The sequence below is a fragment of the Emcibacter sp. genome, from assembly GCF_048269205.1.
In the GTDB taxonomy this organism is placed as follows: domain Bacteria; phylum Pseudomonadota; class Alphaproteobacteria; order Sphingomonadales; family Emcibacteraceae; genus Emcibacter.
Genome location: NZ_JBLXJC010000003.1, coordinates 56825 through 172167 on the forward strand (window position 1 = coordinate 56825; position 115343 = coordinate 172167).

103 protein-coding genes and 1 tRNA gene (1 of these 104 cut by a window edge) are annotated in these 115343 nt (G+C 54.4%); 38 read left to right on the forward strand and 66 right to left on the reverse strand.

Annotated elements, in window-relative coordinates; all coding sequences use genetic code 11:
- Positions 1-46: 46 nt before the first annotated feature.
- Both ACN0YD_RS12630 and ACN0YD_RS12635 read right to left on the reverse strand, forming a co-directional pair.
- Positions 47-2098, reverse strand: a complete 2052-nt coding sequence (locus ACN0YD_RS12630; RefSeq protein WP_417320321.1) for an ATP-binding protein — start codon at positions 2096-2098, stop codon at positions 47-49.
- A 212-nt stretch (positions 2099-2310) separates the two neighbouring features.
- Positions 2311-2844 carry an EF-hand domain-containing protein gene (locus ACN0YD_RS12635; RefSeq protein ID WP_417320323.1) on the reverse strand — a complete coding sequence of 178 codons (534 nt, stop codon included), beginning with the start codon at positions 2842-2844 and terminating at the stop codon, positions 2311-2313.
- Between the two features lie 863 nt (positions 2845-3707).
- Between ACN0YD_RS12635 and ACN0YD_RS12640 the strand changes: the two genes are divergently transcribed.
- The 3 genes from ACN0YD_RS12640 to ACN0YD_RS12650 all read left to right on the forward strand — a co-directional run bounded on the left by ACN0YD_RS12640 (position 3708) and on the right by ACN0YD_RS12650 (position 13666).
- Positions 3708-6758 (forward strand): TonB-dependent receptor domain-containing protein, encoded by a 3051-nt coding sequence (locus tag ACN0YD_RS12640; RefSeq protein WP_417320325.1) that lies wholly within the window; start codon positions 3708-3710, stop codon positions 6756-6758.
- Between the two features lie 571 nt (positions 6759-7329).
- The gene (locus tag ACN0YD_RS12645; RefSeq protein WP_417320327.1) at positions 7330-10302 is read left to right on the forward strand and encodes a TonB-dependent receptor domain-containing protein; all 2973 of its coding nucleotides are present in this window, start codon (positions 7330-7332) and stop codon (positions 10300-10302) included.
- 460 nt (positions 10303-10762) lie between these two features.
- Positions 10763-13666 (forward strand): TonB-dependent receptor plug domain-containing protein, encoded by a 2904-nt coding sequence (locus tag ACN0YD_RS12650; RefSeq protein WP_417320328.1) that lies wholly within the window; start codon positions 10763-10765, stop codon positions 13664-13666.
- Positions 13667-13736: 70 nt separating this feature from the next.
- On the opposite strand, the gene putA is transcribed toward ACN0YD_RS12650, so the two are convergent.
- The 5 genes from putA to ACN0YD_RS12675 form a co-directional block, all read right to left on the reverse strand.
- Positions 13737-16916, reverse strand: a complete 3180-nt coding sequence (putA, locus tag ACN0YD_RS12655) for a bifunctional proline dehydrogenase/L-glutamate gamma-semialdehyde dehydrogenase PutA (protein WP_417320330.1) — start codon at positions 16914-16916, stop codon at positions 13737-13739.
- Between the two features lie 131 nt (positions 16917-17047).
- A complete protein-coding gene (locus ACN0YD_RS12660; RefSeq protein ID WP_417320332.1) occupies positions 17048-18427 on the reverse strand; it encodes an L-serine ammonia-lyase in 1380 nt (459 codons plus the stop codon).
- A 67-nt stretch (positions 18428-18494) separates the two neighbouring features.
- Entirely contained in the window at positions 18495-18641 is a 147-nt protein-coding gene (locus ACN0YD_RS12665) for a hypothetical protein (RefSeq protein ID WP_417320333.1), read from the reverse strand.
- 245 nt (positions 18642-18886) lie between these two features.
- Positions 18887-19522 carry a phage tail protein gene (locus ACN0YD_RS12670; protein ID WP_417320335.1) on the reverse strand — a complete coding sequence of 212 codons (636 nt, stop codon included), beginning with the start codon at positions 19520-19522 and terminating at the stop codon, positions 18887-18889.
- A 165-nt stretch (positions 19523-19687) separates the two neighbouring features.
- Positions 19688-20467, reverse strand: a complete 780-nt coding sequence (locus ACN0YD_RS12675; protein WP_417320337.1) for a hypothetical protein — start codon at positions 20465-20467, stop codon at positions 19688-19690.
- Positions 20468-21129: 662 nt separating this feature from the next.
- Between ACN0YD_RS12675 and ACN0YD_RS12680 the strand changes: the two genes are divergently transcribed.
- Positions 21130-21615, forward strand: a complete 486-nt coding sequence (locus ACN0YD_RS12680) for an Lrp/AsnC ligand binding domain-containing protein (RefSeq protein WP_417320339.1) — start codon at positions 21130-21132, stop codon at positions 21613-21615.
- Positions 21616-21677: 62 nt separating this feature from the next.
- The gene (locus tag ACN0YD_RS12685; protein WP_417320341.1) at positions 21678-21995 is read left to right on the forward strand and encodes a 2Fe-2S iron-sulfur cluster-binding protein; all 318 of its coding nucleotides are present in this window, start codon (positions 21678-21680) and stop codon (positions 21993-21995) included.
- Positions 21996-22006: 11 nt separating this feature from the next.
- Here the strand turns inward: ACN0YD_RS12685 and mmsB are convergent, their stop codons facing one another.
- The 4 genes from mmsB to ACN0YD_RS12705 are packed head-to-tail and all read right to left on the reverse strand — an operon-like array spanning position 22007 to position 26656.
- Positions 22007-22900 (reverse strand): 3-hydroxyisobutyrate dehydrogenase, encoded by an 894-nt coding sequence (gene mmsB, locus ACN0YD_RS12690; RefSeq protein ID WP_417320343.1) that lies wholly within the window; start codon positions 22898-22900, stop codon positions 22007-22009.
- A 17-nt stretch (positions 22901-22917) separates the two neighbouring features.
- Positions 22918-23973 (reverse strand): enoyl-CoA hydratase/isomerase family protein, encoded by a 1056-nt coding sequence (locus tag ACN0YD_RS12695; RefSeq protein WP_417320345.1) that lies wholly within the window; start codon positions 23971-23973, stop codon positions 22918-22920.
- A 9-nt stretch (positions 23974-23982) separates the two neighbouring features.
- Positions 23983-25125 (reverse strand): isobutyryl-CoA dehydrogenase, encoded by a 1143-nt coding sequence (locus tag ACN0YD_RS12700; protein ID WP_417320347.1) that lies wholly within the window; start codon positions 25123-25125, stop codon positions 23983-23985.
- Positions 25126-25159: 34 nt separating this feature from the next.
- Complete coding sequence (locus ACN0YD_RS12705; protein WP_417320349.1) at positions 25160-26656, reverse strand: CoA-acylating methylmalonate-semialdehyde dehydrogenase; 1497 nt, start codon at positions 26654-26656, stop codon at positions 25160-25162.
- A 150-nt stretch (positions 26657-26806) separates the two neighbouring features.
- Here ACN0YD_RS12705 and ACN0YD_RS12710 point away from each other — a divergent pair, with 150 nt between their 5' ends.
- Positions 26807-27706: a LysR family transcriptional regulator gene (locus tag ACN0YD_RS12710; protein WP_417320350.1), complete on the forward strand. Its 900-nt coding sequence runs from the start codon at positions 26807-26809 to the stop codon at positions 27704-27706.
- Here ACN0YD_RS12710 and ACN0YD_RS12715 read toward each other — a convergent pair.
- The 3 genes from ACN0YD_RS12715 to bioB are packed head-to-tail and all read right to left on the reverse strand — an operon-like array spanning position 27703 to position 31796.
- Positions 27703-29484, reverse strand: coding sequence for an aminopeptidase P family protein (locus ACN0YD_RS12715; protein ID WP_417320352.1), 1782 nt, complete (start codon positions 29482-29484; stop codon positions 27703-27705). The genes ACN0YD_RS12710 and ACN0YD_RS12715 overlap by 4 nt on opposite strands.
- 27 nt (positions 29485-29511) lie before the next feature.
- Complete coding sequence (locus tag ACN0YD_RS12720) at positions 29512-30807, reverse strand: adenosylmethionine--8-amino-7-oxononanoate transaminase (RefSeq protein WP_417320354.1); 1296 nt, start codon at positions 30805-30807, stop codon at positions 29512-29514.
- Complete coding sequence (bioB, locus tag ACN0YD_RS12725) at positions 30807-31796, reverse strand: biotin synthase BioB (RefSeq protein ID WP_417320356.1); 990 nt, start codon at positions 31794-31796, stop codon at positions 30807-30809. Before bioB ends, ACN0YD_RS12720 begins: the two co-directional genes overlap by 1 nt.
- Positions 31797-31990: 194 nt before the next feature.
- Between bioB and bioF the strand changes: the two genes are divergently transcribed.
- From bioF to ACN0YD_RS12740, 3 genes are all read left to right on the forward strand, one after another.
- A complete protein-coding gene (gene bioF, locus ACN0YD_RS12730; protein ID WP_417320358.1) occupies positions 31991-33145 on the forward strand; it encodes an 8-amino-7-oxononanoate synthase in 1155 nt (384 codons plus the stop codon).
- A 31-nt stretch (positions 33146-33176) separates the two neighbouring features.
- Positions 33177-33815 (forward strand): dethiobiotin synthase, encoded by a 639-nt coding sequence (gene bioD / locus ACN0YD_RS12735; RefSeq protein WP_417320359.1) that lies wholly within the window; start codon positions 33177-33179, stop codon positions 33813-33815.
- Positions 33816-33966: 151 nt separating this feature from the next.
- Positions 33967-34260 (forward strand): hypothetical protein, encoded by a 294-nt coding sequence (locus ACN0YD_RS12740; RefSeq protein ID WP_417320361.1) that lies wholly within the window; start codon positions 33967-33969, stop codon positions 34258-34260.
- 168 nt (positions 34261-34428) lie between these two features.
- Here the strand turns inward: ACN0YD_RS12740 and ACN0YD_RS12745 are convergent, their stop codons facing one another.
- The 3 genes from ACN0YD_RS12745 to ACN0YD_RS12755 form a co-directional block, all read right to left on the reverse strand.
- A complete protein-coding gene (locus ACN0YD_RS12745; protein ID WP_417320363.1) occupies positions 34429-35163 on the reverse strand; it encodes a cytochrome c biogenesis CcdA family protein in 735 nt (244 codons plus the stop codon).
- Positions 35164-35247: 84 nt separating this feature from the next.
- Positions 35248-36045: a TIGR02186 family protein gene (locus ACN0YD_RS12750; RefSeq protein ID WP_417320364.1), complete on the reverse strand. Its 798-nt coding sequence runs from the start codon at positions 36043-36045 to the stop codon at positions 35248-35250.
- The gene (locus tag ACN0YD_RS12755) at positions 36042-36971 is read right to left on the reverse strand and encodes a sulfite exporter TauE/SafE family protein (protein WP_417320366.1); all 930 of its coding nucleotides are present in this window, start codon (positions 36969-36971) and stop codon (positions 36042-36044) included. Before ACN0YD_RS12755 ends, ACN0YD_RS12750 begins: the two co-directional genes overlap by 4 nt.
- 264 nt (positions 36972-37235) lie before the next feature.
- Here ACN0YD_RS12755 and ACN0YD_RS12760 point away from each other — a divergent pair, with 264 nt between their 5' ends.
- The 7 genes from ACN0YD_RS12760 to ACN0YD_RS12790 all read left to right on the forward strand — a co-directional run bounded on the left by ACN0YD_RS12760 (position 37236) and on the right by ACN0YD_RS12790 (position 45708).
- Entirely contained in the window at positions 37236-37652 is a 417-nt protein-coding gene (locus ACN0YD_RS12760; protein ID WP_417320368.1) for a MerR family transcriptional regulator, read from the forward strand.
- Positions 37645-39435, forward strand: a complete 1791-nt coding sequence (locus tag ACN0YD_RS12765; protein WP_417320370.1) for an acyl-CoA dehydrogenase C-terminal domain-containing protein — start codon at positions 37645-37647, stop codon at positions 39433-39435. Before ACN0YD_RS12760 ends, ACN0YD_RS12765 begins: the two co-directional genes overlap by 8 nt.
- A 30-nt stretch (positions 39436-39465) precedes the next feature.
- The gene (locus tag ACN0YD_RS12770; protein ID WP_417320372.1) at positions 39466-40671 is read left to right on the forward strand and encodes an acetyl-CoA C-acetyltransferase; all 1206 of its coding nucleotides are present in this window, start codon (positions 39466-39468) and stop codon (positions 40669-40671) included.
- 13 nt (positions 40672-40684) lie between these two features.
- Positions 40685-42838, forward strand: a complete 2154-nt coding sequence (locus ACN0YD_RS12775; RefSeq protein ID WP_417320374.1) for a 3-hydroxyacyl-CoA dehydrogenase NAD-binding domain-containing protein — start codon at positions 40685-40687, stop codon at positions 42836-42838.
- A gap of 175 nt (positions 42839-43013) precedes the next feature.
- Complete coding sequence (locus ACN0YD_RS12780) at positions 43014-43598, forward strand: YceI family protein (RefSeq protein WP_417320376.1); 585 nt, start codon at positions 43014-43016, stop codon at positions 43596-43598.
- Positions 43599-43636: 38 nt separating this feature from the next.
- Complete coding sequence (locus tag ACN0YD_RS12785; RefSeq protein ID WP_417320378.1) at positions 43637-44548, forward strand: DUF481 domain-containing protein; 912 nt, start codon at positions 43637-43639, stop codon at positions 44546-44548.
- Between the two features lie 260 nt (positions 44549-44808).
- Complete coding sequence (locus tag ACN0YD_RS12790) at positions 44809-45708, forward strand: DUF481 domain-containing protein (protein ID WP_417320379.1); 900 nt, start codon at positions 44809-44811, stop codon at positions 45706-45708.
- Positions 45709-45711: 3 nt separating this feature from the next.
- Here the strand turns inward: ACN0YD_RS12790 and ACN0YD_RS12795 are convergent, their stop codons facing one another.
- The 3 genes from ACN0YD_RS12795 to msrP are packed head-to-tail and all read right to left on the reverse strand — an operon-like array spanning position 45712 to position 47728.
- Positions 45712-46131 carry a secondary thiamine-phosphate synthase enzyme YjbQ gene (locus tag ACN0YD_RS12795; protein ID WP_417320381.1) on the reverse strand — a complete coding sequence of 140 codons (420 nt, stop codon included), beginning with the start codon at positions 46129-46131 and terminating at the stop codon, positions 45712-45714.
- Positions 46132-46140: 9 nt separating this feature from the next.
- Positions 46141-46764, reverse strand: coding sequence for a sulfite oxidase heme-binding subunit YedZ (locus ACN0YD_RS12800; protein WP_417320382.1), 624 nt, complete (start codon positions 46762-46764; stop codon positions 46141-46143).
- Position 46765: 1 nt separating this feature from the next.
- The gene (msrP, locus tag ACN0YD_RS12805) at positions 46766-47728 is read right to left on the reverse strand and encodes a protein-methionine-sulfoxide reductase catalytic subunit MsrP (RefSeq protein WP_417320384.1); all 963 of its coding nucleotides are present in this window, start codon (positions 47726-47728) and stop codon (positions 46766-46768) included.
- Between the two features lie 170 nt (positions 47729-47898).
- On the opposite strand from msrP, the gene ACN0YD_RS12810 reads away from it, so the two are divergent.
- Positions 47899-49704: an ABC-F family ATP-binding cassette domain-containing protein gene (locus tag ACN0YD_RS12810; protein WP_417320386.1), complete on the forward strand. Its 1806-nt coding sequence runs from the start codon at positions 47899-47901 to the stop codon at positions 49702-49704.
- Positions 49705-49759: 55 nt separating this feature from the next.
- On the opposite strand, the gene ACN0YD_RS12815 is transcribed toward ACN0YD_RS12810, so the two are convergent.
- The gene (locus tag ACN0YD_RS12815) at positions 49760-51307 is read right to left on the reverse strand and encodes a peptide MFS transporter (protein ID WP_417320388.1); all 1548 of its coding nucleotides are present in this window, start codon (positions 51305-51307) and stop codon (positions 49760-49762) included.
- A 328-nt stretch (positions 51308-51635) separates the two neighbouring features.
- Here ACN0YD_RS12815 and ACN0YD_RS12820 point away from each other — a divergent pair, with 328 nt between their 5' ends.
- Positions 51636-52760 carry a M14-type cytosolic carboxypeptidase gene (locus tag ACN0YD_RS12820; protein ID WP_417320389.1) on the forward strand — a complete coding sequence of 375 codons (1125 nt, stop codon included), beginning with the start codon at positions 51636-51638 and terminating at the stop codon, positions 52758-52760.
- A gap of 9 nt (positions 52761-52769) precedes the next feature.
- Here ACN0YD_RS12820 and ACN0YD_RS12825 read toward each other — a convergent pair whose 3' ends face one another.
- The 4 genes from ACN0YD_RS12825 to ACN0YD_RS12840 all read right to left on the reverse strand — a co-directional run bounded on the left by ACN0YD_RS12825 (position 52770) and on the right by ACN0YD_RS12840 (position 56448).
- Complete coding sequence (locus tag ACN0YD_RS12825) at positions 52770-53540, reverse strand: SDR family oxidoreductase (RefSeq protein WP_417320391.1); 771 nt, start codon at positions 53538-53540, stop codon at positions 52770-52772.
- Between the two features lie 91 nt (positions 53541-53631).
- Complete coding sequence (gene maiA, locus ACN0YD_RS12830; protein ID WP_417320744.1) at positions 53632-54270, reverse strand: maleylacetoacetate isomerase; 639 nt, start codon at positions 54268-54270, stop codon at positions 53632-53634.
- Positions 54271-54296: 26 nt separating this feature from the next.
- Positions 54297-55283: a fumarylacetoacetate hydrolase family protein gene (locus ACN0YD_RS12835; RefSeq protein WP_417320393.1), complete on the reverse strand. Its 987-nt coding sequence runs from the start codon at positions 55281-55283 to the stop codon at positions 54297-54299.
- Positions 55284-55320: 37 nt separating this feature from the next.
- Positions 55321-56448 carry a homogentisate 1,2-dioxygenase gene (locus ACN0YD_RS12840; protein ID WP_417320394.1) on the reverse strand — a complete coding sequence of 376 codons (1128 nt, stop codon included), beginning with the start codon at positions 56446-56448 and terminating at the stop codon, positions 55321-55323.
- Positions 56449-56661: 213 nt separating this feature from the next.
- Here ACN0YD_RS12840 and ACN0YD_RS12845 point away from each other — a divergent pair, with 213 nt between their 5' ends.
- A complete protein-coding gene (locus tag ACN0YD_RS12845; protein ID WP_417320396.1) occupies positions 56662-57123 on the forward strand; it encodes a MarR family winged helix-turn-helix transcriptional regulator in 462 nt (153 codons plus the stop codon).
- Positions 57124-57132: 9 nt separating this feature from the next.
- Here ACN0YD_RS12845 and hemN read toward each other — a convergent pair whose 3' ends face one another.
- The 6 genes from hemN to ACN0YD_RS12875 form a co-directional block, all read right to left on the reverse strand.
- Positions 57133-58536, reverse strand: a complete 1404-nt coding sequence (gene hemN / locus ACN0YD_RS12850; protein WP_417320398.1) for an oxygen-independent coproporphyrinogen III oxidase — start codon at positions 58534-58536, stop codon at positions 57133-57135.
- Positions 58537-58655: 119 nt separating this feature from the next.
- A complete protein-coding gene (locus tag ACN0YD_RS12855; RefSeq protein ID WP_417320400.1) occupies positions 58656-58901 on the reverse strand; it encodes an Lrp/AsnC ligand binding domain-containing protein in 246 nt (81 codons plus the stop codon).
- 43 nt (positions 58902-58944) lie between these two features.
- Complete coding sequence (locus ACN0YD_RS12860; RefSeq protein ID WP_417320402.1) at positions 58945-60564, reverse strand: AMP-binding protein; 1620 nt, start codon at positions 60562-60564, stop codon at positions 58945-58947.
- Positions 60565-60700: 136 nt separating this feature from the next.
- A complete protein-coding gene (locus tag ACN0YD_RS12865) occupies positions 60701-61198 on the reverse strand; it encodes a MarR family winged helix-turn-helix transcriptional regulator (RefSeq protein ID WP_417320403.1) in 498 nt (165 codons plus the stop codon).
- A gap of 11 nt (positions 61199-61209) precedes the next feature.
- Positions 61210-61989, reverse strand: coding sequence for an SDR family NAD(P)-dependent oxidoreductase (locus tag ACN0YD_RS12870; protein WP_417320405.1), 780 nt, complete (start codon positions 61987-61989; stop codon positions 61210-61212).
- Between the two features lie 93 nt (positions 61990-62082).
- Positions 62083-64407: a bifunctional salicylyl-CoA 5-hydroxylase/oxidoreductase gene (locus ACN0YD_RS12875; RefSeq protein ID WP_417320407.1), complete on the reverse strand. Its 2325-nt coding sequence runs from the start codon at positions 64405-64407 to the stop codon at positions 62083-62085.
- 442 nt (positions 64408-64849) lie between these two features.
- Between ACN0YD_RS12875 and ACN0YD_RS12880 the strand changes: the two genes are divergently transcribed.
- Both ACN0YD_RS12880 and ACN0YD_RS12885 read left to right on the forward strand, forming a co-directional pair.
- The gene (locus ACN0YD_RS12880) at positions 64850-65221 is read left to right on the forward strand and encodes a DUF485 domain-containing protein (protein WP_417320409.1); all 372 of its coding nucleotides are present in this window, start codon (positions 64850-64852) and stop codon (positions 65219-65221) included.
- Positions 65214-66890 carry a cation acetate symporter gene (locus ACN0YD_RS12885; protein WP_417320411.1) on the forward strand — a complete coding sequence of 559 codons (1677 nt, stop codon included), beginning with the start codon at positions 65214-65216 and terminating at the stop codon, positions 66888-66890. The genes ACN0YD_RS12880 and ACN0YD_RS12885 overlap by 8 nt, the downstream gene beginning before the upstream one ends.
- A gap of 77 nt (positions 66891-66967) precedes the next feature.
- Here the strand turns inward: ACN0YD_RS12885 and ACN0YD_RS12890 are convergent, their stop codons facing one another.
- Positions 66968-67501, reverse strand: coding sequence for a hypothetical protein (locus ACN0YD_RS12890; protein WP_417320413.1), 534 nt, complete (start codon positions 67499-67501; stop codon positions 66968-66970).
- Positions 67502-67872: 371 nt separating this feature from the next.
- On the opposite strand from ACN0YD_RS12890, the gene ACN0YD_RS12895 reads away from it, so the two are divergent.
- Entirely contained in the window at positions 67873-68682 is an 810-nt protein-coding gene (locus tag ACN0YD_RS12895) for a ferredoxin--NADP reductase (protein ID WP_417320415.1), read from the forward strand.
- Positions 68683-68687: 5 nt separating this feature from the next.
- Here the strand turns inward: ACN0YD_RS12895 and ACN0YD_RS12900 are convergent, their stop codons facing one another.
- Positions 68688-69221: a hypothetical protein gene (locus ACN0YD_RS12900; RefSeq protein WP_417320417.1), complete on the reverse strand. Its 534-nt coding sequence runs from the start codon at positions 69219-69221 to the stop codon at positions 68688-68690.
- Positions 69222-69365: 144 nt separating this feature from the next.
- Positions 69366-70412, reverse strand: coding sequence for an HpcH/HpaI aldolase/citrate lyase family protein (locus tag ACN0YD_RS12905; RefSeq protein WP_417320419.1), 1047 nt, complete (start codon positions 70410-70412; stop codon positions 69366-69368).
- Positions 70413-70705: 293 nt separating this feature from the next.
- Between ACN0YD_RS12905 and ACN0YD_RS12910 the strand changes: the two genes are divergently transcribed.
- The 3 genes from ACN0YD_RS12910 to ACN0YD_RS12920 all read left to right on the forward strand — a co-directional run bounded on the left by ACN0YD_RS12910 (position 70706) and on the right by ACN0YD_RS12920 (position 73097).
- Positions 70706-71173: an Rrf2 family transcriptional regulator gene (locus ACN0YD_RS12910; RefSeq protein ID WP_417320421.1), complete on the forward strand. Its 468-nt coding sequence runs from the start codon at positions 70706-70708 to the stop codon at positions 71171-71173.
- The gene (locus ACN0YD_RS12915) at positions 71160-71861 is read left to right on the forward strand and encodes a class I SAM-dependent methyltransferase (protein WP_417320423.1); all 702 of its coding nucleotides are present in this window, start codon (positions 71160-71162) and stop codon (positions 71859-71861) included. The genes ACN0YD_RS12910 and ACN0YD_RS12915 overlap by 14 nt, the downstream gene beginning before the upstream one ends.
- 90 nt (positions 71862-71951) lie before the next feature.
- Positions 71952-73097: an NAD(P)/FAD-dependent oxidoreductase gene (locus ACN0YD_RS12920; RefSeq protein ID WP_417320424.1), complete on the forward strand. Its 1146-nt coding sequence runs from the start codon at positions 71952-71954 to the stop codon at positions 73095-73097.
- A 48-nt stretch (positions 73098-73145) separates the two neighbouring features.
- Here ACN0YD_RS12920 and ACN0YD_RS12925 read toward each other — a convergent pair whose 3' ends face one another.
- Positions 73146-75953, reverse strand: a complete 2808-nt coding sequence (locus tag ACN0YD_RS12925) for a TonB-dependent receptor (protein WP_417320426.1) — start codon at positions 75951-75953, stop codon at positions 73146-73148.
- Positions 75954-76126: 173 nt separating this feature from the next.
- Between ACN0YD_RS12925 and ACN0YD_RS12930 the strand changes: the two genes are divergently transcribed.
- Complete coding sequence (locus ACN0YD_RS12930) at positions 76127-77230, forward strand: phytase (RefSeq protein ID WP_417320428.1); 1104 nt, start codon at positions 76127-76129, stop codon at positions 77228-77230.
- A gap of 49 nt (positions 77231-77279) precedes the next feature.
- Here the strand turns inward: ACN0YD_RS12930 and ACN0YD_RS12935 are convergent, their stop codons facing one another.
- The 5 genes from ACN0YD_RS12935 to ACN0YD_RS12955 all read right to left on the reverse strand — a co-directional run bounded on the left by ACN0YD_RS12935 (position 77280) and on the right by ACN0YD_RS12955 (position 82792).
- Positions 77280-78650 (reverse strand): sodium-dependent transporter, encoded by a 1371-nt coding sequence (locus ACN0YD_RS12935; RefSeq protein ID WP_417320430.1) that lies wholly within the window; start codon positions 78648-78650, stop codon positions 77280-77282.
- Positions 78651-78681: 31 nt separating this feature from the next.
- A complete protein-coding gene (locus tag ACN0YD_RS12940; protein ID WP_417320432.1) occupies positions 78682-80535 on the reverse strand; it encodes an acyl-CoA synthetase in 1854 nt (617 codons plus the stop codon).
- A gap of 81 nt (positions 80536-80616) precedes the next feature.
- Positions 80617-80922, reverse strand: a complete 306-nt coding sequence (locus tag ACN0YD_RS12945) for an Mpo1-like protein (protein WP_417320434.1) — start codon at positions 80920-80922, stop codon at positions 80617-80619.
- A 322-nt stretch (positions 80923-81244) separates the two neighbouring features.
- Positions 81245-82435: a SpoIIE family protein phosphatase gene (locus ACN0YD_RS12950; protein WP_417320436.1), complete on the reverse strand. Its 1191-nt coding sequence runs from the start codon at positions 82433-82435 to the stop codon at positions 81245-81247.
- Positions 82436-82489: 54 nt separating this feature from the next.
- The gene (locus ACN0YD_RS12955) at positions 82490-82792 is read right to left on the reverse strand and encodes an STAS domain-containing protein (protein ID WP_417320438.1); all 303 of its coding nucleotides are present in this window, start codon (positions 82790-82792) and stop codon (positions 82490-82492) included.
- A 342-nt stretch (positions 82793-83134) separates the two neighbouring features.
- Between ACN0YD_RS12955 and ACN0YD_RS12960 the strand changes: the two genes are divergently transcribed.
- Positions 83135-84046 carry an ATP-binding protein gene (locus ACN0YD_RS12960; RefSeq protein ID WP_417320440.1) on the forward strand — a complete coding sequence of 304 codons (912 nt, stop codon included), beginning with the start codon at positions 83135-83137 and terminating at the stop codon, positions 84044-84046.
- A gap of 60 nt (positions 84047-84106) precedes the next feature.
- Positions 84107-84889 carry an enoyl-CoA hydratase/isomerase family protein gene (locus ACN0YD_RS12965; protein ID WP_417320442.1) on the forward strand — a complete coding sequence of 261 codons (783 nt, stop codon included), beginning with the start codon at positions 84107-84109 and terminating at the stop codon, positions 84887-84889.
- Positions 84890-84896: 7 nt separating this feature from the next.
- Here the strand turns inward: ACN0YD_RS12965 and holA are convergent, their stop codons facing one another.
- The 4 genes from holA to ACN0YD_RS12985 all read right to left on the reverse strand — a co-directional run bounded on the left by holA (position 84897) and on the right by ACN0YD_RS12985 (position 89726).
- Positions 84897-85949: a DNA polymerase III subunit delta gene (gene holA, locus ACN0YD_RS12970; protein ID WP_417320444.1), complete on the reverse strand. Its 1053-nt coding sequence runs from the start codon at positions 85947-85949 to the stop codon at positions 84897-84899.
- Positions 85946-86497 (reverse strand): hypothetical protein, encoded by a 552-nt coding sequence (locus ACN0YD_RS12975; protein WP_417320445.1) that lies wholly within the window; start codon positions 86495-86497, stop codon positions 85946-85948. Before ACN0YD_RS12975 ends, holA begins: the two co-directional genes overlap by 4 nt.
- A 28-nt stretch (positions 86498-86525) precedes the next feature.
- Positions 86526-89096, reverse strand: a complete 2571-nt coding sequence (gene leuS, locus ACN0YD_RS12980; RefSeq protein ID WP_417320447.1) for a leucine--tRNA ligase — start codon at positions 89094-89096, stop codon at positions 86526-86528.
- A gap of 123 nt (positions 89097-89219) precedes the next feature.
- A complete protein-coding gene (locus ACN0YD_RS12985; RefSeq protein ID WP_417320449.1) occupies positions 89220-89726 on the reverse strand; it encodes a DUF3576 domain-containing protein in 507 nt (168 codons plus the stop codon).
- Positions 89727-90096: 370 nt separating this feature from the next.
- Between ACN0YD_RS12985 and ACN0YD_RS12990 the strand changes: the two genes are divergently transcribed.
- Complete coding sequence (locus ACN0YD_RS12990) at positions 90097-91002, forward strand: hypothetical protein (RefSeq protein ID WP_417320451.1); 906 nt, start codon at positions 90097-90099, stop codon at positions 91000-91002.
- A gap of 2 nt (positions 91003-91004) precedes the next feature.
- Here the strand turns inward: ACN0YD_RS12990 and ACN0YD_RS12995 are convergent, their stop codons facing one another.
- Positions 91005-91634, reverse strand: coding sequence for a thiamine phosphate synthase (locus ACN0YD_RS12995; RefSeq protein WP_417320453.1), 630 nt, complete (start codon positions 91632-91634; stop codon positions 91005-91007).
- Between the two features lie 28 nt (positions 91635-91662).
- Between ACN0YD_RS12995 and ACN0YD_RS13000 the strand changes: the two genes are divergently transcribed.
- A complete protein-coding gene (locus ACN0YD_RS13000; RefSeq protein ID WP_417320454.1) occupies positions 91663-92325 on the forward strand; it encodes a YggS family pyridoxal phosphate-dependent enzyme in 663 nt (220 codons plus the stop codon).
- A gap of 102 nt (positions 92326-92427) precedes the next feature.
- On the opposite strand, the gene ACN0YD_RS13005 is transcribed toward ACN0YD_RS13000, so the two are convergent.
- Genes ACN0YD_RS13005 through pspA form a run of 6 tightly spaced genes read right to left on the reverse strand, consistent with a single transcriptional unit; the run spans position 92428 to position 94930 of the window.
- Positions 92428-92970, reverse strand: a complete 543-nt coding sequence (locus ACN0YD_RS13005) for a L,D-transpeptidase family protein (RefSeq protein ID WP_417320456.1) — start codon at positions 92968-92970, stop codon at positions 92428-92430.
- A 52-nt stretch (positions 92971-93022) separates the two neighbouring features.
- Positions 93023-93295: a hypothetical protein gene (locus ACN0YD_RS13010; protein WP_417320458.1), complete on the reverse strand. Its 273-nt coding sequence runs from the start codon at positions 93293-93295 to the stop codon at positions 93023-93025.
- A 26-nt stretch (positions 93296-93321) separates the two neighbouring features.
- A complete protein-coding gene (locus ACN0YD_RS13015; protein ID WP_417320459.1) occupies positions 93322-93558 on the reverse strand; it encodes a PspC domain-containing protein in 237 nt (78 codons plus the stop codon).
- Complete coding sequence (pspC, locus tag ACN0YD_RS13020) at positions 93555-93965, reverse strand: envelope stress response membrane protein PspC (RefSeq protein WP_417320461.1); 411 nt, start codon at positions 93963-93965, stop codon at positions 93555-93557. The genes ACN0YD_RS13015 and pspC overlap by 4 nt, the downstream gene beginning before the upstream one ends.
- Positions 93965-94180 (reverse strand): envelope stress response membrane protein PspB, encoded by a 216-nt coding sequence (gene pspB, locus ACN0YD_RS13025; RefSeq protein ID WP_417320463.1) that lies wholly within the window; start codon positions 94178-94180, stop codon positions 93965-93967. Before pspB ends, pspC begins: the two co-directional genes overlap by 1 nt.
- 57 nt (positions 94181-94237) lie before the next feature.
- Positions 94238-94930: a phage shock protein PspA gene (gene pspA / locus ACN0YD_RS13030; RefSeq protein WP_417320465.1), complete on the reverse strand. Its 693-nt coding sequence runs from the start codon at positions 94928-94930 to the stop codon at positions 94238-94240.
- Between the two features lie 192 nt (positions 94931-95122).
- Here pspA and pspF point away from each other — a divergent pair, with 192 nt between their 5' ends.
- Positions 95123-96157, forward strand: a complete 1035-nt coding sequence (pspF, locus tag ACN0YD_RS13035; RefSeq protein WP_417320467.1) for a phage shock protein operon transcriptional activator — start codon at positions 95123-95125, stop codon at positions 96155-96157.
- 3 nt (positions 96158-96160) lie between these two features.
- Here pspF and ribA read toward each other — a convergent pair whose 3' ends face one another.
- Positions 96161-97285 (reverse strand): GTP cyclohydrolase II, encoded by a 1125-nt coding sequence (gene ribA / locus ACN0YD_RS13040; protein ID WP_417320469.1) that lies wholly within the window; start codon positions 97283-97285, stop codon positions 96161-96163.
- 96 nt (positions 97286-97381) lie between these two features.
- On the opposite strand from ribA, the gene ACN0YD_RS13045 reads away from it, so the two are divergent.
- The 4 genes from ACN0YD_RS13045 to ACN0YD_RS13060 all read left to right on the forward strand — a co-directional run bounded on the left by ACN0YD_RS13045 (position 97382) and on the right by ACN0YD_RS13060 (position 99933).
- Entirely contained in the window at positions 97382-98071 is a 690-nt protein-coding gene (locus ACN0YD_RS13045; protein WP_417320471.1) for a response regulator transcription factor, read from the forward strand.
- Positions 98072-98166: 95 nt separating this feature from the next.
- The gene (locus ACN0YD_RS13050) at positions 98167-98703 is read left to right on the forward strand and encodes a 6-pyruvoyl trahydropterin synthase family protein (protein ID WP_417320746.1); all 537 of its coding nucleotides are present in this window, start codon (positions 98167-98169) and stop codon (positions 98701-98703) included.
- Between the two features lie 70 nt (positions 98704-98773).
- Entirely contained in the window at positions 98774-99559 is a 786-nt protein-coding gene (locus tag ACN0YD_RS13055) for an SDR family NAD(P)-dependent oxidoreductase (protein ID WP_417320473.1), read from the forward strand.
- Positions 99556-99933: a dihydroneopterin aldolase gene (locus ACN0YD_RS13060; protein ID WP_417320474.1), complete on the forward strand. Its 378-nt coding sequence runs from the start codon at positions 99556-99558 to the stop codon at positions 99931-99933. Before ACN0YD_RS13055 ends, ACN0YD_RS13060 begins: the two co-directional genes overlap by 4 nt.
- Here ACN0YD_RS13060 and ACN0YD_RS13065 read toward each other — a convergent pair whose 3' ends face one another.
- The 9 genes from ACN0YD_RS13065 to ACN0YD_RS13105 form a co-directional block, all read right to left on the reverse strand.
- Positions 99934-100389, reverse strand: a complete 456-nt coding sequence (locus ACN0YD_RS13065) for a PAS domain-containing protein (RefSeq protein WP_417320475.1) — start codon at positions 100387-100389, stop codon at positions 99934-99936.
- 145 nt (positions 100390-100534) lie between these two features.
- A complete protein-coding gene (gene xth / locus ACN0YD_RS13070; protein WP_417320477.1) occupies positions 100535-101332 on the reverse strand; it encodes an exodeoxyribonuclease III in 798 nt (265 codons plus the stop codon).
- A 51-nt stretch (positions 101333-101383) separates the two neighbouring features.
- Positions 101384-101959 carry a hypothetical protein gene (locus ACN0YD_RS13075; RefSeq protein ID WP_417320479.1) on the reverse strand — a complete coding sequence of 192 codons (576 nt, stop codon included), beginning with the start codon at positions 101957-101959 and terminating at the stop codon, positions 101384-101386.
- Between the two features lie 338 nt (positions 101960-102297).
- Positions 102298-102996, reverse strand: coding sequence for a LolA family protein (locus ACN0YD_RS13080; RefSeq protein WP_417320481.1), 699 nt, complete (start codon positions 102994-102996; stop codon positions 102298-102300).
- 59 nt (positions 102997-103055) lie between these two features.
- Positions 103056-105461 carry a DNA translocase FtsK gene (locus tag ACN0YD_RS13085; protein ID WP_417320483.1) on the reverse strand — a complete coding sequence of 802 codons (2406 nt, stop codon included), beginning with the start codon at positions 105459-105461 and terminating at the stop codon, positions 103056-103058.
- Positions 105462-105531: 70 nt separating this feature from the next.
- On the reverse strand, positions 105532-106740 hold the full coding sequence (locus ACN0YD_RS13090; protein ID WP_417320485.1) for an aminotransferase class I/II-fold pyridoxal phosphate-dependent enzyme: 1209 nt from the start codon (positions 106738-106740) through the stop codon (positions 105532-105534).
- 132 nt (positions 106741-106872) lie between these two features.
- The gene (locus ACN0YD_RS13095; RefSeq protein ID WP_417320486.1) at positions 106873-108099 is read right to left on the reverse strand and encodes an ammonium transporter; all 1227 of its coding nucleotides are present in this window, start codon (positions 108097-108099) and stop codon (positions 106873-106875) included.
- 296 nt (positions 108100-108395) lie between these two features.
- Positions 108396-109721: an ammonium transporter gene (locus ACN0YD_RS13100; protein WP_417320488.1), complete on the reverse strand. Its 1326-nt coding sequence runs from the start codon at positions 109719-109721 to the stop codon at positions 108396-108398.
- A gap of 10 nt (positions 109722-109731) precedes the next feature.
- Positions 109732-110070, reverse strand: coding sequence for a P-II family nitrogen regulator (locus ACN0YD_RS13105; protein WP_417320490.1), 339 nt, complete (start codon positions 110068-110070; stop codon positions 109732-109734).
- 307 nt (positions 110071-110377) lie between these two features.
- Between ACN0YD_RS13105 and ACN0YD_RS13110 the strand changes: the two genes are divergently transcribed.
- Positions 110378-111589: a UbiH/UbiF/VisC/COQ6 family ubiquinone biosynthesis hydroxylase gene (locus tag ACN0YD_RS13110; RefSeq protein ID WP_417320492.1), complete on the forward strand. Its 1212-nt coding sequence runs from the start codon at positions 110378-110380 to the stop codon at positions 111587-111589.
- 8 nt (positions 111590-111597) lie between these two features.
- Here the strand turns inward: ACN0YD_RS13110 and ACN0YD_RS13115 are convergent, their stop codons facing one another.
- From ACN0YD_RS13115 to ACN0YD_RS13130, 4 genes are all read right to left on the reverse strand, one after another.
- Positions 111598-111816 (reverse strand): Trm112 family protein, encoded by a 219-nt coding sequence (locus ACN0YD_RS13115; RefSeq protein WP_417320494.1) that lies wholly within the window; start codon positions 111814-111816, stop codon positions 111598-111600.
- Positions 111817-111825: 9 nt separating this feature from the next.
- Positions 111826-112518 carry an LON peptidase substrate-binding domain-containing protein gene (locus ACN0YD_RS13120; RefSeq protein ID WP_417320496.1) on the reverse strand — a complete coding sequence of 231 codons (693 nt, stop codon included), beginning with the start codon at positions 112516-112518 and terminating at the stop codon, positions 111826-111828.
- Between the two features lie 9 nt (positions 112519-112527).
- On the reverse strand, positions 112528-113433 hold the full coding sequence (gene trxA, locus ACN0YD_RS13125; protein ID WP_417320498.1) for a thioredoxin: 906 nt from the start codon (positions 113431-113433) through the stop codon (positions 112528-112530).
- Between the two features lie 65 nt (positions 113434-113498).
- On the reverse strand, positions 113499-114023 hold the full coding sequence (locus tag ACN0YD_RS13130; RefSeq protein WP_417320500.1) for a prolyl-tRNA synthetase associated domain-containing protein: 525 nt from the start codon (positions 114021-114023) through the stop codon (positions 113499-113501).
- 167 nt (positions 114024-114190) lie between these two features.
- Here ACN0YD_RS13130 and ACN0YD_RS13135 point away from each other — a divergent pair.
- Both ACN0YD_RS13135 and ACN0YD_RS13140 read left to right on the forward strand, forming a co-directional pair.
- Positions 114191-114265 (forward strand) — tRNA-Gly (locus ACN0YD_RS13135).
- A 139-nt stretch (positions 114266-114404) separates the two neighbouring features.
- A complete protein-coding gene (locus tag ACN0YD_RS13140) occupies positions 114405-115097 on the forward strand; it encodes a response regulator (RefSeq protein ID WP_417320502.1) in 693 nt (230 codons plus the stop codon).
- 2 nt (positions 115098-115099) lie between these two features.
- Here ACN0YD_RS13140 and ACN0YD_RS13145 read toward each other — a convergent pair whose 3' ends face one another.
- Positions 115100-115343, reverse strand: the final stretch of a protein-coding gene (locus ACN0YD_RS13145) for a NahK/ErcS family hybrid sensor histidine kinase/response regulator (RefSeq protein ID WP_417320504.1). 3263 nt of this gene lie beyond the right edge of the window; the window shows 244 of its 3507 coding nt (coding positions 3264-3507); its start codon lies off the right edge, out of view — the gene reads right to left on this strand; the stop codon is at positions 115100-115102.

The following is a 115343-nucleotide window of genomic DNA, read 5'->3' on the forward strand; positions in this document are numbered from 1 at the left end:
TGCGACTCCTGATGACCTTTACCCTCCAGACCCCGGGCTTCAGACCTCAAACCGCGACGGATGACAACGGCTTGGCGATCTCAAGAGGTAGATCAATCCAGAAACAGGACCCTTCTCCGAGGGTGCTTTCAAAACCGATTTCTCCGTTCATGGCCTCCACCAGGGACTTGGCAATGGACAGCCCGGCACCCGTACCTTCGATGCCGGATTGTTCCATACCGGCCCGGTTGAACGGCATGAAAACATTTCCGAACTGGCCGGGTGCAATCCCGATACCGTCATCCCTGACACTGATGCGAACCTGGTCATGCCCCTTTTTCTCCACAGACAACCAGATATTGCCATTTTTATGGCCGTATTTCACAGCATTGGAGACAAGGTTGACCAGAACCTGCTCCAGGCGGACCTTGTCAATCCTCACCTGGGCGACACCCCTGGGAATCTCGCTTAGATGAAGCTGAACGCGTTTTTTCCTGATCAGGTGCTGAACCATGGGTATCATATCAAGAACCACCTCGCTCACATCACACTGCTGCAGGTCAAGATCCACGGCACCGGTCTCAATCCTCGACAGATGGAGCAGGTCATTGATCAGTTTCAGAAGCAGGGCGGCCCCTTCGTGAATATGATCAACATATTCCCGCTGTTTGGGGTTGAGTTCACCGAACACCTGCAGTCGGAGGGTCTCGGCAAAACCGATCACCGCATTGAGGGGTGTGCGCAGCTCATGGCTCATGTAGGACAGAAATTCTGACTTGGCCTGGTTAGCCGCCTCTGCCGAAAGCTTTGATTCAATCAGATCCTTTTCCCGCGAGACGGCCAGCGCCGTTGCCTGAGATTTGATGCGCAGAATATACAGCAAAATGGCTACACTGAAACACAGAGCAACAAGCGCCCCGATCACGATATAGCGGAATGTTTCCTGTCCCTTGAGGGACAACCGCTGGATTTCATTGTCCCGCGTCAACAGTTCGATCTGCTGCTGGCGTTCCTTAAGCTGGAATTCAGTTTCCAGCAGGGACAACGCCTTGACAATATTTTCGCTGGCAAGATTGTCCTCATATTGCAGCCGCAGGTCCTGATATTTAAGGGCATCTTTATAGTTTTGCCGTTCGCGGGCGAGTTTGGACATCAGACCGTATATCTTTGCCAGATTGATGACGTCATCGTTCTCTTCCGCTATTTTCATTGCCCGCGACCCGTAGTCTTCCGCCGCCTTCATATTGCCCTGTTCAAACTGCACCATGCCCAGGAAATGATAGGCCACGGTCTCCAGAGGCTCGAGACCGTTTCTTTGCGCCTCGCCAAGGGCGAAGCGGAGGTATTCTTCCGCCTTTTCATACTGGCCCGCATAATAGAGTACTTCGCCGGAATTCTCGAAGGTATAGGCCGTAGCAAGCTCATTACCCATTTTTTTGGCCAACTGGCGGGCCTGGTCGAGATAGTTTATGGCTTTTGATGCGGTACCGTTTTCAACATGCGTGAACCCCAGGTTATTCAGCGCCCTTGTATAAAGAAAAATATCCTTTTCCGGATCCAGAAGTCTGAGCGCATTTTCATATTCTGCAATCGCCTTGTCATACAGCTTGGCGCCAACAAACAGGCCGGCAAGATTGAGATTGGTCGCCGCGACCCCTCTCTGGTCCCCGGCCCGGCTGTATTTCTCGTACGCCCGCTGATATGCCCGCATGGCTTCAGGCAATTGTCCCAGTGCTTCCAGGCACCGGCCTATATTGTCGTTAAGATATGCCACAAGGCCGTCAGGAACCTCGCCTTCCCCCGCAATATCGAGGGCACGGTTACCAACTGCCATGGATTGCCTGAAATTACCGACCCTGTAATGGGCTCCCGCTTCCAGACTCATCAATTCCACCTGCTGCCGTTGCGTCAATAATCCGGCATTCTCGTCCAGAAGATTTTGCACTCTCTGCAGGGCCTGCCGCGGGTCGGAGTCAACCTGCTCCCGGACCGACGCCAGGATCGCCGGTGTCAGTATTTCTGTCTCCGGGCCACGAACCACATCGCCGGCCCACAGAAAGCCGGGAGACATTACCGAATAAATCAGAACAATAACTACCTTACCAAGAGGCCTAAGCATCTGCATATACCGTCCGAATCTTTTTATTTTTTGTTAATTATTCGAAATATCTAACATTCTATCTTCAAATTAGGCCTAAATAAAGCATTCTCTCTTCCGGACGACCAATAGCGGCAGGGGAATAGGCTATACTCCCCTGTTGTTTTGGCATGGCTTTATGGGTAAATGAGCGCCGTTGTTACGCCCCGTCACATAAATATACTTTCCGAAAATTACATTCCCGGCGGCGCATGACCCGTACCGCCTCCGGGCGGCCGGCCACCGCCCTGACGACCGGGACCACCCCTGGCTTTCAGGCTTTCGCCGAGCTCCTTGTCGGTTACTATGCAGTCTCCATCCAGATCCATTCCTGCAAACCGGTCATCCCGGCGGGTCTCAAATTCTTCCCTGGACAGCAGGCCGTCCTGACTACGATCATAAAGCGCAAGATGATCCCGGGCATAGGCCGGATGACTCCATGACGCCTGGCTGAATTCTTCCAGATCCAGAAACCCGTCGTCATTCACATCACTTTCAGCAAACAATTTGTCCTGCTTTAGTTTTACATCCTCGCAGGTAATCCGGCCGTCTCTGTCGGTATCAAGCCTTTCCTTCATCGCCTCCAGCATTGTCTCTTTGTTCCCGGGGCCGGAGCCCGGGCCGTAGGCCCGCTTCGGGGCGCAGGATGTCACGATCACCGCCGCCATGAACAGGAAAAAAACAGAAGAAAGGCGAAAGCCGCCCGATCCGATAACTAAAACTCTCATTGCATAAAACTCGCTCAACTTCTCCTGCCCCAGTGATGATACGCTGAACCGGGCCGAAGCCGACGAATTTTGCGGACAAAACATAATGAACAGACCTGCAAACCAATTTTTTCCACCTAAAAAGGTCTTATCAAGCAACTTTGCCGCAAAAATACGGAATATTCTTCAGATACTCTTACAAGAGATCCAGCCCATCAAGCGCCTGTGAGCTAAACAGTTCTTGGCTTTCAGGTTTTATTAATCAATCTTTCAGTGCATCTATTGTTGCGGAGTACGGAAGAATATGCGGATACATATCCCTTTGATTCGGAAGGGATTAACAAAATATCAGATTGTATAAAATCTTTGCAATAATATTGCGCCAGGCACATTTTACGGGAAAAAAGATACAAAAAAGCACCACTGTTGCATTTTAGCTACAGCACTGGACTTTATCGAACATTTGTTTGAAATAAAAATATCAAACAGAATATTATTCTTCAAAAACCACTTTAATAAAAATTTAACTCTATGAATTTTGATTTTCTGCCGGTTCGGCCGGCCATATTGTATAAAATATACAGTGCCGGCGGGCCCAAAATATTTGACCGGTATTCTGACTGGTGTTAGCGTCAACTTGTTACCAACATGTTTCACTGTGTGGCCCAAAAGGGGAATCTTTAGGGAAGAAACATGAAGGTAATGCACACCAATAAACAAAAACGAATGGTGGAACGATTGACCGAATATAAAAGGAGGACTCTCAACTATTTTTCTTGATTACTTAAGGACCCGAGTGTGTGGAATGGGTCTGCTTTTGGTGTGCATCAACGAATAGAAAAATAGCCACCAGGCTTTTATTAACTTCTACGGAGGAAAATATCATGAAGAGCGATTTCTCATCGCGTCTCAAATATGGTGTATCTGCAATCGCAGTCGCCTCTACTCTGTCCATGATCGCCCAGACATCACAGGCGCAGGAAGCTGCAGCCGAAGAAGAAATGATGTTCGAAGAAGTGGTTGTGACAGGTTCACGTATTAAACGCAAAGACATCGAAAGCGTCAGCCCGCTGGCAATTACCGACGCTACAGAAATTAAATATAGTGGTCATACCCGCATCGAGGACATGATGAACAGCATGCCTCAGCTGGAAGCCAGCCAGACAGGCTTCCTGTCCAATGGTGCGACCGGTACAGCAACGCTGGACCTTCGCGGTATGGGTACAGAGCGCACAGTTGTTCTGATCAACGGCCGCCGCATGCAGCCCGGCGGACTCGCCACCAACGCTGCCGACATCAACCAGATTCCGGCCGGACTGGTAGAACGGGTAGAAATTCTTACCGGTGGTGCATCCTCTACATACGGTGCTGACGCCGTTGCCGGTGTTGTGAACTTTGTGATGGACAAAAACTTCGAAGGCGTCAAAATTACTGCCGGGGTTTCCGCCTATCAGCACAACAACAATAATGCCTATATCCAGGGTCTGATGGATGACAGTAACTTTGAATATCCGACGGGCAGCAGCGGACTTGATGGCGAACAGTACAACATTGATTTTGCGATCGGCAGCTCCTTTGACGATGACAAAGGTCATGTAACGGTTTACGGAAACTGGCGGAAAGTTAAAGAGCTTCGCCAGAAATCACGTGACTATTCCTCATGCGCGCTGAATGGTTCCGGCACATCATGTGGCGGTTCAGCGAATGCGGTGTCTCCCAACTTCGATATCTATCCCGTTGACCCCCTCACCGGCAATACAGTCTATGCATTCGACAGATATACTCAGAAAGACTTTGATGACGGCATCATCACAGACGAAGATGATATCGGCGAGCTGATTGTTGGCGGTGACGGTTTCTACTCTTATACCTCTGAAGACGTTCGCTACCCTGTTCCGTGGGCGAATGATACTTTTGCCAACCGCTTTGACTCACTGGGTGCAGACGGCTCTCTCACAGAATTTGATGGCAGCAACATCTACAACTATGCGCCAATCAACCACTTCCAGCGTCCTGATGAACGCTGGTCAGGCGGAGCCTTCATCAACTATGAGATCAATGATCATATCAAGCCCTATGCTGAAGTCATGTTCATGCGGGATACAACTAAAGCCCAGATCGCGGAAAGCGGAACCTTCTTTGATGAAGAATATACCATCAGCTGTTCCAGCCCCCTCCTGAGCACCGCCCAGCAAACCGATCTTTGCGGCACATATGGCCTGGCCCCAACTGATGACCTTGCCATCTATGTCGGTAAGCGTAACGTAGAAGGCGGACCGCGTCAGGACAACCTTACTCACAGCTCCTTCCGCATCGTCGTAGGTACTGAGGGTGAGATTTCCGATAGCTGGACATATGATGCATCCTTCACGTATGGCTCAACAAGCAGCCAGTCGGTCTATAAAAACGACTTTTATGCACCGAACATCGCCAATGCTCTCGATGTAGATCTGGATGGCGATGGCAATTTGCAGTGCGCCAGCGCAGAAGCAAGAGCCGGCGGTTGTCTGCCTTATCTGGTCTTCACTCCGGGCGGAGTAACTGCTGAACAGGCTAACTACCTGACAGCGACAGGTATTGCGACCGGTGAAACGGCACAGTACATCGCCAACGCCTATGTAACAGGTGATTTGCCCTTGACCATTCCGATGGCAAGCGATCCTCTGCAGATGGTTCTCGGGGTTGAATACCGCAAGGAAACCTTCATTCGCGACAGTGACCAGCTCTTTGAAGAAGGTCTGCTGCTCGGTCAGGGTGGAGCAACCGCTTCTGTTGACGGCCAGTATGATGTGAAGGAAATCTTTGGTGAAGCCTTTGTACCGATTGTACAGGACAAGGAATTCGCCGAAGATCTTTCCATGGAGCTGGGCCTGCGTCTTTCCGACTATAGTTCAGTCGGCAGTGCAACGACGTACAAAATTGGTTTGAACTGGAAACCGATTAATGAAGTCAAGTTCCGCGGCAGCTACAACCGTGCGGTTCGTGCCCCGAACTCACTCGAGCTGTTCGTACCCCAGACTGAAGGTCTGTGGGCAGGTACGGATCCGTGCTCCGGAGCCACACCGGATCTCACAGCTGCACAGTGTGCAAACACCGGTGTTTCAGCTGCTCAGTACGGTAATATCGGTGAAAGTCCTGCCAGCCAGTACAACTCCATTGACGGGGGCAACCCTGATCTTGAGGCAGAAACTGCTGACACCTGGACCTTCGGGGTCGTGGCAACACCTCTTGACGGACTTGTCATGAGTGTTGACTACTGGGATATCAAAGTTGAAGGCCTGATTGACAGCGTTGACTCTGAACTGGCTGTGGAACAGTGCGGACTTACAGGGGATGCAGTGTTCTGTGACCTGGTCAACCGCGCGCCAAATGGCAGCCTCTGGCTCGGCAAGGCAGGGTATGTCACTGCCACAGACCAGAACCTTGGTTTCTCTCACCAGCAGGGTATTGATGTGGTCGTAGACTATGAGATTGAAGGTTTGGACGGTATGTTCAACATTGATCTCGTAGGTACATACCTCATCAAGAAATTCACTCAGGAGATTCCGGGATTTGCTCCTTCAGAATACGACTGTAAAGGCGCAATCAGCACTCAGTGTTTCCCTTCTCCGAAGTGGCGGCATAGTCTGCGTGTTGGTTACATCTCAGATAGCTTCTGGACGGCATCCGTTAAATGGCGTTATTTCGGTAGTGTGACTAACCTAGATCCGACAGCTTCAGAGCTGAACTCTGAAATCGGAGCTCAGAGCTACTTTGACCTGACAGCTAACTTTGTCGCAAATGAAAATATTGATATCACCGTTGGCGTGAACAATATTTTCGACAAAGAGCCGCCGCTGGTCGGAGGCGATCTGTCTACCAATGCGAACGCCATTGCAGGCTTCTACGACACACTGGGTCGTTACCTGCATGCTTCCGTGACAGCGAGTTTCTAATCCTTTTCCAAGGATAAAAAACATTTTGAAACGGCGGGATTTTCCCGCCGTTTTTATTTGCCCGGAATGTTGACCAGGGAACTTAGAAAAGCCTCACAATTCAGCCATCTTCCCGATGACCTTTTATAAAGCGGTTACCGCACCAGCAGAGCGCTTCTGGCTTTGACCACATTGCCCCGTTTGTGAAATTCAAGACACCGGTTATTCCAGTTCAGGCCGCAGAAATCTGTCAATTCCCTAATAACACTCTCCGGTGTCTCCAAGACTGTCGCAACTTACTTCATGGGTGGAATTCTCAAATAGATTTTTCCAGAGTTGCCACAGTCATTCGCACTGCTGCGAAGAATATGCCGGGCGACCTGAAGTTCCCTCACGATATGGTTTCGATCCTTGGTGATGTAAACTTTCCTATGCTTTTTGGTACACACATTATGTACTGCGAATCTGTTTTTTTACCACGGCCATTGAAACAAATAGGCAAAATTACTGCCGCTTTAATAGCGGGTTTCGCTCCCCCGCGGGTCTTCGTTCATACAAGAAGAAAATTTATAAACCCTAAGGAGCAAAGGAAATGAAAAGCGTTATTTCATCACGCCTTCGGTATGGCGTGTCTGCACTTGTTTTGGCAGGTCTTCATACCACCCCCCTACACCAGACAGCACATGCCCAGGAGGCCGAAGAGGAAATGGTCTTCGAAGAGGTTGTCGTTACCGGGTCACGGATCAAACGCAAGGATATCGAAAGCGTCAGTCCCCTGGCTATCGCGGATGCAGCAGAGATCAAATTTAGCGGTCATAACCGTATTGAAGATCTTCTGAACACCATGCCGCAACTGGAAGCGGCCCAGAATGCCAATCTTTCCAACGGGTCAACCGGTACCGCCTCTTTGGACCTGCGCGGCCTGAACAACAGTCTGCTGACCAGCAGTTTTGCCAACAGAACCCTTGTTCTTATCAATGGCCGAAGACTGCAGCCTGGTGGTATTTACACGGTATCTCCGGACATTAACCAGATTCCATCGGGACTGATTAAAAGGATCGAAGTGATGACGGGCGGCGCCTCCTCCACTTACGGTGCGGATGCTGTAGCCGGTGTTGTCAACTTTGTCATGGATGATGAATTCGAAGGAATTCAGATCTCTGCGGGCGTCTCCGCCTATCAGCATAACAATCGCAATGACTATATCCAGGGTCTCATGGACGACCAGAATTTTGAGTATCCAGATGGCAGCAGCGGTCTTGACGGGGAACAATATAACCTGGACTTTGCCATCGGCAGTAAATTCAACGATGATAAAGGGCATGTTACTGTCTACGCCAACTGGCGGAAAGTTGAAGAACTGCGCCAGGGCGCGAGGGACTACTCCGCCTGCGCCCTTAACGGGGATGGGGACACCTGCGGTGGTTCTGCCAATGCCATCATACCCAACTTTGATCTCTACCCCCGCTTCCCCACCGGCGAAGACGGGGCTCTGGAAACGGACTATGCGCCGGAAACAAACCGTTTTGCCTCGCTGCAACTGGACGGTACCCTGCCTGAATTTGATGGAACCAACGTATACAACTTTGCCCCGGTCAACCATTTTCAGCGCCCTGACGAGCGCTTTTCTGGCGGTGCCTTCATCAACTATGAAGTAAATGAGCATTTCCGCCCCTATGCGGAAGTGATGTTCATGCGCGACACCACCAAAGCACAGATCGCGGAAAGCGGTACCTTCTTTGACGAAGAATACCATATCAGCTGTAGCTCGCCCTTGTTGACGGCGGCCCAAAGAACAGACATCTGCGGCGGTTATGGTCTTGATGACAGCGCGACCTCCACGGACGAGTTTGCCTTTTATGTGGGGAAACGGAATGTTGAAGGCGGTCCCCGTGAAGACAACCTCACCCACCAGTCATTCCGCATTGTCGGTGGAGCGGAAGGCGATATCAAGGACAGCTGGTCCTATGACGTCTCCATGCTGTATGGCAGCACAAATGCCTCTTCCACCTATAAAAATGACTTCTTCGCTCCAAATATCGCCAATGCGGTTGATGTTGAGCTGGCCGAAGACGGCAGCATACAATGTGCCGATGCCGACGCACGGGCAGGAGGATGTCTGCCCTATTTGCTGTTCACACCTGGAGGGATCACCGCTGAACAGGCCAACTATCTAACGGCAACAGGTATTTTGACCGGCTCGACCTCAGAACTTGTCTTTAACGCCTTTGTCACCGGTGATTTGCCGATAAGCATCGCCGAAGATCCGGTCCAGGCGGTTTTGGGTGTTGAATATCGCAAGGAAACCTTTGAACGATCCAGTGACCAGCTGTTCGAAGAAGGCCTGCTTCTGGGACAGGGCGGTGCAACAGCATCCGTGGAAGGATCCTACGATGTGAAGGAATTTTTTGCTGAGGCCTTTGTTCCGATCATCCAGGATTCTGAATTTGCCCAGGAACTCTCCATGGAGCTCGGTCTTCGTATCTCCGATTACAGCACCATCGGCGGGGCAACAACTTATAAAGTCGGCCTGAACTGGCAGCCGATCGACGAGGTGAAATTCCGCGGTAGTTATAACCGGGCCATTCGTGCTCCAAACGTCCTCGAACTCTTCCTGCCACAAACAGAAGGGCTCTGGGGTGGTGTAGATCCCTGTGCCGGAGATCCCACCGACCCTGATCCGGACAATCACCCGGTACTAAACGAGGCACAATGTGCCCTGACAGGCGTACTCCCGGGTCAATATGGTAATATCAGTGTCAGCCCGGCTTCACAATATAACAACTTCAGCGGCGGTAATCCGGACCTTGAAGAAGAGGTTGCAGATACCTGGACCGCCGGTGTTGTCGTGACGCCACTAGACGGGTTAACCGTCAGTGCAGACTATTGGTACATTAAAATTGACGGCATTATCGGTACCATCAATGAGGAGCTTGCCGTCACCCAGTGTGGTCTCACCGGCAACGAATTTCTCTGTGGCCTGATTACCCGTGCCGGGAACGGAAGCCTGTGGCTTGGCAAAGTCGGCCGGGTGACGTCAACCATTGACAATCTCGGCTTCACGCGCCAGCAAGGGATTGATATTGCCGCTGACTATTCCATAGAAGCCGCAGAGGGTAGTATTTTCGCCAATCTGGCAGGAACAATCCTGCTGGAGAAATTCACCCAGGAAGTGCCTGATCTCGTGGCCTCGGAGTATGATTGCAAGGGATCCTTCAGCACATCCTGCATCCCCTCTCCCACCTGGCGTCATACCCTGAGAATTGGATATGACTCTCATGAGTGGTGGACAGTAACGGCAAAATGGCGGTATTTCGCCAGCGTCAAGAATCTGGATAGCTCTGTTTCCGAAATAAACCAGGAAATTGGCGCCCAGAGTTATTTTGACCTGACCGCCAGCTTTGTCGCCAACGAAAATGTTAATATCACCCTTGGTGTGAATAACATCTTTGACAAAGAGCCGCCGATGATTGGGGGTGACTTTGCCACAAACGCCAATACATATGCAGGATATTACGACACACTGGGCCGTTACCTCCATGCCTCAGTAACAGCCACATTCTAAACTACAGAAACCTACAAAGAAACGGCGGGAACTTTCCCGCCGTTTTGTTTTTCAGCTCTCTATTTTGTATAAAAAAATTCATAATTCCTTATTTTTCATGAAGTTATTATTCTCATAATTATTGCCGTATATACGAATCTTGTTTATTATTAATGTTAATCTTAACGATTCGGTATCTTTTCATAGTGCAAGACGGGGATATGCGTAGTCCGGAAAGGTTGTGTGGAACCTTCCCGAAACGGCATAGACAGAGGTAAATTGCATTTTTTTAAGATGGGACACCTGAAGTCCAAAATAAACATCAGTTCCCAAGTCTGTATTCCAGTTACGTAAAAACACTTTCTATCGGGTCCCAGCCTCGATTTATTGTCGTTTTCACACTGTCCATTCGCCATTGAATGGGCAACAGAGATTTTTATTCCCCGCAAGTTCAACTTTCAACTACGGAGGAATAGGGATCATGCAATCCAGATTCAACAATAATCTCAGAACCAAATTCAATAATAACCTTAAAATAAGTGTATCTACACTGGTTTTGTCAGCTCTAACTGCATCACTGCCCCTGACGGCAGTGGCGCAAGACCAGGCAGGAACAGATGAAGAATTCCTTGAAGAAGTGGTGGTCACAGGCTCCCGTATCCGGCGGTCTTCCCTTGAGACCCCGACACCAGTTACCATCATCGGTGCAGATGATATCGCCGCATCGGGCAATCCAAACCTTGGTGATTTCCTGACGGAACTGCCTCAACTTGGCTCCACCTTTACCACTGCCAACTCAACCCGTTTTATCGGGACGTCCGGCGGATCCTATCTGGACCTGCGCCGGCAGGGGTCGGTCAGAACACTGGTTCTCATCGATGGCCGCCGCCATGTGGGCAGCAGCGCGGGCGATACCCGCGTGGACATCAACACCATCCCCTCTGACCTGATTGAAAGTGTCGAGGTCATCACGGGCGGGGCTTCCGCTATTTACGGCGCCGACGCCGTCACCGGAGTTGTCAACTTCATCCTGCGTGACGACTTTGAGGGCGTCAAGGTTAGCGGCCAGTACGGTCATGTGGGCGAAGGGGACCATTATAGCTATAACACCAGCGTCACGGCCGGCGGCAATTTCGCCAATGACCGGGGCAATGCGGTCATTAACGTGGAATATGCGAAACAAAGCCGCATGAAGGCCACCGACAGGGACTTTAGCGCCAAGCGTGTTCGTCTTGTCAATAACCTGGACAACGACGATGCAACTGACGGCATACCCGATCAGATTTATGTAGAGAACGCAGGTCTTTTCTTCATCAGCAAGGGAGGTGTTTCCTTCAGCTTCGGGGAGCCCTTTGGTCATATTTTTGACCCGGACGGGACTTTGCGGGTATTGGATATCGGCACATATCATGGATCCAGTGAATGTTCCGACTGTGACTTCCTTGATCTTGTGGAAACCTCCGACCTTCTGCCGGAACTCAAACGCCTGGCCGTCAATGCCAAGATCAACTATGAGCTTACGGATTTTGCCGACTTTTTCCTTGAAGGTAAATTCGTCCGAACCCAGGCCTATTATCTGGGTCAACCGGCGTTCGATCAGGGATCTATCGTCATCGAGCGGGACAATGCCTATCTCACCGATCAGCTTGCTACTCTCATGGACGACCTGACCATCGATTCCTTCAGCATGTATCGCTTCAACGTCGATGCCGGCCGTCGTGGTGAAGACAATGAACGGACCACCATCCGCCTTGTCACCGGATTTGAAGGCGAACTGGATAACGGCATGAATTATGAGGTATCCTACACCTATGGCCGTTCGAAACAGAATCTGCTCGCCCTGAACAACCGCATCAATTCCAGATGGTATGCCGCCATTGATGCCGTGGTTGATCCGGGTACCGGGGCCATTGTCTGCCGCTCCACCCTGGAAGGCAGTGACAATCCGCTGCTGGAGGGCTGTATCCCCACCAGTGTTTTCGGGGACGGCGCCGTCAACCAGGCCTCGGCTGACTGGTTCAATAATGACTCCCTGCGCGAAGACACCATCGAGCAACATGTGGCCAGCGCCTATATTACCGGTGAAGCGATCGACCCGCTTGGCGCAGGACCGATCGGCTGGGCAGCCGGTGTGGAATGGCGTGAAGAAAGCAGTCGTTCCGTTCCCGCGTTTGAGGACCGGGCCGGGCTCACCTTTGGTAATGCCCTGCAGATCACCGACGGGTCCTATAACGTGAAGGAAGTCTTCGGCGAGGTCACTGTACCTCTTCTGAAAGACATGGAATTCGCCAAGTCGTTGTCTCTGGATGCAGCGATCCGTTATGCGGATTACTCCACTACAGGAAGCAGCACCTCCTGGAAAGTGGGCGGCACCTACGCCCCGATAGATGATATTCGGTTCAGGGTCACTTACGCCAAAGCCGTTCGTGCCCCCAATATCGGGGAACTGTTCGACCCGCAGAACCAGAATTTCTTCAGTGTGGATGACCCCTGCAGGGAGAGCCAGCTTGATCTGATTGCGGATAGTGCGGTACGAGCCAACCGGGCCGCCAACTGCGCCGCGCTCGGTGTGCCGGGTGGTTTTGATTCCAACTATGATGAAGCCACACTTTCCGGCCTTTCCGGCGGCAACCCTGACCTTATGCAGGAGGAAGCCAAGACCTGGACAGTGGGTGCGGTCTTTACGCCCAGCTTCCTGGAAGGCTTCTCCCTGACTGTGGACTGGTGGGACATGCGGATTGAGAATTTCATCGGTGTTGTCACGGCCCAGGATATACTGGACCGTTGCGTCGATGCGGAATCAATCGACAATATCTACTGTCCGCAAATCACCCGTGACGGCAGCGGAGAAATTACCAACATCGAGCAGGTTGCTCTTAATATTTCCGCTTCCGAAGCTTCCGGTATCGACTTTGACGCAATCTACCGGTTTGACGTGGGAGATGACCAGAGCATTTCAGTTCGATTGCTTGGAACATATCTCATCAAGAACCAGTTCTTCCCGTTCCAGGATGAACCGGACAATGCTGACCGGGAAGATGGCGAAATCGGCGATCCGGAATGGCTGATCACCCTGAATGCCACTTATTACAACGGCCCCTTCAGCGTCAACTATCGCATGCGTTTCATTGACGACACACTACGCATCGACTGGGATGAATTTGAGGCCAGCCCGGAACTGCAGGCGCCGCTCTATACCGGTTCTGCAAGTTATCACGACATTCAGGCCCGTTATCAGATTGATGACGATTACGAGGTCTATGCCGGGGTAAATAACATATTTGCCAAGAATCCGCCGTTCCCTCTGAGCGGCACAGGCGGCGATTCTGGCATCTATGATAACAAAGGCCGGTTCTTCTATGCCGGCTTCTCTGCCAACTTCTGATAGTCGGAAGAGCAGCAAACCTTACGCGGTGCCTCTTTCCTTCGGGAGGCACCGCTTTTCTGTCCGGAGTTTAGTCCTCATTCAGGCTGAACAGCTCCATGTTGCCGCCGGTGGCGACCGTATTGATGGTCAGGGTCTTTTCCGAGGCAAAACGATAGAGATAATGGGGTCCGCCAGCCTTGGGCCCGGTTCCCGACAGGCCCTGCCCGCCAAAGGGTTGCACACCGACCACGGCACCGACAATATTACGGTTCACATAGGTATTACCCACATCCAGCTTCCCGAATATTTCCTGCGCCCGGCCCTCGATCCGGCTATGCACACCAAGGGTAAGGCCATATCCGGTAGCCCGTATGTCCTCTAACACCCTGTCCAGATTTCCGGCCTTATAGCGGATCACATGCAGAACGGGTCCAAAGACCTCCCGGGTCAGCTGGCCGAGGCTCTCTATCTCATAGATGCGCGGGGCAAAGAAACTTCCGTCCGGGCAATCGGTCGGCAGCGGGAGAACGCAAACCGGTTTGGCTTCCTTGTCCATGCGCTCCACATGCTGTTCCAGCACGGCTTTGGCCTCGTCATCGATCACCGGCCCCACATCAGTGCTAAGCAGCAGGGGATCGCCAAGCCTGAGGCAGGCTGCCGCCCCCTTCAGCATGTCGATCACCTGGTCGGCAATTTCCGATTGCAGATACAATACCCTGAGCGCGGAACAGCGCTGACCGGCGGACTGGAAAGCAGAACTGAGCACATCATCCACCACCTGTTCCGGCAGGGCCGTACTGTCCACAATCATCACATTCTGGCCACCGGTTTCCGCAACCAGCGGCACGATCGGGCCTTTCCGCCGGGCCAGGGTCATATTGATCACCTTGGCGGTTTCCGTCGAGCCGGTGAAGGCGATCCCGGCAAGCCTCTCGTCCTGCACCAGCTTCGCACCCACCGTTGCGCCGTCACCGGGCATCAGATGCAACACGTCACCGGGCACCCCGGCTTCATGCAGCAGCTTCACCGCCTCGGCTGCAATAAGAGGTGTCTGTTCCGCCGGCTTGGCAATAACCGCATTCCCAGCGGCAAGCGCGGCTGCCACCTGGCCGGTGAAAATGGCCAGCGGGAAGTTCCACGGGCTGATACAGACAAAAACACCCCGGCCATGCAGGCTCAACTGGTTGAGCTCCCCGGTCGGCCCTGGCAAGATTTTCGGTTCGGCAAAATTCTCTCTCGCCTGAAGGGCATAATAGCGACAGAAATCCACCGCCTCGCGCACCTCCGACAGCCCATCTGCCACTGTCCGGCCCGCCTCAAGGGCAATCAGGCCCATAAGCCGGGCCGTGTTTTCTTCAAGCAAGTCTGCGGCTTTCTCCAGAATTTCCGCGCGCGCATTCCCGCCCAGAGCATCCCAGCCTTTCTGGGCAGAAACGGCCAGGCCATAGGCCTTGTCCATATCTTCCTCAAGCGGCATACCCACATGGCCAACGACTTCTTTTCTATTGGTCGGACTGGTCACCGCCTCATTTTCCCGTTTCAACAGCTTTCCGCCGACGATCGGGCCGGAAACCCATTTGGCACTCTTGCCCGAAGCCATTTCAGCAAGCAGCTTTTCGGTTGCCAACGGATCGGCAAGATCAAGGCCGGCACTGTTACGTCGCGCGCCTGCCTCATGGCCGGAGGCGGAAAGAATATCGGACGGCAGGGGAATATTGGGATGGCGCCGGGGCGACGCCTTCTCCACCAGTGTCAGCACGTCCTGCATCAATTCCTCGACCGGTACGGTCTCGTTCATGAAGCGATTGACAAAGGAACTGTTGGCGCCGTTTTCAAGAAGCCGGCGTACAAGATAGGGCAGCAGGTCCTTGTGAGCCCCCACGGGAGCATAAACCCTGAGCGATACCGGCACCTCAAGCATATGGCGCAACTGGTCATACATCAGATGGCCCATGCCGTGCAGGCGCTGGAATTCAAAATTCCGGTCTTTTTTTGCAAGCTCCAACACCATAGCTACCGTATAGGCGTTATGGGTGGCAAACTGGGGGAAAATCACGTCCCGCGCCGCCATCAGCCGTTCGGCGCAAATCTGGTAGCTAAGGTCAGTGGTCTGCTTACGGGTATAGACCGGGTAATCCTCAAGACCCAGCTCCTGGGCATGTTTGATTTCGCTGTCCCAATAGGCGCCCTTGACCAGCCGCACCATGAACCGGCGTCCCGCCTCCCGGGCCAGGGCCACAAGCCAGTCAAGGACGTAGGGGGCACGCTTCTGGTAGGCCTGGACCACCAGCCCGAGCCCCTCCCAGCCCTGCAAGTCCTCATGGCGGGCAAGATGCTCGAAAATATCCAGTGAAATATCCAGCCGCTCCGCTTCTTCCGCATCAATGGTAAAGCCAATGCCACCCGCCCTGGCAGCAGCGGCCAGTGCCACAATGCGCGGCAACATTTCAGTCATCACCGTCTCGTGACAGGCATATTCATAACGGGGATGCAGGGCGGAAAATTTTACGGAAATTCCGTCAGCCGCAATCACACTGTCCTTGTCGTTGGCGGCGCTGATTTTCTCGATGGCTTCCATATAGGCCCGGAAATACCGGTCCGCATCGGCCATGGTCCGGGCACCCTCGCCCAGCATATCAAAGGAAAATCGCGTGCCCGGCTGATTCAGCTTCTGACCCCGGCTTGTGGCTTCCTTGATTGAACGACCCAGCACATACTGGTTACCCATGATTTTCATGGCCTGGGTCACGGCGGAACGGATTACCGGTTCGCCACTGCGGGAAACGATTTTGCCAAGCCATTTGGACGGATTATTGTGGGCATCCTCACCCAGTTCCACGACCCGGCCGGTCAGCATCAGGCCCCAGGTAGAGGCATTGACCAGCAGGGAATCCGAATGCCCGAGATGGCTCGACCATTCCCCGGAACGGAGTTTCTCAGAAATCAGCCTGTCCGCAGTATCACCGTCCGGCACCCTGAGCAGCGCCTCGGCAAGACACATGAGCGCAACACCTTCCCGGTTGGACAGACCGAACTCCTGCAGGAAATAATCCATGGTGCCCTGGTCGTCGCTCTTCCGGCGGGAATCCGTTACCAGCGCACGGGCTGTCTCAACAATGCGCTCCCGTCCCGCATTGGTCAGGCCGGACGCCCGGAACAAGTTGGCGATCGCCTTTTCCTCATCCATATGCTGGGCCTGGCGCAGGGCCAACCTGATATCCCCCAGCGGCGGCAACGGAAATTCTTCTGACAGGGTCAGGTCATACATAGTCCATTCCTTTTACACATAAAGCCTAATAGTCGTGCATTTTACTATTTAAGTAGCGATATATGTCGCTATTTTTCGCTATTTGGCGGATATTTATCTACTAAAAACAATGAATAGCAGAATTTATCACTTCAACACTCCACCATATTGACCGCCAGGCCGCCCTTGGAGGTTTCCTTGTATTTTTCCTGCATGTCCCTGCCGGTCTGACGCATGGTTTCAATGACTTTGTCAAGCGAAACCATATGACGTCCATCCCCCCGAAGCGCCAGGCGCGCTGCATCAACGGCCTTGATTGCGCCCATGGCATTGCGTTCAATGCAAGGTACCTGGACAAGACCACCCACCGGATCGCAGGTCAGGCCCAGATTATGTTCCATGCCAATTTCGGCAGCATTCTCGACCTGCTCATTGGTCCCGCCCAGCGCCGCCGCCAGGCCGCCAGCCGCCATGGAACAGGCGACACCAACTTCGCCCTGGCAGCCCACTTCGGCGCCGGAAATGGAAGCATTTTTCTTGTAGAGAGACCCGATGGCCGCCGCTGTCAGCAGGAAGGTGCGGATTCCTTCCTTTCCTTTCTGGTTATAAAAACGATCGAAATAGCGCAATACCGAAGGCAGGATGCCCGCCGCCCCGTTGGTCGGCGCCGTCACCACCCGGCCGCCTGCAGCATTTTCTTCATTCACTGCCAGGGCCCAGAGATTGATCCAGTCCATAATGATGGCCGGATCGCGCAATTGTTTTTCCATGCCCTTCTGCAGGTCTTCATGAAGTTTTCGCGCCCGGCGCTCCACCTTCAGCCCACCAGGGAGAATTCCCGTCTGCACACATCCCCGGTCTATGCAGGCCTCCATCACCTTGTGAATATGATCGAGCCCGGCAAAAATATTCTTCTTGGGCTGCAGGGCAGCCTCATTGGCCAGCATCAGGTCGGCAATGCGAAGCTTATGGGCTTTACAGATTGCCAGAAGCTCTTCGGCATTATCGAAAGGATAAGGGACAGGCAACTGTTCCGCCGCTGGATAATTGCTGCCCAGTTCCTGTTCGGACACCACAAACCCACCACCTACGGAATAGAAAATCTGCCGGGAGATCAGTTCCCCTGCCGCATTGCTGGCCGTGAACTCCATGCCGTTGCTGTGATGAGGCAACAATTTGCCCATCTCGAACAGGACATCCCGGCTTTCATCAAAGGCAATGGCCTTTCGGCCAAGGAGGACAAGTTCCCTTTTGCGGCGAATGGCATCGATACAGTCGTCGATGATTTCAGGATCAATGGTCGCGGGCTCATACCCAGACAGACCGAGCAAGAGCGCGCGATCCGTGGCATGCCCCTTCCCTGTCAGGGCCAGGGAACCAAAGAGGCTTACTTGAAGCGAAGAGACATCCGGCAACTTGCCGGCCTTATCCAGATTTTCAAGAAAATTTCCGGCCGCAATCATTGGTCCCACGGTGTGGGAACTGGACGGACCGATACCGACCTTGAACAGATCAAAAACACTCAGGAACATTTACCACCCTATATATTCAGACGCGCCAAATACCGGCCGGCCTACACATGCCCGAGCATTCTTTTACTTATTTGGCAACGAGCCCTTTATCAATGGCCCGGATATAATCCAGAACCCGAAACCATTTGTTCGCCTGACAGATGCTGATTGCCTGGGATCGTCCCATCCGACGAACCAGTTGTCTTGCCAGGGCTTCAATAGTTTCCTCACCCATGTTTTATACTCTCATGATTTTGCTGCACTGCGACATATAACTCTTCAAGACTACTATTCTGGGGATCTTTTTCAATAAAATAGTGCAGAAACCAACGAATAAAACGTTTTGTCACAGTTACTTGATTATTAGCGGCGCAAAATACTGTTTAACGACCCAAAAACGGCAAATTATTCCGCAACAGAGGACAAACCGGCCCGGCGAAACCGGACCGGTGGTGTTTTGAATCCGGGTATACTGACGTATCAATTTCGGGACGGAAACACCCCCTGGAGAGCGATGCAGAACCTCACGCCGAGAAAGGGCTGCATGAGACTAAAGGACTGCCCGGCACCGGCATTCCCTATCTGCGTCACAGACGTAGCGGCAGACGAGTTCAGTGTCACATCCGGCGTTTCGCTATTGTAAATATCATCATTGCCATCATTTGCCAGTATGCGGCTTGATGGTTCGGGAGAATCTCCGTCGGCGCTGGAGGCATGAATGGTTGTCGTCGTGTTTGCCGTATGGTTATGGGACGGCATGTTCTGAGCGGTGAGTGTACTGCTGTTGCTTCCCGCCTTTTGTCCCATGGGGACGGCCACGAGTCCCGGCCCATGCCCCCAGCCCACGGCAACCCGCCCCCTGAGGTCAGGCAGGGCAAAGGTCACGCGCCCGTCCCCGCCGAAAGTGGTGCCCAGCAGAGAGAAGAGTGCTGAATTGCTGGAAATGGGCAATAGCTGCCCCTGAGTTTCTACCCAGCCGCGCGGACAGAAGTTGGCCGCTGTCATCTGTATGTCACCCAGAAAAGGGTCTACTCCTGCAGATACCGGCCCCGCCCCCATAACTGCAAAAATTCCAGCAGCCATCATGACCGCTGTAGTACTTTTCACTTTTGACATTTTGTCCTCCTTTAAGTGTTATCTGAAATACACCGGTTCATACTCACTTTCAGGACGGACCGGGCCACCGGATTGGGCCGATAATTGAATATTTGGTTATTATCCCGGGCAGGAACTCCCACGCCACCCCGGACCGGGGTAGCGCGGCAGATACATTTATTCTTCTTACTTAGTCAGGCGACGCCGGAGGCCCAGCATCATCAGGTTCATCCCCAGCAAAAGCAGAATCGACGGCGAAGACACCACAATTGGATCATCTACGAATACTGTGAATATCATGGCATATTCAAAAAGGGCGATGTTTCCGGGCTCAAACATACCCGCCTGGATATTTGATTCCAGGGAAATCGCATTCACAGCCGCCGCCAAAGTGTGGGCATCACTGGAGACCACTTCCGGATCCGTGTTTGCGTAAGTTTGCAGGTCGATATCGCCGCCATCCGTCAGGTTTAGCTCGACAAATGCATCAGTTGATCCCAAAGACCATTCGTCAAGAATTAGCTGTGCTGCAGTTACTTCAGTAACCAGGTCAGTTGTCAGGTCAAAATCTATATCAAGTTCTAGTTCTGCTTCATTGGCGTCGCTGAGCTGCTTTGGCAGGGCCAGGGCCGTATTGCTTGTATAAACCAGCCCCAGGGTAAATTCACCCGGGGTACCAGTCGGCAAAGAACCAAAACCTTCCACTGTGATGCCGGAAAGATTAAGGGTTTCTTCAATATCGGTAGTATCGTTTTCCTCGAAAAAGAAATTCACGCCTTCGGACCAGTTATTGAAAGTTACGCCATCAACAGAGATGCTGCCCCCGTCAACCAGTTCCTGCAAAGTACAGGATGTTGCGTTCGCGCAACCGCTTGTAGTGACAGTAGCCGAAGCCATAGTGGGTGTCATGACCAGTGCCAGGAACGCTGTCACGACCGTCAGAAAGATGCTATCCATTTTTTGCATGATGATGCCCTCCAGATATCTGCTTCTCAGATTTGTAGCCCCAGAGGTTTTACATGCAATAGTTGTGCCCAAATCCGATAAGGCCATTTATATCAGTATCATATAAGATTCGAATTCAGTATATGAGGAATATTCTTGTTAAAAGTGTAAAATTTCCTGACAAACCGCGACATACCCCCTTAATTAATGCCAAATAATCAGTAAATCACCGACTCCATACAGAATCCCCTTTTACAACCATAGGGTTACAGCTGTAAAAAATCCTGACAAAAAAAGGCCTTTTCCGAAGAAAAGGCCTTAAGTCTGTATTTAGGAGAAAGAGTAGAACCTGCACGTCCGCAAGCCACAACAAAGGTTTTGAGTGCCACCTGAAGGAACGGAGGGAGGGTCCATTCCACATAACCTTTTAAAGATATGACGGCAAAGCCATCCACCATATCCAATCGCGAACGTGCAGGGTTCCTCATGTGAACAGAAAATATTCCGTTCTGTCACCATGCTCGCCCTCTTTTTACGGAGAGCGTTCAACCATAATTCATAAATTGTATACAAAATTATGATTCGCCTACAGATTATCTTTAAACCGACAGGATATGTTGCTATAATGCAAAAAAAATCAGGATAATATCTATATACCCACTTACAAATCAGAATAAAGAACTATGACAACAGATCATTCAAAGCGGCTGGACCGTATCGACCGGAAAATTCTTGCAGTTCTTCAGGAAGAAGGACGCATCTCCAATGTCAAGCTGGCCCATAAAGTCAATCTCAGCGCCACCCCCTGCCTGGAACGGGTAAAAAGGCTGGAGCGCGAAGGATATATCAGAGGCTATGTCGCGCTGCTCGATCCGCGGCTTCTGGATGCCGCCCTGGTCTCCTTTATCGAGGTTTCCCTTGACCGCACAACCACCCGGGCGCTGGATAATTTCCGTGAAGAAGTGATGCGCATGGAGGAGGTCCAGGAATGTCACATGGTGGCCGGGGGCTTCGATTACCTGATCAAGGTTCGTACACGGGACATGGAACATTATCGCCGCTTCCTGGGTGAAAAACTCTCTGCCATCAAGGATGTCAGCACAACCCACACCTATGTGGCCATGGAAGAAGTCAAGGCCACCAGCGCCATCACCGTTCCAAAAGCTTGATCCCGGCCGGGAAATTCCCTATATCAGTCACCATAGAGCCACACGGATTGGAGTTTGGGTTAATGACAAAAGTAACTTTCATCACTCCCGATGAAGAGCGTATCGAAGTGGAAGCCGAAGACGGCGTCTCCCTCATGGAAGCTGCTGTCAACAACAGCGTTCCCGGCATTGATGCCGACTGCGGCGGCGCCTGCGCCTGCGCCACCTGCCATGTAATTGTACCGGACAGCTTCAAGAGCGCCACCGGCACACCATCGGAAGACGAGGAATCACTACTGGATTTTCTGGATAACCGGCAGGACAACAGCCGCCTCAGCTGTCAGATTGAAGTATCCTCTGCCCTGGAGGGCATGGAAGTTGTGGTTCCCGAGGAAGCCTGAGGCTTCTTTCTTCAGAACTTTCCTTCACGAAGCATGTTGATAATGCCGGAGAAATCCTTTCCGGCATTTCCTGCATCTGCGAATGTCGTATAAAGCGCTTCGGACAAATGCCCCAGCGGCGTCGCGGCGTTGCAGCTTTCGGCAGCGTCTTTGGCCAGCCTAAGATCCTTGAGCATCATGGCTGCAGCAAAACCAGCCTTGTAATCATTGTTGGCGGGCGATGTGGGCACCGGCCCCGGCACCGGACAATAGGAAGTCAGCGACCAGCACTGGCCGGACGCTTTTGAAGAAATCTCAAACAGCTTTCGGGCATCGAGACCCAGTTTTTCCGCCAGCACAAAGGCTTCCGATACGGAAATCATCTGAATCGCCAGCATCATGTTGTTGCAGATCTTGGCAGCCTGTCCTGCACCTGCATCCCCGGCATGGATGATGTTGGCGCCCATGGCTTCAAGATACACTTTCGCGGCTTCGAAGGCCTTTTCCGTACCGCCCACCATAAAGGTGAGCGTCCCGCCGGCCGCAGCGGCAACCCCGCCGGAGACAGGTGCATCCACCATATCCAGTCCGGCTTCGGTCGCGGCGCCGATCACTTCCCGGGCGCTGGCCACATCAATGGTCGAACAGTCCATCAGGACAGTTCCCGAAGAAACTGTCTCCAGGATTCCCTTGTCGCCCAGATAGACCGATTTCACATGCTGGCCCGCCGGCAGCATGGTGACGACGGCATCAACATCCGTCACCGCCTCTGTCACTGAATCCGAGGGCATTCCCCCCTGCTCTTTGAGACCCGCCATGGCCTCTTCATTCAGATCAAAAACCTTCAACTCATGCCCTGCTTTAATCAGATTGGCAGCCATACCGCTGCCCATGTTACCCAGTCCTATGAAAGCCACCCTAGCCATTATTAATCTCCCGGAAATTAAAGTTTGAGTTCCCTGTCCCCCAGAGGTTCAAAATGTTTCTCCACTTCTCCTCTGCCAACTTCCTCCAGGGAAGCCGGAGACCATTTCGGACTGTTGTCCCGGTCGATCAAAACCGCGCGAATCCCTTCAAAGAAATCACTCCGATAGGTCACCAGATGGTTGACCAGACGGAATTCCATACGCATGCAATCATCAAATTCCAGGTCCGCTCCCTGAAGAAGCTGCTCCAGCGTTACCTTGAGGCTGGTCGGCGACATCTGTGCAAGCGTATCACGTGTTTTTCCGGCCCAGGGATGATCTATGGCCTCAAGATGGTCACAGATTTCCTCGACGGCGCGTTCCCCAAAAGCCGCATCAATCAGGTCCCTGAACTCATCCAGCGGCGCATCACCAGCCTCCTCGGCAAAGCGGCCGATAATCTGATCAACGTCCCCAGGTGAACCGAGTTCCGCCTCAACCAGCGCGCCCTTCAACTCCTCAAGCCGGTCCGAAGGCACGTAGGCCGTGCCAATGCCGGTATAGAGACAGTCAGCGGCCTTGAGACGCGCCCCGGTCAAACCGAGATAATAGCCGAGTTTCCCCGGGAGACGCGGCAGAAAATAGCTGCCGCCTACATCGGGAATCAGTCCGATCCCGGTCTCGGGCATGGCGAACAGGGTCTTGTCACCGACAATGCGATGAGATCCATGCACCGAAATACCCACACCACCGCCCATGGTGATCCCGTCCATGAAGGAAATATAGGGTTTGGGGAAATGAAAAATGCGGGCATTCATCCGGTACTCGGTGGCAAAAAACGCCTCGGCCGGCCCGCTGTTGTCCGGACCGTTTTCCGCCAGGGTGCGCACATCACCGCCGGCACAAAAGGCCTTTTCTCCGTTCCCTTCCACCAGGACAGCGGCAATGGCATCATCTTCTGCCCATTTCACCAGCTGAGCGTCCATCCGGGCGCACATGTCGGTGCTGAGCGCATTCAGCGCCTTTGGCCGGTTAAGCAGAACACATCCTACCCTGCCCTTGACCTCAAACAGAATTTCCGGTTCCGCCGTCATACAGGTCTCCTATCTTTCGGCCATCAACTGGCGTGAAATGATCAGGCGCATGACTTCATTGGTGCCTTCCAGAATCTGGTGTACCCGCACATCGCGCAGGAAACGCTCCAGCGGATAGTCATTCAGATAGCCATACCCGCCATGCAGCTGCAGCGCCTCATTGACCACCTTGAAGCCGGTGTCCGTTGCCAGTCGTTTTGCCATGGCGGCAAATTTTGTCGCATCCGGCGCCCCGGCGGTGACCTTCTGGGCCGCCTTGTGCAGCAGCAGGCGGGCCGCTTCCAGTTCCGTTGCCATGTCGGCCACCCTGAACTGCAGGGCCTGGAAGGTATCAAGGCTGCGACCGAACTGCTTGCGATCCCCCATATAGGTAAGGGTCAGATCGAAACAGGCCTGGGCCGCGCCCAGGGAACAGGCGCCGATATTCAGGCGACCGCCGTCAAGCCCCTTCATGGCGAAGGTAAAGCCCTGTCCTTCTTCACCAAGGAGATTTTCCGCCGGCACCCGGCAATCTTCGAAAATCACCATGCTGGTGGGCTGGCTTTTCCAGCCCATTTTCCTTTCCTGGGCACCAAAACTGAGGCCCGGTGTGTCTTTTTCCACCACGATGGCGCTGATGCCCTTGGGACCTTCCTCCCCGGTCCGGACCATAACCACATAAACGTCGGAAAAGCCGCCGCCGGAAATGAAGGCCTTGGTACCGTTCAGCACATAATGATCCCCATCGCGAACCGCTTTTGTCTTCAATGACGCGGCATCGGACCCGGCCCCGGGCTCGGTCAGGCAATAGCTTCCAACAAGCTCCATAGTCGTCAGCTTCGGACAATATTTCTGGCGGGTTTCCTCGGCCCCGAATGAATCGATCATCCAGGTGACCATATTATGGATGGTAAGATAGGCCGCGGTTGAGGTGCATCCCTTGGAAAGTTCCTCGAAAACAATGGCGGCATCAAGCCGGGTCAGCTCCGAACCGCCCACATCTTCACGGGTATAGATGCCTGCCAGACCAAGTTCCGCCGCCATACGCAGCTTGTCCACCGGAAAATGGCTTTCCCGATCCCAGTCTGCAGCGTGCGGTGCAAGTTCCTTTTCCGCAAAGTCACGGGCCATATCCTGAATGGCCCGCTGTTCCTCATTAAAATTGAAGTCCATGTCTGTTCCCTCTTGTTAACCGGAGTCTAGACGATTATTTCAGGGTTGGAATAGAAAAGTCTGCGGCGATGGCACTTTCAGGCCAGCGGGAGGTGATGGTTTTCACCTTTGTATAGAAGCGCACCGCTTCCATGCCAAACTGGTTGTGATCACCGAATGCAGACTGTTTCCAGCCCCCAAAACTATGGAAGGCCAGCGGCACGGGAATTGGCACATTGATGCCAACCATGCCGACTTCCACCTTGTCCGCATAGGCCCGGGCAGCCGGACCGTTGTTGGTAAAGATAGAGGTTCCGTTGCCATATTCGTGATCAGAGGCCAGCGCCATACCTTCTTCAAAAGACTGCACCCGCAAAAGCTGCAATACCGGACCAAAGATCTCATCCTGATAGGATTTCATGTCCGGTTTGACCCTGTCGAACAGGCTGCCGCCCAGGAAAAATCCGTTCTCATAACCAGGCAGGGTAAAATCGCGGCCGTCAACCACCAGGTCGGCGCCTTCATCCACACCCATCTGGATATAGTTCATGACTTTCTGGCGATGCTCGGCGGTTACAAGCGGCCCCATTTCAAGGCCCTTGTCGAGACTCTGGCCGATTTTCAGGGCTTCCACCCGGGGTTTCAGCATTTCCACCAGACGGTCGGCCACCTCGTCACCCACACAGACACCAACAGAAATGGCCATGCAGCGTTCACCGGCTGAACCATAGGCTGCGCCCATCAGGGCATTGGCAACACCTTCCAGATCCGCGTCCGGCATGATCAGCATATGATTTTTGGCACCGCCCATGGCCTGACAGCGTTTGCCGTGAGCCGTCGCGGTTGAATAAACATATTTGGCAATAGCTGTTGAACCCACAAAGCTTACCGCCTTGATGCGCTCGTCGGTCAGCAGGCAGTCCACGGCTTCCTTGTCACCGTTCACAACATTCAGCACCCCTTTGGGGCCGCCGGCTTCCACCCAGAGTTCAGCCAGGCGCATGGGGCAGCCCGGGTCTTTTTCGGAAGGTTTCAAAACAACGGTATTGCCGGTGACCATGGCCATGCAGGCCATCCATAGCGGAATCATAGCCGGGAAGTTGAAGGGTGTAATACCGGCCACAACACCGAGCGGCTTGCGCATGCTGTAAATGTCAATATCGCGGGAGGCGTTGTCGGAAAACTCACCCTTCTGCAGGTGGGGAATACCGCAGGCAAATTCGGCAACTTCAATGCCACGCAGAACGGACCCCATGGCATCCTCGATCACCTTGCCATGTTCGCGAGCAACCAGCTCGGCCAGTTCCGGCTGCTTTTCATAAAGCAACTGGGTAAAACGGGTCATGATCCGTGAACGCTGCACGATCGAGGTGCCGGACCATTCCGGAAAAGCCGCCTGGGCGGCCGCAATGGCGTCCTCAACTTCGGCAGTACTCGCCAGCGGGGTTTTAGCGGAAACCTCGCCCGTACTGGGGTTGAAAACATCCTGGAACCGTCCGCTGCGACCGGCCACATGCTCACCATTAATGTAATGTGTATATTCCTTGACCATTCCGTATCTCCAGATTGAAAGCCAGACCGGTACCGCCGAAAGATGGGGTCCGGTGTCATTTTTGATTGCGGTCAGTTTAATAAAGACAATTTTGCAAAACCAGAGTATATTTTTCACACTTGTTCTGCATTAATGCACAATGGAAAGAGCATGTATAACTGGAACGACCTGAAATATTTTCTGGAGCTGTCACGGCGCGGCAAACTGGTGGAAGCGGCCCGCAGACTGCATGTGGACCATACCACGGTCAGTCGCCGGATCACGGCGCTGGAAGAATCCCTCAACGCCCGGCTATTCGACAAATCGCCGCGGGGGTATCAGCTGACCGACGCAGGACTGAGGCTGCTGCCGCTGGCAGAACAGATGGAAGCCCAGTCCACCAGTCTCTACCAGTCCATATCGGGCAAGGATGCCAGCTTTTCCGGCACGGTCCGCCTGGCGGTACCGGAAGCCGTGGGCATCAATGTCATTGCCCCGGCCATGGATACTTTCCGGCAGAAATATCCGGACATTGAACTTGAACTTGTGGCTGAAACCCGGCAGACCAGCCTGTCCAAACGGGAAGCGGATATCGCCATGACCCTTGCCCGGCCAACGTCGGGCCGGCTTGTGGCCTGGAAAGTGAGCGATTACCGGTTAAGACTCTATGGCGCTCCGTCCTATCTGGCGAACCACCCTCCCATAAAGACCGGGGAGGATCTCTCCGGTCATGATTTCATCGGCTATATCGACGACCTGATTCAGATGCCGGAGCTCAGATTCATGGAGGAACTGTTCCGCAACCCCCATATTGTGTTCCGCAGCACCAATGTGATGGCGCAATACAGGGCTGCACTTAAAGGTGTGGGCCTTGCCATGGTTCATTGCTTCATGGTGGGACAGGATACCGGACTTCAGCCCATCCTGCCGAAAAAGATTTTTGTCGAACGCCAATACTGGCTCATGGTGCACGAGGACCTGCGCAAGGTCACAAGGGTTGACGCCGTCTGCGGTTTTCTCACAGACCTGTTCCGGGCAAAACAATCCCTGATGCTCGGCAGTGACGCCTAGAGAACCACCAGGGATTCGGTCGCCTTCATCAACCACTCCTTTTCCTTGCCGGAAAGATGCGGTCCGACGATTTCCCTGACCTGGGCATGATAGATGTTAAACCAGGTGATTTCCGCCGTGGTCATCATGTAGGCATTCACCAGCCGCCGGTCGATGGGCACATGGGTCAAGGTCTCGAAGCTGAGCATGGAACGCTCCTCCTCGTCGAATTTGCGTTCGCGGACCAGAACCAGGTTCTCGATCCGGATACCATATTCACCTTCCCTGTAATAACCCGGCTCATTGGACAGGATCATGCCTGGTTCCAGCGGCACATTAAAACCAAGCCGCGAAATACTCTGCGGCCCCTCATGGACACCTAGATAACTGCCCACACCATGTCCTGTGCCGTGATCATAATCGAGCCCCACATCCCAAAGTGGCTTGCGGGCAAGACTGTCCAGATGCGCACCGGACCGACCATGGGGAAACCTGGCCTGCGCCAGGGCGATATGCCCTTTGAGCACCCGTGTAAAATGATCTTTCTGCTCTTCGGTCGGTGTGCCGATACAAACCGTCCGCGTAATATCCGTAGTCCCGTCCAGATACTGACCGCCACTGTCGACCAGATAAAGCATGTTTGGCTCCAGCCTGGAATTGCTCTCCGGCGTCACCCGATAATGGACAATTGCCCCGTTCGGCCCTGCTCCGGAAATGGTGGTAAAACTGGTATCCTTGAACAGGTCCTGTTCCTTGCGCAGTGAAAGAAGCTTTTCCGCCGCTGTCAGTTCGTCGGTTTCTCCCTTGGGGCCAACCTGATCCAGCCAGGCCAGAAACTTGCAGACGGCAATTGCATCCCGGTTGTGGGCTGAGCGTGCTCCCTTGACCTCCACCTCGTTTTTCATCGCCTTTGGCAGAATGCACGGATCATCGCCGGTTATCGTTTCCGCACCTGCCGTTTCCAGAATTTCAAAGACGGCGGCGTGAGTACGCTTGGGATCGACAAGCACCTTTTTCTTCTTGAGCTTTTTTAAACCGGCAACAAAGTCGGTCTTGGCCGCCAGCCTGACGCCCTTCCCAAGATATTCCTTCAGGCCTGCATCCACTTTCCCGGGATCAATGAACAGGCTTGCAGTACCATTTTTCAGCAGAATTGCGTAACATGAAACCAGTGGCGTATGCTCCACATCCTGGCCGCGAATATTAAACAGCCAGGCAATGGAATCCAGCAGTGTCAGAACAACCGCATCGGCGCCCCTGCTCTTGACTTCCGCAGCGATTCTCTCGCGCTTGTGCTCAGATTTCTCACCTGAATATTCAACGGGATGGACAACGGCCGGCGCCTCTGAATCTGCGGGACGGTCCTGCCATACCTGATCTATGGGATTCGTTTCCACCGGTTCAAAACCGGCACCTTTCTCGGACAGCTTCGCAGACACCCTGGCAATCCATTCGCGGGTGTGCAGCCAGGGGTCATAACCAATCCGGTCGCCCTTTTTCACCCGTTCGGCAAGCCAGTCCTCCATCTTGTCCTCAAACAGGTCAAGAGGCGTAAACTGACGCTTGTCGGTCTGCTGGCGCACCTGCAGGGTATAACGGCCATCTACGAAGATAGCCCCCTCCGAAAGGGTAACGGCCGCCTCGCCGGCAGAACCGGTGAAGCCGGTCAGCCAGGCAAGCCGCTCAGCATTGGCCGGTGTATATTCATTCTGATGCTCGTCCGCATGAGGAACAACAAACCCCTGAAGTCCCAAATCGCGCAACTGCTGCCTGAGAGCCAGTAAACGCCCTTTTGTCATACCCTGTCTCAAGTCCAGTGGTTAAACTTACTTTTGCGAGTATCTATTAAGAACATTGTCGATGGCATCTGTCAATGCCGAGATTTCGCGAGATTCAATGTTGAAAGGAGGTGTGACATAAATGACATCGCCAAAGGGGCGTATCCAGACCCCTTCTTTGACAAACTCCTCACGCAGGTTTGCGGGGTCATCAATCTTTTCCATCTGTATTACGGCAATGGCACCCTTGACCCGCACATCAACCACGCCGGGCCGGTCCCTGAACTGTGCAAAACTCTGTGTCAGATGACCCTCTATCTGTTTTACCCGCTCCAGCACAGGCTCTTCATCGAATATGTCCAGAGAGGCATTGGCCGCCGCGCAAGCCAGCGGATTGGCCATATAGGTGGGACCATGCATGAAAGCCTTGTCCGGATCATCGGACAGAAAAGCATTATAGACCCGGTCCGTCGCCACCGTCGCCGCCATGGCCACAGTGCCGGCGGTCAGCGCCTTGCCGAGACAGATAATATCGGGCACGACGTCTGCCTGTTCGCAGGCAAACATGCTGCCGGTTCGGCCGAAACCGGTGAATATCTCGTCCAGGATGAAAAGCACGTCCGCCTGTTTGCAGGCCCCGGCGATCCCTTTCAGTATGCCGGCTTCGTGAAATTTCATGCCGCCCGCGCCCTGGACCAGTGGCTCCATGATCACTCCGGCGATGCTGTCCCGGTTTTCGGTCAGGAACCTTTCCAGTTTCTCCATATCCTCTGCCGTTTCCGGCAGGGGACGGATATATTGTTGTTGCAGGTAGCCCCCGAAAGCCTTGTGCATGCCGTCGTCGCTGTCCCCCACGGACATGGCCGCAGAGGTATCACCGTGATAGCCCGCCTTGAAACCGACAAATCGGGCTCGTCCTTCTACACCCTGGTTGAGCCAGAACTGCACCGCCATCTTGAGGGCGATTTCCACTGACACAGAACCGGATTCGGAAAAAAATACATGATTGAGATCACCGGGCAGAAGACCTGAAAGCCGACGGGCCAGGTCAAGCGCTCCCTCATGCACAAGACCGCCCAGCATGACATGGGACATACGGTCAATCTGGGCCTTCATTTTGTCTTTCATTTTCGGATGGTTGTAGCCGTGGCAGGCAGTCCACCAGCTGGCAATTCCGTCCAGTATTTTCCGGCCGTCCGCCAGTTCGAGATAAACACCGTCAGTTCCCGTGACCGGCAGAGCATCGCCAGCCGTCTGCATCTGGGTATAGGGCAGCCAGATATTGTCATATCCCTCCCGATACCAGTCGGGAAGGTCGGGACGGCGATCTTTATTTTGCGACATTATTTGCCTTCTGGCTCGATACCCAGTCTACCGAACAGTTCCATATCCCGGTTCTGGATCGGATTGGGGGTCGTCAACAGCTTCTCACCGTAGAAGATGCTATTGGCTCCGGCCATGAAGCAGAGCGCCTGCATCTCGTCATTCATCTCCTCCCGCCCGGCGCTGAGCCGAACGTAGGAGGCCGGCATCAGGATGCGGGCCGCAGCGATAGTGCGGATAAAATCAAAGGGGTCCATCTTGTCTTCCCCGGCCAGGGGCGTGCCTTCGACCTGGACCAGCATATTGATCGGCACACTGCCCGGATGCTGCGGCAGGTTGGCCAAGGTCTGCAGCATGCCGGCCCGGTCCTCGAGGCTTTCGCCCATACCGACAATACCGCCGCTGCAGACATTGATCCCTGCACCGCGCACCCGCTCCAAGGTTTCCAGACGGTCCTCATAGGTGCGAGTGGTAATGATCTCTTTATAATATTCCGGGGAGCTGTCCACATTATGGTTATAATAATCCAGCCCGGCCTGTTTCAGCCGGGTGACCTGGTCTTCATCCAGCATACCCAGTGTGACACAGGTTTCCATGCCCAGATCCTTTACCCCTTCAATCATGGCCACCACGGCATCCATGTCGCGACCCTTGGGGCTGCGCCAGGCGGCACCCATGCAATAACGGGTGGCCCCGGCGTCTTTTGCCTTCTTCGCCTGCTCGATCACCGTCTGCACCGCCATCAGCTTACTGGCGTCGACTTCGGTCTGGTAGCGAGCAGACTGGGGACAATATTTACAGTCCTCCGGACAGCCGCCGGTCTTGATCGAACACAGCTGGCTCAACTGCACCCGGTTGGGATCAAAATGTTTCCGGTGCACCGTCTGCGCCTCGAAGAGCAAATCCATAAAGGGCATGTTGAAATAAGCCAGAATTTCCCGCTTTGTCCAGTTGTGACGAAACCCGTCCGAATAGGCATTTTCAAAGGATATTTCTTGCGCTTCGCTCATTTCGACCTGCTTTCAAGCTGATTTAATTCCCGCGGCCATATATACTTGATATATATAATGACTATGGCCGCACATTCCCCGTCCTGCCCGAAAAAGTCAAGCAAATTACGACAATAACTTTACTCACGAGTAACATTGACTATAGTCTCCGGCAGATTGATTATGCGCCGGAACACAGTAGCAGGGAAAACCAGATGAAGTCGCTGGATAAATTCGTTTCTTCCAAACTTGAAAAGCTGGAACACGCCGGCCTGCGTCGAAGGCTTGTCCCAACCAGGCGACTGGATGACGGCCATGCCATCCGGGATGAACGGGAACTGATTTCCTTCTGCTGCAACGACTATTTGAATCTGAGCCATCATCCGGATGTTAAAAAGGCCGCAAAAGAGGCCATAGACACCTACGGCGCCGGCGCGGGCGCCTCGCGACTGATTACCGGCAATCACCCGTTGCTGGAGGAACTGGAGGGACGGCTTGCCCGTCTCAAGGGCACCGAGGCCGCCTGCGTTTTCAGTTCCGGCTATATGGCCAACATCGGCATCATTCCCGGCCTCGCCGGACCGGAAGATATTATCTTTGCGGACGAACTCGTTCACAACTGTCTGGTCGCCGGAAGTCAGCTGAGCCGGGCGAAACTGATCTATTTCAGACATAACGACCTGGATCATCTTACGGCATTGCTGCGAAAGCATCGGGCAGAGCACGAACATGCCCTGATTCTGACCGACGGGGTCTTCAGCATGGACGGCGATCTGGCCCCGCTGCCGGAACTCGGCGATCTGGCCCGCCAGCATGATTGCTGGCTGCTGTCCGATGACGCCCATGGTGTTGGTGTAATCGGTGAAGAAGGACGTGGCAGCAGTTTCTGTTTTGACCCCAAACCGGATATTCCTTTGCAGATGGGCACCCTGTCCAAGGCCATCGGCAGCTTTGGCGGATATCTGTGCGCCAGCAAACCGGTGATCGATTTCATGAAGACCCGGGCCCGCAGCCTGATCTATACCACCGCCCTTCCTCCAGCCAGCGTTGCGGCCGCACTCCGGGCCCTGGATATCATTGAAAATGACCGCGACTATTGCAACCGACCGATGTATAATGCGCGCCTGTTTGCCCGGGAGACAGGACTGGCCGAGCCGCAAAGCCCAATCATTCCCGTGATCACGGGGGACAGCGGAAAAACCATGCGGCTTGCCGCGCAACTTGAGGAACTCGGCTTTCTTGTAACCGGCATCCGCCCGCCCACCGTAGCGGAAGGGTCCGCCCGGCTGCGCATTACCTTCAGTGCAGCCCACAGGGAAGAGGACGTTCTCTCGTTGGCAACGGCCCTGAAAACAATTGGCGCCCTGTAAGTTAAAGCGTGTGAATTAAAGGAAGCGATAAATGAGCCGCATCATTTTTGTCACAAGCACGGGAACCGGCATCGGCAAAACCCACGTCACCTGCGAAGCCATCCGCAACAGAATAAAGTCCGGTTTCAAGGTCAATGCCCTGAAGCCGGTGATTAGCGGCTTCGATCCGGATACGGCGGGGTCCAGTGATACGGGACTGTTGCTTGAAGCCCTGGGGCGTGAATGCACTGACGAGAATATCGAGGCAATTTCCCCCTGGCGGTTCAGGGCACCGCTGTCCCCGGACCAGGCCGCTGCCGAAGAAGAACGTGAACTGGATTTTGAGGGGCTGACCGATTTTTGTAAATCCGCCTGTTCGGGGGATTATGACTATCATTTCATAGAAGGGGTCGGCGGGCTGATGGTCCCCCTGACTGCACAGCATACGGTCCTCGACTGGATCAAGACCATGGACTGCGACATCTGGCTTGTGGCCGGAACCTACCTCGGCAGTCTCAGTCACACGCTCACCGCCTGTGATGTAATGCACAATCATAACCTGAATCTCTCCCAACTGATTCTCTCCGAATCAGGTGAAGATTCAGTCGATTTGCAAAAAACACTCGCCACATTGAAAAATTTTTTGCCGGAAACGCCAATAATTTCGATCCGGCGAAAACCTGAAAATTAGAAAAACATCCGACCCTTTCGGTAGGCAGATTTTTCGAGTCCGGCAAAATCTGACCGGCTGTTTTCGGATCGGAACTGTCAATTCCCTTGATTCTTCAGACATAAAAACTGGCACGCGGCTTGCTTCTACTCACAGACAAGGAGAAGTAATCATGAAGATGGATTATATTGTTTCAGATGGAACAAAAGCTGTAAGCCCTTCTGACGAAAGGTCAATGACAAATATACTAGTAAATTTAGAAAAAATGGGAATTGACCCCGAGCCCTTTTTTATTCTTGCCGCCCGGGAATTCGAAAATATCTACGGCGAAAATGCCGGGGAAAAAGCACGCCTGTTATATGCAAATGCAATTACCGAGCAGGACGAAGACGGCGCCTGTGTCTGGCACAAAATCCAAACCCTCATTTCTGATAACTCACAGAATTCACTGAGGAATATACATTAGTTTCCTCTTGCATATGCAATGCAATGGATTCTATAATCCCCGTATATATTGATAAATTTGAGAGATCCCTTGAAGGATCATTCCGGTGATCCTTCATCTGCCTGACTGCCTCGGTAGCCCGACTACGGGTTTGCCGAGGCTTTTTTTTTACACTTATTGAGTGTCGGGCTAGCCTATTCGGGCCAGCCAGGGAAACCATTCCAGAAGGTTATTGCCGAAGGTCTGGAGCAGTCCGAAGAAAATGGCAAGGCCGGTCAGGATCAGCAGGCCGCCGATGATGATTTCCAGCAGCCGGAAATGTTTCCGGAACCTGCCGGAAAACTGCAGGAAACGATTTACCGAAAGAGCCGCCAGCACAAACGGTATGCCAAGCCCCAGGGAATAGACCATCAACAGCGCTACACCTGTGCCGAAGGTCTGCTGACTGGCGGCCAGTGTCAGAATTGTACCGAGGATAGGGCCGATACAGGGCGTCCAGCCAAAGGCAAAGGCAAGCCCCATGACATAGGCGCCGATAAGTCCGGCCGGCGTTTCCCGGGTCTGGAACCGTGCCTCCCTGTAAAGGAAACCGATCCTTATGATGCCGGTGAAATGCAGTCCCAGAATAACAATCAGCCCGCCGGAAATTTTTGAAAAAATATCCAGATGCTGCAGCAATAAAGGCTGCAGGCTCGAAGCGCCGGCCCCAAGCAAAACAAAGACGGTCGAAAAACCAAGAACAAAGGCCAGCGCACCGGACAGCACGTCCGTGAAGGGTACCCTGCCTCCTTCCCTGAGATCATTGAGGGAACTGCCCGTGACATAGGACACATAGGCCGGGACCAGGGGCAGCACACAGGGAGACAGAAAACTGAAAAGGCCGCCCAGCAGCGCTGCAAAATATGATACTTCCAAGGATTCCATAGCCCAAGTTTTAACGTCATGCACGAATATAGCAAGCCCTGCAAAGATCAGAAAATCGTGAGGGTAGTTGTAACCCTGTGCTGATCAGCTCACCTTCCTTGAAAACTGGCCGCCGAGCCAGCCGGCCAGCAGGGCCACCAGAATTGCCACCAGCCCATAGAGCGCCGGTTTCTCGTGGGCGAAATTATAAATGGCTCTCTCCAGCCCCACCTTGTCCACATGCAGGTCGCTGGTACGGCTGAGAATAACTTCTCCGTGACGCACAAGATGAACCGTGGTGCGATAGTTTCCGACCGGCATGTTGGCCGGGAAATACATTCTGGCCCAGAACAGAATACCTTCCCGCAGATTAATATTGCCGAACTCTTCCTTATAGAGTCCTTTTACCTTCATGTTGCGGATAAATCCCGCCCGATAGGCCTGCCGCTCCTCCGGGTCAAGTTTCTCTGAAAAAGGCAGGTCTATATGGTCCAGTCCGATCTGATGCCGGGACCGCTCGCCAGAGGAAATAATATCATCCAGGTGCCGGGTTGTGCCCAGGGCATAATATCCCGGCACACCGGAAAGCTCCTCGCGCGCTTTATTGACCCAGATACCGCCAACGCGCTCTTTACGGCGCACGGTCATCTCCTTCGGATCACTGGTCACAACAACAATCATGTCGTAGTCCATGCCCTCGACTGCCACGCCGTGGCCACCATCCTCCTGCGGAATCGCCATTTCTATGGCACCGAAAACCATAAGCTCTGTTCCGGAGAAGCGAGCGTTGATATCAATCATGTGGTCCGACAGATCCGTTACAAGACGCTCCGCTTTCACTTGCGGCGGGGCCAGCGCCGCGACCATGACCATCATGCCCGCCAGTATCCTGCTCCGGTTCAATGGACCTCTCCTTCTGCCACGGGAAACACCGAGAACAGGTCGTCGGGTTCGACAACAAGATCCACACCCATCTTGCCGCAGACCGCCAGCACCAGGAGAGCCAGAAGAATGCGCAGCTGTTCGCCTTTCAGGCGCGATCCCACCCTGACGCCGATCTGGGCGCCAATAACAGCGCCAACAAGCAGAATCAGGGCAAGCACCATATCCACTGTCTGGGTATTGACGGAATGAAGGAACGTCACGCTGGCGGTCACAAAGGTGATCTGAAACAGGCTTGTTCCGATCACCACATTAATGGGCATGTTGAGAAGATAGATCATGGCCGGCACCATGATAAAACCGCCGCCAACCCCCATAATCGCCGCCAGTACCCCCACAAGACCACCGATCGCCAGGGGCAGAAGTATGCTGACATACATCTTTGATTTGCGAAAACGCATTTTAAACGGCAGGGCGTCAATCCAGGTGCGCGGGCGCCGGCCGGGTTTCGGCTTTTGTCCCCGGCGCTGCCGGATCATGGCCAAAACACTCTCGATGAACATCAATCCGCCAATACCGCCCAGAAAAATAACATAGGCGATGGAGATCATCAGATCCACCTGTCCAAGCGCCTTGAGGATGGTAAAGAACCAGGCCCCGATATAGGACCCCACTGCCCCGCCGGCAATCAGCACGAACCCCATTTTATAATCGACACCGCCCCGCTTGGCATGAGCCAGAGCCCCTGATACAGAGGCAGCGGTAATCTGGTTGGCTTCCGTGGCCACCGCCACTGCTGGCGGCACACCGGCAAAAATAAGAAGGGGCGTCATCAGAAACCCGCCGCCAACTCCAAACATGCCGGACAGAAAGCCAACCCCTCCCCCCATGGCCAGCAAGACAAACACATTGATTGATAACTCGGCGATGGGCAGGTAGATCTGCATGTGGTATACTGTTCAGGTTCGAAGTGGCGGAAACGTCAGGATAAAGCCTGATTTATAATTTATTCAAATCCTAAACAAAAACCGCCCTGTTTTATAGTGAATTCTTCCGGTTTTGCGCTTTTTTGGGACGTGAATCACATTTCCCGATTAAAATAAAACGACTGTTTCATTTTCTATTGACCTTTACGTAAACGTAAACTATGATCCGGATCATCATTCACAACCCTGGTCGAGTTACCCGGTGACAAAAACGAAATGGACCTGATGAACAGGAAGAAACCGACATACAGCATTTCCGAACTGTCTGAGGAATTTGGGATCACCCCCCGGACGCTTCGCTTTTACGAGGATCAGAAACTGATTTCCCCGAAACGCGAAGGACAGACCCGCATCTATTCCGCCGCCGACAGGGCCCGTCTTGCCTGGATTTTACGGGGAAAACGAGTTGGTTTCAGCATCGCGGAAATGAGCGAGGTGCTGGATATGTATTATCAGGAAGGTGGCAAGGTCAAACAGAGCCGGGTTGCCATGGAAGCCTGCCGCCAGCGCATCGAAAGCCTGGAACAGCAGAAAAAAGATATCGACGAAACAATCGACGAATTAAACAACCTCATCCAGACCCTCGAACACTGGATGCAGGAACAGAATATTGAAAAATTAGGAGATCGCGAACATGCCTAGGTACACTGCCCCTGTGGAAGACATGAAATTTCTCATGCATGACTACTTGAACCTGCAGCAGTACAACAATCTGCCCTGTTTCCAGGAAGCCACTCCGGACATGATTGACGCCATTCTGGAAGAGGCGGCAAAACTGACGGAAAATGTATTCTTCCCCATCAATCAGTCCGGTGACGAGGAAGGCTGCACCTGGAACGACGGCGTGGTGACAACGCCGAAAGGCTTTAAAGAAGCCTATCAGCAGTTCGTGGAAGGTGGCTGGCAGAGCCTGACCGGTGATCCGGAATATGGCGGCCAGGGGTTGCCGCAGATCCTGGGGCTGGCGCTCAATGAAATGATGATTTCCTCCAACTGGGGCTTCGCCATGTATTCCGGCCTGACCAAGGGGGCCACGGAAGCCATTCACCAGTGGGGCAGCCAGGAACAGAAAGACACCTATCTTCCTAAAATGCTGAGCGGCGAGTGGGCCGCCACCATGAACCTGACCGAGCCCCATTGCGGTACCGACCTGGGCATGCTCCGTACGAAGGCAGACCCCCAGGCAGACGGCACTTACAAAATTTCCGGCACCAAGATTTTCATTTCAGCCGGTGAACATGACCTGACGGACAATATCATCCATCTGGTTCTGGCCCGTATTTCCGGTGCCCCGGAAGGCACAAAAGGCATCAGCCTCTTTATTGTGCCCAAGATCATGGTCAACGAGGACGGCAGCCTGGGTGAGCGCAACGGCGTTTCCTGCGGCTCCATTGAGGAAAAAATGGGCATTCATTCCAACTCTACCTGTGTGCTCAACTATGACGGGGCTACCGGGTATCTGGTCGGCGAGGAAGGCAAGGGCATGCGGGCCATGTTCACCATGATGAATGAAGCCCGCCTTGGTGTTGGCCTGCAGGGTCTCGGCATTGCCGAGGTGGCCCAGCAGAATGCCGTGGATTACGCCAAGGACCGGATCCAGGGGCGTTCCCTGACGGGCCCGAAAAACCCGGAAGCAAAAGCCGACCCCATCATTGTCCATCCGGATGTGCGGCGCATGCTGATGACCAACCGCGCCTTTATTGAAGGAGCCCGGGCACTGGCCATGTGGACCGGTGTGCAGCTTGACCTGGCCCTGCACCATCCCGATGAAAAAACCCGAGAAGCAGCAGATGACCTGGTCGCCCTGCTCACTCCTGTCATCAAGTCCTATATGACGGATCAGGGTGTGGAAGCCGCAAGCCGTGCACTTCAGTGTTTCGGTGGCCACGGCTATATCAAGGAATGGGGCATGGAGCAGTATCTGCGCGACAGCCGTATCGCCCCTATTTATGAAGGCACCAACGGTGTTCAGGCCATGGACCTGATCGGCCGCAAACTACCTGCCAAGGGTGGCGAGCCGGTAAAGGCCTATTTCGCCATGGTTCAGAAATTCATAGAGGAAAACAAGGGCAACGCCGATCTGGAAAAATATACCACGCCGCTGGAAAAAGCCCTGGGTCGTCAGCAGGCCGCCACCATGTGGCTGATGCAGAACGGGATGAGCAATCCGGACAATGCCGGTGCCGCCGCCCATTACTATCTGAACCTGATGGCTCTCGTCATGATGGGATATTTCTGGGCAGACATGGCGAAAAAGGCTCTGGAAATGCTGGCCGCCGGGGAAGGCAATGAAACTTTCCTGAGAAACAAGCTGATCACAGCAGACTTTTTCTTCACCAATATGCTGCCGGAAACCTCGGCCCTGAGGGTCAAGGTAGAAGCCGGTGCGGAGCCGGTGATGTCCCTGGATGCTGACGCATTCTGATCTGACCCCATAAGCGACAAGGATTCGAAAATGACTGAAGCCTATATTTACGATCATGTGAGAAGTCCCCGCGGCAGGGGTAAAAAAGATGGCAGCCTGCATGAGGTAACGCCGGTCAACCTTCTGGCCCAGGTCTTTGGAGCGCTGAAGGATCGCAGCGATTTTGACCCTTCCCTGGTTGATGATGTGATCGCCGGATGCGTCACCGCCGTCGGTGAACAGGGCGGAAATGTCGGCCGTTTCGCCGCCTATATGGCCGGATACGGCGATGCGGTACCGGGCATGCATGTGAACCGTTTCTGTGCTTCCGCCCTGGTGGCGGTCAACTATGCCGCCGCCCGGGTGATGGCCGGACAGGCCGATCTCATGATCGGTGGCGGCGTGGAAAGCATGTCCCGTGTCCAGATGGGCTTTGACGGCGGCGCCTGGCTGTTTGATCCCCAGGTGTCCAACAAGGTGGGTTTTGTCCTGCAGGGAATCAGCGCCGACCTCATCGCCACTAAATATGGGTTCAGCCGCGAGGATTGCGACGCCTATGCCATCCTCAGCCAGAAACGTGCCAAGCATGCCTGGGATAATGGCTATTTCAAGAATTCCGTTATCCCCGTCAAGGATCAGCTTGGCCTGACCCTGCTGGACCGTGATGAATATATGCGTCCCGATACGACAATCGAGGATCTCGCCGGTCTCAAGGCCTCTTTCATTGATATGGGAGAGATCGGTTTTGACAGTGTCGCCCTGCAGAAATACCCGGAAGTGGAGAACATGAAGCATGTCCACCACGCCGGCAACAGTTCCGGCATTGTCGATGGCGCAGCGGGTATGCTGATCGGCACCAGGGAGATGGGCGATAAACTGGGCCTCAAGCCCCGCGCCAAAATGGTCGCCTTCGCCGACGTGGGCATCGATCCCACCATCATGTTGTCCGGTCCCGGCGAGAGCGCCCGCAAGGCCCTGGCACGGGCTGGCATGAATAAATCCGATATCGATGTCTGGGAAATCAACGAGGCCTTTGCCTCCGTCGTCCTGCGCTTCTGTCAGGAAATGGAACTTGGCACAGAGGACGTTAATGTGAATGGCGGCGCCATTGCCATGGGTCACCCGCTGGGCGCCACCGGCGCCATGATCCTGGGGACCGCCCTGGATGAGATGGAACGGGCCGACAAGTCTACGGGCCTGGCAGCCCTGTGTGTGGCCGGCGGCATGGCCACAGCCACCATCATCGAACGCGTGTAAGGGAGACAGGACAATGACCAACACAATCAAATATGAAGTTGATAGCGACGGTATCGCCCTGCTGGCCATCGACGTTCCCGGTAAATCCATGAATGTGATCACCCAGGAATTCCTGGCGGATCTGGAAGGCCTGATCGAAAAAATCACGGCTGACGACAATGTCAAAGGCGCCGTGATCACCTCGGGCAAGGAAGGCGCTTTCGTCGCCGGTGCCGACCTGGGCATGCTGCTGGAAATGACCGAAGCCGTCGACAAGGTCAGCCGGGAAGAGCTGTTTGAAAAAAGTTTCCACATGAATAAAATTCTGCGGGCCATGGAAACCTGTGGAAAACCTTTTGCAGCCGCTGTAGACGGCGTTGCCATGGGCGGCGGGTTTGAAATCATCCTCGCCTGTCACCACCGGGTTGTGGCCGATAATCCCAGGATCAATCTTGCCCTGCCGGAAGTCATGGTCGGGCTGCTGCCGGGCGGCGGCGGCACCCAGAGACTGCCGCGCCTGATGGGAATCCAGATGGCCCTGCAATATCTGCTGCAGGGTAAAAACATGAAGCCGCAGCAGGCCCTTGGCTTTGGTGTAATCCAGCAGGTGGTGCCTGCAGACCAGATCGTTTCCGCTGCCAGAAAATGGATTCTTGATGGCGGCAAGGCTGAACAGCCCTGGGATAACAAGAAATTCAAAATCCCCGGTGGCCAGGGTGTCTTTGACCCCAATATTGTACAGACCTTTGTCGGCGCCCCGGCAATGACAAAAAAAGAAACAAAAGGCAAATATCCGGCCACGGTCAATATCCTGTCCTGCGTTTATGAGGGCCACCAGTTGCCCATGGACAAGGCCCTTCAGGTGGAAAGCAAATATTTTGCCGACCTGTTGCTTGGTGATGTGGCGCCGAACATGATCCGGACTCTGTTTGTTAACAAGCAGGCCGCAGAAAAAGGCGCCCGCCGCCCCAAAGACCAGCCAAAAGCACCGACCAAAAAGCTCGGTATGCTCGGCGCCGGCATGATGGGGGCCGGCATCGCCTATGTCTCTGCCAAAGCCGGGATTGAGGTTGTTCTGCTGGACATGACCGAGGAAGCCGCCGAGAAAGGCAAATCCTATTCCAGCAATCTTCTGGAAAAGGCGGTCAAGCGCAAGAAAATGACACAGGAAAAAGCCGATGGCATTCTTTCCCTGATCAAACCGACCACCGACTATGCGGACCTGGAAGGTTGCGATCTGATCATCGAGGCCGTACTTGAGGATGTTGAGGTCAAGGCAGGTGTCACCGCCAAAACAGAGGCCGTGGTGCCGGAAAGCTGCATTTACGGCTCCAACACCTCCACCCTGCCCATCACCCAGCTGGCCAAAGCCAGTGCGCGGGAGGACCAGTTCATCGGTATTCACTTTTTCTCGCCTGTGGACAAGATGCCGCTGGTGGAAATCATCCTTGGCAAGAACACCGGCGATGTGGCCCTGGCCAAGGCGCTGGATTATGTGGCCCAGATTAAAAAGACCCCGATCGTGGTCAATGACAGCCGCGGCTTTTATACCAGCCGCTGCTTCTCCACCTATGTCCAGGAAGCCGCCAATATGGTGGCGGAAGGCGTGAAGCCGGCCCTGGTGGAAAACTGTGGTGCCTATTCCGGCATGGCCGTGGGACCGCTGGCGGTCGCCGACGAGGTCAGCCTGGAACTAAGCTACCATGTGGGCCAGGCCACCAAGAAAGCGCTGGGTGACAAGTATGTAGCCCAGCCGTCGGACAAGGTGGTGGAAACGCTCTACAAAGAACTGGGCCGCAAGGGCAAGAAAAACGGCCACGGCTTCTATGAATATCCTGAAGGCGGCAAGAAATATCTCTGGCCGGCGCTTTCCGATCACTTCCCTGTCAGCGACGATCAGCCCGATCCGGAGGAAGTCACAAAACGGCTTCTTTACCGCCAGGCCATCGAGGTCATCCGCTGCCTTGAAGAAGGCGTATTGATGGCCCCGGAAGATGCTGACATCGGCGCCATTTTCGGCTGGGGGTTTGCCCCCTGGACCGGTGGGCCGCTCAGCATGGTCGACACCATCGGCGTGAAAAAATTCTGTGAGGAAGCGGACAAACTTGCCAATCGCTTCGGCCCCCACTTCACGCCGCCGGCCCTGCTGCGCCAGAAGGCCGAAAAAGGAGAAAACTTCTACGGCTGATCGCCAGAACAGCCAACCCCAGAATCAACCAACCTATGCCTACTGCACAACTTCAGGGCCGGGACTTGCTTCCCGGCCCATTTTTTCGGGTAACAGGTCATGGCATAACTCCTTGCAAGAGGCGGGATCGGGCGCTAGATTCCGGTAATGCTTTTTCAATTTCAGGGGCCACACAATGAAACTTCCCAAAATTCTGACCAGCCTTGTTCTTCTTTTTGTCCTGACGGGCCCGGCCCGGGCCGATTGGCTTCTGGACAAGGATAACTCCCATCTCTCTTTTGGCTCCATCAAGAATAACACCATCGGGGAAAGCAATCATTTCGGCGCTATCGACAGCCGGATCTCTGACGAGGGGGAAATCAGTCTGACCCTTGACCTTGCGTCCGTGGAGACCTGGGTAGACATCCGCAATGAACGTATCGGCGAGTTTCTGTTCCAGACCGGCATGTACCCGGTCGCCACCCTCAGTGGCCAGATCGATCTTGATCAGTTTGAAGATCTTGCCGTCGGTGAAAACCAGCTGATCGAAACAAGCCTGGTTCTGGACCTGCACGGTCAAAGAAAAAATGTGGAATGCGAGCTTTTGGTAACGCGCCTGGGGGAAAATCGCGTAATGATTGTACCTCACGAACTAATTTTCCTTGATGCAGAGGATTTTGATTTACTTTCCGGACTTCAGAAGCTACAGGAACTGGCAGGACTGCCGTCCATCAGCACCGCAGTCCCCTTAAGTTTTTATCTTACGTACTCAAAAGAATAAGTATCTTTCTCCTACTCGAACAAGGAAAGACACGAACAATGAATAAATTCGTGAAGCATCTCGTATTGACGGCTTTTATGCCTGTCATGCTGGCCGGCCCCTCAATTGCTCTGGCCGAAGTTGATCCAGCCGTCATGGCCATTCTTGAGCAGGCCGCCCAGAAAGACGGTGGCGCCAACTTCCAGACGGTTCTTGATCTCGTGGTTGCTGCCAACCCGGAACAAGCAGAGGAAATCCTGGCCGCGGCCGAACCGCTTCGTCCGGCGCCGCCAGTGGAAAACCCTGAATCCCAGAACCCCTATCTCAGCCTCAAGGGCTGGGACGGCGAGGTTGATCTCAGCGTAATGACTTCGTCCGGGAACACCGACCAGCAGTCCTTTGGCATTGCCGGCAAAATGAAGCGTGATAATGGAAAATATCACAGCCGGATCGGGGCATTCTTTGATTTCAACAAGAACTCCGGCGTCAAGGATCGCCAGCGCTGGGGCTTGTCCTATAAACTGGATTATGATTTCTCCGAACATATGTATCTGACAGGTTTCCTGGGATATAAGAACGACCAGTTCGGCTCCTTCCGCGAAAGGATCACAACCAGCGCCGGTGCCGGTTATCGCCTTATGGAAACAGAGGAGTTTGTGTGGAACGTAGAAGGTGGTCCGACCGTCCTGTTCTCCAAAGACTTCGCAGGCGCAGACTATGAATCAAGCTTCAACGCCTATGCGGCCAGTGAATTTATCTGGGCCATAAACGAGCGCAGTGAATTCTCCAACAACAGTCAGATTGTCTTTGGCGACCGGACAGTGATGGAAACCCAGAATGCACTGAAAGTGAAGATCAACGGTGCACTCAGCAGCAAGTTCTCCTTTGATGTCTATTACGACAAGGACGCCCCGGCAGACCGTGAAACAACGGACACCATCGCCCGGGCCGGACTGCTCTACGATTTCTGAGTTTATCCTGGTCAATCATTTCTGCCCGGCGGCTTCTGCTGCCGGGCTTTTTTTATCCCGGCGCCCCCGCCTGCCTTCCGCCCATCATCACTCTTAGTCCCTCAAAATAAACATGGCGGCGTTTTTTCGGTTTACCTTATGATTCCAACATTATATCAATAAGTTAACTGATATCATTTTCAGCCTGTAATTTTCTATTGCCAAAACTAACGATTATACTCTGATTGATGAAATTAAACTGCCTTATCACCGGTCTCATAGTGGCCATACTGAGTATTGCACCGATTTCTGTCCAGGCGGAAACATCCCTGCCACAATCCATAGACAAAATACTCCGCCTGGCGGCAAAACGTCATGACCAGTCCTCGTTCAGCAGGGTCGTAGACATTATTGTCGATACCTACCCCGCGTTGAAGAGCACAATCTGGGAAAAGGCGTCACACTATCGGCAAAACTGGCTCTCCCGGGTGAGCCGTCAGCTTTCGCCCCAGCCGAAAAAGAAAACCTCTCCGGTTGATATTGCGGACTGGAACGGTGAAATCAATATGTCCCTGTTCAGGTCCACAGGCAACAGCCCGCAAAAGTCGGTGGCCCTTGGCGCCCAGATAGAAAGGGAGCACGGCTCGTTTATCAGCAAGCTCATCAGTTATTACGAGTTGTCCAAATCCGATGATGACCCGGCCCGTCAGCAATGGGGGCTGAGGTACAAGCTCAACTATGATGTCACCGAGAAAATGTATCTGACCGGTACAACAGGATATGAAAACGACACTGACGGCGCATTCAGGGAACGTTTCAGCCTGACCAGTGGTGCCGGACTACATTTGTTTGATTTTGAAAACCTTGTCTGGGATATCGAAGGCGGACCGGGAATTCTGTGGACCCAGCGGGAAGAAGGGCTTGAGCATGAGTCTGGTTTCATCGGGCTTCTTCGTAATGAGATCAGCTACAATCTATCTGACCACAGCAGTCTCACCAATCAGACCGAAGTCTATTTGAGCAACAACAGAATTATTTCCAACAGCGCCGTGCTCAAGGTCAGGATCAACAGTGCCCTCAGCAGCCGCTTCTCCTATGATGTCACTTACGAACAAGACGCCTATCAGGACAGTGAAAGCACCGAGAAAATGGCCCGGGCCGGCCTGCTGTATGATTTTTAAAGGCTAATCACCCAAAACATGCAGCGCCAGGGTCCGGCTGTGGCCACGGCGCCGATGCTCAAAAATATAAATTCCCTGCCAGGTGCCAAGCGCCAGCCTGCCGTCAATGACCGGAATGGACACCTGGCTCTGGGTCAGCGCGGCGCGGATATGGGCCGGCATATCGTCAGGCCCCTCCGCCACATGACGGAAATGTGGATCATTCTCCGGCACCAGCCGGGACAGAAAATTATCCAGATCATAACAAACGTCGGGATCGGCATTTTCCTGGATCACCAGGGAGGCCGACGTATGCTTGATATGGGCGGTGAACAGGCCCTCGCGGATATGGTGTTCGTCGATCCATTGGCCAAGCGCCGCCGTGACGTCAAATAATCCCCGGCCCTTTGTCTCGAACCTGATCTCTGTTGTAGCCTGTTTCATCAGACAAGATTAGGTGAACGAAAGCCTTTTCACAAGACCCGGACGATATTTGTCATACAGCCGGTAGCCCAACAGCAGACAGAGGATGGCGGCATGAATCAGCGGTTCGCGCAGGTCTGCCTTGACCATCATGATGTTGTGGACCACTGCCAGGATGCCGATGAGATAGACCAGCCTGTGCAATCGCGGCCAGATCCTGCCCAGACGGCGGATCATCTTTTTGGTGGAGGTCACTGCCAGCGGGATCATCAGAAACAGGGCAATCATGCCGAAAGTCATGGCCGGACGTTTGACCAGGTCCTGCCAGATCACCGCCCAGTCAAAGAAATGGTCCAGCACCAGATAATTCCCGAGATGCAACAGGCCGTAGAAAAAGGCGTAAAGCCCCAGCGGCCGACGCCATTTGATCAGCCCGTTTTTCTTCAGCAGTTTGCGCAGAGGCGTGACCGCCAGACTGGCCAGCAATATCCGGATCGTCCAGTCGCCCGTATACTGGTTGATATACTGGAACGGGTTGGCCGTTAGCGCATGCGGTTGATAGGAAAACATCAGCCAGACCTGCCAGACAATCCATAAAAACGGCAACAGGCACAGGAGATGCAGGGCCGCCCGCAGCGGTTTTTCGTAGTTCATCTCAGTACAGCTTCTTCGGATTCATGCCCGCATAGATCTGGGCCACCTCTTCCGCGTAACCGTTGAACGGCAAGGTCTCACGACGAAAAAACTCGCCGATCCGCCGTTCCCTGGCCTGGGACCAGCGGGGATGATCCACTTCAGGGTCCACATTAGCGTAAAACCCATATTCATGGGGCGCAAGCTGCTGCCAGCTGTTGAACGGCTGCCGGTCGGTAAAGTCGATTTTGACAATGGACTTGATGGACTTGAAACCGTATTTCCAGGGCACCACCAGCCGGATCGGTGCGCCGTTCTGATTGGGCAGCACCTCGCCGTAAAGCCCCACCGCCATCAGGGTCAGCGGGTTGGTGGCCTCGGCCATGGTCAGGCCTTCCACATAGGGCCAGTTGATCACCCGGCGGCGCTGGCCCGGCATCTGATCCCTGTCCTGAAGGGTTTCAAACCGCACATATTTGGCCTTTGACGTGGGGGAGAACCGTTCAATCAGGCTGGCCAGAGGAATACCGACCCAGGGAATGACCATGGACCAGGCCTCCACACAACGGAAGCGATAGAGGCGATCCTCGAGATGGCTATCCCGGATCAGGTCATCCACGTCATAGGCCCCCGGCTTTTCCACATGACCGCCCACTTCCACCGTCCAGGGACGGGGCTTCAGGCTATGGGCATTTCTCGCCGGATCATCCTTGCCGGTGCCGAATTCATAGAAATTGTTGTAGGTGGTGACCGCTTCATAGGGGGTGGGTTTTTCTCCGGGAGCAAAATTCTGCTGCGCTTCCAGACCGGTAAACTTCCTTCCCCGCTCTGCTGCGCTCACCCCTGAAGGCACAAGTGTTGCCGCCCCGGCCATCACCCCGGCCCGGGAAAGATCGCGCATGAATTCCCGGCGGTTCAGATATTCCCGGCGGGAGGTCGCTTCATTGTCCTTCAGTTCATATGACTTCGGTTTTCTGATCAACATGATACGTTTACTGTTCCTGTTCAGTTGCAGATCATATCTTAACCGCCCTTCCCTGACCGGGCCATTAACAGCTTATCACAATAACGAGAGCACTATGGGAGCGAAAGTTATCCCTTGCAGAGCCGAGCCCTCTCGCGCTAGAAGAGGCAAAATTTCTGACAGGATAGTCAATGGCGCCGCCCTTACTTACATTACAGGATATTTCCCTTCGCTATGGCCCCAACCCGCTGTTTGACGGGGTCGAACTTTATATCGGGGATCGGGACCGCATTTGCCTTGTCGGCCGCAATGGATCGGGCAAATCCACCCTGATGAAGGTGATTGCCGGCAGCGTCGAGTCAGACAGTGGCGAGCGTTTCGTCCAGCCCGGTACCCATGTCACCTACCTGCAGCAGGAACCCGACCTGAGCCAATGGAAGACCGTGCGCGACTATGTAGCCACCGGCCTGCCGGAAGCTTCCCGCGAAGATCTGTTCCAGGTAGATATCATCCTCGAGGATATCGGTTTGGAGCCGGATCTTGAGACCCATAATTTGTCCGGCGGCGAACGCCGCCGCGCGGCCATTGCCCGGGCCCTGATCAGCGAGGCCGATATCCTGCTGCTGGACGAACCCACCAACCATCTGGACATCGCCACCATCGAATGGCTGGAGGACCGGCTAAAGAACTTTCGTGGCGCTCTGATGATCATCAGCCATGACCGCGCCTTCCTCAACAATCTGACCGATTGCACCTTCTGGCTGGATCGGGGCAAGGTGCGGCGGCTGGACAAGGGCTTTGCCCATTTCGAGGACTGGGCCGAAGCTATCCTGGAACAGGAGCGGGTGGAACGGGCCAAGCTCGACAAGCTGATTGAAAAGGAAACCGACTGGTCCCACAAGGGCATCACCGCCCGGCGCAAACGTAACATGGGCCGCATGCGGGCCCTTTGGACGCTCCGGGAAGAGCGCGCCCAACAGATCGGGGAAACCGGCCAGGTCAAGCTGGAGACCGACAGCGGCAAGGCCAGCGGCAAAAAGGTGATCGAGGCCCACAAGGTCAGCAAGTCCTTTGGCGACAAAATGATCCTCGAGGATTTCTCGCTCCGCATCCTGCGCGGCGACCGCATCGGTATCATCGGGCCCAACGGCGCCGGCAAATCCACCCTGCTCAAGATCCTGACCAGGGAGATCGAGCCCGACCAGGGCACCGTCAAGCTGGGCACCAATCTGGAACCCACCTATCTTGACCAGCAGCGGGGCCTTCTGAAAGATACAAACACGGTCTGGGAAACGCTGAGTGATGGCGGCGACCACATCATGGTGCGCGGCCACTCAAAACATATCATTTCCTATATGAAGGACTTCCTGTTTGAGGCGGGACAGGCCCATACCCAGGTAGGGGCGCTTTCAGGCGGCGAACGCAACCGGCTGCTGCTGGCCAAGACGCTGGCCATGCCGACCAACTTCCTGATCCTGGACGAACCCACCAACGACCTGGACATGGATACCCTGGACCTGCTGCAGGAAACCCTCAATGACTATGACGGCACCCTGTTACTGGTCAGCCATGATCGCGATTTCCTCGACCGCATCGTCACTTCCACCATCGTCATGGAAGGCAACGGAAAGGTCACTGAATATGCCGGCGGCTATCAGGATTACCTGCGCCAGCGTGGCGATGTCACCCTGAATGCGGAACCCGAACCGGTCAAGGCTCAAAAGACGGAAACCGCAAAGCCGGTCAAACGGGAGACAACCAAACTGAGCTTCAAGCACCGGGACCGACTCAAAAAGCTGCCCGGCGAAATAGCGGCGCTGGAACAGCGGATCGCCAAAGTAGAGGCCAAGCTGGGCGAGGCGGATTTTTACACAAAGGACCCCGCGGGTTTCAACCTGCTGTCAAAAGACCTGGAAAAATCGCAGGCCGAGCTTGCAGCAAAGGAAGAGGAATGGCTGGAGCTTGAAATGCTGCGTGAGGAAATCGAAAACGCATAAGAAAAGCCGCACCCCGAAGAATGCGGCTTTCCCCCTACATAGCGCAGACTGTCTTCTAATGGACGCCGTGCATGTATTTTTTCATTAACGGGGTCAGCACCAGGATAAAGACCCCTACACCGATACTGAGCAGGCCGATGTTGGTATAAACTTCCATCGTGGCAATCACATCCAGATTTCCGCCTTCACCGCCGTGACCACCGCTGCCGGTCCACGAACTGATCACACCAGCAACAAAGTTCCCCATGGCTGTCCACAGGAACCAGGTGCCCATCACCATACCGACAATCTTGTGCACACTCAGCTTGGTGACCATGGACAGGCCGACCGGACTGAGACACAGCTCGGCGAGAGTCAGGGACAGATAGATAAAGACCATCCACAGGAAGCTTTTGCTGGTGCTGTCATCCAGGCTCATGCCCCAGGAAAAGACAACATAGCCAAGACCAATCAGCAACATCGCCATACCAAATTTGGCCGGTGTTGATGGTTCCCATCCCTTATTGGACAGAGCCACCCAGAGCCAGGCCAGAACCGGCGCAAAGATCACGATGAAGAGCGGGTTCATCAACTGCACCTGAGACGGCAACCAGGCCATGCCGAGGAAATTAAGATCGAACTGCTCGTCAGCGAGAAGCGTCAGGCTGGCCGCCTGCTGTTCAAACAATGCCCAGAAAACCGACTGAATGGTGATCAAAAAGGCTGCTACGAACAGCCGTTCCCGCTCGATCTTCGTGCACTGGGTAATGCCGTAAACAATGATGATCAGAATCATCAGCGGGCCGACAAAATAAAGCACGCCCCCCACCAGTTCCTGATATTGCATCATGATCCAGCTGGCGACAACAAGGCCGAGTCCACCAAGATAGATAGTCCATTCCTTATTCAGGCCGATGGGTGACTTTTCCTTCAGAATGGCGGGATTGGACGGCTCGGCCCGGCCGTCAAGAAGACGTTGCCCCCAGAGGAAGACAAGAAGACCGAACAACATGCCGATCCCGGCAAGACCAAAACCATAGTTCCAGCCGTGTACCTCACCCACATAACCGACCAGAGCCGTGGCAAACACCGAGCCCAGGTTGATCCCCATGTAGAAGATGGAAAAGCCGCCATCCCGGCGCGGATCTTTCGGACCGTACAAGGCGCCGACAATGGTGGAGATATTGGCCTTAAGGAAGCCGACCCCGGTGATGATCAGGGCCAGGGCCAGGAAAAAGATATTCAGATAAAAATCATTGCGGACAACTGCATCGCCGTCCAGATAGGCCTGCGGCCCGTGAAACGCCATCAGGCCATGACCGGCCACAAGCAACAGCGCGCCGTAAGTCACCGCCTTGCGGCTGCCCAGATAACGATCGGCCATATAGCCGCCGATGATCGGCATCATATAAACAAGGCCGGCATAAGCTCCGTAGATCATGCTGGCCTTTTCAGTACTGAACATATGGTATTTTACAAGATAGAGCACCAGAATGGTGCGCATGCCGTAATAGGAAAATCGTTCCCACATTTCGGTCAGGAAACAGACGGACAATCCTATCGGATGGCCGAGGAATTCCCGCTGCTGAGACCCTTCGCGCTGGTTTTCTGAAACTGATGTCATTTACGGATCCCCCCGGTATGCTTGAACAGAAGACTTCTTCCGACGGACATATTCTTCCCCTTGTAGTTTTTGAGGTATTATTTAAGCTGTTAATTTACATAAACAGCGCACAGTCTGGCAGAATTGTCCTGCTCTGTCACGCTGTTGCAAAGGCAAGACAATAAAACAGTGAAAAATTTTATACAATCTTTTCCATCCCGAAAAAGATTCCGGCAAAAGGTTGTCCTTCCGCAGGAATTTATTTTCCCGGCCCTCACCACTTTCCCCGGATTGCAAAGCTGTGTAATGATCCCTATAAGAAAACTGTACCAACAGACGGGGATAACAGATGAAAATCAGCAGTGATTTCGACGGCGGCAACATTGAAGTGATCGAGGCGGAGAACCCGTCCAACATCCGCCTTCACATCCGCAAGGACAATAAATCTGACTTCTATCAGTGGTTTTATTTCCGCATGACCGGCGCCAAGGGTCAGCTTTGTGCGCTCAGTATTGAGGATGTGGCAAACGCCGCCTATCCCCTGGGTTGGGAAAATTACCAGACCGTGGCCTCCTATGACCGCAAAAACTGGTTCCGGGTCAGCACTGTCTACAAAGACGGTACACTCACCATCCATCACGTGCCGGAAACCGATTGCGTTTATTATGCCTATTTCGCCCCCTACAGCATGGAACGGCACAACGATCTGATTGCCCGTTGCGCAGCAGATGAAAAGGTTGGCCTGCATTGCATCGGTGAAACCCTGGACGGCCAGGATATGGATCTGCTGACCATTGGCACACCCGGTACTGACAAGAAAGTAATCTGGTATATCGCCCGCCAGCATCCGGGCGAAACCATGGCCGAATGGTTCATGGAAGGCATGCTGGAACGGCTTCTGGACGATAATGATCCGGTCAGCCGGTCACTGCTGGAAAAATGCGTTTTCCATGCCGTCCCCAATATGAACCCGGACGGCAGCCGCCGCGGTCATCTGCGCACCAATGCGGCAGGTGTAAACCTCAACCGGGTCTGGGAAGACCCCGATTTCAGCACCGAGCCGGAAGCGGCTTATGTGCGCGGCAAGATGGATGAAACCGGTATCGATTTCATCCTTGATGTGCACGGGGACGAAGCCCTGCCCTATAATTTTATCGCCTGTTTTGAGGGTGTGCCGAATATTGACGAGGCCCAGCTTGACCTGGCCTATGAATATATGGCGCAGCTTGCAAAAATCTCGCCCGATTTCCAGACCGAGGTGGGCTACCCCAAATCCGCCCCCGGCAAGGCCAATCTGGGCATGGCGACAAACCAGTTCGCCCACCGTTACAATGCGGTTTCCATGACCCTGGAAATGCCGTTCAAGGATACGGAAAAGACTCCGTACCCGGAAAGCGGATGGTCGCCGGAGCGGGCAATGAAGCTGGGCCAGTCGAGCCTTGATGCCCTGCTGGCGATCCTGCCCCGGCTCTAGAAATCAGCGCTAAACGGTCGTGGCCCAGCCACCGTCGACAGTGACATGCTCGCCGGTGACATAAGCCCCGGCCCGGCTGCAGAGATAAATGGCCACACCTGCCATATCCTCCGGTGTGCCGATGCGGCCCAGCGGGACGTCATTGATCAGGCTCTCACCCAGGGAATCAAAGAAACCCTTGGTCATGGCGCTCGGGAACGGTCCCGGGGCAATGGCTGTTACATTGATATGCTCTGGCGCAAGCCTTTTTGCCAGAACCCGGGTCAAATGCAGCACGGCGGCCTTACTGGCAGAATAGCTGTAGGTTTCCGGTCCCGGGACATGCAGGCCGTCAACACTGGCCACATTGACAATACGGGACGGATCTTCCGCTTTTCCGGACTTGCGCAGCAGAGGCAGAAGCTTCTGGGTCAGGAAAAAGACACCCTTGACGTTGATATCCATCACCTTGTCCCAGCCCGCTTCAGGGAATTTGTCGATCGGCGCGCCCCAGGCAGCGCCGGCATTGTTGATCAGGAAGTCAATGCTGTCTTCCTTTTCACCAACCTGTTCGGCAAAGGCCGTCACACCTTCCAGAGTGGACAGGTCTGCCTGCATGCCGATGATCTCCCCATACTGGCTCAATTCCTCGACAGTGGCTTCGCACTGGTCAAGTTTACGGGAACAGATATAGGTCTTGACCCCGTTCTCCACAAAGCCGCGGGCAATCATGGCGCCGATGCCCCGTGATCCGCCGGTGACAACAGCGGTTTTACCCGAAATATCAAACAAATTTTTCATAGTGTGGTCTCCCTGAAGCTGAATTAAAACGACTGTTTGAAAACACACTAACGTCTACGTGAATGTAATACCAGTTTTTTTTAATGATCCGTCAGGATGTGGCATCCGGCTGGTTTTCCGGCAGGGCCTGGATAAAGGGTTCCTGCTCATTACAAAGCTTTTCAATGCGCCGGATGATCGGGAAATCGTCCAGTTGTGTCTTGAACCGGCGGGCATTATAGAGCTGGGGAATAAGAAAAACTTCGGCAAATGTCGGCGTATCCCCATGACAATATGTTCCGGTTCCGCCGTCCTGCAACATGGTCTCAATGGCCTCAAATCCGAGCCTGATCCAGTGACGATACCAGTCGTCCCTGGTCTCGTCGCTCACGCCCAGGTTACCGCCCAGATATTTCAAGACCCGCAGGTTGTTCAACGGATGAATATCGCAGGCGATGATATTGGCCATCTGGCGCACCCGGGCCCGCCCCGCGGCATCCGCGGGCAGAAGCGGAACGTCCGGCCGGGTTTCCTCAAGATATTCCAGAATGGCCATGGACTGGCCGATGGTCAGGTCCCCATCGGTCAATGCCGGCACCAGCCCCTGGGGATTGAGCTTCAGATAGTTTTCCGCCCGCTGGTCCCCGGCCAGAAGGGAGACAGGGATATTGTCATAGTCCAGCCCTTTCAGGTTCAGGGCAATACGCAACCGATAGGCCGCAGAGGAACGGAAATATCCATAAAGCTTCAGCATGTCTGTCTCCCTCAACGATAGGTCTAACGCGGCGGGTAATACTGTTTGACCACCTGATCGATCTTGCCAAAGATGGTCTTTCCCTCCTTGTCGAACATTTCAATTTCAATCCGGTCGCCAAAACTCATGAAGGGTGTGCTTGGCTTGCCGTCGGCAATGGTCTCGAGACAGCGGACTTCCGCCAGACAGCAGGAGCCGTCTTTGGAGCCTTTGTTGGAGATCGTGCCGGAGCCGATCACGGTACCGGCTTCCAAAGCCCGTGATTTAGCCACATGGGCAATAAGCTGGCCGAAATTGAATGTCATATCCACACCAGCATTGGGGGAGCCGATCTTGGTGCCGTTCAATATGGCATGTAGCGGCAGGTGAAGCTTGCCATCCCGCCAGGCATCACCCAGTTCATCAGGCGTGACAAAGACCGGAGCAAAGGCCGTCTGCGGTTTGGACTGATAAAATCCGAACTGTTTTGCCAGCTCTGCCGGAATCAGGTTTCTCAGCGAAATATCATTCAGGATGGAAATCAGCTTGATATGGTCAAGAGCCTGGTCCGGGCCAATACCTGCCGGAACATCATCGGTAATCACCGCAATTTCCGCCTCGAAATCAATACCCCAGTCTTCACTTTCCACATCAATCGGATCACGCGGGCCGATAAAGGCGTCAGACGCCCCCATATAAATCAGCGGGTCTTCCCAGAAGGTTGCCGGAAGCTCTGCCCCGCGCGCCTTGCGCACAAGTTCTACATGGGTCACATAGGCGGAACCGTCAGCCCAGTGATAGGCTCTCGGCAATGGTGCATCGCACTGGACGGGATCAAAGTCAAATCCCTCGACCTTTCCCGCATTCAGATCATCATAGAGCGCCTTCAGTTTTGGTTCTGCATCAGCCCAGTTATCCAGCGCCTTTTGCATGGTTGAGGCGATTTCCGCGGCCGGGACAGCCTTGGTCAGGTCACGGTTGACCACAACTAGTTTGCCGTCGCGGCCGGATTTCAATGAAGCAAGTTTCATAAATAATTTCCCTGATCTGTTTGTTCAGTATGACAGCCTAGTTGCTGCCTTTCCAGCTGTTCACATAGTCCTTGTTTTCGACACTATAGGCAGACTCGGTCATTTCCACCGGATCGCGGGTGTCGATCATCATAGCATATTCGTCGGTTTCCTTGCGCGCCGCCTTTTCACCGGCCTTGAACGCCTTGGGGTGCGGCCCGTGGGTAAATCCGAAGGGATGAAACGTCACCATGCCCTGCTCGATATTGTCACGGCTGAAAAAGTCACCCCGATGATAGAAGATGATTTCATCATAATCATCATTATTGTGATAGAAAGGCACCTTCAGGGCGCCGGGATCGCTTTCGATGGGCCGGGGTGCGAAGGTGCAGACCACAAACCGGCCGGCCACAAAGGTCGTGTGGGCGCTGGGCGGCAGATGGTAACGGTGGCTCATCAGCGGGCGGATGTCGCGCACATTGACCCGTACCACGGTCAGATCACCTTTCCAGCCCGCCGCATCCAGCGGGTTGAAGGGATAGGTTATGGTGCTGAATTGATTCCTTGCCTTGACCACAACACGCCATTCGTCCTGCCCCTGCTGGGCTTCAAACGCCGCATCAATAGCCGGTACGTCAAGAATGGCGGGGTCGAAAATGGCATGCGGGCCAACCATACCCTTGTCCGGCAACTGATAGCTGCTGTTGGTGGCCTCCACCAGAACCATTTCGGTTTTTTCCGCAGGTTCGATCCGCCACATGGCGCCCCGGGGAATGACGATATAGTCCCCGGCTTCATAGTTGAGATGGCCGAAATCGCAGAACAGCTCACCTGCGCCATGGTGAATGAACAGCAGGTCATCCCCGTCGGCGTTACGGACCAGGTGATCCATTTTTTCCGATGTCTTCCAGATACGGAATTTCATATGGGCATTGGTAATCAGCGCCTCTGCATTCCAGGGGGAAGAGCCAAAATCCGACAGCTTGTTGGTATCAAAGGCATGGGGCTGCAAAGGCCCTTCGAAGCTGGTCCAGCCGGTCGGAATATTCTTGTGATACAGGTGGGATGCGGGGCCGAAAAAGCCTTCTTTACCCATCTCCCGCTCATAGGTGCCTTCAGGCAGATCCACATGGGCCTGCCGGGAATGTTTGCCTTCACGGTGGGGAAATCCAATCCAGTTTTTCATATCCTGTCCTTTACCCTGAAAATGTCAAAAAGAGCCAAAGAAAATGTGTGACCCCGGGACACTCCTGCCAGACCCGGTTGTGTCCCCGCGTAAAAAATGGGTGCCTGGGGCCGCAAAGAATGATAACTTTCTTCGGCACTCCCTATGGGGAATATATTATAGTTACATATGTAACTTAATCAAGCAATATGTATCGGAACATTTTTTTTCAATATGAAGAACGATAAAAACACCCCTCTCCTGCTGGAAAAATTTCTCCCTTACCGGCTCTCCTATCTGTCTAATATTGTCAGTCGGAGGCTCGCTGCAATTTACGGCGAAAAATTCGGCATTGCCCCGCCGGAATGGAAAGTGATGGCTCATTTGCACCGTTTTCCGGATATTTCCGCCGCTGATGTGGCAGAAAAAACGGCCCTGGACAAGGTGGCGGTCAGCCGGGCCGTAAACAGTCTTCTGGACAAGGGCCTGATCCAGCGCTCCTACGCCCAGGAAGACCGCAGGCGGTCCATTCTAAATCTGACAAACAAGGGCGGCGACATCTACCGCCAGATCGAACCCCTGGTGACAGAATATGAAACTGCACTTCTTGATGCCCTGGACGACAGGGAAAAGGCCGATCTGGACCGGCTGATCTCGAAGCTAACTATACGGGCGGAAAATTCCACCGACAGATAGAGCCCGGGTTCAGCCCTCGCTTTCATGCAGACAGCGATAGAGAATATCCGGATTTTCCTCGAAATTGGCCGGCAGGTAGTTATCGAACACCGAACATATGGCCCTGAGATAGGGCCGGCCGGCCTCGGTAATCCGGTACATGCTGTCCTTCCGGTCCATATATCCGGCCCGGGTCAGATCGGCGAGCGCCCTGAATTCCCTGGTAAAGTCATATGACAGGCCTGACTCGCGAAGCCTGGCCTCGGGATCAACCTGCTGATAACACATAAGGTCCGAAATCAGCTGGCGGACCAGAATATCCTGGGGCGAAACCGCCACCCCGCGCACCACAGGGCTTTCTCCAGCCTCGATACTCTGGCGATAGACGCGCATATCCGTCGAATTCTGGGCATATCCGCCAGGCAGGGAACTGATGGCCGATGCCCCGAAACCGATCAGGGTATCCGCCTTGTCCGCCGTATAGCCCTGGAAGTTCCGCCTGAGCAAACCGTCATCGAGAGCCTCGATCAAACTGTCACCCGGCAGGGCGAAATGATCCAGTCCGATGGCCTGGTATCCGCAATCAACAAGTGTCTTGCGGGCCTGATCAAACATGGCCTGGCGCTGGATCTGTCCCGGCAGCGTTTCCGCACTGATCATGGCCTGGTGCTTTTTCATCCAGGGCACGTGAGCATAGCCAAAAAGGGCGATCCGGGAGGGCCGGTAGAATACGGTCTGCAGAACCGTTTCCCGGATGGTTTCCTGTGTCTGGTTCGGCAGGCCGTAAATCAGGTCAAAGTTTATATCCTCGATTCCAGCGGTCCTGAACCAGCGCAGACAATCCTCGATCAACCCGGCCGTCTGGATGCGGTTAATGGTTTTCTGGACCTTGTCATCAAAATCCTGAATGCCCATGCTGACCCGGTTCACACCGCTGCGGCCATAGGCGGCGACCTTTTCCCGGCTCAGGGTTCTTGGGTCCACTTCCACCGCAATCTCGGCCTCCGGCAGAATTTCATAGGCTTCCCTGACGGCATTCATGAGCCGTTCGAAATCCCCGGCCTCAAGAATGGTCGGTGATCCGCCGCCGAAATGAATGTGACTGACTTTCTTCCGCCCGGTCAGGGACGACGTCAGGGCAAGCTCTGCAAGCAGGGTTTCCAGATATCTGGAAACCGGATCATACTGATTGGCGATATGGGTATAACAGCCGCAGAACCAGCAAAGCTGGTCGCAGAAGGGAATATGAAAATAAAGGCTGACAGGTTCGTCGGCAGGAAGGGCCCGGAGCCAGGCCACATGATCCTGCCCGGCCAGCGGACCGAACTGCAGTGCCGTCGGATAGCTGGTATAGCGGGGCAGTCGCGGGCTGCGGGCGGCAGTGTCCCGCGGTTTATCGGCAGTAAATTCCCTGTTCTTTCTCAGAGCGGTCATTCTGTCACCTTCTTATCCGTTTCGGCAGAAGTCATACAGGGAACAAGCCCTGTTTTCACTGATCCATATCAATGGAACTCATGACAGGAGGATGACAAACTCAGAAGTAATTTACCTTTTTATTTAAAGGCCTTGAAGGCGATCAACGTGAAGGTGTCTTTGATGCCGTCGATGGCATGAACATGTTCGTTGACAAACTGGCCCACATCCTCGTCGTCTTCAAGCCTGATTTTCATGATCAGGTCGAACTCGCCGGAAATGGAGTAAACCTCTTCCACCTTGTCCTCGAGTCTGTCGACAAGGGCCGCCGCCACTTCATAGGCCTTGCCAAGCTCACATTTGATTTTCACAAAGAAGTTTTTCATTTGCTGCTCCAATAATCCTGTCCCGTCCGCTGCCCCCGGCAGGCTACAGGTCTTTCAGTTTAAACCGTTGTATCTTGCCCGTCTCGGTTTTCGGCAGACTGTCTATAAAGACAACCTCCCGAGGGTATTTATAGGGGGCAATATGTTCCTTTACATGATCCTGCAGGGCGAGGACAAGCTTGCCGTCCCCTTTATAGGAATCTGCAGGAACAACAAAGGCCTTGACGATCTGCCCCCTTTTATCGTCCGGCGCCCCGATCACCGCGCATTCCCTGACCGCAGGATGGGCAAGAAGCACCTCTTCCACCTCCGGTCCGCTGATATTATAGCCCGAGGAGACAATCAGATCGTCGGTCCGGGCCATGAACCAGAAATAGCCGTCCTCATCCATCCGGTAGGCATCGCCGGTCAGGTTCCAGCCGTTTCGCACATAGACCTTCTGCCTTTCGTCATCCAGATAGCGGCAGCCGGTAGGCCCCCTGACCGCCAGCTTGCCGATCTCTCCCGGCGGCACGTCCTTCATGTCCTCGTCCACCACCCGGGCTTGATATCCCCGGATAGCCTTGCCGGTGGCGCCGGGCCGGATATCCTGTCCGGCGGCGGAAACAAAAATATGGATCATTTCGGTGGCCCCGATACCATTGATCAGGACAATTCCCGTGGCCTTTTTCCAGTCTTCCAGTACCGGCAGCGGCAAATGCTCCCCCGCCGAAACACAGTTCTTCAGGCTGGAGATATCCACTTCCCCTATTTCTTCCAGCATGACCCTGTAGGCCGTCGGCGCCGTAAAACACCAGGTTGGCCGGTATTTTTCGATGGCGCGGACGAGATTGGGCGGTGAGCCGTTTTCCAGGAGCACGGAGGATGCCCCGACATGCAGGGGAAATGTCACCAGTGCCCCGAGGCCGAAGGTAAAGGCGATGGGCGGGCTGCCAATTACCCTGTCGTCCATTTTCAGACCCAGAAGCCCCTGCCCCACACAATGGCACATGGACATAATATCCCGGTGAAAATGCACCGTGCCCTTTGGTTTGCCGGTTGTGCCGCTGGTAAAGGCAATCAGCGCCACATCCCCGGAAAGGGTGGGCAGGGGGTCAAATTTTTTTGGTCTTCTGGCCAGCATTTTGTCAAAGGCCGTCTCTCCCTCACCCAGTGCGGTAAAATATCCGGTTTCGGCAAGACAATCACCTGATGCCGCCGCCTTTTCCAGTTCCTCGCCCAGTCTCTCATCACACAGGGCATGGCTGATCTGCGCCTTTTCGATTATGGGTTCCAGGTCCCGGGCCCGCAGCATCGGCATGGTCGCCACAGCAATCCCCCCGGCCCTGAGCACGCCGAACCAGCAGGCCACCATCATGGGATTATTGAATCCCCTGAGCAACACCCTGTTGCCCGGCACCAGCCCCATGTCCCGGGTCAGCACGTTTGCCACCTGGGCAGATTTTTCCAGAAGCTGCCGGTAGGTCCACTGACTGTCTTCAAACACCAGGGCTATCCGGTCCCCCCTGCCTGCCTGCACGTGACGATCGAGCAGTTCGGCCGCCGCATTAAGCCGGTCCGGATACTGCAATTCGGGCAGGTCGAATATAAAAGCAGGCTGATCTTCCACAGGGGGAAGATGATCGCGTGCAAAAGTGTCTTCATGGGCAGTCGACAAAGACATCGCTTATCTCCAGTTATTGTCTTTCAACTGCTGGCTGATCCGCCTCGGGTTACTGTCGTGCCGGTCAGGCCGGCTTTATTATTTTTCGGAATGCCTCTGTTCCGGAGAACCGGCACTTTCCTGTTTTGCGTTTTTGCTATTTTTTACTTACTTTGCGGCCCTTGGTTTCCGGCTCCGCTTTTCTTTTCAGACTTTCCCGCAAATCATCGAGATGATGCGTCATCTGCTCTACCGCGTCCTCATCCATGTCGGACAGGATATCATTGACCCAGTCCCTGTGACGCTCGGCCATTTCCCGGAACATGCTACGCCCCTTGGCTGTCAGTCCGACACTGTAAATGCGCCGGTCCGTGGGCAGGGGCCAGCGTTTGACCAGCCCTTCCTGCTGCAGCCGTTCCACAACCCCGGTCACATTGCCGTTGGAAACCAGAAGCTGTTTGGACAGTTCCCCCATGGTCAGACCACCGGGCGCCCGGTCAAGGGCAGACATCAGGTCGAACTGGGGCAGGGTAACACCGTAATGGGTGCGCAGAAGACGACGGGTTTGTTTTTCAATCAGGGCTGTATCCGCGAAAAGACGCAACCACAGGCCAAGCCTTTTTGTACACAGCGTCCTGCTATCCTGTTTCACCATCTTTTCCAGGTTTACATCACCTCGCCGCCAGCCACGGAAATGGCCTGTCCGGTCATACTTCTGTTTACATCTTCACACAGCCAGAGCACAGCCGAGGCCACTTCTTCCGGCTGAATAAACCGCTTTTGCGGATTATGTTTTGCCAGTTCGGCAATGGCCTGTTCCCGGCTTCTGCCTGTCTTGCTCATAATATTATCAATCGCATCAAATGCAATATCCGTTTCGGTAAAACCGGGGCAGACGGAATTCACTGTGACACCCTTGTTCGCCAATTCCAGGGCCAGAGAGCGGGTCATGCCCTGAACCGCATGTTTGGCCGCCGAATAGGCCGTGACATATTTATAACCGATCAATGCGGCCGTACTGGCGATATTGATAATTCGGCCGCTGTCCTTTTCCAGCATATCCGGAAGGACCGCCTGGATACAGTGCCAGGGACCCTTGAGGTTCACATCCAGCATGGCCTGCAGGTCGTCGGGTGATGTCTTCATGAAGGGGGCGGGGTGCGCCGCGCCGGCATTATTGACCAGGATATCCACGGATCCGTAGTTTTCCCGGGCTTCGGCAAATACAGCTTCCACAGCCGCCCGGTCCGTCACGTCACAGGCCAGGGGCGTGGCCTGTGGCAATGTCTCCGCCTTTGCCTTCAGCACGTCCATATTCCGGCCCAGCAGGGTCACATTTGCGCCTTCGGCTGCCAGCGCATCGGCGATCGCTGCGCCGATCCCGCGTCCGCCACCGGTGACAACGGCATGTTTTCCCTGAAGTTTTCCCTGATTCTTTTCACTCACTGTATGCTCCTTCCCAAAAAAGAAGTTGCGCCCGCCTCCGGAGGAGATCCAGCGGACGCAACTCCCAAACCTGCCAAGGTTTATGCCCAAATCCTATGCATTCAGCGCCATTTCCGCCGCCCGCTTGAGGTTTGTCTCAAGCTGGGTAAAGGCGGTCAGATACTGTTTCGGCACCTCAACCGCCGGGCCATGATATTCCTGTTCCGCCGCTGCACGGATCACCCACTGGGGATCCATCAGATGCGGGCGGCCGATCAGCACAAGATCTGCGCGTCCGGCGGCAAGGATACTGTTTACATGATCGGTTTCAAAGATATTTCCCACCGCCATAGTGGACACATGACCCTGGTTGCGGATCTGGTCGGCCATGGGAGTCTGGAACATGCGGCCGAACACCGGATTGACCTTGTGCACCGGCAGGGTCTGTCCGGTGGACACGTCGATGATATCGGCTCCGGCCTCTACAAAGGCCCTGGAAATCAGCACCGCTTCTTCCGGTGTCACACCGTCATCGCCAACCCAGTCGGTGGAGGAAATACGCACAGACATGGGTTTATGGGCCGGCCAGGCCTCGCGCATGGCATTGAAGACCTCAAGCGGGAAACGCAGGCGGTTCTCCAGCGAGCCGCCATACTCGTCGCTGCGCTGGTTGCTGACAGGAGTGATAAAGCTGGACAGCAGATAACCATGACCCGCATGCATTTCAATCATATCGAAACCGGCTTGCTCGGCCCGATTTGCGGCGGCCACAAAATCGTTACGGACCCGGTCCATATCTTCCCGGGTCATCTCCCGCGGGGTCTGGTTCACCTCGTCCCAGGCAATGGGTGACGGGGCAATCAGCTCCCAGTTATCCTGGTCCAGCGGCATGTCATAACCTTCCCAGCCCACTTTCGTGGATCCCTTGCGGCCGGCATGGGCCAGCTGCATGGCGATCTTGGTCTGGCTGTTGTCATGGACAAAATCCACCACCCGCTTCCAGGCCTGCATCTGTTGGTCCGTATAGATCCCGGCGCAGCCCGTGGTAATGCGGCCATCCGGGGAGACATCCGTCATTTCCGTGAACAAAAGACCCGCGCCGCCCATGGCCCGGGCGCCGTAATGGACGAAATGGAAATCATTGATCAGGCCGTCTTTGGCCGAATACATGGACATGGGGGAGACCGCCACCCGGTTGGCAAGTTCCATGTCACGGATTTTATAGGGGGTAAACATGGGCGGCGTGCGCCCGACCGGCTTGTCCTTGCCCACGGCCTTGTAGGCGCGGTCCGCAAACCATTTTTCCACCCCTTCCAGCCAGTCCCTGTCGCGCAGGCGCAGGTTTTCGTGACTGACGCGCTGCGACCGGGTAAGAAGGCTGTAGGTGAACTGGGTCGGATCGAAATCCAGATAGCGATCCAGTTCTTCGAACCAGGACATGGAATTGCGGGCTGCGGACTGCAGTTTCAGCGCCTCAAGCTCGCGCTCATCCTGATAGCTGACCAGAGCTTCCTTCACATCCTGACCGGAGTTCAGATGCTGGGCCAGGCTGATGGCATCTTCAAAGCCAAGCTTGGTGCCGGATCCAATGGAGAAATGGGCCGTGTGGGCCGCATCACCGATCAGCACAATGTTGTCCTTGACCCAGGTATGGCACAGCACCCGGGGGAAATTGATCCAGGCGGAGCCGCGAATATGGGCGGATTTGGTCATCAGGTCATGACCACCGAGGTATTTTTCAAAAATCTTGCGGCAGGTTTCGGCGCTTTCTTCGTGGTTCATATGCTCGAAACCCCAGGCGTCATAGGTTTCCGGGCCGCATTCGACGATAAAGGTCGAGGTCTTGTCATCGAACTGGTAGGCATGCACCCAGATCCAGCCGTGCTCGGTTTTCTCGAAGATGAAGGTGAAGGCATCGTCAAAACGCTGATGCGTACCGAGCCAGACGAACTTGTTGGGCCGCATGTCAATGTCACAGTCAAAGGCCTCGAGGTTATTGTTACGCACCTTGGAGTTAAGACCGTCCGCCGCCACAATCAAATCCGCATCGGCAAAGCGGGTTGTGAGATCATCCAGTTCCACTTCTGTTTCGAAATGAAATTTGACGCCAAGCTCCTGCGCCCGATCGTAAAGAATATCCAGCAGGCGCTGGCGGCCGATACCGATAAAGCCGTGGCCGCCGGACTTGATCACTTCACCGCGAATATGAACGTCGATGTCATCCCAGTGAATCAGTTCGCCGGTCATATTATCCGCACTGACCGGGTCGTTGGCCTTCAGGTTTTCCATGGTCTGGTCCGAGAACACCACACCCCAGCCGAAAGTGTCATCGGCCCGGTTGCGCTCATAAACCTCGATGTCATGTTCGGGATTTTGCAATTTCATGGAAATGGCCAGATAGACACCACTGGGGCCGCCGCCAAGACAAACGATTTTCATGATGACCTTCCTCTCTTCACCGGAGTTTCCTCTAATTATTTTAAACTTAATATATTTTTACATTATCTTCCAGATTAAATTGAATGTTTTTAGATATCATCGGTTATAATTCATAGCATTCATAATTTACCTCATTGTTTTTAAATATCTTTTTATCCATTTGAAAAATACTCGCATAATTTGGAAATTATATTTTATATATAAAACTATATTAGATTATGCCTGACCACCTACACCGACTCATCAACACGCGGGCGGTTTCAGCCGTGTCCCGATCACCTCCGTCGCGACATGACCTGACGTAAAGGCAATGCGGCCATGTGCCTCAAAAAAGTTACAAATGAAACCTTGCCCTTACCAGAAAAGCTGAGTATTCTTGCGCTTCGGGAAAACGACTTTTTCATGTTATATAATTAAAATAATTTATCGGGAGCTTAAGTATATGTCGGATCAGGAGGCGGTCGAGTACGGCAGTGACGCCACGGACGAGCAGAAATACCTGCAACGCTTATCGGAGAACCGGGAATTCAGGAGGCTGTGCGGCCTCAGACAGAAAATGAGCCTGCTGCTCACTCTGGCCATTGCGATCCCCTATGGCATCTACATCCTCCTGACGGCCTGGTCCGCGGACATCATCAGCCAGCCCATATCTGACGACGGCGCTGTGACCTGGGGTATGGTGCTGGTGTTCCTGGTGCTCATCAACGGCATGCTCTGTGCCGGCATTTACACCTGGTGGGCAAACCGGAAGTTCGATCCGCTACGCAAAAAATTCCTGAAAGACCATGCCGCCGGGGAGAATGCCGATGTCTAGGTTCACATGCTCCACCCTGCTGACCTCCGTTCTCCTTTGCCTGATGCCACAAGTCCTGCTGGCCGCCGGCGGTGATATTTCCGGTGAAGTTGAAAAACAGCCGCTGAACGTCAACGCCATTATCATGTTCTTTATTTTCGTGCTGGCGACACTGGGCATTACCTGGTGGGCGGCCCGTAAAAACAAGACCAGGGATGACTTCTATGCGGCCGGGGGCGGAATCAAGCCCTGGCAGAACGGCACCGCCATTGCCGGCGACTTCATGTCTGCGGCCACCTTCCTGGGCATCACCGGCGCCCTGTTTGCCTTTGGCTATGATGCCACCCTGCTCGCCGTCGGCGTAATGGCCAGCTGGCCGGTTATCCTGTTCCTGATTGCCGAACGGCTGCGCAACCTTGGCAGCTACACCTTTGTGGATGTGGTCTCCTTCCGGCTCAATAAAAAGCCGATCCGCACCCTGTCCGCCATCGGCTCCCTGTCGGTGGTGCTGTTTTACCTGATCGCCCAGATGGTCGGCGCCGGTAAACTGATCCAGCTGCTCTTTGGCATGGAATATGTCTATGCGGTGGTGCTGGTCAGTTTCCTGATGATCATGTATGTGAGCTTCGGCGGCATGCTGGCCACCACATGGGTACAGCTGATCAAGGCCATCCTGCTGCTGGTCGGCGGCACCTACATCGCCTTTGCCGTACTGGCCCATTTTGATTTCAGCCTGTCCGCCATCTTCCAGAGCGCCATTGACACTCACCCCCGTGGCGCCGACCTGATGAAACCCGGAATCTGGATGGATAATCCGATCTCGATCCTTTCCCTGGGCCTGACAATGATGTTCGGCATCATGGGCCTGCCGCATATCCTGATGCGCTTTTTCACGGTAAAGGATGCGAAGGATGCCCGCAAGTCGGTCTTTTACGCCACCTCCATCATGGGCTATTTCTACATCCTGATCATTATCATCGGCTTTGGCGCCATCACCTTTGTCATGAATAACCCGGATTATTACACCCCGGACGGCAAACTGATGGGCGGCGGCAATATGGTGGCCCTGCATTTGACCCATATCGTCGGCGGCAATCTGGTGCTTGGCTTCATGTCCGCCGTGGCCTTCGCCACCATCCTGGCCGTGGTAGCCGGACTGACACTGGCCGGGGCTGCTACCGTGGCCCATGACCTTTATGCCAAAACCTTCAAGGCCGGACAAACGGTCAGCAACGCAGAAGAAATCCGGGTGTCCCGCATTTCCACCTTCGTGCTGGGCGCCATTTCCGTGGTGCTGGGCATTGCCTTTGAACACCAGAATATCGCCTTTGTCGCCTCGCTGGCCATGGCCATAGCCGCCAGCGTGAATTTCCCGATCCTGATCCTGGCCATGTACTGGAAGGGCCTGACCACCCGCGGCGCGGTGTGGGGCGGGGTTATCGGCCTCGTCTCCTCGATCGGCCTGATGATTCTCGGACCCGGCGTCTGGGTTGGCGTACTGGGCTATGAAGAAGCGATCTTCCCCCACGCCTATCCCACTTTCTACAGCATGCCGCTGGCCTTCATCATGATCTGGCTGTTGTCCGTAACCGACAGGAGCGCCCAGGCGGCGAAGGAAAAGGCCCTGTTTGATGTTCAGCTGGTCCGCTCCGAAACCGGTATCGGCGCCTCCGGCGCGTCGGATCACTAGGACAGAGAATAAACGGTGAAAGAAAGAGCGGCTCCCGGGAGCCGCTCTTTTTACTACATCACCGGCTTGCCCCCCCTTTACCCTTCCTGGCTGAGACGATAGGCGGCCCGGCCGGCCCGGTCCATCACATCGGAAATGATATGCGGGCAACAGCCGCAGGACCGCATGGTGGCCACCATGCAATCAAGCATGATGGTGACACTTTCCATCAGCACCTCCCGGTACACCATACCGAGGGAGCGGTTCCTGGCCCGGGCCAGCAATCTCTCAAAGGCCTCGATCAAAACAGCAAGGCCCTTGTGCCGGTCCCCGCTCAACAGATAGATATTCGCCAGGGATTCCGCCGCAATGATATGGGCCGAGGCCCGGTCATAAAGTTCCTGCGCGCCAACCGACGGATCACCTGACAGGCCGGCAAGCGCCGCAACGGCTTCCCGGTTGGCCCGGTCATAGTAGAAGCGGGCAAGACAATATTTCCCGGTTTCACGCGCCTCGTTGCCCAGCAACATCAGCTTTTTCCAGCGCGACCGGGAAAAAATCAACGGGGCTTTGCTGCTATTGTCGATAACAAGATGAAGCTTTCCCCGGCCAGATGCCGTTCCTGTATCCATAAGTGTCCTTCCTTTTCCTGACTGGACATTTTGTTTGGGGAGCAGGAAGGAATATATCGCTATTAAGAATTATTATCAATTATAAAATGCACATACCAGTACAAAGAACCTCTCTGCCCTGAGCATCTAATGTTGCAACACCCCGGAACTTACTGACCAGTGCCCGCCAGCGTGGTCAGTTTCTACCCCTTCACAGGGAATGTCCGCAAAGATGATCATTTTTATTGCAAATGATTATTATTATAATTATGTTGCCTTTGCAAGAATCAAAGATTGACATATCGACCCGAATAATTGAGTACAAAACCTTATATCCGGGATTTTTCAGACGACATGCATCCATCGTCTGTAGTTGAGTTTGGAGAAGTTTGATGGACGCTATTGTCCCGAATAAGGCTGCTACCGCGCGGTCAAACGGTCCTTATCGCCAGGAAGTTCTGAGCGTCAAACACTGGACTGAAGATCTATTTTCATTCACCCTGAACCGCCCGGCCGGGTTTCGGTTTCGCTCCGGGGAATTTGTCATGATCGGCCTGGAAGTAAACGGCAAACCCCTGCTTCGCGCCTATTCAGTGGCCAGCCCCAGCTGGGACGAAGAGCTTGAGTTTTTCTCAATCAAGGTACCGAACGGCCCGCTGACATCCCGCCTGCAGCAGATCACGCCGGGTGACGAAGTGCTTCTTTCCCGAAAGCCAACAGGCACGCTGGTCCTGGACGCCCTGCTCCCGGGCAAACGACTATTCCTTTTTTCCACCGGGACCGGTTTTGCTCCTTTCGCCAGTGTTATCCGCGATCCGGAAACCTATGAGAAATTCGACCAGATCATCGTTACCCACACCTGCCGCACCGTGGCCGAACTCGACTATAGCCGGGACATGATCAGAACAATTCAGGAAGACGAAATCCTGTCTGAACTGACCGGCGACAAGCTGGTTTATTTTGCCAGCACAACCCGGGAGGAATTCTCGAATATGGGACGTATTACAACCCTGCTTGAAAATGGAAAGCTTTTCAGTTCACTCGGCATCGCAGACCTAAACCCGGAAACCGACCGCGCGATGATCTGTGGCTCCACTGTCATGATTTCAGATACCAAGGACCTGCTGGAAATAGCGGGCTTTACGGAAGGCGCCAATAACAAGCCAGCCGATTATGTGATTGAAAAAGCCTTTGTTGGTTAAGTGCCTTACCTGCCCTGACTGAGCTGAATGGCAGCTTGACCGGCGCGGTCCAGGAACTCATGGATTGTGACGGCACAACAGCCACAGGCTCTCAGTATTCTCATCATGCCGTCCAGCATGACGGTCAGGCATTCAATCAATACTTCGCGATAAGCCATGCCCAGACCCTGATTTAGCGCCATAGATAACAGGCGTTCAAAAGCCCCGGTCAGAACGGAAACCGTCAGTTGCCGATAGCCCGTTCTAAAATGGATGTTCGCCAGATTTTCGGCAGCTATGGCATGTGCGGACGCCCGGGTATAAAGTTCCTGCACACTGGCCGGATCTTCAACGGCAAAACAGTCAAGGGCATTCACTGCCTCACGGTTCGCACGATCATAATAGAACCGGGCCAGGCTATATTTTTCAGATCCGAAGGATTCATGCCCTGAAAACATCAGTTTCTTCCATCTGGTTTCTGAAAATACGACCAGAGTTTTTGCGCTGTTATCGACCACAAGTCTGAGATTCGGCTGAATCCCCGAAACAGCAAGCGTCATTTCTGTCTTCCTTCATTATTACCTGATCGTCAGGCAGTAAAAAGACATTAATTATATTGATAATTATTATCAATATAAAATGACAAAAAAACAGGCCGGGTTTTCGACCCCGCCCTGCTCTTCACATTAAGTATGACTGGCTTTCTAGAAACCGTAGGCAGCCCCAAGCTCGGGATCTTTTTCGGCAACGATCTTCGCCAGATCGACGATCACCTTGGCCTGTTTCCAGGTGGCGTCATCCTGCATTTTGCCGTCAATCATCACGGCCCCGGTACCGTCAGGCATGGCTTCCAGGATCTTTTTGGCAAACAGCACTTCATCCACGTCGGGACTGAAGACCTTTTTGGCAATGGCGATCTGTTTCGGGTGCAGCGACCAGGCGCCGGCACAACCCATCAGGAAGGCGTTGCGGAACTGGGCCTCGCAGGCGGCATCATCGGAGAAATCACCGAACGGGCCGTAGAAGGCCTTGAGGCCATAGGTCATACAGGCATCGACCATGCGGGCCACCGTATAGTGCCACAGGTCCTGCTGATAAAAGGTGCGGGCCTCGCCCTCCCCTTTTGCATCCTCCAGAACGCCGTAGAAGGGATGACCGCCCCCGACCCGGGTGGTTTTCATGCCGCGGCTGGCGGCAAGGTCGGCGGGGCCCAGGCTGATGCCGTGCATGCGCGGGCTGGCGGCGGCAATTTCCGCCACATTGTCCACGCCCTGGGCCGTTTCCAGAATGGCATGGATCATGATCGGCTTTTCCACATTGTGCCGGGCCTCGAGCTGGGCCAGAAGCTGATCCAGATAATGGATATCCCAGGCCCCCTCCACCTTGGGCAGCATCACCACATCCAGCTTGTTGCCGACGGCGGAGACAATCTCGGTCACATCTTCCAGCATCCAGGGGGAGTTTAGGCAGTTGATGCGGGTCCAGAGCCCTGTCTTGCCGAAATCCACCGCCTTCGCCACCTCGATAAAGCCTGCCCGGGCCGCCTCTTTGGCGTCTGCAGGGATGGCGTCCTCAAGATTGCCGAGCAATACATCCACCTGGCCCACCATATCGGGTACCTTGGCACGCATCTTCTCCACATGGGGCGGAAAGAAATGGATCATCCGCTCCAGCGCCACGGGGATCTCCCGGTAAGGTTCCGGCGCCCCGATGGCCAGCGGTTTGAAAAAATCCTTTGGTGGTTTCTGCATGGCTTTTCCCTCATTTATTACGGCACTGCACAATTTCGCTTTCCCAAGCTAGCAAAAAATCCGCAAAAATCCAGAATAAAATTTCTTCATCATATCTATTTTGGTAATTTTATTGCTGCACCCGATGGAATGCTGCATCACACCATATTTTCGGCATGCCGGGTCGGGATGAACTACAAAACGGGGCAAGAACGACAGAAAGGGGAATATCTGCCGCCTGCCCAAATGCCCGCTAGCCGTAAAACCGAGAAACAACATTGACAGGCATCCATTCTTGTAATATTAAAAGTTACATGAAACGCGATCAGAAACTTTCTGGCATCCTGCACGTCCTGCTGCACATGTCAGCACAGAAGGCCCCCGTAACCTCCGAAGTGCTGGCCAAGGCCATGGAGACCAACCCTGTGGTGATCCGCCGCATCTTGGCGGGACTGCGCAAACAGGGGTATGTCAGGTCGGAGAAAGGTCATGGCGGCGGCTGGTCACTGGCCCGGGATCTGTCGGAAATCTCACTGCGTGACATTTATGACGCTTTGGGCAGCCCTGCCCTGATCGCCATAGGCAACCGATCGGAAAATCCGGCCTGCCTGATCGAACAGGCGGTAAACAAGGCGCTCGACCAAGTCATAGACGAAGCCGAAACCCTGATTCTCAACCGTCTGGGAAATGTCACCCTGGCCATGCTGAGCGAGGATTTCACGACTCGCCTGCGAGACTGCAGAGCCCCTCATCATCCGGAGATCAATCATGAGTCAAAATAATCCCACAGAAACCCTACTCGCACCCTTTTCAGATCCCGACGCCGTCGCCCACTACACGGAAGGGCCCCCCCGTTTTGTTCCGGGCTTTACCGACTTGCACAAAATGACCGGCATCCTCCTGGCGGAACGAGTTCCCGCTACAGCAAATATTCTGGTGCTGGGTGCAGGAGGCGGCCTCGAATTGAAGGCGCTTGCGGAAATGCAGCCGGGTTGGTGTTTCACCGGCATAGACCCCGCCCCAGAAATGTTGAAACTGGCCGGAAAGACCCTTGGCCCTCTTGCTAACCGGGCATGCCTGATCGAAGGCTATATTGATGACGCTCCCAAAGGGCCCTTTGATGCAGCAGTCTGCCTGCTAACCCTGCATTTCCTCGATGCGGAGGAGCGTCGCCGCACCGCCAGCGAAATCCATAAGCGGCTTAAACCCGACGCACCCTTTGTCGCTGCCCATTCCAGCTTCCCCCAGGAAGCGGACAGTCGTCCCCGCTGGCTTTCGCGCTACGGCGCATTCGCCGTGGCCTCCGGAACCGATCCGGAAAAGGTCAAAAACATGGTGGAAACGGTCGGGCAGGTCCTGAGCCTTTATTCACCCGAGGAAGACGAGAAAATAATTCTCGACGCCGGCTTCAAGAATGTGGAACAATTTTACGCAGCCTTTACTTGGCGCGGCTGGCTTGCTTCTGCCTGAGTGCCCCCCTAATTCAAGTCCGGCAAAAACGGAGACTTGCACAGACCTCCAACAGAGTATACATCCGGAAGAAGGAAAGGATATTCTTCCATGACCCTGACGGAGACAGAAGCAAACTTTATCATTATCGGCGGGGGTATCGCCGGAGCAGGCGCCGGTTATGAATTGTCCGCACTGGGCAAGGTCATTCTTCTGGAACGGGAAGCCCAGCCCGGCTATCACACCACGGGTCGATCCGCCGCCGTCTATAGCGCCACGTACGGGCAGGGCGATCCTGTCCTCAGGGCCCTGGTGCTGGGCAGCACCGACTTTCTGAAAAATCCCCCGGCGGGATTCTCGGAACATGCCCTGATGAGCCCGAGGCGGCACCTGACCATCTGTCACCGCGACGATTTCGCACCGCTGGCAAGGCTCCATGACGATCTTGCCCAGGTGACCGACGACGTGGCCTGGATCGGGCGGGAAGAAATCCTTGGCATGCTCCCCGTTCTCACCGAACCCTATCAGGAGAAAGCCCTGCTGGAACGGGATTTTTTTGATATGGATGTTCACGCCCTGCATGAAGGCTTCCTCCGTGGCCTTCGGTCCCGGGGCGGCAAAGTCATTACCGGTTCACCGGCGGAAGCCATTGAACGCACCGCCGCCGGCTGGCGCGTCAGCACCCCGACAGGCACCTATGAGGTCCCGGTGCTGGTCAATGCCGCCGGCGCCTGGGTAGATGAAGTCGCCAAGCTTGCCGATGTCGCCCCCATCGGCATTCAGCCTCTGCGCCGAACCGCCATTCTGGTGGACCCGCCTGCGGGACAGGATATCCACAACTGGCCCTTTGTCACCGAGGCGAAGAATACATTTTATTTCAAACCCGACGCCGGAAAAATCCTGGTCTCCCCCATGGACCAGACCCCGTCAGACCCCTGCGATGCCCGGCCGGAGGAAATGGATGTGGCCTATGCCGCCTACCATCTGGAAGAGGCCATAGGTCATCCGGTACCCAGGATCGATCATCAGTGGGCAGGCCTTAGAAACCATGTGGCCGATCATCATCCGGTCGCGGGTTTCGACCCGGAGGCCAAAGGATTTTTCTGGCTCGCAGGACAGGGAGGATTTGGCATCAAGACGGCGGTCGCCATGAGCCGCATTACTGCATCCCTCATCCAGGGCGAAGGCCTGCCGGAAGATCTTGTCGCTTTGGGCCTTAAGGAAGACGACATTTCCGTTAAGCGTCTCAAAAAATAAAAGAGCCCCGGACCGACATCCGGGGCTCTTTTGTTCGTTCTGTTCTGATCAGAATTTGGCTTTGACACCGAAGTTGATGGTCATGTCAAATTCATCATACTGCATCATCCGGTCACCGTCTTCGGTACGGTACACAGCGGTCCATTTCTCGTTGGTCAGGTTGGAGACTTCACCGTAGATCTTGATATTTTCCATCACTTCATAGCTGGCGGTCACATCCAGCAGAGTGCGGCCGAGTACAATACGGTTGCCGTCACCTTCGTTGACTTCATCCAAATATTCGCTGCGATAGCTGAGTGCCGCCCGAATGGAAAAACCGCCTTTTTCATAACCGACGATACCGTTGGCCACATGCTCGGAGGTTTTCGGCAGCGGGATATCCACCAGCTCACCGTCTCCGTTCACATACTGGCCTTCGCTGTCGGTGTATGTGTAGTTGGCACCGACCAGCAGACCGTCAAACGGGGCCGGCAGCATGGTCAGCTGCTGCTGGTAGTTGAGCTCTATACCAGTGACCTTGGCGTCTTCGCCGTTTTGAGGCTGCACCACTTCCGCGAAATCGATACCGTTGAGCGTGACGTCTTCAAAAGTCTGATCGAAGTGGAAGTTGCTGATTTCCTTGTAAAAGACCCCGGCAGAAACGATAGAGTCGTTGTTGGGATACCATTCCACACCCAGATCAAAGTTATGGGCCCGATAGGGGTTCAGGCTGGCATTCCCGAGAGAGCCTTCACGAATAATCTCGCCGTCATCCTCTTCGGCCTCGATCTCCCCGCTGGGCACCATGTCACCGATTTTCGGGCGCACCACAGACTTGTAATAGGCCGCCCGGAAGACCGCATTGCTGCCGTCCAGGTCGTAACGCAGGTTCACGCTGGGCAGCCAGTCCGTATAGCTGTTTTCTCCGGTGACTTCATTGATAACATTCTCGTCTCCGACGATGACCTGGTTGGCCGTGGAGTCAAACTCGGTATGTTCCACACGAACCCCGGCAACAACGCGCAGGTTGTCTACATCGACACTGCCCATCAGATAACCGGCGATGATATCTTCATTGGCTGTATAGTTGAGGGCCTCTGAGCCGAGCGTTGTGTCGTCTTCCTGAAGCTCGAAACTTCCCACATTGGCAGTGTAGTGATCCCTGAGGGCCTGGTGGTCGGCGCCGATGCCGCCCTGGGTCACATCAATATCATAATCGATATCAGTCAGGAAGTCTGCCAGGGTGAAATCGCCAAGATCCTCATAGACAAGGAAGGTATTGTCGCGGGTTTTCTCGCGCATCTTATATTTGCCGCCGAACTTGATGTAGCCCTGGTTGCCACCGAAATCCATGTCCCGGCGCACATCCAGCTTGAAGGCCCATTCATCATCTTCGGTGATGTTGTCGGAATACTCCATGGAGTCCAGCTCGTAGTTGCCGGGATTGGTAAAGAGCGCGCGGTCCGCATCGGAGGCAAAGATGCCAAAGGGCAGCAGCGGATCGGAAATATCCACACCCACATTCACGTCTTCATCGGATTTGAAATCAGTGTCCAGACGATCCGGTTCCCGTTCTTCGGAATGGGAATAAGACACACTGTATTCAAGGCTCCAGCTATCCAGGAAGGTTTCCCCGCCGAGAACAGTGGAGAAAATTTTCTGGGTTTCGATACGATCCTTCAGATCGCGGTCGGCTTCAGCTTCCAGAAAATAGATTTCCGGGCCGGTCTCGGCCGCGCCGTCAGCAAATTCACCGTCCTCGAACTTAACCTCTGTGCGCTGACGCAATTCCGTATCCTTGAATCTTGTATAAAGCGAGCGCAGATAGAGATTGGTATTTTCCACAGGCCGGAAGTCGATATTCAGGGCCGCGCCGAAACGCTCACGGGTGACGACATAGTCACGAAGCTCCATCTCGGCCGGATAAAAGGCGCTGATTTCATTATCCTCGTCATCTTCGGTTTTCCAGCCGCCATCGATTTCCTTGTTGTCGGAACCGTGTTTGCGCTCCTGCCAACTGACGGACGCCGCAATGGCCAGTTTCTCACTGAGCTGATCGGCATAAGTGGCGGAAACTTTCGGGCTTAATTCATCAACCAGCTTGTTATAGCTGCCTTCGGCTTTCAGTTTGATCAGCCGTTCGTCCTTGTCGAAACCGGATATGGTCTTTACTTCGATGTTACCGCCAATGAAATCGCCATCCATGTCCGGAGTGGCCGACTTGGTCACCTGCAGGGTTTCCAAAAGCTCGGACGGGATCACATCCATTGCCACCTTGCGCTCGTCGCCTTCGGGTGACGGCAGGCTTGTGCCGTTGATGGTGGTAGAGTTCAGGTTCGGGTCTATCCCGCGCACAATCACAAAACGGCCTTCGCCCTGATCAGTTTCCATGGAAACACCCACCAGTCGGCGGGCGGCCTCGGCAATATTCTGGTCCGGGAAGTTACCGGCCGCATCGGCAGACAGATAGTTGGCGATATTGTCCGCCGCGCGCTGCTTGTTGAGGGAACTGTTCATGCTGCCCCGGAAACCGGTGACAACAATTTCTTCCAGATCATCCTGACCGAAGACAAACATTTCACTGACATCTTCCTCACCAAGAGTAATGGTGCGGGTTACAGGGGCCGTACCCACATAGGAAATGCTGACCTCGTAGGTGCCGGCCGCCAACCCGCGGAAGCGGAAACGGCCATCAGTATCAGTGGTTGTTTTCAGGCCTTCGGACCTGATTTCCACCATGGCGCCTTCAAGCGCATATCTTTCGGAGCCTTCCAGAACCGTACCGGTAAAGTCGGCTGCAGAAGCGACAGAAGTTATTGTTGTCAGAGACAGTGCCGTTGTCAGAAGAAGAGATTTAAAGGAAGATTTTACAGTCATTTTCCACCCGTTTTGGTTACAGTTTTTTCCTCCGGGGCCAATGTCCCGGAAATTTTCATTCCAGACGGGTTTATTTTTCTATTGTTACAAAGCTGTAACACTTACATGTATTATTTGTGAGAATTAATCTTATTAGAAGTATCTTACGCCCTACAATTTAAGGATTTTTCCCAATGAACAGATTCACGACTAGCGGCATGATATCCTGTCTTGCCCTGTTGGCAGCCTGCACCCCGCCGGCAGAAGAGAACCCATCTGCCGGCCTGGTCTCCGTTACCGCCAACATGGAAACCCCGGCTGTGGAAACGAACGGCGATGCCGCCGACGACATGGCCATCTGGATCAATACGGCCGATCCGGAAAAAAGCCGCATTATCGGCACCCAGAAAAAATCCGGCCTGTATGTCTATGATCTGGACGGGAACATCATCCAATACCTGCCGGACGGCCGTATGAACAATGTGGACCTGCGCGACGGCTTTGATCTTGCTGGCAAGACGGTCACTATTGTTGCCAGTACAAACCGAACGGACAACAGCATCAGCCTGTATGCTATTAATCCGGAAACCACGGAGCTCCATAATGTGGCGGACGGCCTGCAGGCCACCGGCTTTGAAGACCCCTACGGCCTGTGTATGTACCACAGCAGTGTGGATGGCAGCTTTTATGTCTTTGCCAATGACAAGGATTTTGGTGATTACAAGCAGTGGCGTCTGGTACCGGCCGGAGACGGCAAAGTGAAACTGGAAGTCGTCCGGACCTTCACCGTTGGCGGACAGACCGAGGGTTGTGTGGCCGACGATAAAACAGGTGAACTTTATATCGGCGAGGAAAATGTCGGTATCTGGAAATATCACGCCGAACCGGTTGTCACGGAGGCAGAAGAAGACGAAGAGGACTATCTATATCGAAAATTAATCCGCCGGATCGACAATAAATCCCTTACCGCTGATGTAGAGGGACTGGCCCTCTATCACACCAGGGAAGGCAAGGGCTATCTGATCGCCTCCAGCCAGGGTAACAATACATATGCCCTGTTCGACCGGGATAACGACTACGGCTATGTGGGCTCCTTCCAGGTTATCGACGATCGGGAAGCCGGCATTGACGGCTCACAGGAAACCGACGGGCTGGAAGCCCTGAGCACCCCCCTGCCGGGCTATCCCCTGGGCGTGTTCATGGCCCAGGACGGGTTTAACACCCTGCCTGAGGAAAATCAGAACTTCAAACTGGTGGACTGGCGCAGGATTGCTGAGGCCCTGAAGCTTCGCCCCTGATCCCCTACCCGGAATTAAAAAAGGCCCCAAGTTGGGGCCTTTTCTTTTTTTATGCGGTAATGAAATCCCAGAAGATATATCCGAGACCAATGGGCACCACCACCTTGATCAGCAGGCGCCAGAATTTGAACAGCCAGCTGTCGGCAAGTCCCAGTTCTTCCAGCAATGCCGTCCGTTTCATGACCCAGCCGGCAAAGATCGCAATCAGCAGGCCGTTCAGCATCATAAACACATTGGCGGAGAAATAATCAAGCAGGTCAAAAATACCCATGTTCTCAAATGTCCTGAACATGCCCAGCGGCTTGAAATCACTCATCACATTCAGCGACAAAGCCGCCAGAATACCCACCGCCCAGGTCCCCGCCCCGGCCAGGAGGGTCATCTTCAGACGCATATGCGGCACCCGTTCCTCAAGATAGGACACCATTGGCTCCAGCAGGGAGATGGTTGACGTTACCGCCGCAAAGGTAATCAACAGGAAGAACAACATTCCGAAAAACTGACCGAACGGCATGCTGTCAAAAACAATGGGCAGGGTGACAAAGACCAGGCCCGGACCAGCCTCGGGATCAAGACCATTGGCAAACACAATCGGGAAGATTGCAAGCCCCGCCAGCAACGCCACAAGCGTATCGGCAAAAGCCACGCCGCAGGACATTTTCGGAATGGAAATATCCTTGGTAAGGTAAGCCCCGTAGGTCATGATCGCCCCGCTGCCGAGAGACAGGGAGAAGAAGGCCTGACCGGCTGCCTCCAGGACACTCCTGGCAGTCAGTTTGCTGAAGTCCGGCTGGAACAGGAATTCCATTGCCCGTTCCACATTGCCCGCATACAGAGCGTAGGCCACCAGGGCGATGAGAATGATAAACAGGGCCGGCATCAGGATTTCCACGGCTTTTTCAAGCCCGCCTTTAACACCGCGGGCGACAATGCCCATGGTGATCAGCATGGCCACCGTCTGCCAGAAGATCATGGTCACCGGATCGCTCAACACACCGCCAAAGATTGCTTCAACCTCCGCTGAATCCACACCGCTGAGAGAACCGGATCCCATCTTGACCACATAGTTCAGCGTCCAGCCGGCGACCACGCCGTAAAAGGACAGAATACCGATGGGCACAAGCACATAGGACCAGCCCAGCGCCTTCCACAGCCTTTTCGCCGGTTTATCCGCACCGATCGTGGCGAGCGAGTTTACCGGGCTCATCTGATAGCGCCGGCCGATCAGAAGTTCGGTCATCACCACCGGAATACCGAACAGGATCACCATACCGATATAAAGCAGCACAAAAGCACCGCCGCCATTCTCGCCAACCACATAGGGGAAACGCCAGATATTGCCAAGACCCACGGCCGAACCGATCGCCGCCAGCAGGAAGGTTGCCCCCGACGACCATTTTTCATGTTTGGCTATCGCCATAATTCATCCCTCTTTTTGATGTTCTTTCTACTCAGCCTTCAATCTCGCATCTGAAGGCATATGCTCCCAATATGGCACGTATCCGGGTCTCTGCATCCGGGTCTGCGCCCGGTTTCAGGGTAATCTTTGCTACTGTTCCGTGGACCGGATCATTCTCAATTTCCACCGTGTCCACGGCCCCGATTTCCGCCAGGACTTTTTCACATTCCCGCCTGGTTGCATCGTGTCTGAGAGCTGGTTTGAAAGGTTTTCCAACCGCAGTCAACGGTATTTCATCAATAAAATATATTTCTTTCGGTATTGCCGCCCGTTCCGAAATATTATTTCGGGAAAACTCCAAAATATCGTCTTTCTTAACCTCAACTCCGGGCTGTAGAACAATATAAGCCACCGGAAGTTCGCCCGCATAAGGGTCCGGTTGTCCGACGGCGGCCACCTGCGACACGGCATCATGTTTGACCAGGGCATTCTCGATCACGGCCGGATCAATATTGTGACCGCCGCGGATGATCAGCTCCTTGCTGCGCCCGGTCAGCCAGAAATACCCGTCAATATCCTGCCGCCCCCTGTCCCCGGTATTGAGCCAGCCATCCTGGAGCCAGATATCCCTGTTGGCATCTTCCTGCACATAGCCCGGAAACACATTCGGTCCGCGGATCACAATGGCGCCGATCTCGTCCGCCTCGCTATCACGGATATACTTACCATCCTGATCCAGTTGCACGGACTTCATTTCCTGGTAAGGCAGCCGGAATCCGATTGATCCCACCCGTCGTTCTCCGTCACGTGGGTTGCAGGAACTGACACAGGTCCCTTCCGTAAGGCCATATCCTTCCAGAAGGGACAGGCCCGTCGCTGCCTCAAATCGTCGAATGATCTCTCGAGGCATCGGCGCGGCGCCGCAAATGGCATATCTCAGGGAGGTAACATCCGAGGCACCGATTGGAATGTTCAGTAACCCGGCATAAAGGGTGGGAACCCCGGAAAAAAAAGTAACGCCATACCGGTCAATCAGTTTCCAGAAATTGTGGATAACCTCGGGAGTCCGGTATCCTCCTGCCGTCGCCAGAAGCACCGTCGCCCGGTGTATAAAACAGGAAAGTCCGGTAACGATGGCCGCATTGACATGGAAAAGCGGCAGGCCGCATAGGGCCACGGAGGTCTCGTCAGTCCCCCCGACCATGGACGTCATGAAAGCATCGCTGACCTCATTGAAATGGGTATGCCGGGCCAGTTTCGGCACGCCGGTGGTTCCTCCGGTATGGAACAGGGAGGCAATATCCTCCGGCCGGATTTGACGGTTACTATCCAGTGCCTCCCCGCCATAGGTGGAAATGACCTGCTCATAACAGACGATATTTTCGCCCTCCTGGGGGACGCCGCCGACCTGGATAAGGGTCACCGGATTTTCGCAATGTTCCCTCACGCTGAGGGCCTTATGCCAAAATTCGTTCGCAAGTGAGGCCCCGGGTACGGGGCCGGGCGCCACAAGCACCCTGCTGCCGGCGGCTTTCACGATGCCGGCAATATGCTCCACTTCAAGAAAGGGGTTAACTGGGTTGACGATACCCGCCGCTTCACCACCCCAGAGGAAAAAATGTGTCTGAGGCAGATTCGGCAAAATAAGGGTGACCACATCATTAGGCCCGAGACCGAGGTCATGCAGCAGATTGGCTGTCTGATTTATGCGCCAAAAAAGCTCAGCATAGGAGATACGCAGGGCTTCATCGTCGTCGGCCGAAGAAAGAAATATCAGCGCCGTTTTGTCCGGCGCCTGCCGGGCCGCCTGCTGAAAGACGGCATAGCTTGTCTCCAGGCCGCCAAGCCGTTCCCCTAACGATACTTGTTCTATTTTCTCAATATCAGCGAGAGTGGCAATCTGCACTCGTTTTCTCCCAATCTCCCTCCGGTTAAAAACGTTAGCGGAAACACCGTAAGGAAGAAAGCAGAATTTGTGAGGCTCGCGTTAAAAAGAAACCCTGCCGGTCAGCATGTCCCGGAACATGACAAAGTCACCCATCAGGCTGTAAACAGGGTGTTTGAATGTTGCCGGCCGGTTTTTTTCAAAGACAAAATGACCAATCCAGGCAAATCCGTACCCCAGTACAGGCAGCAGCCACAACATTATAAACTGCAGGGTAAAAACAGCATATAACGCTATCATAATGACAAGGCCGGTACCCAGAAAATGCAGGCGACGGCAGATGCTGTCCGAATGCTCCGACAGATAGAAGGGATAAAATTCCCTAAAAGATTGAAATTCCCTATCCATTTGGCGCTCCCCTTTTTCGGCCATTCTAGCGCCATAAATGCCCGAGTCTCAAGCATTTCGTGAGTCCCGATTTGGGACACCCTGATTCAATCCGTGGATTCAATCGGTTACCGATACATATCGGAATCGTATAACAATATGTTAGAATATACTGCAGTGCATTACTGCATGAGGGGAGCAAGATATGTTAAAGGCACAAATCGAAAATTTCTTTATTGCCTTCCTGGTTTCCTATGTCCTGTCAGTCATGGTCATGCTCAACATGTCTGCCTGACAGGCCACCCGGCAACTATTTCAGGAACAGAATTGATAAAGGAAAAACCTATCGGTCGAGAGCCCGCAGGAAGACGGCTGTCATATCATCCTGATAGGGACGCTTCAGGACCTGTTCAATATTCCCCGACATAATTTCACAGATGGACAATTCCGTACGGGAGTCTGTCAGGGATTTCCGAAACAGCTCGAGCAACCCCTCTTCTTCCAGGGACCTGTCGTCCCTGCCCGGCGTTTCCGTCAGAACGTCACTGTAGAGGAACATCAGGTCGCCCGGTGCAAAAGGAACTTCGCGCCTCTCGAAGGTGGCCTGTTCCATTGCCCCCAGCGGATAACCGGCGGGATCAAGAAGCCTGACCTCTCCGCTGCCGGGACGCCCGATCATCGGCGCTGTCGAGGCAGCACTGGAATAGACAATAGTGCCGGCGGCCACGTCAATAAAACCACACAACATTGTTGCATATTGCTCCGTCGGCAATAAGCGGTAGAGAAGCTTATTCAGGTCGCTCAGATAGATTTCCGGCGACGGGATCGTCTCGGCCTGGTCAATGATAGAATGAAGACGGAACGTATTCAGGGCTGCCGAAACACCATGCCCGGCAAAATCCACTATATAGAAGAAAAGCCTGCCGTCCTCCATGTCCCTGGCGCCCCAGAAGTCACCGCCAAGCTCATCCGAACTTTCATATTGATAGAGAATGCGGACATTCAAGTCATTTTCAACATGATCCAGAAAATTCTGGGCCGGCATCAGCGCCTTTTGCATTTCGCGCGCCACCTCCAGATCCCGGGTCAAGCGGCTCTGATAGCTTTTCAGGTCGCGTAACAGCAACCGGTTCTCCAGATGAATCCGGGTCCGGGAAATCAGCTCCATGGGAGATAAGGGTTTGGAAACAAGATCAGTCGCACCGGCTTCAAAAGCCTGCACTCTTTCTTCCGGTTCGGACATGGCCGTCTGCACGAGGATTGGCAGGTCCTGATATATCGCCTGTTTCCGCAGGGTACGGCAAACCTCGAAGCCATCCATATTGGGCATGATCAGATCAAGGATCACGAGATCAGGATTGAGTTGCTCTATCTTTTCAAGCGCGTCGATCCCGTCCACTGCAAAATGCAGATTTTCGAACCCGCCCTTGCTCAGATAAGAAGAGATGAGGAGCCGGTTAAGATCCACATCATCCACAATGAGTATACACCCGGACAGGGATTCCTGACTTATAGATGGTTCACCAACCACCATCTTCTCCTGCCTTTTTAGCCTCTAAAAAAGAACCGGTTTCCCGGTCCCCAAATATCATACTATTTCGAACATTTTGTCGAACTGCGCAACATCAAACATTCTTTTGACCTGGCCCTGGGGCTTTTTGAGCACAAGCTTGGAAGAAATTTTACCCATTTCATCCTTGGCCAGCAAAAGCATCCCAAGCCCGGCAGAATCAATAAATTCAACTTCCGCAAGATTCATTACGTTTTCAGAGGCGGACGCCTCCTGCATTTTTCTGATTATTTCCCGAAAACCTTCCAGGTCCGAAAAAGTAATCTTCTCGCTTAGAACCGCTTCAAAACTGTTATTTGCAGTTTCCAGCTTGTATTTCATGACTATTCCTCTTGGTCTGATAAACTAATGTGATTTAATAACTTGCCCTTGCATTCGGAACACGCCCCACTGGGGAGACAGCCTTCCGGAGAGACACTTCTAAATAATGTTTCTTTAATTCGAATATTAATAAGTAAAAATTAACAATGATTTAAACAGCACAACTAAAATTATAAATTTAGAATACTTTTATGTTGCTTTAAAAATATAGCTTAATCAAGGTATTGTTAACAGGAAAGTAAGCATTTAAGACTATTACTATGCTCGTTTTGGTGGCATCTCCGGAGTTTCAGAAAGCCATCATGATATCGCCGGATCAGAATGCTGACCGGCGACAATAAAATGGAAGTCACATCACAGATGACGTTGATAATCATCGACAATGCAGGACTGAACGAAAAAGAGATGGGGGCATTATTCTCCTCTCAGAACATTGGCAGCCTGCATACAAAGACCGCGACTGAAACATTCAACAAACTTCTTGAAATTACCTCATCCCGAAAAGATCCTGAACACGCCATTCTGCTGAGTGACGAGGTTTTGCAACAAGACGGCACAGAGCTGGTTCGCGACCTGAATGCCAACAAATCCCTACGGGACCTGCCGCTGATCGTGATCGTCGAACATGAGGAAAACTATGAAAACCTGAGGCAAAAATATTCCGGCAGCATTTACTGGCTTCACAAACCCTTCAAGGCTGTCTCTCTTCACTCCCTCGTCGAATCGGCAATGGAAGACCTTCGGCAACGTCGCAGCCTGCGGCAGGAAATCGAAAGCCGGGAATCCGTTATCGGCTATATCCAGAAAGGGACTTTCCGGATCAAAAACTTCCTGCAGGCGGAAAAAGTCGCCACCATGCTGTCACTGAGCTGCCCCGAGCCGGACAGGATTGCCTTCGGATTATTTGAACTTCTGGCAAACGCCATTGAACACGGCAACCTCGGCATTTCATTTGAGGAAAAAAGAAAACTCCTGGAACACGGCACCATGCAGAAAGAAGTTCTCCAGCGTCTCGGAGAACCGGCATATAGAGACAGGTATGTGGAGGTGGAATTTGAACTGAAAGACAACGAAGTCGTCTTTCAGATTACCGATCAGGGGAACGGTTTTGATGTGGATAGCTTCATCTCCGCCAAAATAGAACCAAGCTCCCTGCCCCTTGGCCGGGGCATTGCCCTGGCAAGGGAGACAAGCTTTGACACGCTTGAATATCTCGGCAAGGGAAACCGGGTACGTGCCACAGCCCTTTTTTAGGTATTGCCCTCCTTTTCCTGAACGTTATTCTGTCGTCTGCCTCACAGACAGGGATACGCTATGGCCGACGCAGATATTTACCTGAAAAAAACCGATAATATTGCCTGGTTGGTACTAAACCGGCCTGACCGGAAGAATGCTCTGGACAAATCCATGTGGGAGAGGATTTCTTCCCTGGTGGAACAGGCTCGCGACGACAAGGAAATCAAGGCGCTGATCATCCGCTCGGAAAATCCGGGGTTCTTTTCCGCCGGCGCCGATATCAGTGAATTCGAACTATTCATGTCCGACACGGAAGCCCGGGACCAAAACCGCAAAGCCATCCGGGCCGCCTGCCGGGCGCTTGAGGATTGTCCCTTCCCTACCGTGGCCATGATTCAGGGGGCCTGTGTCGGCGGCGGCTGCATGCTTGCCCTGTGCTGTGATATCCGCCTGGGCGATGAAAAATCAAAGTATGGCATCACCCCGGCAAAGCTCGGGCTTGTCTACGGCCTTGGCGATACCCGGCGCCTGGTGGATCTGGTCGGACCGGCACAAGCCAAGCAGATCCTGTATACGGCAGATATTTTTCCTGCAGAACGGGCGCTCAGAATAGGACTGATCAATGACGTTTTTCCCGATGACCGACTGGAAGAGGAAGCCCGGAAACTGGCCGCCGGGATGATCGCCAATTCTGCCTACAGCCTGCATCATATCAAACAGAACATCAAACAGGTTCTTAACGGCCGGCGCGAAGATGATGAAACGTCCGAGGCCCTGTTCAACGAAGCCTTTGACGGGCCGGACCACAGGGAAGGCGTTGAGGCCTTTCTGAATAAACGAAAACCGGATTTCCGCTCCTGACCCGGGGTCAGCGACGGGCGCGGGCCGCGTTGGCGATCCTCAGACAAGCCCGGGCACAGATGGTTTCTGACGGCATATCCGTCGTCTTGCAGTCCTGTTCCGCCAACATGACAATCTCCAGCGCCCGGCTGAGCCCATCTGTCGTCCATCTGGACAGATGCGACTTGAACTGGGCCGCTTCCATGGGAAACACCCGGGGCACAAGCTTGCCCATGGCCTGTTCCGCCCCCTGCCCCTGGTCCATCATGCCACGTACGAAATGCATTCGTTGCAGCCGCCGCGATACCGCATAGAGAATGCTGATCGGATTTTCACCACGGTTAAAGGATTTGAACAGCACGTCATCAAGATTACGCAGGTCGCCGCCACTGGTCGCCTTGGCGATCATGTCCAGCGTCAGGGCCCCGCTGTCCCCGACACAGGCCCGGGCGTCTTTGAGAGTAACGGTCAGCGTTTCACCGTTTTTCGGCTGGCCCATATAGGTGACAAGCTTTTCGAGTTCGCTTCTCGAAATCATTCGGTCACTACCCATATTAGCCTGCAGATAGGCCACCGCGTCGGACTCGATACGAAGATGATTATCCCGCATTACCGACATGATCAGCCCCTCAAGGGCCATCTGATTATCTTCATAACAGGGTATGGCGGCGGCGTTTTTCGCCGCCTCGAATAGTTTCCTGAGGCCCGAGGACGGCTTCAGGTTACCGGCGGTAATGACCACGAGACCGTCTTCACGGTTATTTTCCAGGGCGCTCTCCAGGAAGGATTTAGCCGCCTCTTTGGCATTTTCCCCGGCCCCGTCAACCCGGATCACACGCCGCCCCCCCATCATGGATATGGCCGCCGCCTCATCGGCCAGCAAAGCCGGTTCGGATTTCAGGGTATCGGGCTCAAGGTTGGCCACCAGAAAAGGATCCTTCAGATCCTCCACCACCTGTTTAGCAATTTTCTCCGCCCGCTCGCGCACCAGTCCCTCGTCCGGACCGTAAACCAGCACCGCACCATATTTCGGATCCAGCTTTTTCACCTGGCTTTCTATATCGCGATACTGGACTTTCATTGGCCGGGCGCCACCTCTTTCTGCTGCCTCTGCTGGTTGGCGCTGAAAAAGGCGCCGATACGCGTGGCAATACGGGTCGTCACTTCATCCGACAATCGTTCCAGCGCCGCGTTTCGGGCCACCATATTGGAGTAGTCAGACTGTACCAGATCAAAGGTTACCAGCGCCCGGGCCGCATCTTCCATCACCTTTTCACCGGTTGCGATATTCTCAAGCCTGTAGAGCGCCGTAAGCTTCAGGCTCTGGGCTGTGACAGATTCATCCTCTGTGAAGCCGTAGCCGTGCTCTTCCACCTGGAATGTGACCTTCAGGGAATACTCCACGGCCTCCCGGGCTCCCTTGGCCCTGAGACGGCTCATCATGTTGTTGCGAATGACCTGTCCGATGCGGGAATTGCGCCCGTCCGCATCACGGATATCATCGACACGGATATTGGCCATGATCTGATCAAGGTCCCGGCCCTGCCCCGACATACTGCCGTACATGGGTTTAAATCCACAGGCGGCAAGGGTCATCAGCAGCAAGGCGATCAATCCGGTTCTGAACATATGGGCCAGGTTCCCCGTGAGAAAAAGACTAGACAACAATATTAACGATCTTGTTCGGCACCACAATGACTTTGCGGATTTCCTGCCCCTCGATACTGCTTTTCACTTTCGGCAGGTCGAGAGCCAGGCGCTCCACCTCGGACTTGTCCATATCCTTGGCCACTTCCATGGTATCGCGCAATTTGCCGCGCACCTGCACGGCAATGGTCACGGTGCTTTCCTGCATCAACTCGACCCGTGCCTCGGGCCAGGACGCGTCGGTCACCAGCCCTTCGCCGCCAAGCTGCTCCCACATTTCCTCGGCCAGGTGCGGCATCATGGGCGCCGAAAGCTGGACGATGGTGAACAGAGCTTCCCTCAGGGCAAACAGGTCCCCGGCGCTGCCGTCGGACTTGTAGCTACCGATGGCATTGGCGAACTTGTAGAGCTGGGCCACGGCGCTATTGAAATGGAAATTCTCGATATCCTTGCCGACCTGGGCAATGCTCTGATGGCTCATCCGGCGCAGGTCACGGGCCTGTGCACTGAAGTCAGCAGGCTCTTCGGCACCGGTGACTCCGGTGGTAGCCTCGATATTGCCGATCACCAGACGCCACAGACGCTGGCTGAAACGCCAGGCGCCTTCGATCCCCTCTTCAGTCCATTCCAGATCACGTTCCGGCGGACTGTCGGACAGCATGAACCAGCGGGCCGTATCGGCGCCGTACTGGTCGATGATTTCCGTGGGATCAATCACATTCTTTTTGGACTTGGACATCTTGATAGACCGGCCCACAGTGACCGGCTCGCCATCCTTGCGGGTTACATAACTACCGTCCTCCTGCCTGACCAGTTCCGCCGGGCTGATCCAGGCACCGGCCCCATCCTGATAGGTCTCGTGGCAGACCATGCCCTGGGTGAACAGGCCGTCAAAAGGCTCGTCAATGTCCAGCAGACCTACTTTTTTCATGGCCCGGGTAAAAAACCGGGAATAGAGCAGATGCAGAATAGCATGTTCCACCCCGCCCACATACTGATCCACCGGCAACCAGTAATCGGCGGCCTCCCGGTCAAAGGGCGATTCTGAATCCGGTGAGGTAAAGCGGGCGAAATACCAGCTCGAATCAATAAATGTATCGAAAGTATCCGTCTCCCGCCGTGCGGGCGTGCCGCAGGAGGGGCAGTCCACATTCTTCCAGCTCGGGTGATGGTCCAGCGGGTTGCCCGGCTTGTCAAAGGTGACATCATCCGGCAATTTCACAGGTAGATCGGATTTGGGCACGGGTACCACGCCGCAGGATTCGCAATGGATTACCGGGATCGGGGCGCCCCAGTACCGCTGGCGGGAAACGCCCCAGTCACGCAGACGGAAATTGACCGTCCGTTTGCCCACGTCCATTTGCTCGGCCTTGTCAATGATGGCCGCCTTGGCCGCCGCATTGTCCAGACCGTTAAGGAAATCACTGTTGATCACAATTCCCGGGTCCGTGTAAGCCTCCCGATCCACTTTGAAGCTTTCGTCCCCGTCAGGAGAAACCACCGTGCGCACGTCCAGACCATACTTATGGGCAAAATCCAGATCGCGTTGGTCATGGGCCGCGGACATGAAGATGGCGCCGGTGCCGTAATGCATCAGCACGAAATTGGCGACAAAAACCGGCAGCTCCCGACCCGGCTCGAAGGGGCTGGTGGCCTTGATACCCGTATCGAAGCCTTTCTTTTCCATCTTTTCCATGGCTTCTTCGGTGGTAGCTCCCTTGCGGCATTCCTCGATAAAGGTCGCCAGGTCGGGGTTATTCTCGGCAAGCTTGTCCGCCAGCGGATGATCCGCTGCCACCGCCATGCCACAGGCCCCGAAGATCGTATCCGGCCGGGTGGTATAAATTTCCAGGCTGTCATGGCCATTCACGCCGTGAATGTTGAAATTCAGTCTCAGGCCTTCGGACCGGCCGATCCAGTTTTCCTGCATGGAGCGGACTTTCTCCGGCCAGCGCTCGAGCGAGCCCAGCGCCGTATTCAGCTCATCGGCAAAATCAGTAATCTTAAGGAACCACTGGCTCAGCTTGCGTCGTTCCACCGGCGCCCCGGAGCGCCAGCCACAGCCATCCACAACCTGCTCATTGGCCAGAACCGTATTGTCCACCGGGTCCCAATTGACCCAGCTTTCCTTTCGGTACACCAGTCCGGCTTCCAGGAAATCCAGGAACATGGCCTGTTCCTGGCCATAATATTCCGGATCACAGGTGGCAATTTCCCGGGACCAGTCCAGTGACAGGCCCATCTGCTTCAACTGGCCTTTCATATGATCGATATTTTCATAGGTCCATTTGGCCGGATGCACCTTGTTTTCCATGGCCGCGTTTTCCGCCGGCATACCGAATGCATCCCAGCCCATGGGATGCAGCACATTGTAACCCGTCGCCCGGCGATAACGCGCTACCACATCCCCCTGGGTGTAGTTGCGCACATGGCCCATGTGAATCCGGCCGGAGGGATAAGGGAACATCTCCAGCACATAATATTTCGGTTTCGAGGTGTCCTCGACGGCTTTGAAGGTCTGCCGGTCTTCCCAGGCTTTTTGCCATTTTGCTTCGGTTACACCGGCATTATAGCGTGTCATTCTTTCACTTCCCGATCTTTTGTCCCTGATCTTAAATCAAGGAGGACCCGTCGCGGCACAGCCTGAGACGGATCCCGTGTATGTTCTATATTCTTGCTGCCCGCCGTCGGACGGTCGGTTTTCTCAGTTTTTCAGCGGCGCATTGTTCCGCCGCAGCGTCCGCGCCTGAAGGAGAATCGCATTGGTCAGCTTGAACTCGGCTCCCGGACGCGCCGTAACACTCACCCAGTCATTCCCCTGCTTCTGTTCGCGGTGAATGACAACCCGAATGGCATCGGCGCGAAGCTTCTTGCCGACAATGTGGATTTCCGCCTTGGTTCTCTCGTTGGCGTCGCGCGGATTGGTCTTCCAGTCCGTCAGGATCACACCACTGGAATGGCTTGCCTGCAAAATCGGCATGAAAGCAATGGTGTCAAGTGACGCCCGCCACAGATAGGCATTGACGCCAATCTGATAAACCTCTTCGGCGGCTTCCAGTCTGGCCTCGGACGCGCCCTCATCCCCGCCGCCGAAAATGCTGCAACCTCCCAGGGAAAGCATCAGTGCCGCCAGCACCGTAATCGCAGCGAACCTCGCCCCTGCACTCTGCCTGCCCCCTGCTGTCTTGTTTTTTATCCGCTTAAAAATCATGCAACTTCCATTCGTCTGTTACGCATAAATGATCTGTCGTTTTTCCTGGTTCCAGGCTTTCATAAACCGGGGCATCATACCCCTTGACTTTCGCTTATTAAAGCTGTTTATCCGTTTGATAGAAATCAGACAAGATTTTCTTGGCCAAACTATGTTCCAACAAAAACTTCCGGTTGTGCCCCTTCGGGACTTTACATCTGAAGGAATATGCCGGTACCGAACCTGGATGGCCTGAAATCCATTTGATTTTTTGCCGCTAAAGCCTATACTGTCATAATATAAAAATAATTCTCAGGCAGTGAGTTTAGCAGCGTAGTTAATGTAACATTTAAACTCTGCCCGGAAGCAGACAGAACTTGAGGAAACACCTTTGAAACGGCCCACAGGCACATTGGCACTGGCTTATGCTGTCGGTTTTATACTGAGCGGCAGTTTCGCCCATGCCCAGATGAAAGTGGAAACCGTGGATTTCGGGATGCAGCCGATCAGGAGCTCCTTCGATGCCCCGAAAGGTAACCAGGCCTCAGCCCCCGGCGACGAAGTGGAAATCATCTTTGACCGGCCAACGGCGGAAACCGCCGACCAGTATATCTACCTGACTGACCCGGCGCAGCTCGAAAGCCGCAAGCAAAAATCCGGCTTCAAGGTGGAAAAATCCAGCGAAAGCAAACCCTCCCTCCTGTTCAACATGCAGCCAATGGACACCGCAGGAGGAAACCTGCAACTTTCAAGCGGGTTGTTTGACGGCCTCATGGCAGGCAACAGGGTCACCTTTTCCTATGGCCCGGCCGACCGCAGACTGGACCCGAACACTTTTGACATTTCTGTGGGCTCCAGTTTCCTGGTCAGCCCGTCATCAATCCTGTCACCGCTATATGACGGCTCGCAGTTCGACCTGCGCAACCGCCAGGTTTATAACCTGTCACTGGACGTGGCCTATGCAGGCTTTTCCATAGGCGCTTCCTTCAGCCGGGAAAAAAGCCTTGCCGATCTGAACCTGAGCGGTTTTGATGTGGGTCTCGGCTATCGCGGCCGCAGCTGGTTCACTGATGTCCGCTTCGCCGAATACCGCCGCAATTATGAAATCGACTATTTGTCTTCCACCGTGGACTATTTTGACAAGATTTATGCCCTTGAGGTCGGCGCAGGATACAGTCTGCTGCCCAACCTGCATTTCACCGGTCGATTCACCTATTATACCTATGGCCAGAATCAGGAACAGGATCACCTGTCCGATACCCAGGTCTTCCTGCTCGGCACCAACGTTAATTTCTGAGTCTATTGACCGTAACCGCGAATTGAGGCAATTCCCGCCAGCGGAATATGCCGAAGTCTGCGCACATTTGCCATCGTAATCCCGCCCAGGGCGTAAACCGGAAGACTTGTCCGCCGGCACAGACCGGCAAGCCGGACCGGCCCCAGTGTCCGGCCGGGCCGTGAAAAGCTTTCCGGATGGCTCAGGGTGGGAAACACCGGGGAAAGCAATAGGGCATCAGCCCCGAGCCGTTCCGCCCGGATCGTTGCGCACTCGGAATGACATGCCGTGGTAAAGAACAGGGCCGGATATTTCTGCCTGAGCAAAGGCAGGCGGCCGACAAGTCCCTCGGGCAGATGAACCCCGGCGGCCCCGACCCTGGCGGCAAGCCTGTCATCCGCCCCGACCAGAAGATTGAGGTGTCGTTTCCGGCAGGCCTCCGCCAGCCGGAAGGCCAGGGTTTCCCGTTGCGGATGGTCATAGTCCCGAAGGATCACCACGCTGCCCCGGGGCAGACAGCCGAGAACGGGTTCCGGGTCCGGATGGACCCTGGCATCGGTCAGATAGACGGTCGGGCCCAGCGGCCAGTCGGGCCGGGTTCGTCCATAAAGCTTTTGGGCACTTGCTGCCAGGGACCGACGCTGATAAAACATGACCGCACCATAACGCAGGACAAAAGACGTGACCAGAGCGCTTGAAAAAGTACTGAACAAAATCGCCACTGCCGCCGAATCCGCAGGCCGCCCCCCGGAAGATGTGAAACTGGTGGCGGTCTCCAAGGTTCACGGGCTTGACGTCATTACGCCGGTTCTGGAAGCAGGGCAGCGCCTTTTTGGGGAAAACCGGGTTCAGGAAGCGGCCGAAAAATGGCCGGCGCTCCGGCAAAAATTTCCCGATGTGCGCCTCCATCTGATCGGCCCGCTGCAAACCAACAAGGTCCGGCAGGCCGTCCATTTGTTTGATGTGATCGAAACTGTCGATCGGCCCAAACTGGCCCGCGCCCTGGCCCGCATTTTCGAGGAAGAGGGGCTCCGCCGGGATGTCTATGTCCAGGTCAACGTGGGCCGTGAAGAACAAAAGGCCGGTATCGCCCCGGAGGAGGCCGACGACTTCATCCACCTGTGCCGGGATGAGCTGGGCCTCACCGTCGCTGGCCTGATGTGCATTCCCCCGGCGGAAGGAGATCCGGCCCCCTATTTCGATCTGCTGGCGGAGATTGCCCGAAGAAATGACATCAATATCCTGTCCATGGGCATGAGCGGAGACTTTGAAACCGCCATCCGGCACGGCGCCACCCATGTGCGCATCGGCACCGCCGTCTTCGGCACCCGCCCGGGGTACTAGAAGGCTGGAGGCTAAAAAAGCCCGGCACCCTGAAAACAGGGGCCGGGAGTGGAAGATATCAGACGCATGAGTCCAATAAAAAATTCTGTAAATCGCAGGGGCTTAATTGACGACCACTTTCAGGGTTGTCTCCGGCGACAGGTCGGGTAGCAGCTCCAGCAGATGCTCTTTCTGCAGGGCAACGCAGCCCTCTGTGCCTTCAAAACTTTCCGGATCGTCACCCCGGGCCACATGCAGGAAAATGGCGCTGCCTTTTCCCGGCTCCACAGGGTTGTCATTCTGCCCCAGAACAACCAGCACGTCATAAAGGTCGTCCTCCCGCCACAGCCGTTCCGCACGGGCATGATAGGGCAACATCACCGGCTGGTTATAAGCCGCATCCTTCGGATCGTCGCACCAGCCGTCTTCCTGCAGGATCGCCAGCATGGGTACCTGACTGTAAATCGGCTTAGACAACTTGTCATAGCGATAAAAAACGGTCCTCAGGGGAAACTGCCCCACGGGAGTCTTGTGATCGCCTTCCTGCTTGTCCAGAGCAAGACCTGCTTTCCCAAGGGCACAGGGAAATATGCGGTCCCCGGCTTTCAGCACCCCGCGGGAGGGGTTATCATTGGCTGGCTCAACAATCAGTTCCTTTAACAACATCTCATCCTCTTTTCTTTTTCTATTTCTCTCTGTTGTTTCTCCCCAGCCACCGTCAGGCCAGGTTGTCGATTTCCCGGGCCAGGTTGGCGCCCTTGTCCGTTGCTATCCTCTCCAGTACCTGCACCCGTTCTTCCAGCTTGCGGATACGCTCCAGGTGGGGCTGCATCTGTGATTTGCTTAAATAGTCGTCCCCCAGCCCCAGGTCACCCAGCAATTCATCAAGATCCAAATCTGTTTCGACTTTGCCGGGCTTGATCCAGTGCTTGATCACACTGGCAATGGAAACCACCAGCACAATGACGACTACCATCTCAAATGCATTCATTTTGACCTCCTCGGTTTCCGTTTAGCCTAGCGATAGAGATGAAAGGGCTTCTCGCTCATCACCAGGGCGGCGATGAAGTAGGCGACAATAATAGCGGGGCCAGTCATGAAGATGCCGATCACTCCCAGTAGTCTCAACAGTCCCGGGTTGATCCCCAGATAGTCCCCAAGGCCGGCGAATACACCGCAGATCTTGCCCCTGAAGCTGTCCTTGTACAGCCGGCGGGAGGAACGCTCATAATAGTCATCTTTGTAATAGCTCATTTGTCATTCTCCAGATCGCGGAATTCCTTGTGAAGCTTGTACTCACTTGACGTGATATGAGCTTCGGCCGCCCGCAGGCGTTTTTCAATTTCACGGAACTTGTAGCGCACGTCCCGGATGGTGTTGCGTGGTTTGACCCGAACATTCTTCCAGAACTCACCCTCCTTCTCCGTGTGATAGAGATCGATGGGCCGGGGGTCCAGCATCCAGGCCAGCAGTATATAGCCGATCAGGATCAGGGGGCCGCCGAAGAAGATAAAGGCAATGACCGTGATAATCCGGATCAGTGTGACATCCATGCCGAAGTAATCCGCCAGGCCGGCACAAACACCGGAAATCTTCGCATTTTTCTTGTCCAGATACAGTTTATTGTATTTGGGGGCGTTATGTTCGGGATGAGGAGACATTATTTGGTCCTCCAGTCCGGGGATTCCGCATCCAGGATGCGCTCGATATTATTCAGGCGGCTTTCAATCTTTTCCGCACTATCATAAAGGTCGCCGAGAATCTGCTCGTCTTCGCTGGTCAGCGTCTTCGAGGATTTCCATTTCGTAATGTAATGGAAAATAATCCACAGCGGCGCACAGATGGTCAGGAACAATATTCCGAATACTTCAGCCATTTCAGACTTCTCCTTTGATGCTATATCCCCACGGGCGGGGGCACGCCCCGGCCCGAGTTATTTTTTCTTGGTCTTGCTTTCCTTGTCGGCGCCTTTGGACATTTTGGCCTTCAGCTCCGCCAGTTCAGCAGCCACTTTCTGCTGGGCTTCCAGGTCGGCAAACTCATCATGCAGCGTTTTCTCGCGGCCCATATCCGCCGCCTCGACGCGGCTTTCGGTTTCTTCAACACGACGTTCCATCTGGCCAAAACGTGTCATGACATCCTCGATACGGTTGTCATAAAGCTTCTCGCGGACCCGAAGCTGGCTTGAGGCAGACCGCTGACGCTCAATCAGGGATTTCTGCTTGACCTTGGCTTCCTTGATCTTGGCTTCCAGGGAAATGATATCGCCTTCATATTTGGTCAGCGCTTCTTCCAGTGGTCCCCGGTCGTTTTCAAGACGCTCGGCCATTTCCGCAAGTTTGGCGCGCTCCATCAAAGCACCGTTGGCCAGATCCTCACGATCCTTGCTGAGCGCCAGCTCAGCCTTGGCATACCATTCTCCCTGCGCCGCCTGCAAACGGGACAGATTGCGTTCCAGCTCCTTGCGGTCAGCAATCACCCGGGCGGCGGAAGAACGAACTTCCACAAGCGTGTCTTCCATTTCCTGGATCATCAGGCGGATCATTTTTGTCGGATCCTCTGCCTTGTCCAGGATGTGGTTGATGTTTGAGTTCACAATATCACTGAGGCGTGTGAAAATGCCCATTGTATTTCTCCAAGTTAATAGCTTAATTCCTGCTACCCGCTTTGATATTTGCAGAAACCGTGCCAGTTTTGAAAAAATCTCATAACCTATTGTTTTATTGAATTTATTTTACACAGAGAAAAATTCTTGCATATTGTCCATTGGTGAATTACGCTACCTTTTGATAATTTTTTTAAATAATTGGCAAAATTCATGTCGACCCCGCAGGATCAATCTATTATCGGTGAAAGCCCGGCCTTTCTGGAAGTCATTGACCAGACGTCACGGGCCGCAAAACACGGACGTCCCGTGCTTGTCATCGGCGAACGCGGCACCGGCAAGGAGCTGATCGCCGCCCGCCTGCATTTTCTGTCCCCGCGCTGGGAAAGCAATTTTATCCAGGTCAATTGCGCGGCGCTGACCGAAAGCCTTCTCGAATCCGAACTGTTTGGCCATGAAGCCGGCAGCTTCACCGGCGCGACCAGCAAAAGAATAGGTCGCTTTGAGGAAGCCCACGGCGGCACACTTTTCATGGACGAGATCGCCACCTGCTCCATGTCCGCCCAGGAAAAAATTCTGCGCATCACCGAATATGGCACGTTCCAGCGCGTGGGCGGCAACAAGGTCCTGACTGTTGATGTACGTCTGATCGGTGCCACCAACATTGACCTGCCCTCTGCTGCAGACGCCGGCGAGTTCCGGCACGACCTGCTGGACCGATTGGCGCTGGATGTTATTACCCTGCCGCCGCTTCGGGCCCGCAAAGAGGACATCATCCTGCTGGCCTTCCATTTCGGGCAGCGGGCCGCCCATGACCGGGACTGGTCCTCCTTCCCCGGCTTTTCCGAGGATATGATCGAGGCCCTGCAGGACTATCACTGGCCGGGTAATATTCGCGAACTGAAAAATGTGGTGGAGCGGGCGGTCTATCATGCGGAAGATGAATTCGAACCGGTCCATATTCTGGAGCTTGATCCCTTTCGCTCCCCCTGGCGGCCAAAACCCGCCGGCCCGTTTCAACAGAACAGGACGACAAAGACCGCCACCCAGTCACCGAACCATGACTCCCCCGTCATGCCGGAGACGCTGGGTCCAACAGACTATAACGAAACCGTTGCCAAAGTGGAAAAGGACCTGTTGCAGAAAGCCCTCAAGGCCAATAAACACAACCAGCGGGATACGGCCGTTTACCTGAACCTGACCTATCACCAGCTCAGGCATCAGTTGAAAAAACACGACCTGCTCTAGATGTCAGAGCAAGTGGCCTGAGCGTTTCTTCTTGGTCCTGAGATAGAATTCATTATGGGCATTTGACGGGAATTTGTGCTCAACCCGTTCGGTGACCGTGACCCCGCAGGCTTTGAGCCCCTCGACCTTGTCCGGGTTATTGGTCAGCAGGCGCACTGCGGAAAAGCCCAGCTTCTTGAGCATCTGCGCCGCCGGTTCGAAAATTCTCTCGTCACTGAAAAAACCGAGCCGCTCGTTGGCATCCACGGTATCAAACCCCTGATCCTGGAGATGATAGGCCCTGAGTTTGTTGACCAAACCTATCCCCCGGCCTTCCTGGGCCAGATAGAGAAGCACGCCGCCGCCCTGCTCCCGCATGAATTTGATGGCGCCCCGCATCTGGTCGCCGCAGTCGCATTTCAGGCTGCCCAGCAGATCGCCGGTAAAGCATTCGGAATGGATACGGGCCAGTACCGGATCATGCCGGTTGGGATCGCCGATCAGGATAGCGAAATGCTCGGTACCGCCATCTTTCGGCCGGAAAGCAACAATTTCCGTATCTTCCGCCCCTTCCAGCGGCACTTGTGCCGAGGTGACTTGTTCAAGGGATAAAGCGTCAGACAGGTCATAGCCGGCAATTTCTTCGGCAGTGACATTCAACAGATCGGGATAGCGCCCTTTCGGCACCGGGCCGGCAAAGACCGCCGCCGGCAACAAACGGGCAATCTTGCACAGCTTGATGCCGGCTTCATGAAGCGGCCCGGCCGCTTTTTCAGCGACCTTATAGGGACCCATCATGGGATGGTCCAGATCGTCGGCCGGATCCACCATGAACTGGATCGCTGTACTGTCCATGTGATCGGACACCTCCACCAGCGCCACATCACCCTTGCGGGGAGAAACCTTGAGCACATTGGCCCTGTTGTAAGTGAGGCCCACATGCACCCTGCCGCCGTCGACGGCCTTCAGACTGTCCAGCCAGGCCCCGGTCAGCAATTCCGGCGGAAACACCACAAGCTCTTCCTCACCTGTCGCCACAAGCACAGGCCTTCCACGCCGTAATTCTCCGGCGGCGCGCTCCACAGTCACTATCTTGTGATCGAATGTCATTTCCCCTGACGGGGTGTTTGATGGCAGGTCTTTGCCCATTAACATATCCTGAATTCAGGTAATCTGATATACTTGGCTTATGCCATATATAGTGTTGTAACCCAAAAAAGAACAGAATACAGAGGGAAAATTGCCATGGCCCAGACCTACCGGATCCTTTTGGTGGATGATGACGAGGATCTTCGCGCCATCCTGGCCGAACAGCTCGCCTTCCATGAGGAGTTTGCCACCGAACAGGCCGGCACCGGCATGGAAGGCCTGAAAGCGGCCAAGGACAGCAGCTTTGACCTTGTGGTACTCGACGTGGGCTTGCCCGATATTGACGGCCGGGAAATCTGCCGCATGATGCGCAAATCAAACGTTCGCATTCCCATCATCATGCTGACGGCCAATGATTCCGACGCGGATACCATTCTGGGACTGGATGCCGGGGCAAATGACTATGTCACCAAACCTTTCAAATTCGGGGTCCTGCTTGCCCGCATTCGCGCCCATCTGCGCCAGCATAGTATCAGCGAGGACGCCTCTTTCACCATCGGCCCCTATCTGTTCAAGCCGGGCGAAAAGACGCTGACTAATCGGGAAACCGACGAGAAAGTCCGCCTGACCGAGAAGGAAACCAGCATCCTGAAATACCTGAAGCGGGCTGAAGGCACTGCGGTCAGCCGGGAGGTTCTGCTGGACGAGGTCTGGGAATATAACGCGGGGGTCACCACCCATACGCTCGAGACCCATATCTACCGGCTGCGCCAGAAAATTGAACCCGATCCGTCCAACGCCCGGATCCTGATCACCGAACCCGGCGGTTATCGCCTGGGTGACTGACGGGCAGGCACACCGGCACTCACCGGACTCTTTTCTGGACTTTGCCGCCACACTGATATATCAAGCGCCAGTTATTCATTGTTAGCGGGCACATGATGTTTGAAATCTGTTTTACACGGCGATATTCCATGTCTCACAGGCTGTACAGCCTGAAGGACAGCCGTTGCTTTGTGCCGCACGGACATAATGAATTTGTCAAAGTCCATCTGTGCCGCCCCGACAACGACACTCTTGACGGCCAGGCCAATATGATGGCGCCTTTCGAGACCCTGAAGAAAACCTGGCACCAGTGGATTGATAATCATCTGGACCATAGTCTTCATTTGTCGGACAAGGACCCGCTGATCGGCTATTTCCGGGACAATGAGCCGGAAAATCTGGCTCATCTTCTGATTACGCCCGGCGATCCGACAACCGAGGCGCTTTGCGCCTGCCTGTTCGGTAAAATCAATGCCTTCCTTGATGAACTCGGCCTCGGCATTGTCTGCCGAAAGCTTGAAATCGAAGAAACCCCGACCAATACGGTGACCTTCAGCGGAGATCCGGACAGGGCCCTGTGTACGGACGGTTATGGCGGCCCGGAGATTCCCTGGTGGAAACGGGCCGACATGTCCATCAACGACCTTTCCTGAAATCCTCTATTGCGCTTGAACTGACGTGACTGGTCAGGCTATTCTCCTGTAACTCAAACGGAAGGGACCAATGGACAGCAGTATTCTCGTGACCGGCGCAGCCCGGCGGATCGGCCGCCAGATTGCCCTGACCCTTGCGGAAGCCGGGTATCACATCCATCTGCACTACCACCACTCGGAACAGGAGGCCCGGCAAACCCGGGAAGACATTCTGACCCGGGGCGGCAGCGCCAGCCTGGTCAAAGCCGATCTCGCCGACTACCGGCAGGTGCAGGACCTGGTTCCGCAGCTTTCCGGCGCCCAGACGCCACCGTTGCGCCATCTGGTCAACAATGCCTCTCTTTTCATGGATGACAGCCTGTTTTCCCTGAGCGAAACTTCCTTTCGCGATCATATGGAAGTCAACCTGCGCGCGCCGCTGCAACTGACCCGGAGCCTCTATGAGGCGCTGGAAGAGACAGACAAAGGCAGTGTGGTCAATATCATCGACAGCAGCATCTTTGCCATGAACCCGGATTTCCTCTCCTACAGTCTCAGCAAATACGCCCTTGCCGGCGCCACGGAGGCCACCGCCATGGCCATGGCTCCGAGAGTCCGTGTCAATGCGGTCGCCCCCGGCCTGACCCTGCTCAGCGGCGACCAGTCAGAGGAAAATTTCGAGCTGACCCGCCATTTCAATCTCAATGAAGCCGCCTGCACACCGGAAGATATCGCCCGGACCGTTCGTCACCTGATCGACACGCCCTCCTTCAACGCGGCGGTTATTCCGCTGGATGGCGGCCAGAAAAACCTGCGTATGAACCGGGATGTGGCGAATATTGCGGAAAAATATCTCAGCAAAGGATCCTCTGAATGAAATCCTATCAGGTCATCCGGCGTCAGATCATTCTGGAAAACTTCGAGACTTTGGCCTCTATCGGCATCCATGAGCACGAACGGGCCGCACCGCAGCGGCTTGTCTTTAATATCGTGCTGACCGTAGATACGGCGTGTCCGGAACAGGACCACATCGAGGAGGTTCTGGACTATGACTTCCTGCGAACAGGCATCATAGAACTGATCGAGGCCCGGCACTATAATCTGCAGGAAAGCCTGTGCCGGGATATTGTGGATCTGTGTTTCAGCCGGGCTCAGGTTTCTGCTGTCGAGGTTTCCAGCCGCAAAACCGATGTTTATGAGGATTGTGCCGCCATTGGCTACCGGATCGAAGCACACCGGACGGAACAGTAATTATAACAGGGTGACGTGCCTGTCTCCCATGACCGTGAAAAACTGACCGATTTTGTCTTCCTCCAGTACAAAGGGGAATGTTCCCCGAAACAGCTTGTGCATGTCACCAACATGGTCCCGTGCTTCTATCTCGGAGAAATGCATTTCTCTGGCCTGCCGGATTTCCTCTGCCTCAACCAGCCGGGCCTGGTACTCCGCCGCCCCGAGTATATTCCTGAGGGAATTACCCACATTTCTTCCCCCGGTGAGGGAAACCAGAAATTCCCCTTCAAGCCGGGTGCGCAGATCCAGTCCGGTTCCGGTTTCCACAAGCTCCTGCACCACCAGATAGGGCAGAAGAGCCGGCACATCTATGGGCGAAAAGTCCTGACGCGCAGGAACTGCCCCGGCAGCACCAAGTTTCTGCCAGTGTTCTGAAAACAGCCTGACCGGGTGATCCGGGGGAATTTCCTGCACAGAAATACTTCTTGTACATAAATATGTCAGTTTCGACGATTTTGTCATAAATAAAATAGCATCCAATTGGGGTCTTTCTGACCACAAGCCATTTTACCGGAAAGGGTTTACCAAAACCTTAACAAAGCGTTAATTGCAACATGTTCTAAAATTCGAACTCCACAAGCACAGGTGCATGATCCGAAGGCCTTTCCCAGCCCCTGGCTTCCTCCACCACCCGCATGGATCGGGGGGTGTGTTTCAGGGCCGGACTGACCCAGACATGATCCAGCCGGCGCCCCTTGTTGGCAGTGCGCCAGTCCTTTGCCCGGTAAGACCACCAGCTATAGAGTTTTTCGTCATCGGGAACAAACTGACGCATCACGTCGTGCCAGTTATGGGCCTCCTGAAGGGTTTTCATTCGCTCCACCTCCACAGGCGTATGGCTGACCACCCGGAGAAGTTTTTTATGATCCCAGACATCCTGCTCCAGCGGGGCGATATTCAGGTCCCCCACCAGAATATGCCGGCCATCGCCGGGCAGATCTTCCGACCACATGGTCATTTCGTCCAGAAAGTCCAGCTTGTGGGCAAATTTATCATTCACGGCCACGTCGGGTTCGTCCCCGCCAGCCGGAACATAAAAGTTATGCAGGGCCACGTCACCCGGCAAAACCACTTCTACATGACGGGCGTCACCCTTGCCGCACCAGTCTCTGCGACCGCGGTTTTCGAACGGGATACGGGAAAATGTGGCCACCCCGTGATAGCTTTTCTGTCCGGCAAGGGCCGCATGTTCATATCCACGTTCAGCGAAAAACTTGACGGGAAACATATGGTCCTGAACCTTGGTTTCCTGCAGACACAGGATATCCGGCGATTCCTCGTCGATAAAGCGGTCAACCAGATCGAGCCTTGTTCTGACACTGTTGATGTTCCAGGTTGCCAATCTTGCCGTCGTCATGAATTTCCCTAACTGTTGCCTTTTGCCTGTCTGCTGCAGATATGGTGATGATCAGAAGATATTGAAGGTATTGCCCACGATGCCCAGCGGCCACCAGCCTTCTTCAAAAAGCTGGAACTTGAGGGCGAAAGGGTGGTCCTCCTCTTCCCCGACGGCAATCATCAACGCGGTCTGGTAACAGCAATGTATGGCGGTTCCCGCCGCCGCCCGGATCAGTTCGTCGTCATGAATGCCCCACATGTCCGCTGTGGTCAGAAGATTTTCAGTGACATATTCAGAAGCCTGGGTATGAACCAGGGTCAGCGCCACCTGCAGCGCATCCGGGTCAAGCATTTCCTGGGCCGTTGCCGCCAGGCTTGCCAGAAGCTGCTCTTCCGCTTCCCACCAGGGGCTGTTCCAGTCATTGGTTTCCATGGTCGCCGCCGCTTCGTCCCAGTCAAGAATCTGGGCGATATCCGCGCCGGGAAAGCCGAGCGCGTCAAGATAGGCCCGGGCCTTTTCCCGCAGGGCCGGACTGAGCGGCTCACCCACATTGCGGAACCAGTCGGTATGGGGGATCAGACGGGCAAAACGCCCGACCTGCAAGAGAGTGGGATAATCCTCGATGTCGATATCTTGATCATTCATACCGGAACTTCCTGACTGTGCCATCCGCCTCATTACTAGTCGCGCCTGCAGGCTTTCACAAGTACAGAATGAAAAAAACCCGGTCAGATGATCTGACCGGGCAGTCTACGCTATGCTAGGCAAGAGGGAGGGGGAGGGAAACCTCTTGCCGGCAAACCGGGGAACTGGATAATCTGAGGAAGTGTAGATCATATGAGCAACCCCGGCTCGCATATTAGAGATAAGTAAAAGGGCAATAGTTTCAAGGGTATTTTTAAAGATAAGTTATAACATATTGGTTTCAAAGATGCTTTTACATCAAAAATATGTTGTTTATCCCCTTTGAGCCAGACCCAGGCTTATTTACGGGGTCCGTGAAAGGGCCGCTTGCTGATCGGCCGCGGATCCTTGAAAGTGAAGCGATCCTTGTCAATGTCCACATTATACTGTGGATTGACCAGGGCAACCCGGGTCAGATAGCCTTGGGCGTCCATGACTTCCCAGGCTCTGAGTTCCATCGTGGATTCCTCGAATATCAGGGTGATATAGCCCTGCTCTTCCCGGTCCATGTCAATCACCGGCACCTTGAGCAGACCGGCAAAGCGGATGATTTCCGGCACTTCCACTTTCTCTGTCAGGCTCACAACGTCGTCCACCAGTATACCAAGCGGTGTCTTGCCGATGGGCCAGCGGGTTACCTGATCCACCTCATAGTCGATAAAACTGAGCATGGAGCCGTCGCTGACAATGAGGAAGGGAAGATCATCTTCGTAGTCAAAACGAAGTTTCCCCGGACGTTCCAGGTAAATGGTCCCTTCCGATACAGCACCGTCCGGGGCCCGCTGGATAAACTGGGCTGTCAGGCTTTTGACCTTATTCAGGCCTTGCTCGATGCGGGTGATGACCTCTGTCCGGTCTTCACCGGTAACCAGGCTCGGGGCCGGTTCGGCAGGGCCCACATCCACCTGGTTTGTCCGTTCAATGGCGAATGAGGCCGGCACCGCAAGGAAAATCCCTGAAATGGCCATGAAAGCCGTCAACATAAGTCTGTTCATCATCTTTTCCAACTCTCCCGCCCCCGAGCATACTAGAGCGGTTTTGGGATCAAAATAAGGCATCAGCCCTCGCCGCTATGATCCTGGATCAGCACTTCCCGCTTGCCCACATGGTTGGCGGCGCTGACGACCCCTTCCCGTTCCATGCGGTCAATGATATTGGCGGCCCGGTTATAGCCGATCTGCAACTGACGCTGCACATAACTGGTGGACGCCTTGCCGTCCCGCGCCACGATGGCCACGGCCTGGTCATAAAGGTCGTCGCCACTGGATTTGCTACCATTGCCGTCACTGACCGCATGCTGAAGGAAGGTGTTTTCGAACCCTTCCTCCGGCTCCTCGGTGACATTTTCCAGATAATCGGGCCAGCCCTGCTTTCTCAGTTCATCGGCCACACGCTCCACTTCCTCGTCACTGACAAATGGACCATGCACACGGGTGATGCGCCCGCCACCGGCCATATAGAGCATGTCGCCCATACCGAGTAGCTGCTCCGCCCCCTGTTCACCAAGGATGGTACGGCTATCGATCTTCGAGGTGACCTGGAAGCTGATACGGGTCGCCAGGTTGGCCTTGATGGTGCCGGTAATCACGTCCACCGACGGCCTTTGCGTGGCCATGATCAGGTGAATGCCCGCGGCCCGGGCCTTCTGGGCCAGACGCTGGATCAGCACCTCGATATCCTTGCCGGCCACAAGCATCAGGTCCGCCATCTCGTCCACCACAATGACAATCATGGGCAACGGGGTCAGGTCCAGATGCTCCTCTTCATAGACCGGTTCGCCACTTTCCGGGTCAAATCCGGTCTGGACCCTACGGATGATATCCTCGCCCTTCTTGCGGGCCTGCTCCAGACGCTGGTTATAGGCGGAAATATTGCGCACCTGCAGCTTGGCGATATTCTGATAGCGGTTGTCCATTTCCTGAACCGCCCATTTCAGGGCAACCACCGCCTTCTTGGGATCGGTGACCACCGGCGTCAGCAAATGGGGAATATTGTCATAGACCGACAGTTCCAGCATTTTCGGATCAATCATGATCAAACGGCATTGTGCCGGTGTCAGCTTGTACAGCAGTGACAGGATCATCACATTGATGGCCACGGACTTGCCGGAGCCGGTGGTCCCCGCCACCAGCAGGTGGGGCATCGAGGCCAGATCTGCGATCACCGGCCCGCCGCCAATATCCTTGCCCAGGGTCATCGGCAGTTTGGCTTTGGTATCTTCATAGGCCGGACTGGTCAGAAGCTCTCTCAGGGCGACAATTTCCCGCTTGCTGTTGGGAAGCTCGATGCCAATGGCATTCTTGCCCGGCACCACCGCCACACGGGCGGAGACGGCGCTCATGCTCCTCGCAATATCGTCAGCCAGATTGATCACGCGCGATGATTTGGTTCCCGGCGACGGTTCGAGCTCATAGAGCGTGACCACCGGACCCGGGCGAACCTTGACGATTTCACCCTGGATGCCGAAGTCATCGAGGACGGATTCCAGCATCCGGGCATTTTGTTCCAGCGCCTCGCGGGACAGTTTTTCATCCTTGCTCAACGGCTGGGCCTTGCTGAGCAGATTGAGCGGCGGCAAGGCAAACTCGCCGTCTCCCAGGTCCAGCATAGGCTGTTTTTCCTTTTCCTCCCGGCGGCTCCTGGGCTCCCTCGGCTTCGGAGCATCCACCACAGGAATGCTTTTCTGTTCCACGGGCTCTGCGGTTTTCTGAATCACCGGCTCCTTGCGGGCCTTTTTATTCTTGCCAGAGACATCAACCACATTTTCCTCACCGGGCTGTGGTCCACGGAACTGACGCCCGAACCAGCGCGCCGCCGCTCCGACAGACCGAAGGCCGGTCATCAGGGACGTCATCAGGAAACGACCCATGGCGCGCCATTCTGATCGTTCCAGACCCAGAACATACAACAGACAGATCACTGTCAGCACCAGGGCCACTATCCCCATGAGCACCGGATAGGCATTGATGCCTGTCCTGGCCCAGACCGACATCAGGTTGTCTTCGAGAAGATCGCCAAGGATGCCCCCCATACCGGTGGTCAGGGGCCAGGCGGAACTGGTGGGAAACAGTGAGCCCGCCAACGTTGCCAAAAGCACTGCAATGGGCAGAAGGATCAGGTGACGAAACAGGAACGGCAGGCCCTGCAGGGAAATAATCCGCCAGCCCCATGTCAGTAAAGGAAAGACCAGAACCACAGCACCCAGGCCCAGGGACTGGATCAGCAGGTCGGCCACATGGGCCCCCGGCGCACCGAGCCAGTTTCCCGCCCTGCCGGTGACTTCGTTGTTCCAGCTCGGGTCATGTACGTCATAACTGATAAAGGAGGCATAGGCCACCAGGCCAACCGCCACCAGCAACAGTCCCCAGCTGCGGATTAAAGCCTTTTTCAGGAATTCTGTCACGGCCTCGGGCAACAATGCCTTTCGTGCCGATTTTTTTATATCTTTCCGTCTGTTAGCCAAAAAACAATCCTAAATTTATTGTCTGCTCATTAATATATTACAAGTTATACGTTTTACAAAAATTACTGTTCTATAAAATTGTGGCAATTTTGGCGAGGGTCGGCTCCAGCAGCTCCTCCCCATGTACCAGCACAAGCCGGATGTAGGGAACGCCGGGGTTGACACCGTTTTGGCCTTCCCGGGCAAGATAGGCCCCTGGCAGTACCTTTATCCCCGCTTCCCGCCATAACGCTTTGGTCGCTTCTTCGCCGTCGCCCACATCGAGCCAGAGGCAAAAACCGCCCGGCGGCCGGATAAAGCCAAACCGTCCTGAAAGATATTTTTCCGCCAGATCAAACTTGCGGCGGTAAAGGGCCCGGTTTTCAATCACATGCTCTTCATCACGCCAGGCTGCTGCAGAGGCCGCATAGACAGGCAACGGCAGGGGGGAGCCTCCGTAATTGCGCAACCTGCGGCATTCTGCGGCAATTACCGGATCGCCCGCCATAAAGGCGGAGCGAAGACCGGCCAGATTGGATCGTTTCGACAGCGAATTGAAACAGACCACATTGTGGAAGGGGTTGTCCGCATCCCCCTTGCCTTCTTTTGCAAGCTCCACGCAAGCCTGCAAAATTCCCGCCGGCACCTCACTGTCATAGATTTCCGAATAACACTCATCGCCGACCAGCACGAAATCATATTTCCGGGCCAGCAGGATTGCCTTTTTCAGATAGTCAAGCGAAGCGAGACTGCCCTGGGGATTGGCCGGGCTGCAGATAAAGCACAGGGCCGTCCGCTCCAGAAGCTCCTTCGGCAAAGCCTCGTAATCCGGCAGAAACCCGTCTTTCGCCTCTGCATTCACATAGACCGGCTCCGCCCCGGCGGCAATCGCGGCACCCGCATAGGGCTGATAAAATGGATTGGGCATCAGCACAGCCGGCATCTGACCGTTCTTGCGGCGATCAATGGTCACCATCCCGATGGCGAACAACCCCTCGCGACTGCCGGAGAGGGGGACAAGATGATCGGCCCCGATGGTGCCCGAAGCAATTTCAAAACGCCGTTCGAGCCAGCCGGCCACCGCCTGCTGCCAGTCCGGGGTTCCCGCGACCGGCGGATATTTATGATAGGTTGCCCGCTCCCGATCCAGAATATCGGCGACGAAATCCGGAATGGCATGCTGCGGCTCACCCACTGACATGTTCAGCCCATCCGGATCACCGGGGGATATTTCACCGAGCAAGGCCCGCATGCGGGGAAAGGGGTAGTCCGGCAAAGCTTTAAGGCGGGAATTGAGCAAACACAAAATCCTTCTGTTGATCTGGCGCTACTTTACTTGTCCCCGTGTGGGGAAACAAGCAAAGAAACGGGCCCGAACAACAAGGGGCGGCCACGACGGACCGCCCCTGCAGAAAACAGCTGGTTTGCAGCTCTATTTCATGGTCAGGTCTTCTTCCGGATAGGCGGAGATTTTGTGGATGCTGAGGTCCGCGCCGCGGAACTCCTCTTCCTCATCAAGGCGGATGCCCATGAACTGGCGGATCACACCGTAAACGATGAACCCGGCGACAAGAGCAAAGGCTGCCCCGACAAGGCTGCCCACGAGTTGGGACAGGAAGGTGACCCCACCCAGTCCCCAGAGCGCCTCGAGACCGAAGATGCCGGCGGCAATACCGCCCCACAGGCCGCACAGGCCATGCAGGGGCCAGACACCCAGCACGTCATCAATCTTCCATTTTTCCTGGCAGATGACGAACAGCTTCACAAAGATCACACCGGCTATCGCACCAACAGCCAGCGCCCCCAGGGGATGCATGATATCGGAACCGGCACAAACAGCTACAAGACCGGCCAGGGCACCGTTGTGCACAAAACCCGGATCATTCTTGCCCACGACAAGGGCGGCCAGAATTCCGCCCACCATCGCCATAAGACTGTTCATGGCCACAAGCCCGCTGGCCCCGTCCACGGCCTGGGCACTCATCACATTGAAACCGAACCAGCCGATGCAGAGGATCCATGACCCCAGCGCCAGAAACGGAATATTTGACGGCGGAATACCAATCGGAGAGCCGTCCTTGCGATAACGGCCGATCCGCGCACCCAGCAGAACAACTGCCCCAAGCGCCAGCCAGCCGCCGACCGCATGCACCACAATGGAGCCGGCAAAATCATGGAAAGGCGCCCCGAAGGTACTTTCCATCATGCCCTGGAAATTCAGCGTATCGCCCCAGACCATTCCCTCGAAAAAGGGATAGACCAGTCCGACGATAACGGCCGTCGCCAGCAATTGGGAGCCGAACCTGGCCCGCTCTGCGATACCGCCGGAAATAATCGCCGGAATGGCGGCGGCAAAGGTCAGCAGAAAGAAGAATTTCACCAGATCGTAGCCGTTGGCGGCAAACAGTTCCCCGGTCATGCCGCTGATTTCAGCCGCACTGGTCAGGAAATTGACCCCATAAGCCACACTGTAGCCCACAAAGAAATAGGCCACGGTAGACATACCGAAATCAGTGATGATTTTCACCAGGGCATTCACCTGGTTCTTTTTGCGCACGGTTCCCACCTCAAGAAAGGCGAAACCGGAATGCATGGCAAATACAAGTATGGCACCGATCAGTACAAAAAATACGTCGGCGCCCGATTTAAAGGCTTCCATGATACTATGTCCCTCATCTTCAAGGCCCGGAAGTTGGACCTTTCGCGGGAAAGCTTTACTCAAGAACCATGCCAGTCGGAAAAATATCTGCTCGAACAGTATATTAACAAAATATGACCAGACATCGCCGTATTGCAAAATGCAAAAAAAATGAGCAAAAACTGTCCAGCTTTTGCTCATCTGCATAAATAATGCTCATTTTTATAAAAGGACAGGCGGACGCTCATGAGGGACAGGAGCGCCCGCCTGATGGTCAGTTAGCTAGAAGACCCAAGCCAAAGACCAAACCTTTGAGGTTACAGCTTCTGAGAGCCGTGACCGAATTCCGGATAGGCTTCCAGGCCAAGTTCAGCCAGGTCACCACCACGGTCTTCATCTTCTTCGCTCATCCGGATACCCAGTGTATATTTGAGCACCAGCCATACCACGGCACTTGCGATGGAAACGAAGGCACCGATGGCAACCACACCCGTGATCTGGGCACCGAAAGTCACATCGCTGTTGGTGATCGGCACAGCCAGAGTGCCCCAGATACCGGCAACCAGGTGAACCGGGATCGCACCGACAACATCATCGATTTTCAGCTTGTCCAGAAGCGGCACAGCCAGAACAACCAGGATACCGCCAATGGCGCCGATGATGATGGCGGAACCGATTGTCGGTGTCAGCGGCTCGGCCGTGATGGACACCAGACCGGCAAGGGCGCCGTTCAGGGCCATGGTCAGGTCAACCTTCTTGTAAAGGAGCTTGGTCATCAGGATCGCAGCAACCACACCGCCGGCAGCAGCCATGTTGGTGTTGGCAAAGATCTGTGAGACCGCAACCGCATCAATGGCAGAACCAAGTGCCAGCTGTGAGGCGCCGTTGAAACCAAACCAGCCGAGCCACAGAATGAATGTGCCAAGCGTAGCCAGCGGCAGGGATGAACCCGGGATCGGGCGCACGGAACCGTCAGCAGCATATTTGCCTTTACGGGCACCAAGCAGGATGGCACCGGTCAGAGCGGCCCAGCCACCGGTTGAGTGCACAAGGGTAGAACCGGCAAAGTCACTGAACCCTTTACCGTCGAGCCAGCCGGCACCCCATTCCCAGGATCCCTGGATCGGATAAATCACACCGGTCAGGACAACCACAAAGATAAAGAAGGGAAACAGCTTGATCCGCTCGGCCAGCGTACCTGATACGATGGAGGCCGCGGTGGCGACAAAAACCATCTGGAAGAACCAGTCGGAAGCTGACGAATAGCCGCCTGATACATCGATCGCTTCGGCAGCGGCGGTTTCACCCGGACCCCACATGGCGAATGTACCCATGAAGCCGGTTGCTTCAGCCACATCCATATACATCAGGTTATAACCCATGAGGTAGTACATGATGCCGGCAATGGCATAAAGACCGATATTCTTGAGGCAAATGGTGGCAACATTTTTGGTCCGCACAAGACCGGATTCCAGCATACAGAACCCTGCAGCCATCCACATCACCAGAAAACCACCAATCAAAAACAATAGTGTATTTAAAATATAAGCTGTTTCTTCACTGACTTCGGCATGAGCCGCAGAGACGCCCATGAAAGCCGAAGTGACCAAAAACAAACCTGTCCCACGTAATAACTTTTTCATATTTCTTCTCCTAAAGGGCGTCTTCGCCCGTCTCTCCTGTCCTGATCCGCATCGCCTGTTCAAGGTCGACCACAAAAATTTTGCCGTCTCCAATGCGGCCCGAATAGGCAGCCTGCCTGACAGCCTCGATTGCTTTCTCAACAAGATCACCTTTCACGGCGAGTTCAAGACGAACCTTCGGTACAAAGGCCACGTCATATTCGGCGCCGCGATAGATTTCGGAATGGCCTTGTTGACGGCCATAACCTTTGACCTCATTCACAGTGAGACCTTCAACGCCAATACCGGTAAGGGCTTCTCGCACCTCATCCAGTTTGAATGGCTTTATTATTGCAGTTATTAATTTCATAGACTCTTCCTCCTGTATGTCCGAGTTGCCAGAGTCTTTACAAGAGTCGTGCCAGAATCCCACATGATCTATAATACATTGATTTTTAACGATAAATAAGAACAGACAGAATCCAGGGCAATTAATTAATCAATTATTAATGACTATTTTTTGTGCATTTTTTGAAAATGATGATTTTTTAGTCACGTAAATTACATTGCCAGCGGCAGGATGAGTTCTGTATATATTTTCTGTAGCTTCACGGATCGACCCGCCCCGCTTTTCTGACAGTTCGGGCCGCCGATCCTTCTTAAAGACCGGACGGATAATGAGCCTTAACAGCGATGTAATCATTTCAGGCAGCGGTGTCGCAGGCATGACCCTGGCCCTCGGCCTTGCCCGTCAGGGACTGACATGCACCCTACTTGACCGGACTGACCTGACCGGCACCCTGAACGACGATTTCGACGGCCGGTCTTATGCCATCTCCCACGCCCCCTACGTGATGCTGGAAAGCCTGGGCCTGTGGGAAAAGATTGGCTTCGAAGCCCAGCCCATCAACGATATCCGGGTCACAGACGGCTTTTCACCCCTGTATCTTCATTTCGACGAGAGGGAGTTGGGCGAAGGACCGCTGGGCTATATGGTCGAGGTCCGCCATATCCGCAAAGGGCTCTATGAGGCCCTGGTTGCCGAGAAAAACATCACCCTGCTAATGCCGGAGCATATTACGGACTGCCAGACCACAACGGGCCATACGGCAGTCACCCTGGCCAGCGGCAAAAAACTGACAGCGTCCCTGCTGGTCGCGGCGGAAGGCCGACGATCCCCGCTCCGTGACATGCACGGCATTCGCTGCCGCACCTGGGACTACCATCAGCAAGGCATTGTCACCACGGTGGAGCACAAGAAAGATCACGGCGGCATCGCCCATGAACGGTTCTTCCCGGGCGGCCCCTTCGCCATATTGCCGCTGTTGGGCAACCGGTCCTCCATCGTCTGGACGGAACCGGAGGACTTGGCCCCCACAATCATGGGACTATCGGAGGAAGCGTTTAACCGGGAGCTTGAGAAGAAATTCGGTGATTTTCTGGGCAACGTCCGATCCCTTGGACAACGCTGGTCCTATCCGCTGACTCTGCAGCTGGCGGACCGTTACACCGCTGATCGCTTCTGCCTGGTCGGTGACGCCGCCCACGGCATTCATCCGATTGCCGGACAGGGTTTCAATCTGGGACTTCGGGACATTGCCGTATTGCTGGAAGTAATCGTCGACCAGGCCCGGCTCGGCGGCGATATCGGGGCGGCAGATGTGCTGGATCATTATGCCCGCTGGCGGCGCACCGACAATGCCACCCTGGCCCTGGTCACAGACGGCCTGACACGGCTGTTTTCAAACGATATTGCCCCGGTACGGCTGGCGCGGCAGGTTGGCCTCGGTATCGTCAATGAAATCCCGCCGCTCAGGAAATTCTTTATGCGTCACGCCCGGGGCACGGTGGGACATCTGCCCCGGCTTCTCAGGGGAGAGGCACTCTAGGCCCTGAATTAAACCTTGTCGGCCTCCAGTTCGCGGGCTTCCTCCACCAGCATGATGGGAATGCCGTCACGAATGGGAAAGGCAAGGTGCGCCTTGCGGCTGATCAGCTCCCCTGCCTCCCGGTCATATTCCAGCGGTTCCTTGGTCACCGGACAGGCCAGAACCTCCAGAAGCTTGGGATCCACCTTGCCGTAGTTTTCCTTTTCCGGTTGTTGTTCGTCGCTCATGCTTCACCTTTAATGATAATGTTTGTTGGCCACGCCCGCCGGACCGGCGAGACTGAATTCCAGCAGATTGATCATCAGATCATACCTGTCTTTGAGGTTTTTCGCCTCCAACACCGCTTGCGCCTCGCCGGAACTGGTCACACAATATTTGGCCAGTTCATTGACCAGGACCTCATCTTCGGCCTCATCGAAAAAATCCCCCCAGTCGGCGGACAGATCACGGGCCTCAAGTGACTTGATCAGTATATCCTGCAACCGGTACCGGTCGATATCCGGGGACCGGGGCGGCGCCTCGCAATCGTCGGGATAATTGTCATAACTGACCCTCAGCTCCCGGTACAGATTTCGCTGCGGCAGTTCCTCAATCACATCAAAACGACAAAGACCGGTCAGCACGATTGTGGCCGCACCGCCTTCAGTAACCTCGAAATCGGAAATCATGCCCAGGCAGCCGGCCTTGTGAAGCGGCGGATTTTCCGGACCGTACCCCAGATTGTCCAGGGCAATACTGCCCGGTCCGCCACCGTCCCCGGGCAGGGGCTGGATCATGCCGATGACCCCCTGCCCCTCTCTCGCATGGTTCACCATTTCCAGATAACGGGGTTCAAAAACATTGAGAAACAGCTGACTCTTGGGCAGCAAAAGCGCCCGGGTCAAGGGAAACACCGGGATGTCTTCTGGCAGTTCCTCCAGTCCGAACATGGGCTCTCCTCAGGCAAACAAAAGGCTTGAAAGCTTCCGCCGCGCCGTTACCGTAAAAGGATCGGTCGGGCCGGCAATCTCAAAGAATTTCACAAGCTGGGCCCGGGCGCCGTCCTCATTCCATTCCCGGTCCCTGGCAATAATTTCCAGCAACTGGTCACCGGCTTCGTCCCGGCGTCCCTGGGCCCAGAAGGCCAGGGCCAGGTCAAACCGGGCCTGATGATTGTCTGGATTTTCGAACAAACTGGCCTCCAGCTCCTTGACGTCGCCAAGGTCGCCGGCCTGTTTTGCCATTTCAAGTGCGGCCCGCGCCGACGCAATTTCCGGCTTGTTTTCCAGATTGGCCTGGGCGCTGTTCAGAACATTCCCCGCATTTTCCAGGTCACCCATTTCAATAAGGACGCGGGCCAGCCCGGCAATGGCCTCCACATTCTGGGGTTCGGCCTGCAGAATCTGGGAATAGATGCCGCCGGCACTTTCAAAATCCCGCTCCTCAAACAGCATTCCGGCCTGTTCCAGCATCTGCTCAATCGGGGACGGGCCGATATCATCGGCGAACTTGGCGATAAATTCCTTGATCTTGTCCGCCGGCAGCGCCCCGGCAAAAGCATCCACCGGACGGCCATCCTTGAAGGCTACCACAGTGGGTACTGAACGGATCTGCATCTGGGCGGCAATCTGTTCGTTTTCGTCAATATTGATCTTGGCCAGCCGCACGGCACCACCCGCCTCGGTCACCACTTTTTCCAGAACCGGAGTCAGCGCCTTGCAGGGCTCGCACCAGGGGGCCCAGAAATCCACAAGCACCGGCACCTGCTGGGAGGCCTCGATCACATCCGCCATGAATGTGGACGTATCGGTATCGGTAATCAGCCCGGGCTGGCTCTGGTCTACGCCATCAATATACTGCTGCATTTTATGTCCTTATGTTTCGGGCAATATTTCCTGCTGCCCTTAATATAGAGTGAAATGGGCCCCGGTTAAAGAACGGCGGCGTCAAAATCCATAATTATCGGGTCGATTCCGAAGTGCCGAATGAATTTCTCCAGATCCTCGCTGCGGATTGTGGTGGTCGCCTCGTTATGCAGCGGATGATAGTTCAGCAACTCATGCTCCATCATCTGGCTGTCCAGAATCAGGGAGAAGCCGGACTCCCTGTAATGATCCGGCAGATTGATCAGACTGAAGGGGGTGACTGACCCGGGTGTCACACCCAGCACCTCCTGCATCAATTCCGCCGAGGCAAAGCTCAGCCGGCCTGTCGGCAGCTGTTCGCTTTTCTGTAACGCCTTGATATCCAAACGACGATCTTCCAGCAGCACAACAAGGAGAAGATAGCCTTTTTTGTCCTTGAGCAGCAGGTTCTTGCAGTGGGCCCCTTCGATGGTGCCGCGCAGGGCCTGACTTTCCTCGACGGTGAACAAAGCTTCATGCCGCACGGTCCGGGTTTCGATTCCCAGATCTGCAAAACTTTGAAAGAGTTTTTCTTCTTCCGGTCTGCTCATTTATCGCCAGTTTCCCTCGTTTTTACCCTGTCGGGACCAGCTTTTTTATAGCGGCGGTCTTGCAAAACAATCAATTAATATTTATTTGGATTTTGTACTTGCATTTGGAAAACATCTGCGTATTATCCGCCCACAAGTCGCCTGTGCGGCTTACCCCAGATTGGAATGCGGGCGTAGCTCAGGGGTAGAGCATAACCTTGCCAAGGTTAGGGTCGTGAGTTCGAATCTCATCGCCCGCTCCAATATCTGGTGTATCAGAGAAAAGCATTTACTGGGCCGTCTCACTCGTGAGCGGCTTTTTTGTTTTCCCGATCACCCCTGTTTCCGGGCGATATTTTCTGTACCTCAATCCCCAAAGCCGCTAGCATGACCGGCAGGGAGATGATAAAAATACATCAGGTCATGGACGACAAAAGAACAATCATCATCGCCGACGATCATCCGCTGTTCCGCACGGCCCTGCAACAGGCCATCGGGCAGGCCTTCGGCGACTGCAACATACATGAAGCGGGCTCCCTCGACGATCTGCAGCAAAAGCTGGAAAATACGGAAAATACCGACCTCCTGCTTCTCGATCTGCAGATGCCGGGCACCTTCGGCTATTCCGGCCTGATTTTCATCCGCGAACATTATCCGCAACTGCCGATCATCATCGTGTCCGGCAACGAGGGACCGGCGACGGTTCACCAGTGTCTGCAGTGCGGCGCCGCGGGTTTTATCGCCAAGTCTCTGGCCCTGCCGGAAATGGCACATGCCCTGGCGACAATTGACCGGGGCGAAGTCTGGATGCCGGAAAATGCCCGTACAGTCCGGCCGGAACCAAATCCGGAAAGGCAGGACATGGCCCGCATTCTCGGCAGCCTGACCCCCCAGCAGTACCGGGTGCTCAGCTATATGGCACAGGGCCTGCTCAACAAACAGATCGCTTACGAAATGGACCTCTCCATTTCCACGGTGAAGGCCCATATGACCTCTATCCTGAAAAAATTCGGCATGTTCCGGCGCACACAGATCGTTGCGGCTATGAAACAACTTGACCTGGAGGAACTGGAACAGCCGCAAAACAGTGGCTGAGTTCAGCTTTCTGCCTGGATTTTCGCCAGGACGGAGCGCAGGGCGGCCGCCCGGAGCGGCTTCGGCAGGTAGTAATATCCTTTACCCCGGGCTTCCTTCTTGACCTGCTCTGTCTGGTCTGCGGAAATGATAATACAGGGAACCGGCGCGGCCCGGGAGGCGCTATAGCCGGAAACCACATCAATGCCGCTGCGGCTCCCGTCCAGGTGATAGTCCGCCAGAATCACATCCGGCTGCTTCTCTCCG

Bases quoted from the DNA above. Each gene is read 5' to 3' on its own strand.
- ACN0YD_RS12840 (WP_417320394.1), bottom strand. From the start codon at position 56,448: ATGAAAAACTGGATTGGATTTCCCCACCGTGAAGGCAAACATTCCCGG.
- ACN0YD_RS12645 (WP_417320327.1), top strand. From the start codon at position 7,330: ATGAAAAGCGTTATTTCATCACGCCTTCGGTATGGCGTGTCTGCACTT.
- pspF (WP_417320467.1), top strand. From the start codon at position 95,123: ATGTCGACCCCGCAGGATCAATCTATTATCGGTGAAAGCCCGGCCTTT.
- ACN0YD_RS12640 (WP_417320325.1), top strand. From the start codon at position 3,708: ATGAAGAGCGATTTCTCATCGCGTCTCAAATATGGTGTATCTGCAATC.
- ACN0YD_RS12660 (WP_417320332.1), bottom strand. From the start codon at position 18,427: ATGTTCCTGAGTGTTTTTGATCTGTTCAAGGTCGGTATCGGTCCGTCC.
- ACN0YD_RS13095 (WP_417320486.1), bottom strand. From the start codon at position 108,099: ATGGAAGCCTTTAAATCGGGCGCCGACGTATTTTTTGTACTGATCGGT.
- bioB (WP_417320356.1), bottom strand. From the start codon at position 31,796: ATGAGCGAAGCGCAAGAAATATCCTTTGAAAATGCCTATTCGGACGGG.
- ACN0YD_RS12630 (WP_417320321.1), bottom strand. From the start codon at position 2,098: ATGCTTAGGCCTCTTGGTAAGGTAGTTATTGTTCTGATTTATTCGGTA.
- pspA (WP_417320465.1), bottom strand. From the start codon at position 94,930: ATGGGCATTTTCACACGCCTCAGTGATATTGTGAACTCAAACATCAAC.
- leuS (WP_417320447.1), bottom strand. From the start codon at position 89,096: ATGACACGCTATAATGCCGGTGTAACCGAAGCAAAATGGCAAAAAGCC.
- ACN0YD_RS12665 (WP_417320333.1), bottom strand. From the start codon at position 18,641: ATGGGTGAGGAAACTATTGAAGCCCTGGCAAGACAACTGGTTCGTCGG.
- ACN0YD_RS12700 (WP_417320347.1), bottom strand. From the start codon at position 25,125: ATGGACTTCAATTTTAATGAGGAACAGCGGGCCATTCAGGATATGGCC.
- pspB (WP_417320463.1), bottom strand. From the start codon at position 94,180: ATGGCTGAAGTATTCGGAATATTGTTCCTGACCATCTGTGCGCCGCTG.
- ACN0YD_RS12795 (WP_417320381.1), bottom strand. From the start codon at position 46,131: ATGAAACAGGCTACAACAGAGATCAGGTTCGAGACAAAGGGCCGGGGA.
- pspC (WP_417320461.1), bottom strand. From the start codon at position 93,965: ATGTCTCCTCATCCCGAACATAACGCCCCCAAATACAATAAACTGTAT.
- ACN0YD_RS12925 (WP_417320426.1), bottom strand. From the start codon at position 75,953: ATGACTGTAAAATCTTCCTTTAAATCTCTTCTTCTGACAACGGCACTG.
- ACN0YD_RS12955 (WP_417320438.1), bottom strand. From the start codon at position 82,792: ATGAAATACAAGCTGGAAACTGCAAATAACAGTTTTGAAGCGGTTCTA.
- ACN0YD_RS12890 (WP_417320413.1), bottom strand. From the start codon at position 67,501: ATGGATACAGGAACGGCATCTGGCCGGGGAAAGCTTCATCTTGTTATC.
- ACN0YD_RS12975 (WP_417320445.1), bottom strand. From the start codon at position 86,497: ATGTTCAGAACCGGATTGATCGCCTTGCTGCTGATGACCCTTGCCGCC.
- ACN0YD_RS12915 (WP_417320423.1), top strand. From the start codon at position 71,160: ATGAGTCAAAATAATCCCACAGAAACCCTACTCGCACCCTTTTCAGAT.
- ACN0YD_RS12845 (WP_417320396.1), top strand. From the start codon at position 56,662: ATGAAGAACGATAAAAACACCCCTCTCCTGCTGGAAAAATTTCTCCCT.
- ACN0YD_RS12860 (WP_417320402.1), bottom strand. From the start codon at position 60,564: ATGTCTTTGTCGACTGCCCATGAAGACACTTTTGCACGCGATCATCTT.
- ACN0YD_RS12920 (WP_417320424.1), top strand. From the start codon at position 71,952: ATGACCCTGACGGAGACAGAAGCAAACTTTATCATTATCGGCGGGGGT.
- ACN0YD_RS13105 (WP_417320490.1), bottom strand. From the start codon at position 110,070: ATGAAATTAATAACTGCAATAATAAAGCCATTCAAACTGGATGAGGTG.
- ACN0YD_RS12995 (WP_417320453.1), bottom strand. From the start codon at position 91,634: ATGTTTTATCAGCGTCGGTCCCTGGCAGCAAGTGCCCAAAAGCTTTAT.
- ACN0YD_RS13130 (WP_417320500.1), bottom strand. From the start codon at position 114,023: ATGAGCAGACCGGAAGAAGAAAAACTCTTTCAAAGTTTTGCAGATCTG.
- ACN0YD_RS12835 (WP_417320393.1), bottom strand. From the start codon at position 55,283: ATGAAACTTGCTTCATTGAAATCCGGCCGCGACGGCAAACTAGTTGTG.
- ACN0YD_RS12695 (WP_417320345.1), bottom strand. From the start codon at position 23,973: ATGACGGCGGAACCGGAAATTCTGTTTGAGGTCAAGGGCAGGGTAGGA.
- ACN0YD_RS12705 (WP_417320349.1), bottom strand. From the start codon at position 26,656: ATGGTCAAGGAATATACACATTACATTAATGGTGAGCATGTGGCCGGT.
- ACN0YD_RS12770 (WP_417320372.1), top strand. From the start codon at position 39,466: ATGACTGAAGCCTATATTTACGATCATGTGAGAAGTCCCCGCGGCAGG.
- ACN0YD_RS12715 (WP_417320352.1), bottom strand. From the start codon at position 29,484: ATGACAAAAGGGCGTTTACTGGCTCTCAGGCAGCAGTTGCGCGATTTG.
- ACN0YD_RS13140 (WP_417320502.1), top strand. From the start codon at position 114,405: ATGATAAAAATACATCAGGTCATGGACGACAAAAGAACAATCATCATC.
- ACN0YD_RS12800 (WP_417320382.1), bottom strand. From the start codon at position 46,764: ATGAACTACGAAAAACCGCTGCGGGCGGCCCTGCATCTCCTGTGCCTG.
- ACN0YD_RS12815 (WP_417320388.1), bottom strand. From the start codon at position 51,307: ATGACATCAGTTTCAGAAAACCAGCGCGAAGGGTCTCAGCAGCGGGAA.
- ACN0YD_RS12785 (WP_417320378.1), top strand. From the start codon at position 43,637: ATGAATAAATTCGTGAAGCATCTCGTATTGACGGCTTTTATGCCTGTC.
- ACN0YD_RS12865 (WP_417320403.1), bottom strand. From the start codon at position 61,198: ATGGTGAAACAGGATAGCAGGACGCTGTGTACAAAAAGGCTTGGCCTG.
- ACN0YD_RS12675 (WP_417320337.1), bottom strand. From the start codon at position 20,467: ATGCAAAAAATGGATAGCATCTTTCTGACGGTCGTGACAGCGTTCCTG.
- ACN0YD_RS12650 (WP_417320328.1), top strand. From the start codon at position 10,763: ATGCAATCCAGATTCAACAATAATCTCAGAACCAAATTCAATAATAAC.
- ACN0YD_RS12855 (WP_417320400.1), bottom strand. From the start codon at position 58,901: ATGAAAAACTTCTTTGTGAAAATCAAATGTGAGCTTGGCAAGGCCTAT.
- ACN0YD_RS12935 (WP_417320430.1), bottom strand. From the start codon at position 78,650: ATGGCGATAGCCAAACATGAAAAATGGTCGTCGGGGGCAACCTTCCTG.
- bioF (WP_417320358.1), top strand. From the start codon at position 31,991: ATGAAGTCGCTGGATAAATTCGTTTCTTCCAAACTTGAAAAGCTGGAA.
- ACN0YD_RS13015 (WP_417320459.1), bottom strand. From the start codon at position 93,558: ATGAGCTATTACAAAGATGACTATTATGAGCGTTCCTCCCGCCGGCTG.
- ACN0YD_RS12895 (WP_417320415.1), top strand. From the start codon at position 67,873: ATGGACGCTATTGTCCCGAATAAGGCTGCTACCGCGCGGTCAAACGGT.
- ACN0YD_RS12905 (WP_417320419.1), bottom strand. From the start codon at position 70,412: ATGCAGAAACCACCAAAGGATTTTTTCAAACCGCTGGCCATCGGGGCG.
- ACN0YD_RS12720 (WP_417320354.1), bottom strand. From the start codon at position 30,807: ATGTCGCAAAATAAAGATCGCCGTCCCGACCTTCCCGACTGGTATCGG.
- putA (WP_417320330.1), bottom strand. From the start codon at position 16,916: ATGTATGACCTGACCCTGTCAGAAGAATTTCCGTTGCCGCCGCTGGGG.
- ACN0YD_RS12885 (WP_417320411.1), top strand. From the start codon at position 65,214: ATGTCTAGGTTCACATGCTCCACCCTGCTGACCTCCGTTCTCCTTTGC.
- mmsB (WP_417320343.1), bottom strand. From the start codon at position 22,900: ATGGCTAGGGTGGCTTTCATAGGACTGGGTAACATGGGCAGCGGTATG.
- hemN (WP_417320398.1), bottom strand. From the start codon at position 58,536: ATGACCGCTCTGAGAAAGAACAGGGAATTTACTGCCGATAAACCGCGG.
- ACN0YD_RS12760 (WP_417320368.1), top strand. From the start codon at position 37,236: ATGAACAGGAAGAAACCGACATACAGCATTTCCGAACTGTCTGAGGAA.
- ACN0YD_RS12875 (WP_417320407.1), bottom strand. From the start codon at position 64,407: ATGAAAATCGTTTGTCTTGGCGGCGGCCCCAGTGGTGTCTATCTGGCC.
- ACN0YD_RS13045 (WP_417320471.1), top strand. From the start codon at position 97,382: ATGGCCCAGACCTACCGGATCCTTTTGGTGGATGATGACGAGGATCTT.
- bioD (WP_417320359.1), top strand. From the start codon at position 33,177: ATGAGCCGCATCATTTTTGTCACAAGCACGGGAACCGGCATCGGCAAA.
- ACN0YD_RS12635 (WP_417320323.1), bottom strand. From the start codon at position 2,844: ATGAGAGTTTTAGTTATCGGATCGGGCGGCTTTCGCCTTTCTTCTGTT.
- ACN0YD_RS12945 (WP_417320434.1), bottom strand. From the start codon at position 80,922: ATGGATAGGGAATTTCAATCTTTTAGGGAATTTTATCCCTTCTATCTG.
- ACN0YD_RS12910 (WP_417320421.1), top strand. From the start codon at position 70,706: ATGAAACGCGATCAGAAACTTTCTGGCATCCTGCACGTCCTGCTGCAC.
- ACN0YD_RS13010 (WP_417320458.1), bottom strand. From the start codon at position 93,295: ATGAATGCATTTGAGATGGTAGTCGTCATTGTGCTGGTGGTTTCCATT.
- trxA (WP_417320498.1), bottom strand. From the start codon at position 113,433: ATGCAGCAGTATATTGATGGCGTAGACCAGAGCCAGCCCGGGCTGATT.
- ACN0YD_RS13050 (WP_417320746.1), top strand. From the start codon at position 98,167: ATGTTTGAAATCTGTTTTACACGGCGATATTCCATGTCTCACAGGCTG.
- ACN0YD_RS12825 (WP_417320391.1), bottom strand. From the start codon at position 53,540: ATGAAAAATTTGTTTGATATTTCGGGTAAAACCGCTGTTGTCACCGGC.
- ACN0YD_RS12745 (WP_417320363.1), bottom strand. From the start codon at position 35,163: ATGGAATCCTTGGAAGTATCATATTTTGCAGCGCTGCTGGGCGGCCTT.
- ACN0YD_RS12810 (WP_417320386.1), top strand. From the start codon at position 47,899: ATGGCGCCGCCCTTACTTACATTACAGGATATTTCCCTTCGCTATGGC.
- ACN0YD_RS12740 (WP_417320361.1), top strand. From the start codon at position 33,967: ATGAAGATGGATTATATTGTTTCAGATGGAACAAAAGCTGTAAGCCCT.
- xth (WP_417320477.1), bottom strand. From the start codon at position 101,332: ATGACGACGGCAAGATTGGCAACCTGGAACATCAACAGTGTCAGAACA.
- holA (WP_417320444.1), bottom strand. From the start codon at position 85,949: ATGAAAGTCCAGTATCGCGATATAGAAAGCCAGGTGAAAAAGCTGGAT.
- ACN0YD_RS12820 (WP_417320389.1), top strand. From the start codon at position 51,636: ATGAAAATCAGCAGTGATTTCGACGGCGGCAACATTGAAGTGATCGAG.
- ACN0YD_RS13005 (WP_417320456.1), bottom strand. From the start codon at position 92,970: ATGTTGTTAAAGGAACTGATTGTTGAGCCAGCCAATGATAACCCCTCC.
- ACN0YD_RS12950 (WP_417320436.1), bottom strand. From the start codon at position 82,435: ATGGTGGTTGGTGAACCATCTATAAGTCAGGAATCCCTGTCCGGGTGT.
- ACN0YD_RS12880 (WP_417320409.1), top strand. From the start codon at position 64,850: ATGTCGGATCAGGAGGCGGTCGAGTACGGCAGTGACGCCACGGACGAG.
- ACN0YD_RS12710 (WP_417320350.1), top strand. From the start codon at position 26,807: ATGTATAACTGGAACGACCTGAAATATTTTCTGGAGCTGTCACGGCGC.
- ACN0YD_RS13080 (WP_417320481.1), bottom strand. From the start codon at position 102,996: ATGATGAACAGACTTATGTTGACGGCTTTCATGGCCATTTCAGGGATT.
- ACN0YD_RS12680 (WP_417320339.1), top strand. From the start codon at position 21,130: ATGACAACAGATCATTCAAAGCGGCTGGACCGTATCGACCGGAAAATT.
- ribA (WP_417320469.1), bottom strand. From the start codon at position 97,285: ATGGGCAAAGACCTGCCATCAAACACCCCGTCAGGGGAAATGACATTC.
- ACN0YD_RS12900 (WP_417320417.1), bottom strand. From the start codon at position 69,221: ATGACGCTTGCTGTTTCGGGGATTCAGCCGAATCTCAGACTTGTGGTC.
- ACN0YD_RS13120 (WP_417320496.1), bottom strand. From the start codon at position 112,518: ATGTTCGGACTGGAGGAACTGCCAGAAGACATCCCGGTGTTTCCCTTG.
- ACN0YD_RS12755 (WP_417320366.1), bottom strand. From the start codon at position 36,971: ATGCAGATCTACCTGCCCATCGCCGAGTTATCAATCAATGTGTTTGTC.
- ACN0YD_RS12775 (WP_417320374.1), top strand. From the start codon at position 40,685: ATGACCAACACAATCAAATATGAAGTTGATAGCGACGGTATCGCCCTG.
- ACN0YD_RS13075 (WP_417320479.1), bottom strand. From the start codon at position 101,959: ATGAATGATCAAGATATCGACATCGAGGATTATCCCACTCTCTTGCAG.
- ACN0YD_RS13115 (WP_417320494.1), bottom strand. From the start codon at position 111,816: ATGAGCGACGAACAACAACCGGAAAAGGAAAACTACGGCAAGGTGGAT.
- ACN0YD_RS12960 (WP_417320440.1), top strand. From the start codon at position 83,135: ATGGAAGTCACATCACAGATGACGTTGATAATCATCGACAATGCAGGA.
- ACN0YD_RS12985 (WP_417320449.1), bottom strand. From the start codon at position 89,726: ATGATTTTTAAGCGGATAAAAAACAAGACAGCAGGGGGCAGGCAGAGT.
- ACN0YD_RS12965 (WP_417320442.1), top strand. From the start codon at position 84,107: ATGGCCGACGCAGATATTTACCTGAAAAAAACCGATAATATTGCCTGG.
- ACN0YD_RS13060 (WP_417320474.1), top strand. From the start codon at position 99,556: ATGAAATCCTATCAGGTCATCCGGCGTCAGATCATTCTGGAAAACTTC.
- ACN0YD_RS12780 (WP_417320376.1), top strand. From the start codon at position 43,014: ATGAAACTTCCCAAAATTCTGACCAGCCTTGTTCTTCTTTTTGTCCTG.
- ACN0YD_RS12670 (WP_417320335.1), bottom strand. From the start codon at position 19,522: ATGTCAAAAGTGAAAAGTACTACAGCGGTCATGATGGCTGCTGGAATT.
- ACN0YD_RS13100 (WP_417320488.1), bottom strand. From the start codon at position 109,721: ATGAAAAAGTTATTACGTGGGACAGGTTTGTTTTTGGTCACTTCGGCT.
- msrP (WP_417320384.1), bottom strand. From the start codon at position 47,728: ATGTTGATCAGAAAACCGAAGTCATATGAACTGAAGGACAATGAAGCG.
- ACN0YD_RS12765 (WP_417320370.1), top strand. From the start codon at position 37,645: ATGCCTAGGTACACTGCCCCTGTGGAAGACATGAAATTTCTCATGCAT.
- ACN0YD_RS12685 (WP_417320341.1), top strand. From the start codon at position 21,678: ATGACAAAAGTAACTTTCATCACTCCCGATGAAGAGCGTATCGAAGTG.
- ACN0YD_RS13110 (WP_417320492.1), top strand. From the start codon at position 110,378: ATGAGCCTTAACAGCGATGTAATCATTTCAGGCAGCGGTGTCGCAGGC.
- ACN0YD_RS12930 (WP_417320428.1), top strand. From the start codon at position 76,127: ATGAACAGATTCACGACTAGCGGCATGATATCCTGTCTTGCCCTGTTG.
- ACN0YD_RS13055 (WP_417320473.1), top strand. From the start codon at position 98,774: ATGGACAGCAGTATTCTCGTGACCGGCGCAGCCCGGCGGATCGGCCGC.